Here is a 115,343-nt window from a genome sequence, read left to right on the forward strand (position 1 = left end):
GCCGCCCGCCGAGCTGAGCAAGGGCTACGCGAGCCAGCTCAAGAGCGGCGGGAACACCTTCGCGGACGGCCCGTACACCAGCACCCTGCGCGCGCCCCCACTTCTCACACGTCGTACGACGGTTCACACGGTCGTACGGCCCGTTTACTCCTGCTTCTTGCGCCGGGTCCCGAACACGATCTCGTCCCAGCTAGGGACCGCGGCCCGGCGGCCGGGGCGGACCCCGTCGGCCTCGGCCTGGCGGTCCGTGGAGCCGATGAGCCGGTCCCGGTGGCTGCCCACCGAGCGCGGCATGAGGACGTCCGCGTAGGCGGATCCGGCCGACGCGGCGGGCGCCGGGGGCTCCTCCTCGGCGACCTCCTCGGGCGGCTCCTCCGCCGAGATCTCCACCGGCCGTTCCGGGACCACCAGGTCGCCCCGGAAGCTCGGCACCGCCTCCAGCAGGCTGGTCAGCGAGTCGCGTTCGCCGGTGCTCTCCTCGGCGGGCTCGGACGCCTGCGCGGGCAGGCTCGGCCGGTCCCGGTCGAGCCGCTCCAGGGCGCGGTCCATGCCCCGGTCGCGCGGCAGCCGGGCGATGCGCGGGACGAACGGGAAGCTCGGCTCCGGCACGGCGAGGTCGTCGGACTCGCCGATCAGCGAGCGCGCCTCCTCGTCCACGGCCTGGACGAGCCGCCGGGGCGGGTCGTACGTCCAGCTCGCCGAGTGCGGTTCGCCCGCGACCCGGTAGACGAGCAGGACCTCCCAGGTGCCGTCGTCCCGGCGCCAGGAGTCCCACTGCACGGTGTCCTTGTCGGCGCCGCGCAGCAGCAGCCGCTCCTGGACGGCCTCGCCGAGCAGCGGACCGGAGTTCTCGCCGGGCCGGCGGACCGGGGTCTTGCGGGCGCGCTCGGCCATGAAGGCGCGCTCGGCCAGCACCGGTCCCTCGAAGCGCCGTACCCGGTCGACCGGGATGCCGGCGAGCTGGGCGACCTCTTCGGCGGTGGCGCCGGCTCGTATACGGGCCTGGATGTCACGCGGGCGGAGATGGCTCTCCACCTCGATCTCGATCTGGCCGAGACGGGGCCGGTCGCCGCGGACGGCGGCGCGCAGCCGCTCGTCGATCGGGAGTGTGTACTCCGTGGAGTCGGCAGCCTTGAGCACCAGCCGTGTGCCGTCATTGGAGACGGCCACGACACGCAGTTCGGGCATGGGGACCTCCCGGGTGGTGCCTGCCGACGTCACGTGCGTCGCTGCTTCCGCTAGTCGAGTGTGGCCTGCCCGGGTGCAGCCTGCCACAACCTTGCCGAGTTGCCCGGCGTGTCGGGCATGGGCCCTGGGTCGCCGTTATGGCACGGTTACCTATTCGCAACGCTAAGTGACAAACTCCGTCACCCTGTGCAACTGGCCCCCTCCCGGCGGTCCTGCGAGGTCGCGGACAGCCTGGTGGGGCACCGGACCCAGGGCTCGCAACAGTACTCCATTTGGACCATGTGCGTGGATGGGCGCGCCGCCCAACTTCTCGCAAGGGGTGCGACTTGGCCGCTCATTTCGGGGGTGCGGCGGTCTCGAAGGTGGCGAACTTCACGTAATCCCCGGAAACGGAACTAATCGCTACGCCCCCAGAATCCTCCGCAAGTAGTCGTTCTGGAACAGGCGTTCCGGGTCGAGCCGGTCGCGCAGTGCCGTGAACTCGGCGAAGCGCGGGTACACCCCGGAGAGGTACGCCGCGTCCCGCGTGTGCACCTTCCCCCAGTGCGGCCGGCCCTCGTGCGAGGTGAAGATGCGCTCGGCGGCGGTGAAGTAGGCCTGGTACGGCGTGCCCCGGAACATGTGCACGGCGATGTACGCGCTGTCCCGGCCGGAGGCGGTGGACAGGGTGATGTCGTCGGCCGGCGCGGTGCGCACCTCGACCGGGAAGCTGACGCGCAGTCCGGAGCGGTCGACCATGGACTTCAACTCGCGCAGGGTGTCCGCCAGGGCCGCGCGCGGGACGGCGTACTCCATCTCCACGAAGCGCACCCGGCGCGGCGAGGTGAAGACCTCGTAGGGGATGTCCGTGTACGTCCGCGCGGACAGCGCCCTGCTGGAGATCCGCGCGATCGCCGGGACGGTCGCCGGGGCCGCGCGCCCGACCCACTGGGCCACCTGGAAGACGCCGTTGGAGAGGAACTCGTCCTCGAACCAGCCGGCCAGCCGCCCGACCGGCTGCTCCGGGCCCGCGCTGCGGTTGTTGCGCTTGGTGTTGGTGTTGCCGGTGTGCGGGAACCAGTAGAACTCGAAGTGTTCGTTCTCCGCCCACAGTTGATCGAACTCGGCGATCACGCGGTCGAAGGGCATCGGTTCCTCGCGCGCGGTGAGCAGGAACAGCGGTTCCACCGCGAAGGTGATCGCCGTGACGACACCGAGTGCGCCGAGGCCTGTGCGGGCGGCCGCGAAGACCTCCGGGTTCTCCTTCTCGGAGCAGGTGAGCACCGAGCCGTCGGCCGTCACCAGTTCGAGGCCCTTGATCTGGGCCGCGATCGAGGCCGACTCGCGGCCGGTGCCGTGGGTGCCGGTGCTGGTGGCGCCGGAGACCGTCTGCTCCATGATGTCGCCCATGTTGGTGAGCGACAGCCCCTCGCGCGCCAGGGCCGCGTTGAGTCTCTTGAGGGGGGTGCCCGCCTCGACCGTGACGGTCATGGCCTCCCGGTCGATGCCGCGTATGCCGGTCAGCAGCTGAGGGCGGATCAGCACGCCGTCCGTGGCGGCTATGGACGTGAAGGAGTGCCCGGTGCCGACCGCCTTCACCTTCAGGCCGTCCTCGGCCGCCCGGCGCACCTCGGCGGCCAACTCCTCCACCGAGGCCGGCGCGACCTGGCGCGCGGGGCGGGCGGAGACGTTGCCGCCCCAGTTACGCCAGGTGCTGTTCCTCGCGCTCGACATGGTGCTCAACGACGCCTCCCCGACCCGCCGCCGGCCTGCGGAGCCGGCGGTACCCGAGGAAACCGACCGCGACCGCGACGGCCCCGGACACGGCCGGAACCCCGTACCCGGCGCGCGCCCCGGCTGCGTCGATCACCCAGCCGGCCACGGAGGAGCCGAGCGCGACTCCGACCGCGAGGCCGGTGCTCACCCAGGTCATGCCCTCGGTGAGCTGCGCGCGAGGTACGTGCTCTTCGATGAGGGACATCGTCGTGATCATCGTCGGCGCGATGGCCAGCCCCGCAACGAACAGCGCCACGGCCAGAAGCGGCAGGTTTCCGACCAGTAGGAGGGGGATCATACTCACGGCCATGGCCGACACGCCCGCGAGCCAGCGGCGCTCCGGTGCTCCGGCGAACCGCATCAGTCCGAAGACCGCCCCGGCCGCGCAGGATCCGGCGGCGTACAGCGCGAGGACCACGCTCGCGGCGGCCTTGTGGCCGCGTTCGTCGGCGAAGGCGACGGTGACCACGTCGACCGCCCCGAAGATCGTGCCGGTGGCCGCGAAGGTGGCCACCAGCACCTGGAGCCCGGGCGAGCGCAGAGCGCTGCCCCCGCCCTTGCGCTCACGCGGGTGCGGCCGGGGCTCGGTGGCGTGCTGGGAGGTCAGCCAGAAGACGCCGGCGGCCAGGAAGCACGCGGCCAGCAGGGGCCCCGCCTCCGGGAACCAGGCCGTGGAGAGGCCGATGGAGATGATCGGCCCGAAGATGAAGCAGACCTCGTCGACCACCGACTCGAACGAGTAGGCGGTGTGCAGCTTCGGCGTCCCCCGGTACAGGGCCGCCCAGCGGGACCGGATCATCGCGCCCAGGCTCGGCACCGAGCCGATCCCGGCCGCGCAGACGAACAGCGTCCAGTCCGGCCCCCCGAGGGACGCGGTGAGCAGCAGCCCGGCGGCCGCCGTGAGCGCGACCAGGGTCGCCGGGCGCAGCACCCGCCGCTGCCCGTGCCGGTCCACCAGCCGGGAGATCTGCGGCCCGATCGCGGCGGCGGACAGCGCGATGGTCGCGGACAGCGCGCCGGCCAGGCCGTAGCGGCCGGTGAGCTGCGAGACCATCGTGACCACGCCGATGCCCATCATCGACAGCGGCATGCGGCCGAGGAAGCCCGCGGCGGAGAAGGCCTTCGTGCCGGGCTCGGCGAACAGGGCGCGGTAGGGGCTGGACACGTGGACTCCGGGCGGCTCGTAAGGCGCGAATGTGATCGGTACAGCTTACGAGTTAGGTGGCCCTAAGTGCACCCCCGAAAACGGTCGGGCACGCCACCGCGGGAGCAGCCGGAAAATCACCACGAAACCACCCCGAACCCGACTCTTCACCCCGCTGTTCCCCCACGGTCGGTACCGGGTGGCAGGATCGGGTCATGCCTGACGTGCTCGATCCCAGCCCGTACGACGCCCTGCTCCTGCTCTCGTTCGGCGGCCCCGAAGGCCCCGACGACGTGGTCCCGTTCCTGGAGAACGTCACGCGCGGGCGTGGCATCCCCAGGGAACGCCTGAAGGAGGTCGGGCAGCACTACTTCCTGTTCGGCGGGGTCAGCCCCATCAACGACCAGAACCGGGCCCTGCTGAAGGCGCTGCGCGAGGACTTCGCCGAGCACGGCCTGAACCTGCCGGTCTACTGGGGCAACCGCAACTGGGCGCCGTACCTGACCGACACCCTGCGCGAGATGGCCGCCGACGGCCGCCGCCGGGTCCTGGTGCTCGCCACCAGTGCCTACGCCTCGTACTCGGGCTGCCGCCAGTACCGGGAGAACCTGGCCGACGCGCTGGCCACCCTCCAGGACGAGGGCGTGCGGCCTCCGGAGGTCGACAAGCTGCGGCACTACTTCAACCACCCCGGCTTCGTCGAGCCCATGATCGACGGTGTGCTGCGCTCCCTCGCCGAGCTCCCCGAGGACGTGCGCGACGGCGCCCACATCGCCTTCACCACCCACTCCATCCCCACCTCCGCCGCCGACACCTCCGGCCCGGCCGAGGCCCACGGGGAGGGCGGGGCCTACGTCGAGCAGCACCTGGACGTGGCCCAGCTGATCGCCGACGCCGTCCACGAGCGCACCGGTGTGGACCACCCCTGGCGGCTCGTCTACCAGTCCCGCTCCGGCGCCCCGCACATCCCCTGGCTGGAGCCGGACATCTGCGACCACCTCGAGGAGCGGCACGCCGCCGGCGTGCCGGCCGTGGTCATGGCGCCCATCGGCTTCGTCTCCGACCACATGGAGGTCCTCTACGACCTCGACACCGAGGCCACGGCCAAGGCAGGGGAGCTGGGCCTGCCGGTGCGCCGCTCGGCCACCGTGGGCGCCGACCCGCGGTTCGCGGCGGCCGTCCGAGACCTGGTCATGGAGCGGGCCGCGGCCGAGCGCGGGCAGGACGCCACGCGGTGCGCCCTGGGCGCGCTCGGCCCCAGCCACGACCTCTGCCCCGTCGGCTGCTGCCCGGCCCGCGCCCCCCGGCCGGCCGCGGCCGGCGCCGACAGCCCCTTCGCGCGAGGAGAACAGTGACCGACCCCCTCCACCGGGAACTGCTCGAGCTGGCCCAGGAGGCCGCCCGACGGGCCGGTGAGCTGCTGCGTGACGGACGGCCGGCCGACCTGGCGGTGGCCAGGACCAAGTCGAGCCCGATCGACGTCGTCACCGAGATGGACATCGCCGCCGAGAAGCTGATCACCGACCTGATCTCCGGGCGGCGGCCCGAGGACGGCTTCCTCGGCGAAGAGGGCGCCTCCGTCGAGGGAACCAGCGGCATCCGCTGGGTGATCGACCCGCTCGACGGCACGGTCAACTACCTCTACGGGCTGCCGACCTGGGCCGTGTCCGTCGCGGCCGAGCAGGACGGCGAGAGCGTCGTCGGCGTCGTCGCGGCGCCGATGCGCGGTGAGACGTACCACGCGGTGCGCGGCGGCGGGGCCTGGGCCACGGGCGCGTGGGAGGGCGAACGGGCGCTGTCCTGCCGTCCCGCGCCCCCGCTGGACCAGGCGCTCGTCTCCACCGGCTTCAACTACGTCGCCGAGGTCCGCACCCACCAGGCCGAGGTCGCCGCCCGGCTCATCCCGCTGCTGCGGGACATCCGGCGCGGCGGTTCGGCCGCGGTCGACCTGTGCGACCTGGCCTGCGGCCGGCTGGACGGCTACTACGAGCGCGGCCTGCACGCCTGGGACGTGGCGGCGGGGGACCTGATCGCCCGGGAGGCGGGCGCGCTGACCGGCGGACGCCCCGGAGAGCGCCCCACGGGCGATCTGACGGTCGCGGGCACCCCGGGCGTCTTCGAGCCCCTCCAGCGGCTGCTGGAGGACTTCGGCGCCTGGCACGACTAGTCCGCGTCCGGGCGGGCAGGCGTCGCACAGGGCGCTGGACGAACGGGACCCCCGGCGCTGGATTCGCCGGGGGTCCCGTTCCTGCCCTGCGGGCCTCAACAGACGCGCGACGCGCCGACCTCCACACCGTGCTCGGCGGCGAGGCGGCGCAGGTCGTCGAGCTCGGCCTGTTCCACCTCGACGAGGAAGTCGTCGCCTTCGTCACGAGCCCGCGTCAGGTCGGACTCGGTCGCCTTTATGCGCTGCAGAAGTCCTGCGGTGAATGCGTCCATGCTGCGCCCCCTCGTCCTGGGTCGTGGGTCGGGTGGCACGGGGGTGTGCCGTTGGGAGGGAAACGATCACGTCTGCCGCGGGTGCCCAGCGCAGCCCGGCCGGGCGGCGACGGTGCCGGACACCCACGCCCGCTCTGCGGATGCGGAGACGGATCGCGATGTACCGCATGGTGCTGCGGCACATGCAGAGCGTGATCGCGGGGTGTACATGCCGTCCTCCCCCCGCTCTCCCCGCGGGAAACCTCCACCGCCGGAGAAAATCTCGCGTCGCCCCTCCGCCACCCCTGTCCCTGCGGTCCGAGACCCCGTCTTACAGCCGACTTATGGCCGAAAAGGGCAGGATGGAGGTCACATCCCACGGACACCCCTGCCCGCGCGCGCCTCACCGCGCGCTACGCGGGTGGACACAGGAAGGACTAGCGACGTGCGCGTACTCGTCGTCGAGGACGAGCAACTGCTCGCCGATGCGGTGGCCACCGGACTGCGCCGGGAGGCCATGGCCGTCGACGTCGTGTACGACGGTGCGGCCGCCCTGGAGCGCATCGGCGTCAACGACTACGACGTGGTCGTCCTCGACCGTGACCTCCCGCTCGTGCACGGCGACGACGTCTGCCGCAAGATCGTGGAGCTGGGCATGCCCACGCGCGTGCTCATGCTCACCGCCTCCGGCGACGTCAGCGACCGCGTCGAGGGCCTGGAGATCGGCGCCGACGACTATCTCCCCAAGCCGTTCGCGTTCAGCGAGCTGATCGCGCGCGTGCGGGCCCTCGGGCGCCGTACCAGCGTCCCCCTGCCGCCGGTCCTGGAGCGGGCCGGCATCAAGCTGGACCCCAACCGTCGCGAGGTCTTCCGCGACGGCAAGGAGGTCCAGCTCGCGCCCAAGGAGTTCGCGGTCCTCGAGGTGCTGATGCGCAGCGAGGGCGCGGTGGTCTCGGCCGAGCAGTTGCTGGAGAAGGCGTGGGACGAGAACACCGACCCGTTCACCAACGTCGTGCGCGTGACCGTCATGACGCTGCGCCGCAAGCTCGGTGAGCCGCCGGTGATCGTCACCGTCCCCGGCTCCGGCTACCGGATCTGATCCGCCGTGGCCACGACACCCGCGCCGCCCCAGGCGCCCCCGAAGCCCACCTGGGACCCCCGGAGGCCGCAGCCCCCCTTCCCGTGGCTGCGCCCGACCATCCGGATACGCCTCACCCTGCTGTACGGCGGCATGTTCCTGATCGCCGGCATCCTGCTGCTGTCGATCATCTACCTGCTGGCCGCGCAGGCCATCACCAACGGCAACGCGCCGCTGTTCAAGATCGTCAGCTTCCAGGAGCTGAAGGTCTCCAGCGACAACTGCCCCGCGATCATCAACAAGGTCCCGCTCGCCGACTTCAACGACGCGATCAGCCGGTGCGCCGACCACCAGCGCCAGGCGGCCCTGGACAACCTGCTCAGCCGCTCGCTGCTGGCCCTGCTGGGCCTGGCCGTGATCGCCTTCGCGTTCGGCTACGCGATGGCGGGCCGGGTGCTGTCCCCGCTCGGCCGGATCACCCGCACCGCGCGCCAGGTGGCCGGCTCGGACCTGTCCCGGCGGATCGAGCTGGACGGGCCGGACGACGAGCTGAAGGAGCTGGCGGACACCTTCGACGAGATGCTGGAGCGCCTCGAGCGGGCCTTCACCGCCCAGCAGCGCTTCGTCGGCAACGCCTCCCACGAGCTGCGCACCCCGCTCGCGATCAACCGCACGCTCCTGGAGGTGCATCTGTCCGACCCGGGCGCGCCGGTGGAGCTGCAGCAGCTCGGCAGGACGCTGCTGGCCACCAACGAGCGCAGCGAGCAGCTCGTGGAGGGCCTGCTGCTGCTCGCCCGCAGCGACAACCAGATCATCGAGCGCAAACCGGTCGACCTGGCCGAGGTGGCCGGCCAGGCCATGGACCAGGTGCACGCCGAGGCCGAGGCCAAGGGCGTCGCCGTCCGGGGCGAGCGCAAGCCCGCGGTGGTGCAGGGCAACGGCGTGCTGCTGGAGCGGATCGCGCTGAACCTCGTCCAGAACGCGGTGCGCTACAACGTGTCCGAGGGCGGCTGGGTCGAGGTGACCACCGGGGTGGTGCACGGTCAGGCGGTGCTCACCGTCTCCAACACCGGTCCGGTGGTGCCGGCGTACGAGATCGACAACCTCTTCGAGCCGTTCAGGCGGCTGCGCACGGAGCGCACGGGCAGCGACAAGGGGGTGGGCCTCGGCCTGTCCATCGTCCGGTCCGTGGCCCGCGCGCACGGCGGCCACATCGTGGCGACGCCGCGCGAGGGCGGGGGTCTGGTGATGCGGGTCACGCTGCCGCTGTGACCGGGATCCGACACACGCGAGGGGTGTTCGCTTCGCGCGGAATTTTTGACCCCCCGTCGGCGGTTGATCCTGTGTGATCGATCACATGGACGGATTTCCGGCCATGTACTCCGCGTGATCATGACACGGGGCGGAAAGCCGGGAAAATCCCAGTTTTCAGGACTCTAGATCACGGGAAGTACACGGTGAGGCGCCTTTGAGGCGCGGCATTCGAACCGTGTACGGTCCACACCGCCATCCAAGCCGATCGCTCGCGAGCGGCCGGCTTGGGTGTCGATTGAGTAACAGACCTTGATGTGAGGCAAAATCTCCGCCTCAGGTCGGGCACAAGTCCGGCCTCTCACGCGTTACGTGCGCTGAAGAGACCACAGACACCCAGAGGGGGAGAGCGACATGGCAACCGATTACGACACTCCACGCAAGACCGACGACGACGTCGACTCGGACAGCCTTGAAGAGCTGAAGGCCCGCCGGAACGACAAGTCCACCTCCGCGGTGGACGTCGACGAGTTCGAGGCCGCAGAGGGCCTGGAACTGCCGGGCGCCGACCTCTCGAACGAGGAGCTGGCCGTCCGGGTGCTGCCCAAGCAGCAGGACGAGTTCACCTGCATGAGCTGCTTCCTGGTGCATCACCGCAGCCAGCTGGCCCGCGAGAAGAACGGCCAGCCGATCTGCCGCGACTGCGACTGAGGACGGGTCGGCCGTGACTGGCTCGACCCCTCCGCGGAAGCGCCGCTTCTCCTTGCGGGCGGCGGACAAGGGGCCGCACGGCGGCCCGCACGGTACGCGTGACGGCGAGCGGGGCTCATCATCATCTACGGGAGCCTCGCTCGAACCGGCGTCCGGCCGGGAGGACCACCCGACGGCGCCGGAGCCGCAGCCCCTCGCCAGGCGACGGGCCGCGGTGGTCCGTGAAAAGGCCAGGGGCCTGGCCCGGGAAGGGGCTCGCAGGGGCGGCAGCCGCGCCCGCGCGGGGCTGGCGTACATCGCTGACCGCATCCTCGAGATCGCCCCGCGGGTGCCCGTACGCGACCTCGCGACACTGCGCCGCCAGTTCCCCGGCCTCGGACCGGAGGAACTCGCCGACAAACTGGTGGCGGGCGCGGCGGCCGGCACCTCCACCGTCGGGGCCGGCATCGGGGCGGCGGCGATGCTGCCGGTGCCGCCGGCCATGCCGACCGAGCTGGCGACCGAGATCACCGGGGTCGCCGCGATCGAGCTGAAGCTCATCGCCGAACTGCACGAGGTCTACGGCGTACGGCCGCCCGGGAACCTCCGGGCCCGCAGCACCGCGTACCTGTCCTCCTGGACGGGGGAGCGCGGCATCAAGGTGACCCAGCCGGCCACCATCGACGCGGCCCTCGGCGGCCGGATGAAGCGCGAACTGCGCCAGCAGATCATGAAGCGGATGGTCCGGGACCTGCCGAACCTCATGCCGTTCATGGTGGGCGCCGCGGTCGGCGCCGTCATGAACCGCCGGGACACCAGAAGGCTCGCCGCACTGGTCCGCGCGGACCTGCGGAAGGTCCAGGTGCCGTGGGACGAGCTGCCCGAACTGCCGCCGCTGGACAGGCCCGAGCATCCGATCAGGCTGGACGAGCTGCCCGGGGAGCCGGAGGGCTGAGGTGCTACGCCGCCGTCCGCCGGGCCGCCTCGATCGCGGCCGCCAGTCGTTCCGGCTCCCGCGTCGACAGGTACAGGTACGGCGTCGGGTCCTGCGGGTCCGTGACCTCCACGCGCAGTGCCGTGGGGATGTAGGCGCGCAGCAGCAGGAAGGCGCGGGTGTCGGCCTTGTACGTGCGCCAGGCGCGGGCCTCCTCGGGGTCGAGGACCTCCGAGTCGCCGAGCGCCGACACCGGGACCCGGGCCTCGCCCGCGATCAGCGAGTCGCCCACCACCCGGATCCGCGGGGAGCCGTAGGCGCTGGCCACCACGGCCGCGGCGGCCGTACCGCCGACCAGGCCGCCGAGCAGCGGCAGGGTCCCGAACGGCAGCAGGATCAGGGCGAACGAGACGCCCACGAGGAAGCTGATCAGCCACCACGAACGAGGGGTGGTGAGGCGTTCTTCGTAGGGGGTGGCGGAGAGCTGCATGAGCCAAGCTTGGCACGGTGTCGGAACCATGCCGACGCGCGGGTAAGGTCTGCGCCTGTGAGTGGTAGTTCCCCGGCTCTTCAGCCCCCGGCCGACGCGGTGAAACCGGTACGGCATCCCGACGCCCCCGCGCCCGGCGAGCTTCTCGGCGCCCACTACGAACAGTGTTTCGGGTGTGGCGGTGGGCAACCGCACGGGCTGCACCTGGAGGCGCGCGCCGGTGAGGGTGTCTCGCTGACCGCCGAGTTCACCGTGCAGCCAGCCCATCAGGGTGCTCCGGGCCTCGCCCACGGCGGCCTGCTGGCCACCGCCCTCGACGAGACGCTCGGCTCGCTGAACTGGCTGCTGCGGACCATCGCGGTCACGGGCCGGCTGGAGACCGACTTCGCGCGGCCGGTTCCGGTGGGCACCACACTGCATCTCCAGGCCGAGGTCACCGCCGTCGCCGGGCGGAAGATCTACTCCACCGCCACCGGCCGCATCGGCGGCCCCGACGGACCCGTCGCGGTCCGCGCGGACGCGCTGTTCATCGAGGTCAAGGTGGACCACTTCATCGACCACGGCCGCACGGAGGAGATCCGGGCCGCCATGGACGACCCGGACCAGGTCCGGCGGGCCCGCGCCTTCGAGGTGAACCCGTGAGCCGCCCCCCGCTGGACGTGCGGCTGCGCCGCATCGACCCGGACGTACCGCTTCCCGCGTACGAGCACCCGGGCGACGCCGGGGCCGATCTGCGCACCACCGAGGCCCGCGAGCTGGCGCCCGGTGAGCGGGCGGTGCTGCCCACGGGTGTGTCGATCGCCCTCCCCGAGGGGTACGCGGCCTTCGTGCACCCACGATCCGGCCTGGCCGCCCGCTGCGGTGTCGCCCTCGTGAATGCCCCGGGGACGGTTGATGCCGGGTACCGTGGGGAGATCAAGGTGATCGTGGTGAATCTCGACCCGCGCGAGTCCGTGCGGTTCGAGCGCTTCGACCGGATTGCCCAACTGGTCGTCCAGCAGGTCGAGAGGGTCCGCTTCCAGGAGGTGGCGGAACTTCCCGGCTCGGCGCGGGCCGAGGGGGGCTTCGGGTCCACCGGTGGCCATGCCGCGGTGGGCGACGAGAGCGGCACAAGCGGTCAGGCCGCCGTGCGTGGCCTGACGGGTGGGAATCGATACGCTTCGGTCGTATCCGACCGGGAAGGACAGTGACGTGTTCGGACGTCGCAAGAAGAAGGGTGCCGCCGAGGACGCGGCCGGCGAGGCCGAGCAGGTCGTCGACAGCGTCGACACCGAGGCGGATGAGGAAGAGGCCGAGCGCGAGCGCGTCCGGCTGGAGCCGGAGCCCCGGCCCGACGGACCGTGGGACAGCAGCGAGGTGCGCGACCCGGGTGAGGGGCGCGTCGACCTCGGCGGTCTCTTCGTGCCGGGCGTCGACGGCATGGAGCTGCGGGTGGAGGTCGCGGGTGACGCGATCGTCGCGGCGACCGTGGTGCTGCGCGACAGCGCCGTCCAGCTCCAGGCCTTCGCCGCACCCAAGCGCGAGGGCATCTGGGGCGAGGTCCGCGAGGAGATCGCGGGCGGCATCACCCAGCAGGGCGGCATCGTCGACGAGGTCGAGGGTCCGCTGGGCTGGGAGCTGCGAGCCCAGGTACCGGTCCAGCTGCCGGACGGCACCGGCGGCTTCCAGGTCGTCCGGTTCATCGGCGTGGACGGCCCGCGCTGGTTCCTGCGCGGTGTGATCTCCGGACAGGGCGCCGTGCAGCCGCAGGCGGCTGGTCTGCTGGAGCAGATCTTCCGGGACACGGTCGTGATCCGCGGCGAGGGCCCGATGGCGCCCCGCGACCCGATCGTCCTGAAGCTGCCGAACGACGCCCAGATGGTTCCCGAGGGCGTCCAGCAGGAGGAGGGCTCGCGCTTCTCCGGCGGTATGGGCCAGCTCCAGCGCGGACCCGAGATCACCGAGGTCCGGTAGACAACAGGACGAAAGAGGGCCGTACCCCCCCGGGGGGTGCGGCCCTTTCGCATGCGTGACCCCTTGACGGGCCAATGGTCTGTACCTACGGTCTCCGAGCCCACGCCTGTTCATAAAGGCGCCCTGCGTTCACATACGAGAACGGAGTCACCGTGCGTCGTACCCCACTGCTCGCCGTCGTGGCCTCCCTGCTGACCGCTGTCCTCGCGGCACCCGCAGCGCACTCCGCCCCCGCCGCCTTCGCCCACCCCGGAGTCACCGTCTCCCGGAGCCAACTCGACTTCGCCCGCGCCCAGGTGCAGGCCGGCGCCCAGCCCTGGAAGGACGCCTTCGACCGGATGAAGGCGAGCAAGTACGCCGACCTGAACCGCACACCCAAGCCGCGCGCCACCGTCGAGTGCGGCTCCTACTCCAACCCCGACCACGGCTGCACCGACGAGCGAGAGGACGCGATCGCCGCCTACACCGACGCCCTCGCCTGGTACATCACCCGGGACACGCGCTACGCCCAGAAGGCCATCCAGATCATGGACGCCTGGTCGGCCACCATCACCAGCCACACCAACAGCAACGCGCCCCTGCAGACCGGCTGGGCGGGCTCGTCCTGGCCCAAGGCCGCCGAGATCATCAAGTACACGTACACCGGCGGCTGGGCCAACCAGAACCGCTTCTCCGCCATGCTCCGCGACGTGTACCTGCCCGTGGTGATCAAGGGCTCCAACTCCAACGGCAACTGGGAACTCTCGATGACGGAGGCCGCCGTCGGCATCTCCGTCTTCCTCGAGGACAAGGCGTCGTACGACACCGCGATGGCGAGGTTCCGCACCCGCGCGGCCGCCTACGTCTACCTCGCCTCCGACGGCGACCTGCCGAAGACCGTGCCCAGCCAGAACCTGAACACCCGCGACAAGATCGTCTCCTACTGGCAGGGCCAGTCCACCTTCGTCACCGGACTCACCCAGGAGACCTGCCGGGACCTCACCCACACCGGGTACGGCATCTCCGCGATCTCGCACATCGCCGAGACCAGCCGGATCCAGGGGCAGGACCTCTACGGCACCGACATCGGCGAGCGGCTGCGGCAGGCGCTCGGCTTCCAGTCCAAGTACCAGCTCGGCGCGACCATCCCCGGCTGGCTGTGCGGCGGCTCCCTCAAGCTCGGCCTCGGTCCCGTCACGGAGGTCGGCTACAACGCCCTGCACAACCGGCGCGGCATCGCCATGACCAACACCCGGAGCCTGACCCTGGCCAACCGCCCGGCCGGCAGCGACAACCTCTTCGTCGCCTGGGAGACCCTCACCCACGGCGACAACCCGAACTGAAACCGTTGAACGGCCGGGCGTCACGCGGAGATACTGGCGCCCGGCCCGCCTGGGCACGGGGGAGTGACGGGGAGGCCGCATGAGCCGGGTGATCACCGAGACCATGGTGCGCGTCGAGGACGTGCACAAGTCCTACGGGCGCGGGGCCGCCGCCGTGCAGGCCCTGCGCGGGGTCTCCCTGGAGGTCCCGCGCGGCGAACTCGTCGCCCTCAAGGGGCGCTCCGGCTCCGGGAAGACCACCCTGCTGAACATCGTCGGCGGACTCGACACCCCCGACCGGGGCCGGGCCGAGGTCGACGGGCAGGACCTGGCCGGGCTCGGCGAGAGCGGGCTGCTGGAGCTGAGGCGGGACCGGATCGGCTTCGTCTTCCAGTCCTTCGGGCTCATCCCGATCCTGACCGCCGCCGAGAACGTCGGCGTACCACTGCGGCTGCGCCGGGCCGAGCCGCGCGAGCGCGAGGAGCGCGTCGAGCTGCTGCTCTCCCTCGTCGGGCTCGCCGACCACGCGGCCCAGCGGCCCGGTGAGCTGTCCGGCGGCCAGCAGCAGCGGGTCGCCATCGCCCGTGCCCTCGCCAACCGCCCCGCCCTGCTGATCGCCGACGAGCCGACCGGCCAGCTCGACGCCGAGACCGGGCACGCCGTCATGGAGCTGCTGCGGGCCGTCGTCCGCAGCGAGCGGGCCACCGCCCTGGTCGCCACGCACGACGCGAACCTGCTGGACCTCGCCGACCGGGTGCTGGAACTGCGCGACGGGGAGATCACCGAGCACTGAGCCGCCCGCGCCGGGCCGTCAGGGTTGCGTCAAAGACCCCCCTCGACCGGCCCCTTGCCCGGTTCGTCCGCATCGCGGGACGTAGGGTCGACGCTGCGTAGGCGGCAGTCGGCGGAAGACAATGGGGCCATGGCACGCGGCAAGCTTCGGATCCATCTGGGCGCGGCACCGGGCGTGGGCAAGACCTACGCCATGCTGTCCGAGGCGCACCGCCGCGTCGAGCGCGGCACCGACTGCGTGGTGGCCTTCGTCGAGCACCACGACCGGCCGCGCACCGAGGTGATGCTGCACGGCCTGGAGCAGGTGCCGCGCATGCGGCTGGAGCACCGGGGCACGGCCTTCGAGGAGATGGACGTCGACGCGGTGCTGCGCCGCGCCCCCGCCGTCGCCCTCGTGGACGAACTCGCCCACACCAACGTCCCCGGCTCCCGCAACGCCAAGCGCTGGCAGGACGTCGAGGAACTGCTCGCCGCCGGCGTCGACGTCGTCACGACCGTCAACATCCAGCACCTGGAGTCCCTGGGCGACGTCGTCGAGTCGATCACGGGGGTGCGGCAGCGCGAGACGGTCCCGGACGAGATCGTGCGCCGGGCCGACCAGATCGAACTGGTCGACATGTCCCCGCAGGCCCTGCGCCGCCGCATGGCGCACGGCAACATCTACCAGCCGGACAAGGTCGACGCGGCCCTGTCCAACTACTTCCGGCCCGGCAACCTGACCGCCCTGCGTGAACTGGCCCTGCTGTGGGTGGCCGACCGGGTCGACGAGCACCTGAACGAGTACCGCAGCGAGCACCGCGTCTCCCGGATCTGGGGTTCCCGGGAGCGGATCGTGGTCGGGCTGACCGGCGGCCCCGAGGGGCGCACCCTCATCCGGCGGGCGGCACGGCTCGCCGAGAAGGGCGCCGGCGGCGAGGTGATGGCCGTCTACATCGCCCGCAGCGACGGCCTGACCGCCGCCTCCCCGAAGGAACTGGCCGTCCAGCGCACCCTGGTGGAGGATCTCGGCGGCACCTTCCACCACGTCGTCGGCGACGACATACCCGCGGCCCTGCTGGACTTCGCACGCGGTGTCAACGCCACCCAGATCGTGCTCGGCTCCTCCCGCCGCAAGGCCTGGCAGTACGTGTTCGGGCCCGGCGTCGGCGCCACCGTCGCCCGCGAGTCGGGCCCCGACCTCGACGTGCACATCGTCACCCACGAGGAGGTCGCCAAGGGCCGCGGACTGCCCGAGGCCCGGGGCGCCCGGCTCGGCCGGGCCCGGATCCTCTGGGGCTGGCTGGTGGGCCTCGGTGGCCCCGCCGCCCTCGCGGTACTGCTCAGCACCGTCGACCTCGGCCTCGCCAACGACATGCTGCTGTTCCTGGCCGTCACCGTCGCGGCGGCCCTGCTCGGCGGCCTGCTGCCCGCCCTCGCCTCGGCGGCCCTCGGCTCCCTGCTGCTGAACTACTTCTACACCCCGCCCCTGCACCGGCTGACCATCGCCGACCCCAAGAACATCGTCGCCATCGCGATCTTCTTCGGCGTCGGCATGTCGGTCGCCTCCGTGGTCGACCTCGCCGCCCGGCGCACCCACCAGGCCGCCCGGCTGCGCGCCGAGTCCGAGATCCTCTCCTTCCTCGCGGGCAACGTGCTGCGCGGCGAGACCGGTCTGGAGGAACTGCTCGAACGGGTCCGGGAGACCTTCGCGATGGAGTCGGCGGCCCTGCTGGAGCGGGCCGGCGACGTCGAGCCGTGGACCTGCGCGGGCCGCGCCGGACCCGGGCCGTACCTGGAGCGGCCCGAGGACGCCGACGTCGACGTGCCGGTCGGCGACCACATGGCCCTCGCGCTCACCGGCCGGGTGCTGCCCGCCGAGGACCGCCGGGTGCTGGCCGCCTTCGCCGCGCAGGCCGCCGTCGTGCTGGACCGCAGCCGGCTCCAGGAGGAGGCCGACCGGGCCCGGGCGCTCGCCGAGGGCAACCGCATCCGCACCGCCCTGCTCGCCGCCGTCAGCCACGACCTGCGCACCCCGCTGGCCGGGATCAAGGCCGCGGTCTCGTCCCTGCGCTCCGAGGACGTCGACTGGTCCGAGGAGGACCGGGCGGAACTGCTCCAGGGCATCGAGGAGGGCGCCGACCGGCTCGACCACCTCGTGGGCAACCTGCTCGACATGTCCCGGCTGCAGACCGGCACCGTGGCCCCGCTCATCCGCGAGATCGACGTGGACGAGGTGGTTCCGATGGCCCTGGGCGGCGTGCCCGAGGACAGCGTGGATCTGGACGTCCCCGAGACCCTGCCCATGGTCGCCGTCGACCCCGGGCTGCTGGAGCGCTCGGTGGCCAACCTGGTCGAGAACGCCGTCAAGTACAGCCCCTTCGGACGGCGCGTCCTGGTGTCCGCCAGCGCCATCGCGGACCGGGTCGAGGTGCGGGTGGTGGACCGCGGGCCCGGGGTGCCGGACGACGCGAAGGACCGCATATTCGAGCCCTTCCAGCGGTACGGGGACGCCCCGCGCGGCGCCGGGGTCGGCCTCGGCCTCGCGGTCGCCCGCGGCTTCGCCGAGGCGATGGGGGGCACCCTGAACGCCGAGGACACACCGGGCGGCGGGCTCACCATGGTGCTGAGCCTCCGCGCGGCCCCCGAGCCCCTCCGACCCCTCCACCCTCCGGAGGCCACCGCAGAACCCGAAAGGCAGGCCCTATGACGACCCGGGTGCTCGTGGTCGAGGACGAGCCGCAGATCGTGCGCGCTCTCGTGATCAACCTCAAGGCACGCCAGTACGAGGTCGACGCGGCCCCCGACGGCAGGACCGCCCTGGAGCTCGCCGCCTCCCGCCACCCCGACGTGGTCGTGCTGGACCTGGGCCTGCCCGACATGGACGGCGTCGAGGTGATCCGGGGGCTGCGCGGCTGGACCCGGGTGCCGATCCTGGTGCTGTCCGCCCGCCACTCCTCCGACGAGAAGGTCCAGGCGCTGGACGCGGGCGCCGACGACTACGTCACCAAGCCCTTCGGCATGGACGAACTGCTCGCCCGGCTGCGCGCCGCGGTGCGCCGGGCCGAGCCCGTCGGGCCCGGCGAGGACGACGTGACGACAGTGGAGACCGCGGGCTTCACCGTCGACCTGACCGCGAAGAAGGTCAACCGGTCCGGCAAGGACGTCCGGCTCACCCCGACCGAGTGGCACCTGCTGGAGGTCCTGGTCCGCAACACCGGCCGCCTGGTCAGCCAGAAACAGCTGCTCCAGGAGGTGTGGGGGCCGTCGTACGGCACCGAGTCCAACTACCTCCGGGTGTACATGGCGCAGCTCCGGCGCAAACTGGAGACGGACCCGTCGCACCCGGAGCACTTCATCACGGAGCCCGGAATGGGATACCGGTTCGAGAAGTGAGCTGGGCTACGGCGGTGTCGGCGCACCCCGGTACGCTTCCTGTATGAGTGCTGTTCCTCGTTCCCAGAAGCCGGCCGGCCGGTTCCGGCGCATGCTCGACCGGCTCTCCTCCTCGCAGGAGGACCTGGAGTCGGAGGAGCTGCGCGAGGACGCCGAGACGGCGGGCTGCACCCGGATCGGTGACTGCCGCGACCGGCAGATCGTCACGGTAACTGGTACCTTGCGCACGGTCACCCTGCGGCCACGCGCGGGAGTCCCGGCCCTGGAGGCCGAGCTGTTCGACGGCTCCGCCGCCCTGGACGTGGTGTGGCTCGGCAGGCGCTCCATCGTGGGGATAGAACCCGGACGCAAGCTGATCGCATCGGGCCGGATCTCCATGAGCCGGGGCCGCCGGGTGCTGTTCAATCCGAAGTACGAACTGCGACCCCTTGGACGGGAGTAGCCGGTGACGTCCCTCGACAAGCCGACCCAAGACACCGATCAGACTCGGCCCGACGAGGACCGCGACGCACGCGCGGTCACCGAGGCCGCCCTGTTCGAGGCGTTCGGCGGTGTCCGCGGCATGGTCGAGACGGTGCTGCCCGGTCTCCTCTTCGTCGCGATCTTCACGATCAACAAGAACCTGCACTTCGCCGCGATCGCCGCGCTGGCCCTGTCCCTGGTGCTGGTCGTGGTCCGGCTGGTCCGCAAGGACACCGTCAAGCACGCCTTCAGCGGCGTCTTCGGCGTGGCGTTCGGCGTGGTCTTCGCGATGTTCACGGGCAACGCCAAGGACTTCTACCTCCCCGGCATGCTCTACACGCTGGGCCTGGCGCTCGCCTACATCATCACGACCCTCGCCGGTGTGCCGCTGATCGGCCTCATCCTCGGCCCGGTCTTCAAGGAGAACCTCTCCTGGCGGACCCGCAACCCCGGCCGCAAGAAGGCCTACGCCAAGGCCAGTTGGGCCTGGGGGCTGATCCTGCTCGCCAAGTGCGCGATCCTCTTCCCGCTGTACTGGTGGGCCGACACCACCCAGCTCGGCTGGGTGCTGGTCACCCTGAAGATCCCGCCGTTCCTGCTGGCGGTCTACCTGACGTGGGTGTTCCTGGCGAAGGCGCCCGCGCCGATCGACGTGTTCGCGGAGATGGAGGCCGAGGAGCAGGCCGAGAAGGAGCGCCGGGCGGCCCTGGCCGAGGAGAACGGCGAGCCGGCCGGCGGACGGCACCGCCGGGAGGCGTAGCGAGCCGCCGTACGGCTTCGTACGAAGGGGAAGGGCGCCCTTGATGCCAAGGGCGCCCTTTCCTCTGCCTTTCGTGCGGTCAGTCCTCGCGCCGGACCGACAGCAGTTCCTCGAGCTGCTCCTCGCGGGCCTGCGCGGCCACGAAGAGGAGTTCGTCGCCCGGCTCCAGGGAGTCCTCCCGGGACGGGGTCAGCACCCGGGTGCCGCGGATGATCGTGACCAGGGAGGTGTCCTGCGGCCACTCCACGTCGCCGACCTGGGTGCCGGCCAGGGCCGACTCCTCGGGCAGGGTCAGCTCCACCAGGTTGGCGTCGCCGTGGCTGAAGCGGAGCAGCCGGACCAGGTCGCCGACGCTCACCGCCTCCTCGACCAGGGCGGACATCAGGCGCGGGGTGGAGACGGCCACGTCCACGCCCCAGGCCTCGTTGAACAGCCACTCGTTCTTCGGGTTGTTCACCCGGGCGACGACGCGCGGAACGCCGTACTCCGTCTTGGCGAGCAGCGAGACGACCAGGTTGACCTTGTCGTCACCGGTCGCGGCGATCACCACGTTGCAGCGCTGCAGCGCCGCCTCGTCCAGGGACGTGATCTCACAGGCGTCGGCCAGCAGCCACTCCGCCTGGGGCACCCGCTCCACCGAGATGGCGGTCGGGGCCTTGTCGATGAGCAGGACCTCGTGGCCGTTCTCGAGCAGCTCGCCCGCGATCGAGCGGCCGACGGCGCCGGCTCCGGCAATGGCGACCCTCATCAGTGACCGCTCTCCTCTTCCGGGCCCCCGGCGAACGCCGCCTCGACCTTCTCGACGTCGTCCGTCCGCATCATCACGTGCACCAGGTCGCCCTCCTGCAGCACCGTCTGCGACGTGGGCAGGATCGCCTCGCCCAGGCGGGTCAGGAACGCCACCCGGACGCCCGTCTCCTCCTGCAGCGTGCTGATCTTGTGGCCGACCCACTTGGCGGAGGCGTGCACCTCGGCGAGCTGGACACCGCCGGTGGGGTCGCGCCACAGCGGTTCGGCGCCCGAGGGCAGCAGCCGGCGCAGCATCTGGTCGGCGGTCCAGCGGACCGTGGCCACGGTGGGGATGCCCAGGCGCTGGTAGACCTCGGCACGGCGGGGGTCGTAGATACGGGCCGCCACGTTCTCCACACCGAACATCTCGCGGGCCACGCGCGCGGAGATGATGTTGGAGTTGTCACCGCTGGAGACCGCGGCGAACGCGCCGGCCTCCTCGATGCCCGCCTCGCGCAGGGTGTCCTGGTCGAAGCCGACGCCGGTGACGCGGCGGCCCCCGAAGCCCGGGCCCAGCCGACGGAAGGCGGTGGGGTCCTGGTCGATCACGGCGACCGTGTGCCCCTGTTGCTCCAGGGTCTGGGCAAGAGCGGAACCCACTCTTCCGCAGCCCATGATGACGATGTGCACGACCGTCCTTCCGGTGTCCAAAAGTTACTGCTCAGCATCAGGGTCTCAGACCGACGCCCAAAGCTACACACGGGCGGTTCGGGGTGGGCACCCCCGGTGCGGAGGTTTCCCGGACCGCCGCCGCCGTCACCGCCGGGGATCCACGGCGGCGCCCCTGCGGCGCGTGATGCTGCGCACGCTGCACAGGGTCAGGATTCCGAGGCCGACCAGGGCGACGATGGCCCCGATCAGCTCTGCGGTCGCGGGCATGGGACCTCCGAGGTGCGGTGACGACCGGGATCTGCCATCTAGGCACGCGGGGCGCACGGACCTCGGAATCCGCAGTTCGGAGCGCGTACGATTTCACTCATGAGGCAGAACCGGGATGCCGGGTGGGCGGGTGCCTGTTCGAAGCCCTACGATCCTCTGTCGTGTCCAAACTGACCGACGTGCCCAAACGGATCCTGATCGGGCGCGCACTGCGCAGTGACCGGCTGGGCGAAACGCTCCTGCCGAAGCGCATCGCCCTCCCCGTCTTCGCCTCCGACCCGCTGTCCTCCGTCGCCTACGCGCCGGGGGAGGTCCTGCTGGTCCTGTCCATCGCGGGCGTGTCGGCGTACCACTTCAGCCCCTGGATCGCCGTCGCGGTCGTCGTGCTGATGTTCACCGTGGTCGCCTCCTACCGGCAGAACGTCCACGCCTACCCGAGCGGCGGCGGCGACTACGAGGTCGCCACCACCAACCTGGGGCCCAAGGCCGGCCTCACCGTGGCCAGCGCCCTGCTCGTCGACTACGTGCTGACCGTGGCCGTCTCCATCGCCTCCGGCATCGAGAACCTCGGCTCCGCGGTCCCCTTCGTCGTGGAGCACAAGGTGTTCTGCGCGACCGCCGTCATCGTCCTGCTGACGCTGATGAACCTGCGCGGCGTGAAGGAGTCGGGCAAGCTCTTCGCGATCCCGACGTACGTGTTCGTCGGCGGCGTCTTCATCATGATCGCGTGGGGCGCCTTCCGCGGCCTGGTCCTCGACGACACCATGCGGGCCCCGACGGCCGACTACCACATCAAGGCCGAGCACCAGGGCCTCGCGGGCTTCGCCCTCGTCTTCCTTATGCTGCGCGCCTTCTCCTCCGGCTGTGCCGCGCTGACCGGTGTGGAGGCCATCTCCAACGGCGTCCCGGCCTTCCGCAAGCCGAAGTCGAAGAACGCGGCGACCACGCTGGCGATGATGGGCCTGCTGGCCGTCACCATGTTCTGCGGCATCATCGCCCTCGCCATGTCGACCAACGTCCGCATGGCCGAGCACCCGGCCACCGACCTGATCCACAACGGCACCCCGGTCGGCTCCGGTTACGTCCAGAACCCGGTGATCTCCCAGGTCGCCGAGGCGGTGTTCGGCAAGGGCAGCTTCCTGTTCGTCCTGCTGGCGGCCGCGACCGCGCTGGTGCTGTTCCTGGCGGCGAACACGGCGTACAACGGCTTCCCGCTGCTCGGCTCGATCCTCGCCCAGGACCGCTACCTGCCGCGCCAGCTGCACACCCGCGGCGACCGCCTCGCCTTCTCCAACGGCATCGTGCTGCTCGCGGGCGCCGCCGCGCTGCTCGTGATCATCTACGGCGCGGACTCCACCCGCCTCATCCAGCTCTACATCGTCGGCGTGTTCGTGTCCTTCACGCTCAGCCAGACCGGCATGGTCCGGCACTGGAACCGCCACCTGGCGGTCGAGAAGAACCCGGCGGCCCGCAGCCACATGATCCGCTCCCGCGCGATCAACGCCTTCGGCGCCTTCTTCACCGGCCTGGTGCTGGTCGTCGTCCTGGTCACCAAGTTCACGCACGGCGCCTGGGTCGCCCTGCTGGGCATGTGCATCTTCTACGCGACGATGACCGCGATCCGGAAACACTACGACCGCGTGGCCGACGAGATCGCCGCGCCCGAGGGCCCGAGCGACGACAGCGTCCGCCCCTCCCGGGTGCACTCGGTCGTCCTGATCTCCAAGATCCACCGTCCCACCCTGCGCGCCATGGCCTACGCCAAGCTGATGCGCTCGGACACCCTGGAGGCGCTCACCGTCAACGTCGACCCGGCGGAGACCAAGGCGCTGCGCGAGGAGTGGGAGCGGCGCGGGATCGACGTACCGCTGAAGGTCCTCGACTCGCCGTACCGCGAGATCACCCGGCCGATCATCGAGTACGTCAAGGGCCTGCGCAAGGAGTCCCCGCGCGACGCGGTCTCCGTGATCATCCCCGAGTACGTGGTCGGCCACTGGTACGAGCACCTGCTGCACAACCAGAGCGCCCTGCGCCTGAAGGGCCGCCTGCTCTTCACCGCCGGCGTGATGGTGACCTCCGTGCCCTACCAGCTGGCGTCCTCCGAGGCGGCCAAGCTGCGGGCCCGCAGGCGGCAGGACTGGAACGCGCCCGGCGCGGTCCGGCGTGGCCCGGCGGTCGAACGCCCGAAGGAGCCGGCCGTCAAGGACTGAGGCGTCGAGGCATCCAGGAGAGGCCGTAGACTGGTGGGCTGTTGTCAGGCCCACCGGCTGCGGCCTCTCCCCTTCCCGATCTGGAGTCACCCCACCATGCAGACAGAACCGACGAAGTCTCTGGTGGGCGAGGAGTACGAGGTCGAGATCGGCCCCGTCGCCCACGGTGGCCACTGCATCGCCCGTACCGCCGAGGGCCAGGTGCTGTTCGTCCGGCACGCGCTGCCGGGCGAGCGGGTGGTGGCCCGGGTGACCGAGGGCGAGGAGGGCGCCCGCTTCCTGCGCGCGGACGCCGTCGAGATCCTCGACGCGTCCAAGGACCGCATCGAGGCGCCCTGCCCCTACGCCGGCCCCGGCCGCTGCGGTGGCTGCGACTGGCAGCACGCCAAGCCGGGCGCCCAGCGACGCCTGAAGGGCGAGGTGATCGCCGAGCAGCTCCAGCGGCTCGCGGGCCTCACCCCCGAGGAGGCCGGCTGGGACGGCACGGTGCTGCCGGCCGAGGGCGACAAGCTGCCCGCGGGCCAGGTGCCGCAGTGGCGGACGCGGGTCCAGTACGCGGTGGACGCCGACGGCAACGCCGGACTGCGCCGCCACCGCTCCCACGAGGTCGAGCCGATCGACCACTGCATGATCGCCGCGCCCGGGGTCAGCGAGCTCGGTATCGAGGACCGGGACTGGGCGGGCATGGCCTCCGTCGAGGCGATCGCCGCGACCGGCTCCCAGGACCGCATGGTGATCCTGGAGCCGCGGCCCGGCGCCCGGCTGCCCCTGGTCGAGCTCGACCGGCCCGTCTCCGTGATGCGCGTGGACGAGAAGGACGGCGGCATCCACCGGGTCCACGGCCGCGCGTTCGTGCGCGAGCGCGCCGACGACCACACCTACCGAGTCGGCAGCGGCGGCTTCTGGCAGGTCCACCCGAAGGCCGCCGACACCCTCGTCAAGGCCGTCATGCAGGGCCTGCTGCCCCGCAAGGGCGAGATGGCCCTGGACCTCTACTGCGGCGTGGGCCTGTTCGCCGGCGCCCTGGCCGACCGCCTTGGCGAGAAGGGCGCGGTCCTCGGCATCGAGTCCGGCAAGCGGGCGGTGGAGGACGCGCGGCACAACCTGGCCGGCTTCCCGCGGGTCCGCGTCGAACAGGGCAAGGTCGAGTCGGTCCTCCCGCGCACCGGCATCACGGAGGTCGACCTCATCGTCCTCGACCCGCCCCGCGCCGGCGCCGGCCGCCGGACCGTCGACCACCTCACCTCCCTCGGCGCCCGCCGCATCGCCTATGTCGCCTGCGACCCGGCCGCCCTGGCCCGCGACCTGGGGTACTTCCGCGACGGGGGGTACCGGGTGCGGACGCTGCGGGCGTTCGACCTGTTCCCGATGACGTCGCACGTGGAGTGCGTGGCGATTCTGGAGCCGGTCGCGAAGGGGGCTTGACCTGGGGTTTTGTTGCTCTGATGGTTTGCTCGACCTGTTTCCCACCGTGCAGCGGTTCGAGTCGACGGATCGATCTTTGAGAGCTCTCTGACCTGCGAATTCGTGAGCGAGGCGCTTGCAACGGCGACGCCTTCAAGTGGCGCTTGCGGAAATTCTTGACGCTTGAATGACGCTCGCGTCTCTGCCGTGCCTCCGCGGTAGCGGCGCGAGTGGCCGTTTGGTTCCGCGCTCCGCGGAGCTGAGAGCCGGGGACCACCACACCCTTGATACCGGACTGGTATCATTGATGTATGGCGATGACACTCCGACTTCCCGACGACCTGGACGCGAAGCTCACCGAGCGTGCTCGCCGGGAGGGCCGCAGCAAGCAGGAACTTGCCATTGAGGCCATCCGTGAAGCCCAGAATCGGGCCGAGCTGAAGGTTGATGACGTCCTGGCCGAGCTCATGGACAGCGATGCGGAGATCCTGGACTACCTGAAGTGACCGAGGTGCGCCACATCCAGATCGACGAGATTCTGGCCATCGCCCGCACGGTCAACGGTACCGAGCACAGCGTGCGTGACATGGGACTTTTGGTGTCAGCTATCGAACGGCCCCGCACCAATGTATTCGGGGCCGAGCTGTATCCCACGCTGCACGAGAAGGCGGCGGCCCTGCTGCACTCCGTTGCCCGCAATCACGCGCTGATCGACGGCAACAAACGCACCGCCTGGCTTGCCATGCGCGTCTTCCTGCGGCTCAACGGCGTCAGCGCCAGTACCGTCCCGCCGCCCGTCTCCATTGCCGGCCCGTTCGTCGAGGAAGTCGCGCAGGACCACGTCGATCTACCGGTCATTGCAAAGCGCCTGTCGGTCTGGTTCCCAGTCTCCTGACGTTCGACGGGAGGTTCGCCATGCTCGCCGCGCTGGTAATCACGAGGCATGTGGTGAAGGAGACGGGGCTCGGCCAGCCGGTCGGCGACCTCCCGCGGGATACGGCCCTGCCCAGCGCAGAAACGCAGGAACTCGCAGACCGTGGTCAGATGCGCGTTCACCGTCTTCCCCGTAGGCAGTTGCTGACCGTGGCGGACCGGAGTCTGCTCAAGACGGAATTGTGCCGGGCCAGTTCCCCCAAGGACACGGCCCGCCAGTCGGTTCCCCTGCCGCTGCATCAGTTCAGATACTGGCCGGACCGTGGTAGGTGGTTCCGCTGGGTATGCGGGGAATCGCCCACGTCCTCGCAAGTGCATCGGAAAGCCGAGGGCTTCTGGTGGATCTTGCTTCGCCCCGTCCTCTATGGACAGGGCGAAGCGCGTCTATGCATATGAGGGTGTTCGGGTCAGGGACGACGGTCGGTTGGCTTGTCCTTCCTGGTCGGTGCGGAGGGTAGCCGGGCACTGGACGCCTGGTCAGAGGTGGTGGCCTGGTGGCCGTGCAGCCGATAGACCATTTCGTCCGGACAATGGTCCAGGCGAGCCTGGCGCCAGGCAGCGTCGTAGGACAGGGGCGTTGCGCTGCGTCGTTGAACGAGCAGAGCCCGGAGGCTGGTCAGGGGGGCCAGCAGCGCCCGCCACAGGACGAGCTTCATGGATGTGCCCTTCGAGGCGATCGGTCGGGCCCGGGCATATCCACTGACTCGATGCTGCTGGGCAGGCTGCCGCCGTTCAGTGCCTTGAGAGAGTCGGACAGCACGACCATGGCTTGCTGCCGCTTCTCGATGTTCGTGAACCCTTGGCCGACCTGCTCCCATTGCTGCAGGAGCGGGAACCACCACCGGTCGCAGGAGCAGATCAGGCGAGCGAGGCGCTGGAGTTCGGCAACGTGCTCGTCGCCCAGGGCACCAGGGGCGTGGTGTTCGAGTTGGTCCAGGACGACGAGGTCCGGGTGGTCGTAGAGGTTCTTCTTCAAGAAGCGCAGGCGGCGGACGCGTTGCTCGTCCGCTGCCCTCTGCGCCAGCAGCTCCTGTGCTGGGCTCGGCAGACCGAGGGTCGCCTTGACGCTCAGCAGGCAGTAGTTCGGGGTGTGGCGAGGCAGACAGCTGAGGGCGGCGTTGACGGCGTCCTGAGCGGCGGGCACGTCCGAGGCTCGCAGACACGCCGCTGTCTCGGTCGCTAGAGGAGTAGCAGGGCGCCGGGGTCGTGCAGGCCGAAGGCCGTGAGTTCGTCCAGGGCGCTTCGCAACAGGCGGACGGAGTGGTCCAGCTCGCCCGCCAGGTAGTGGGCGACGGCACGGCCACGCCGCGCCGCGGGAGTGGAGCGTCCGCCAGGGTCTGCTCGGCCGCTGCGAAGCGCAGGCGTGCCTCGGTGAGGTCACCGGCGTCCAACGCGCACTCGCCGAGGCCGACGGGCGCGGTGGCGTGTTCCGCTTCCAGTCCGTGCCGGGTCGCTTGGTCGCGCAACTCCCGGTGAGACGCCGGCGCCTGTCCCGCCCCCTCGGTGGCGAGGGCGCGCTGCGCGCCGGTGAGACGGGAACGCGGGCCGATGTGCGAAGCCGGCGGGGGGCCGGTCACCAGCCCCTCGTGTCAGGCCGAGACGGTAGGCGATGTACCGGAGGGTGGCTTCGGAGGGACGTGTCCTGCCGCCTCTACTGTCGACACGTAGGACGCGGTGTACTCGGGCACGGCCACCTGCCGCTGGACCTGACCGCGTTCGAGGTGGAGGCCGCGGACACGAGCCCCCAGGGCGGACGGGTCGAGACCGCCCGATCCGCAGCCCGAACCTCCCCCTTGTCGGTCCGTCACCGCATTCCCTTTCCCAACCGCCCTTGTCAGGACCGCCGTAGCTCCCTAACTTAAGCGACGACCTAAACAGACTTAAGTGTCTGTTTACATCGATCGAGCATTTCGGCTTCGTCGCCAGTGGGGGGCTCGTACCGTGCGCAGACGTCCGTCCCCGGGCACCGCCGTGCTCGCCCCGCTGCCGGTCCCGATCGCAGCCGCCCCGTACACCGCGCCGCAGCCTCAACCGAGCCTGGCCGCACGCTTTTTCGGACCACGTCACTCCAACCGATCAGGGAGAACTCCGTGCACATAGGCATACGCAGATCCGCGGTGGCGACCGCCCTCGCCTTCTCCGTCGCCCTGCTCGCGGCCGGTGCCGCCGGAGCCGGTGTACCGACGTCCGGCACCGGCTCGCACGTCGGCGTCGAGTACTTCCCCGATCCGGCCGGCGAGGGGGCCCGCACGAGCGTCCCCGCCGACAGCCCGCACACCCAGTCGGCAGCGGACGCCCGGCGGCGCACCGCCGCCCCCTCGGAGGACGGCGAGGTCGTCCCGCTCGCCGAGACCGGCCCGACCGCCGACCGTCTGGACGTCACGATCATCGGCGACGGCTACACCGCAGCCGAGCAGGACGACTTCATCGAGGACGCCCGCATCAAGTGGGACGAGGTCACGGACATCGACCCGTACAAGAGCTACGCGGGCCTCTTCAACGTCTGGGCCGTGAAGGCCGTCTCCCAGGACTCCGGTGTCACCGGTGACCCGAGCCGGGACGCCGTCAGGGACACCGCGCTCGGCTCGTACTTCTGGTGCGGCGACACGGAGCGCCTGATCTGCGTCGACCTCGGCAGGACGAAGACCTACGCGGACAAGGCCCCCGCGACCGACCTGGTGATCGTAATCTCCAACTCCACCAAGTACGGCGGCGCCGGCTACTCGGGTCTCGCGGCGGACTACGGCTACGACGGCGTTTCCACGCTCTCCTCCGACAACGACCGGTCGACCCTGATCGCCGCGCACGAGATGGCCCACTCCGTGGGACTCCTGGCCGACGAGTACCAGTACGCGGGCTACGGTGACTATCCCTACCCCGAGCCCGCCTACCCCAACGCCTCGACGCTGACGGTGAACGAGATGGCAGCGAAGCGCGCCAAGTGGGCGTCATGGCTCGGCGAGCCCGACCCCAGCGGCGGTGTCGTCGGCGCCTTCGAGGGCGCCGACTACTACGAGTACGGGGTCCACCGTCCCACCGAGAACTCCATCATGCGGGCCCTGAACACGGACCAGTTCAACCTGCCCGGCCGCGAGGCGATGATCGCCGGCTTCTACCGTTCCGCCAACGCCCTCACCCCGCTGGTCGACACCTCCGCCACGGCCTCCCGCTTCACCCGCCTCGCTGTCGGGCTCGCGGACCTTGGCCCGGGCCTTTCCCGCCCGCAACTGCGCTGGTATGTCGACGGTCGGGAGGCCAAGCAGGCCCGCGGCAAGACCTTGGTCCTCCCCGCCGTCCTCGGCGTGCCGGCCGACAAGCGCACCCACAAGGTGACCGCCACCGTGGTCGACGCCACCTCAGCCGTGCGCAGTTCCGCCGTACGTGACCTCACCTCCAACTTCGCCACGTGGACCGTCACGCGCTGACACGCACCCCTCGGCACCGCCCACGCCCGGTGGAGCACAACGGCGTCAGCCTCCAGGCGCGTCCGTCCATGCCGGCGGGTCGTGCGCCGCGCGCCGTGTAAGGGCCGGCGTGCCGCCATCGGCCCGAGAAGCGGCTCTCGCCGCACGCCGTCGCCGGGTGCTTTCGCCGTTTCACAGGAACTCCGGAGAACCATCCGGCCGTTCGCGCGTGTCCTCCCCTACGGTGCCATGAGTCGTCGGTGACAGGGGAGGAACCGTGGAGCAGCCGAGAACGGCGCTCGCCGAGCGCATCGCCGAGCGGAGACGGGCGGACGGCGACCCCCGGGCCCTCGTCGGTGAGATGCGCCGCTCCGTCCTTCTGGTGCCGGTGGCCGACGGCGGGTTGTGGTCGGTGCGTGCGGGCGGGGTGCGGTGGGTCTGCGGGTTCACCGACGAGACCGCGCTGGCCCGGTTCGCCCGTCACCACGCGCCCGGTGAGCAGCCGGTGGAGCACGCGGCTCTGCTCGGCGCGCGCATCGTCGACGAGATCGTGCCGGCCCTGGGCGAGCCAGCCGGCCTCGCCGTCGACATCGCCACCGAGGACGGGGCGATGTTCTTCCCGCCGGTCGCCGGCATCGTCCCGGACGCGGTCGCCGTCGACACCGGCCGCGCGGGGGAGGCGCGGTCATGAGCGACGACGGCAAGGACCTCCAGCTGGACAAGGAGTCCGTCGCCAAGTTCACGCAGGGCCTGGGGACGACCATCGACCAGCTCGGCGACCTCGGCGGCGCCACCGGTTCCGTCATGGGGAAGGGCTTCTCGGAGCTGGCGATGACGGGGATGGAGGCCGGACACCACGGCCTCTCGGCCGACTTCGAGGACTTCTGCGAATCCTGGGAGTGGGGCGTGCGCGCCCTGGTCCGGGACGCGAGCGAGATCGCGAACCGGCTCGGCCTGGCGGCCGGCACCCTCTGGGAGGAGGACCAGTATGTCGCGGGCTCGCTGAAGGTGGGCGCCAACTCCCTGTTCGGCGGCAACCCGCACGCCAGTGAGGAGGAGATCGCCAAGCAGGGCTGGGGCGCCATCTTCACCCCGGACTACCTGCACCCCGACTACAGCGCCGAGTCGTTCGACAAGGCCGGTGACGACATGGCGCAGACCTGGAAGGACACCGGCCGCACCGTGCTCACCGAGGGCCAGGGCGGCCGGCAGTCGGAACTGCTCAACAAGGCGTTCGGCATCTCCGACGACCGGTGGAACCAGGCGCTGGACGACACCTTCGGACCGTCGCCCGAAGAGCGCGCGCAGCAGCAACAGCAGGGTGAGTCCGGGGGGAACTGACGGTGGGTATCGGGGACTTCATCAGCGACATCACGCCCGACTCGGTCGAGGACAAGATCGAGCACGGCGTCGAGTGGGTCGGCGACCGGGTCGAGGACGCGGGCAACTGGACCGCCGACCGGTTGCAGGACGTCGGCTGGGAGTCCGGCGCCGACTGGGTACGCGAGCAGTCCCGTTCGGTCGCCAACCGGCTGGGCGCCGAGGTCGACGAGATGGACCTCGGGCAGACCGAGGACAAGACCAAGCTGATCTACGGCAGCCCCAGCAAGATCAACGCCGTGGCCGCGAAGCTCCGCGCCTTCGAGTCGTCCTTCAACGAGACCGGTGACGGCCTCCGGGGCCTCGACACCTCCCGGCTCAAGGGCGAGGCGGCCGACGCGCTGCGCACCGCCGTCGGCAAGCAGCCGCACCGCTGGTACACGGCGGGTGAGGCGTGCGTCAAGGCGATCAGCGCGCTGGAGTCGTTCGCCGACACGGTCACCTGGGCCCAGGGCCAGGCACAGACGGCGATCGACAAGTGGAAGGCGGGCGTCAAGGCGTCCGAGGACGCCGCCGACGCCCACCGCGCGAAGGTCGACGCCTACAACAAGGCCGTCGACCGCTACAACGCCCGGCCCGCCGACGAGCGGGACCCGTCCTCGCTCCCGCCGCGCCCCGCCGAGACGTTCGACGACCCCGGCAGGAAGCTGATGCAGGACGCCCAGGACATCCTGGCCGACGCCCGCACACAGCGGAACTCGGCCGCGGAGACCGCGCGCTCCGCGGTGCGGGCCGCCCGCGACATGGCCCCGAAGAAGCCGTCCTACGCCGAGCAGTTGCGCGACGGCTTCGGCGAACTGCAGATCATGCAGGACCACGTGGCCGGGGGCCTGATCAAGGGCACCGCCGGGATCGTGAACTTCGTCCGCAGCGTCGACCCCATGGACCCGTACAACCTCACGCACCCGGCCGAGTACGCCACGTCCCTCAACAGCCTGGCCGCCGGCCTCGTCGTGGCCGCCAACGACCCCGTCGGCACCGGCACCCAGATGGTCAAGGACTTCATGAAGGACCCGGCCGAGGGGTTCGGCCGGCTGATCCCCGACATCGTGCTGACCGTGGCCACCGACGGCGGCGGCGCCGCGGTGAAGGGCGTGCGCATCGCCGAGGACGCCTCCGAGGCCTCGAAGGTGCGCAGGCTCGTCGACGACGTCGAGGACGGGACCCACAGGCGCCCGGACGGGGAGCGCCTCACCGACGGCTCCGACCCGGTGGACCTCGCCACCGGCCGGATGTTCCTGCCCCAGACCGACGTGGAGATCCCCGGGATCCTGCCGCTGGTCTTCACCCGGCGCACCGAGTCCGGCCTGACCGCCGGCCGCTTCCTGGGACCGTCGTGGACGTCCACGGTGGACGAGCGGCTGGAGATCGACGCCGTCGGCGTCGTCCACGTCACCGCCGACGGCCTCCTGGTCACCTACCCGCACCCGGTCCCCGGCGACCCCACCCGACCGCAGCCCGGCGCGGCCGCGCGCGTGCTGCTCGCCCGGGACACCGACGGCGACTACACGCTGACCGACCCCGAATCGGGAGTGGTCCGCCACTTCACCGCCCCGGCAGGCGCCGAACCGGGAGGCGACGGCACCGCCTGGCTGTCCGGCATCGGCGACCGGAACGGTCACAGCGTCACCGTCGACCGGGCGGACGACGGACTGCCGCTCGCCCTCGTGCACTCCGCGGGCCACCGGGTACGGCTGACCACCGCCGCCGGGCGGGTGACCGCGCTCTCCCTCGCGGGCGCCGGAGCGGACGGCGCGGACCTGCCGCTGGTGAGCTACGACTACGGCGACGAGACCGGCGACCTCACCACCGTCACCCGCCCCTCCGGTGCGGCCACCGCCTTCCACTACGACGAACGCCACCGCGTCATCGCCTGGATCGACTCCAACGACCGCCGCTACGACTACGTCTACGACGACCGCGACCGGGTCGTCGCCGAGGGCGGCGAGGCCGGCCACGTCCAGATCACCCTGACGTACACCGAACCCGACCCCGGGACCGGCCACCGCACCACCACGCTCACCACCGTCGACGGCCGGGCCACCCGGCACCTGATCGGCCCGCACTGCCGGATCCTGGCCACCACGGACGCGCTCGGCCACACCACCCGCTTCCGCCACGACGCGAACGGCAACCCGCTGACGCGCACCGACCCGCTCGGCGCCACGCACTCCTTCACCTACGACGACGAGGGGCGGCTGGTCTCGGCCGTCCGCCCCGACGGCTCCGAACTGCGCCTCGTACGCGGGCCGTTCGGGCTGCCGGCGGAGGTCGTCGGGCCGGACGGCGCTCGTACCGCGTACACCTACGACGAGCGCGGCAACCGGACCTCGTACACCGACCCGGCCGGACGCACCACCCGCACCACCTACGACGAGGCGGGCCGCCCCACCTCGGTCACCGACGCCCTCGGCAACACGACCCTGGTCACGTGCGACGCGGCGGGGCGGACGGTGGCGGTGACCGACCCGTCCGGCGCCACCACCCGTACCGAGCGGGACGGGCTCGGCCGTCCGGTCCGGGTGACCGACCCGACGGGCGGCGTCACCCGCCTGGAGTGGAACGCGGACGGCCTGCTCGCCCGCCGCACCGGCCCGGACGGCGCGAGCGAGTCGTGGACCTACGACGGCGAGGGCAACCGCACGGCCCACACCGACGCCGCCGGAGCCGTCACGCGCCACGAGTACACCCACTTCGACCTCCCGCTCGCCACCACCCGCCCCGACGGCGCCCGATACGAGTTCGAGCACGACGCAGACCTGCGCCTCACCCGGGTCACCGGCCCGCACGGCCTGAGCTGGACGTACGAGTACGACGCGGTCGGCAACACCGTCTCCGAGACCGACTTCGACGGGCGCACCCTGACCTACCGCGTGGACGCCGCCGGCCGCCTCACCGCCCGGACCGACGCCCTCGGCGGCACCGTCTCCTTCGAGCGCGACGCACTCGGCCGGGTGCTCGCCAAGACCGTCGACGGCCGGGTGACGACGTACGCGTACGACCGGGCGGGCCGCCTCCTGGAGGCGGTCGGGCCGGACAGCGAACTGCGCTACCAGTACGACCGCCGCGGGCTGGTCAAGACGGAACTGGTGGACGGCCGCCCGATGCTCTACTCCTACGACGACCTGGGCCGGCGCGTCAGCCGGACCACCCCCACCGGCCACGTCACCACCTACGCCTACGACTCCGACGGGCTCCCCGCACGGCTGACCACCGGCGGCCGGCCCGTCGACTTCACCCACGACGCCGCCGGCCGCGAACTGGCCCGCGCCTTCGGTGACGCGCTGACCGTGACCTCGGCCTGGGACGAGGCCGGACGGCTCGCCGCGCAGCACATCACCGCCGGAGCCCGCGCCGTCAACAGCCGGGCCTACGCCTACCGCGCCGACGGGCACCTGCTGTCCGTCGCGGACGGGCTCTCCGGGACCCGCACGTTCGACCTGGACCCGCTGGGCCGCGTCACCGCCGTCCACGCCCCGGGCTGGACGGAGCGGTACGCGTACGACGACGCCGGCAACCAGACCTCGGCCTCCTGGCCGGACCGGCACCCGGGCGCCGAGGCCACCGGGCCGCGCACGTACAGCGGCACCGGCATCACCCGCGCCGGAGACGTCCGCTTCGAGCACGACGCCCTCGGCCGCGTCACCCTGCGCCGGAAGACCCGCCTGTCCCACAAGCCCGACACCTGGCGCTACGTGTGGGACACGGAGAACCGCCTCACCTCCGTCACCACCCCGGACGGGACCCGGTGGCGCTACCGCTACGACCCGCTGGGCCGCCGCACCGCGAAGCAGCGCCTCGCGGCCGACGGCGAGAGCGTGGCCGAGGAGGTCCGCTTCACCTGGGACGGACTCACCCTCTGCGAGCAGACCAGCCACCGCCCGGACCTCCCGCACACGGTCGCCCTGAGCTGGGACCATCGGGACGTCGTCCCCCTCGCCCAGACCGAGCGCATCCTGACGGCCGACAGCCGGCAGCAGGAGATCGACCGGCGGTTCTTCGCCATCGCCACCGACCTGATCGGCACCCCCACCGAACTCGTCGACGAGACGGGCGGCATCGCCTGGCGCAGTCGCAGCACCCTCTGGGGCACCACGGCCTGGGCCAGGGACAGCGGCGCCTACACCCCGCTGCGCTTCCCCGGCCAGTACTACGACCCCGAGACCGGCCTCCACTACAACCTCTTCCGCCACTACGACCCCGAGACCGGCCGCTACACCTCCCCGGACCCGCTGGGCCTCGCCCCCGCGCCCAACCCCCTCGGCTACGTGGACAACCCGTACACGGGGTGCGACCCGCTGGGGCTGATGCCCAAGTACACGAAGGAGGAGAAGGCCCAGCAGGCCAGGGAGAAGGCCGTCCAGACCGCGGACGAGGTCGTCGATAGAGCTCAGGGCAACCGGATGAGGAAGGCCGGCAACTACCACGCGGACTCCATGCACGGCTTCAGCGACGAACGGGTCCTGGACATCCTCAAGAGCCCGGACGCGGTGTACCACTCGACGGCGGGCAGTGGGAGGCTGATCTTCCGGCAGGGGGAGGACATCGTGGTGGCGGAAGGCGGCGGCGCCGGGGCAGGCAACGTCATCACGGCGTACGGCCCGTCCGGCATCAGGGGCGACTCCGGCGTGCGGGCGCTCGGCGGCCTGCCGACCGACCCCGGCGGCCCCATCACCCATGCGGACGTGGTGGAGGGCAGGATTCCGGCGAAGAACGGCTACATGGCACCCGCAGAGCAGATTCGATGAAACGGCTTCCCCACATGAGACTCACCCTTGACGGCGACTGGACTGCGACGGTGACGGACGCTCCGCTGCGCGCCACCCCGCGCTTCGACTTCCCGGGCCAATGTGTGCGCGTCGCGGAGTACGCCGACGTGGAGGGATGGCAGCGGTTCCTCGGGGAGACCTTCGGCAGCCAGGAGTGGCTGTGGGACGCCCCCGACGAACTCCGGTTCGACCAGGACGGCCGAGAGCTGGTCGGCGCCGCCTTCCGGCTGCCCTACGCATGCGCTGCTGCCGAGGACTCCGCCCGCGTTCCGGACACGCCCCCCGCCCGCCCGGGCGGCCTGCGCGCGGAGGAGGCCCGCGACTTCCGACTGGAGGTCGCCACGGAACTCTGCCGCGCCCCCGGCGACACCGTACTGACCTGCCTGCGCGACGTCGACGTCCTCGACGAGCCGCTGGAGGCCCGCATCGGCATCGCCCCGGACGTGGCGCTCCTCGCCCAGCACGGCACCGTCGTCGGCTGGAGCCTCACCGACCCCGTCCGGTACCTGACCACCGGATTCGCCGCTCCCGACCCCGCCCCGCCGTCCCCGGCCGTCCGGGCGCTGTTCACCGAGTGCCTGGACCTGGTCACCGAGCCGCTGCTCCACGAGGTGAAGGACCGGGACCCGGCCGCCCTGGCCCGCCTGCTGAAGGCGGACGAGGCCCTGCGCGCCCAGCGCGAGGACCGGCACCGCGCAGACGCCCTCCTCGCGCTCATCGGTAACCTGGTGGAGGACTACGGCAATCGGTGACACAAGGGTGACGGTGTCGTTCGACGGCGGCTGGCGCGCGACGGTCACGGACGATCCGTTGCGCCTCACCCCCCACTTCACGGGCGACTCCGTGGACGTCGTGCGGTACGCGGACGTGAAGGAGCGTGAGCGGTTCCTCGCCGACACCTTCGGCAGTCAGGACCACTTGTGGGACGCGCCTGACGTCCTGCGGTTCGACCCGGTCGGCCGGGAGCTGGTCGGGGCCGAGCTCCGGATCCCGTACGCCTCCGCGTCCGCCGAGACGCCCGTCAGTGCCCCGGCCCTGCCCCCGGTGCGCCCGGGCGGGCTCCGGGCGGACGAGGTCCGGGACTTCCGGCACGAGATGTGCTCGGTGCTGTGCCGCGCTCCCGGGGACACCGTGCTGACCTGCCTGCGCGACCTCGACGTCCTCGACCAGCCGGTAGAGGCCTGCATCGGCATCGCCCCCGACCTGGCGCTCCTGGTCCAGGACGGCACCGTCGCCGGCTGGCGCCTCACCGACCCCGCACGCTACCTGACCACCGCGTACGCCGACCCCGACCCCAGCCCTCCGGCGCCTGCGACCCGCCGGCTGCTGACCGAGTGCCTGGACCTGCTGACCGCGCCGCTGGTCGACGATTTGGTGGACGGCGAGCCAGCCGCCGTGGCCCGCCTGCGGGCCGCCGACGAGGCCCTGCGCGCCCGGCGCGAGGACCGGCGTCGCGCCGGCGCCCTCCTGGCGCTCGTCGGCACCATGGTGGAGGACTACGGGAAGCGGTGACCTGAGACCACGTGCGGGACTCGCTCGCTGCCGGCACCCTGGCCGGGTGCCGGCAGCGAGAGGTGGGGCGGGCGCGGCCCGTCCCGTCAGGTGCGGGTCCAGCGTTGGTTGCTGCCGTTCGAGCAGGAGTAGAGCTGGATCAGGGTGCCGTTGGCGGTGCCGCCCGAGACGGCGTCGAGGCAGAGGCCGGACTGGACGCCGACGATGGATCCGTCGGAGTTGAGGCGCCATTTCTGGTTGTCGCCGCCCCAGCAGCCGTAGATCTGGACTTTGGCGCCGTTGCCTGTGCCGGCGGCGTCAAGGCACTTGTCGCCGTAGACCTTGAGCTCGCCGGCGTCGGTGTACGTCCACTGCTGGTTGGTGCCGCTGTGGCAGTCCCAGAGCTGGAGCTGGGTGCCGTCGGTGGTGCTGGTGCCGGGCACGTCCAGGCACCGGCCCGAACCGACGCCCTTGATCTGGCCGCCGCCCGCAGGTGGCGTCGTGGAGTCGCCGCCGTTGAGTGCGTTGAGGACGGCGGTGTAGGCAGGCTTCTTGCTGCCGTCGCCGTTGAACAGCAGCGGCGTGTCCCCCGATCGCCAGGAGTCGGTGTCGCGCACGCCCCAGACGGTGATGCCGAGACAGCGCGAGACGGCCAGGCAGTCGTTCGTCACGCTTGCGTAGGTCGAGGCCGAGGCGCCCTGGATGTCGAGTTCGGTGATGGCCACGTCGACGCCGAGAGCGGCGAAACTCTGCAGGGTGGTACGGAAGTTGCTGTTGTAGGGGCTGCCGCTGTTGAAGTGCGACTGGAACCCGACGCAGTCGATCGGCACGCCGCGCTGCTTGAAGTCGCGGACCATGTTGTACACGCCCTGGGTCTTGGCCCAGGTCCAGTTCTCGATGTTGTAGTCGTTGTAGCAGAGCTTGGCCGCCGGGTCGGCGGTGCGCGCGGTGCGGAAGGCGACCTCGATCCAGTCGTTGCCCGTGCGTTGCAGGTTGGAGTCCCGCCGGCCGCCCGAACTGCCGTCGGCGAAGGCCTCGTTCACGACGTCCCACTGGGCGATCTTGCCCTTGTAGTGGCCCATCACGCCGTTGATGTGGTCGATCATCGCCTGGCGCAGCGTGCTGCCGCTGAGGCTCTGCATCCAGCCGGGCTGCTGGGAGTGCCAGGCCAGCGTGTGACCCCGCACCTGCTTGCCGTTCTGCACCGCCCAGTTGTGGACACGGTCGCCGGCTGTGAAGTTGAACTGACCCCGCTGCGGTTCGGTGGCGTCGATCTTCATCTCGTTCTCGGCCGTCACCATGTTGAACTCACGGCCCGCGATCGTCGTGTACGCCGAGTCGCCCAGCTTGCCCGAGGCGATGGCGGTGCCGAAGTAACGGCCTTTCTGTGCCGCAGCGGCGCCGAGCGTGTTCTCGGCGGCGTGTGCGGTCGGCGGCGCGACCAGTGCGGTGGCCGCACCGAGAACACCGACGACCAGCGCTAAGAGCAGGCCGCGGATATTCCTGCTGACAACGGATCTGGGAAGGGCGTACGAGCCCATGACGGTGCCTCCAAGGTAGAGATCACGGTTGGACGGAAGAATCGGCGGCGGTGCTCCACGTCTCGACACAGGCCAGGGCCGACTTCTCAGACAGGGATGATTGAGGTGGCGACTGCGGCTCGTCAATACATTCCGCAGAAGAAATTTCCGATTGCCTTTCGAAACTTTCGAATCAGGCTGATCGAGTGTCTGCACTGCCCGTACACCGCTTCATTCACGGGTCAAGTGGCTTACAAGCCAGTGATTTGACGGCAGGTCGTGCACGCTCCCGTCGTAAGTGGTTCGAAACTTTCGGTGTTGAAGGCGATACGTGCGAGAGGTATTGACGCCGTTCACCGGGTCCCTATCATCCGGGTTGCTCGATGTTTCGACCGTTGTTCGATATTCCGACCATCTACGTAAAGTTGAGGACGTATCGATGCGCAGACGAAGTTTCCGCCGCAGGCATCCGTCTGTGGTGTTCGCCGCCGTGGTCGCGGCCCTGGCCGCGTTGGCGGCGATGCTCGTCGCAGGCCCGGCCCAGGCGGCCTCCAGCGGCGCGCTGCGCGGTGTCGGTTCCGGCCGGTGTCTCGACGTGCCGGGCGCCGGCCGGACCGACGGCACGTATCTGCAGATCTACGACTGCTGGGGCGGGACCAACCAGCAGTGGACGTCGACGGACCGCAACCAGCTCACCGTGTACGGCGACAAGTGCCTGGACGTCCCGGGCCACGCCACCGCGGCCGGTACCCGGGTGCAGATCTGGACCTGTTCCGGCGGGGCGAACCAGCAGTGGCGGGTGAACTCCGACGGCACGGTCGTCGGCGTGGAGTCCGGGCTGTGCCTGGAGGTCGCGGGCTCCGGTACGGCCAACGGCACGGCGGTGCAGATCTGGACGTGCAACGGCGGCAGCAACCAGAAGTGGACCGGCCTGTCCAGAACCCCGACCCCGCCCGACGGCACGTGTTCTCTGCCGTCGACCTACCGGTGGACGTCGACCGGTGCGCTGGCGCAGCCGGCGAACGGGTGGGTCGCGCTGAAGGACTTCACCGACGTGACGTACAACGGCAAGCACCTGGTCTACGCGTCGAACGTGTCGGGGTCGTCGTACGGCTCGATGATGTTCCGGCCCTTCACGAACTGGTCGGACATGGCGTCGGCCGGCCAGACCGGGATGAGCCAGGCCGCGGTGGCGCCCACCCTGTTCTACTTCGCGCCCAAGAAGGTCTGGGTGCTGGCGTACCAGTGGGGTGCGTGGCCCTTCATCTACCGCACGTCGAGCGACCCCACCGACCCCGACGGCTGGTCCGCGCCGCAGCCCCTGTTCACCGGCGGCATCTCGGGCGCCGCTCCGATCGACCAGACCCTGATCGCCGATGACCAGAACATGTACCTGTTCTTCGCCGGTGACAACGGCAAGATCTACCGGGCGAGCATGCCCATCGGGAACTTCCCCGGCAACTTCGGCTCGTCGTACACGACGGTCTTGAGCGACACGGTGAAGAACCTGTTCGAGGCGCCGCAGGTCTACAAGGTCCAGGGCCAGAACCAGTACCTCATGATCGTCGAGGCGCGCGGTGCGAACGAGCAGCGGTACTTCCGCTCGTTCACGGCCTCCAGCCTGAACGGTTCGTGGACCCCGCAGGCCGCCACCGAGAGCAACCCCTTCGCCGGCAGGGCCAACAGCGGCGCCACCTGGACCGACGACATCAGCCACGGTGACCTGGTCCGCGACAACCCCGACCAGACCATGACCGTCGACCCCTGCAACCTGCGGCTCCTCTACCAGGGCAAGTCCCCCTCCGCGAGCGGCCCGTACGACCAACTGCCGTGGCGGCCGGGCGTCCTCACCCTGCAGCGCTGAACCGGCCCGCGTACTCCGCCGGCGGCCGGCCCCACCCTGATGGGGTCGGCCGCCGTCCTCCGTCATAGGCACCCGGCGTCACCTGGACGATGAGCGAACCGCGCGCCATGTGAGAGCCCCCGCTCACCGGGCGCTGAAGAGCACGTCCTCCCACGCGCCGCGACACGCCGTCGGCACGCCGGGGTGAGCCCCGCGGGGTCCGTGTCCCTCAACGACCGGCCCCCGGGGCTCACTCGCCCGCCTGCAGGCGGCGCAGGGCTTCCTCGGAGTCCCGGTCGTCGGGCAGATAGGCGAGGAAGTGGTGACCGGGCTCGTCCACGGCGGCCAGCTTCACGTACCGCAGGCGCAGTTCGCCCACGGCCGGATGCCGGAAGCGGCGGACCGAGGGCTGGAACCCGGCTGTCTCCCGGCGCTCGTACCAGCGGGCCGCGTCACCGTCCGACAGCAGTTCGCCGACGAGTTCGGCGAACCGCGGATCGTCCGGCCGGCGAGCGGCCCGTGACCGGAACTGGCCGAGCAGGGCGCGCGCCTCGTTCTCCACCCGACTACGAGACGTTCCAGGCCGACGAGGTCATGGGACTGCTGCGCGACGAGTTCCACGCGGGACCGCGCCGGGCCGTCGCCGGAGTGTCCACCGGCGGCTACGGCGCCCTGGCGCTCGCGGGCCGCCGGCCCGGCGCCTTCGCCGCCGCCGCGTCGTACAGCGGGATCCTCGACACGTCGGCCCCCGGCATGACCACGGTCGTCGACGCGATCGTCGCCCGCGAGGGACTGCTGCCGGTCACCTTGTGGGGCAGCCCCCTGCTCCGGCGGGCGGACTGGACGGCGCACAACCCGTACCGCCTCGCCGCGCGGCTCAAGGACACCCGGCTGTACGTCTCGCAGGGCAGCGGCGTCCCCAACGACGACTTCGGCAACCTCGACGGCGCTCTGCTGGAGGGCACGCTCTGGTGGCAGGCGCAGGGGTTCGTCCGGCACCTCACCGGCCTCGGCGTGCCCGTGCGGGCGCACCTGTACCGGGGCGGGACGCACGGATGGTCCGCGTGGCGGGGCGAGTTCGAGGCGTCCTGGCCGGTGCTGGCCGCCGGACTCGGACTCGGCACGGACCGGGCGGGGTGGGTCAGGTGAAGACAGGTGTGAGAATGGTGGAGGGTCGGGCGTGAATCGAGGAAGGTTCGAGGAATGCCCGCCGAAGGCCGGGGTATGCGCCTGCTTGCCGGGTGATGTGCCCGCGCAGGCAGGCATGAACGACAGGGAGGGGCGCAGGATGGTGACGACGGCCGTACGGACCGCTGGGCAGACGGTGGACGTTCCGGAGATCGCGGACCCTTCCAGGATCGCACCGAAGGACGCGCGTGAGTTGTCGAAGCAGTTCTTCGACCGGCTGACGGTGCTGGCGGAGGGTACGCCGGAGTACCAGTACGCGCGCAACACGCTGATAGAGATGAACATGTCCCTCGTCCGCTACGCGGCCGGCCGGTTCCGCAGCCGGGGCGCGGAGGAGATGGAGGACATCGTCCAGGTCGGCATGATCGGCCTGATCAAGGCGATCGACCGGTTCGAGCTGTCCCGCGAGGTCGAGTTCACCTCCTTCGCCGTCCCCTACATCGTGGGTGAGATCAAGCGGTTCTTCCGTGACACCTCCTGGGCCGTGCACGTCCCGCGCCGGCTCCAGGAGGCCCGTGTCCAGCTCGCCCGCGCCAACGAGGAACTGCGCAGCCGCCTGGGCCGGACGCCGACGACGAAGGAACTGTCCGAGCTGATGAGCCTGCCGGAGAGCGAGGTCGTCGAGGCCCAGCTCGCCTCCAACGGCTACACCTCGGCCTCCCTGGACGCGACGATCGGCGGCAGCGAGGACGGCGAGGCCGCGCTCGCGGACTTCATCGGCAGCGAGGACGCCGCCCTCGGCCTGATCGAGGACTTCCACTCCCTCGCCCCGCTCATCGCGGAGCTCGACGAGCGCGACCGCAAGATCATCCACTGGCGCTTCGTCGAGGAGCTCACCCAGGCCCAGATCGGCGAGCGCCTCGGCGTGTCCCAGATGCACGTCTCCCGGCTGATCTCCCGCCTCCTGGGCCGGCTGCGCGAAGGCATGCTCAGCACCGTCTGACCTCCGGGACCCGCCGGCCGGACGGCCGGCGGGTCCCGTCGTCGCGCTCCGCGCGTTCACTTCCCCCGCTCATGGACCGGGCGCCCTGGACTCCCCAACAGTTGTCGTTTGACAACTATGACCGTGAGGCAACAAAGTAACCCAGTCGTACCGCACGGGGAAGGATCCGCAATGTTCCGGTGGGCGGAGATCACTCCGTGTGCCGGCCGCCCGAGCCCCGTCATGCCGGAGCGATCGGTGGTCCGGCCCTGCGCTCAGGCCGTCCGGTCGCCGGCGCGCGGGGCGTCGTGGTGTATCTGCGACGCCGCCGTGTCGCAGAACGCCTCCAGGCCTTCGAGGAGGGCCGTGCGCTTGGCGGCGGGCATCCGCTCCAGCACCGCCTGCAACTCCTTCTCCCGGCGCGCGCGCAGATCGTCGAGGAAGGCGCGGCCGCGGTTGCTGAGATGCAGCCGTACCTCGCGCCGGTCGGCGGGGCTGATCGCGCGCTCGACGAAGCCGGCGGCCACCAGACGGTCGCAGAGCCGGCTGGTGGACGGGGGCGTGGAAGCGAGAGAATCGGCGAGTGTACGCAGATTGATCCCGTCCTGGTGCTCGAGCATCAGCAGCACACGCATCTGTGACGGGGAGGCCGGCGCGGTCGACGCCCGGCCCCACAGGACTTCCAGCAACTCCACGGCCGTCAAGGTCACGTGGGCGACCTCGACAGGCTCTGGGCGGGGGCGGAAGACAGTCACCGTCACACTCTCGCAGGCACCTGGGACGGTTGCCAGCGTACTAGGTGCCGGTATTGGCAAGAGATGGTTCGGACGGGCCGGCGCGGCTCGGCCCGGGCGGGATCCGTACATGTCCGCCGAAGGATGGGTGTATTCAAGATCGTGAACAGATTTGTGACCGCCGAGCGTGCTCTGCGCAGGGCGGCCCCGGACGAGTTGCTCGACGCCGTGCACCGGGTGCTGGCCGAGGAGTACGCGGCGCAGTCCGTCGAGCTGTTCCTGGCCGACTACGGTCTCACCGTCCTGCAGCCGGTGTCGGAGCTGCCGCACACCGCGGAGCCCGTGTCGCTGCACAGCAGCATCGTCGGCCGTGCCTTCGGCGCCCAGGAGCCGTTCGTGGAGAGCGCCAGGGGTGGTTCCGTGCGCGTCCATCTGCCGGTCACCGTGCGCGGGGACCGGCTGGGCGTGCTGTCGGTCGCCCTGCCGGACGGGGACGTCGCGCCCGGTCTGCTGGAGGAGCTGGCGGACATCGCCGAGGTGCTCGGGCACGAGGTGGTCGTGGCCGAACGCGACACGGACGTGTACCTGCAGGCGAGGCGGAAGGACCGGCTGACGCTGGCGGCCGAGATGCAGTGGCAGCTGCTGCCCGGCCGGTCCTGCGCCCGGCCCGAGTTCGAACTCGGTGCGCAGCTCGAGCCGGCCTACGCGATCTACGGCGACAACTTCGACTGGTCCGCCACGGCGGACCGCCTCATGCTCTACGTCACCAACGGCATGGGGGAGGGCATAGAGGCCTCCCTGCTGACGAACCTCGCCATCAACGCACTGCGCAACGCCCGGCGGGCCGGCCTCGCCCTGCCCGACCAGGCCTGCCTCGCCGACCAGGCGGTGTACGCCCACTACCGGGGGCGCTGCTATCTGTCGGTGCTGATGTTCGACTTCGAGCTCGCCACGGGCCGGGCGAAGGTGGTGGACGCCGGCTCGCCCCAACTGCTGCGGCTGCGCGACGGCGTGGTCGAGCGCGTCACCTTCGAGGCGCAGCTCCCGCTGGGCATGTTCGAGGAGACCGACTACGTGACCCAGGAGTTCCAGGTGGAGCCCGGCGACCGGCTGGTCTTCGTCAGCGACGGGGTCTACGCGGTCGCCTCCCCCCTGGGTGAGGCCTACGGGGACGCCGCGCTGGCCCGGGCGGTCATGTCCACCCGTCTGCTGCCGGCCGCCGAGGTGCCGCGTGCCATCCTGAGGGAGCTGACCGGCCATCGCGGACAGCCCGCCCCGGAGGACGACGCCCTGGTCGTCTGTCTGGACTGGCGCGGACGCTGAGCCCGCCGGCGCCCGCGCCCCGCCGGGGCGTGGGCGTGAATGTGTCGATGCTGTGTCGTTTCCGGGGCACGTGCGGCGTTAATGCTTGTCATGAGGCAATAATTGGCGGAGTGTGCCGGTCCTGGCGCGACGGTCGGTACCCGAGGGAGATGGCGCGAGTGTCGGAGCAGGCGGCGGCCGGGACGGTGGCGCGGGAGCTGGGAGCCTTCCTGGAGCGCCGTCGGGAGCAGATCGCCCAGCGCTGGGCGGACGCCCCGCTCTTCAGGACGGTCTTCACCGTCTCCCGCGACGAGGCCGTGGAGGCCTGCAAGGCCGTGGTGGACGCCCTCGCGGACGTGGCCTCGACCGGCAGGCTGGAGGACGTAGCGGCCCCCGGCTTCGACTCGGCGCGTGAGCAGCTCGGGCGCATGGCCGCCTCCCGGGCCCGCAGCGGATACAGCCCCGCCCAGATCGCGGACGAGGTCGCGGGCCTGCGGACGGTGACCGCCGAGCTGCTGCACGGCGAGGCGCGGGACCCGTCCGGCGACGAGGCGCGGGACGCCCTGCTGGCGCTCACCGTCCTGATGGGCACCCTGCGTCTGGTGATCATGGAGACGACGATCAGCGCGGGCGAGGAGCTGATCGCGCGGCAGCGGCAGCAACTGCTCGAAGTGGCCACCCCCGTGATCAGCCTGTGGGACGGCATCGTCGCGGTGCCCCTGATCGGCACACTGGACAGTGCCCGCAGCCAGGTGGTCATGGAGTCGCTGCTCCAGGCCATCGTGGAGCAGCGCGCCCGCTACGCGATCCTCGACATCACGGGCGTGCCCACGGTCGACTCGCTCGTCGCGCAGCACCTGATGAAGACGGTCGCCGCGGCCCGCCTCATGGGCGCCGAGTGCGTCGTCTCCGGCATCCGCCCGGCCATCGCGCAGACCATCGTGCACCTCGGCATCGACCTGGGCTCGGTCGTCACCCGCAGCTCGCTGGCCGACGCCCTGGCCTACGCCCTCTCCCGGCAGGGCATCGAGGTCTCCCGCCGTACGGCCGGTGTGACCCCGCGATGACCCTCCCCGCCTCCCTCCCGGGCAGCCTGGCCGGGGTGCCGGTCCTGACGCTGGGGGACACCCTGCTGGTCTCCCTCCAGGGGGAGCTGCACGACGGCGTGGCCGAGCAGCTCCAGCAGGACATCGCCCACCGCGTGGCCCACAGCGAGGCGGCCGGTGTGGTCATCGACGTCTCCGGTGTCGACATCGTCGACTCCTTCCTCGGCCGCGTCATCGCGGAGATCGCAGCCAACGCCCGTCTGCTGGCCGCCCGCACCGTCCTGTGCGGGATGGGGCCCGCCGTCGCGATCACCCTGGTCGAGCTGGGCCTGACCCTGCCCGGCGTGGTGACCGCCCTCGACGTCGACCGTGCCTTCGAGCTGCTCCGGCAGGACGCCTCCGCGGCCGGCCCGGGCGAAGCCGCGGAGCGCGCATGACGCCGGCTTCCGACCCCGTCACCGCGACGAGCCTGCCCATCGGCTCGGACGCGGACCTCGCATGGGTCCGGCACCAGGTGCGGCGGTTCGCGGCGGAACTCGGGTTCGGGCTCGTACAGCAGACCAAACTCGTCACCGCGGCCAGTGAACTGGCCCGGAACACCCTGATCCACGGCGGTGGCGGCGAGGCGCGGATCACCCCCGTGACCAACCCGCCGGCGCGCGGACTGCGACTGTCCTTCGTCGACTCCGGCCCCGGCATCCGCGACGTCGAACTGGCCACGACCGACGGCTACACCACCGGCGGCGGCCTCGGACTCGGCCTCAGCGGAGCCAGGCGGCTGGTGGACGAGTTCACCATCGACACCACGCCCGGCGAAGGCACCGTCGTCACCCTCGTCGCCTGGGTCACCGGCGTACCCGCCGCCCGGCCGGGGTCCGCCGGATGACACGCGTCTGGACCGTCCCGGTGCACGACTCCACCCGGGTGCGGGACGTCCGGGTGGCGACCGAGGAGGCGGGCTCCCACGCCCGCCTCGACGCCCACCGCACCGCGGTCGCGGCCCTGGTGGCCACCGAGCTGGCGACCAACCTGCTCAAGCACGCCGGCGGCGGCACCGTGCTGATCGGCCTCGTCGACCGCGCGACGGCCGGCGCCCGCGGTCCGGCGGTGCAGCTCGCCGCCCTGGACCACGGCCCCGGCATCCCCGACGTCGCCGCAGCCCTGCGGGACGGCCACACCACCAGCGAGGCGTCACTCGGCGCCGGCCTGGGCACCTGCCGGCGCATCGCCGACGTGTTCGACCTGTACAGCACCCGCCGGGGCACCGTCGCGGTGGCCCGCGTCCACCAGAACCCCGGGCCGCGGCCGACCCGCGACATCCGCGCGGCCGGCGGGATCAACATCCCGCTCGCCCGGGCCGAGCACTCCGGGGACGCCTGGAGCTGCGTCCGGTCGGACTCCCGCACGACCCTGATGCTCGCCGACGGCCTCGGCCACGGAGCCAGGGCCGCCCACGCCTCCGACGCGGCGGTCGACGCCCTGCACGGCGCCGGGCACCTGCCGCCCGACGAGATCCTGCGGCTCATGCACCCCGCCCTGCGGCCCACCCGCGGGGCGGCGGTCGCCGTGGCCCAACTGGACGAGGACCGGGGGGAACTGGCCTTCGCCGGGGTCGGCAACATCGGCGCCCGGCTGCACACCGACGGCTCGTGGGAGCACCTCGTCTCCCACCCCGGCATCGTCGGCGCGCAGTTCCCGGCGACCGTACCCGTGCACCGTCTGCCCTGGCGGCCGGGCAGCCTGCTCGTGCTGCACAGCGACGGACTGCCCAGCCGGTGGGTGCCGCCCGAGGACCCCGGCCTCCTCGGCCACGACCCGGCCGTGGTCGCGGCGACCGTCCTGCGGGACGCCAGCAGCGCCGCAAGCCCGGTACGCGACGACACCTGCGTGGCCGTCCTGGCCTGCGACCGCCCGGCCGGACGCCCGTGACCGCGCCGGACGCCCGCCCGGCGGGCCCCGACGACAGCACGCTCGCGGAAGCGGTCCTCGCGGCGGACGCCGGGACCGCGGCGATCCTGCGCCGGCTGGACGAGACGGAGCGGCAGCTCCGCCTGCACCGCGAGGAACTGCACCAGACCAACCAGGGCGTGCTGGCCCTGCACGCCGAACTCGACGCCGCCGCGCGCACCCAGCGGGCCCTGCTCGACGCCGAACGGGCCGCCCGCGGCGAGGCCGAGAAGGCACGGCGGCTGCTCACCTTCCTCGCCGACGCCAGCGCGGCCGTGACCGCGTCCCTCGATCAGGAGGACATCCTGCGCTGCCTCCCGGAGCTGCTCGTCCCCGAGTACGCGAGCGGGATCGACGTATGGCTCTTCGACGAACCGGCGAGACCGGACGACGCCCACTCCGCCGCGGCGGTCGCGGCCGCCCGCCACGACCGCCCCCAGCACGCCGGGCCACGCCCCGGCGCCCTCCCCGGCATCGACGACCTGCCGCCCTCCGCGCTGTCCCCGGACCGGCCGCTGCTGAGCATTCCTCTCACCGTGCGCCGCACCTCCGGCGTGCTCACCCTCACCGCGCCCGGTGACCGCTTCGACGCGGACACCAGCGTGATGCTGGTCGAACTGGCCCGCCGCACCGCCATCGCCCTGGACAACGCCCGCCGCTACGAGCAGCACCGGGACACCGCCGAAGTCCTGCAACGCGCCCAGCTCACCGAGCTGCCCTCCGCCGAGGGGCTGCGACTGGCGGCCCGCTACCTCCCCGCCACCCGGGGACTCAACATAGGCGGCGACTGGTACGACGCCTTCCCGCACCCCGACGGCAGCCTGCTGACCGTGGTCGGCGACGTCACCGGACACGGGCTGCGCGCCGCCGTCATCATGGGCCAACTGCGCACCGCCCTGCGGGCCTACGCACTCGAGGACGACAGCCCCGCCCGCATCCTCACCCGCCTGCACCGCATGCTGCGCCACCAGCAGCCGAACCTCTACGCGACCGCCGTGATCGCCCGCTTCCGGCCCGGCGATCCCCGTGTCGTGTGGGCCGCCGCCGGACACCCCCCGGCCCTGGTCCGCGCGCCCGGCGGGACCGTGCGCGTGCTGGACACCAGACCCGGCGTCATGCTGGGAGTGCCCATTCCGTTCGAGTACGCGGACCACACGGCGGAACTGCCGCCCGGCTCGACGCTCGTCCTGTACACCGACGGCCTGGTGGAGCGGCGGGCCCAGGGCATCGACCCGGGCATCGAACTGCTCGGCCGGACCCTGGCCGCACTGGACGAGTCCGTGCTGGACGACCTGGACGGGTGCGCCGAGTCGCTGCTCAAGCCCCTGGTGCACGACTGCGAACGCGACGACGACGTCTGCATCCTGCTGTGCCGCACCGCTCCGTCCTGACAGCGGGGGGCCGCTTCCCGCGCCGGGGCGATAGCGTGGAGGTCACAGGGGAAGAGGATGGAGACGCCGTGAATGCCGCCGAACCGGTCCCGTCCGCGGAAGCCCAGCTTCGCTCGGCACCGCCGCACGCCCTGGTGGCCACCGCCGGCCGGCTGCTGGCCGAGCGCTTCGGCGCCCGGGACGTGACGCTCCTGCTCGCCGACTACGGCCTGACGGTCCTGCAGCCCGTCACCCACCTGCCGCTGACGGACGAACCGGTCTCCGCCCAGGACGGCCCCGCCGGCACCGCCTTCACCACCCAGAACCCGGTGGTGGAGGTCACCGCCGACCCGGCCACGCAACTGGTCCACCTGCCCATCACCGTTCGCGGTGACCGCCTCGGTGTGCTCTCCGTCCGGGTCCCCGGCTCCGGCGCCGACCCGGGCACGGTGCTGCGGCTCGGTGACTTCGCCACCGGCCTCGGCCACGAGGTCGCCACGGCGGGCCGGGACACAGACCTGTACCTCCAGGCCCGCCGCACCCGCCGGCTCACCCTCGCCGCCGAGATGCAGTGGCAGCTCCTGCCGGGCCGCGGCTGCGCCCGCGAGGAGTACGTCATCGGGGCCCATCTGGAGCCGGCCTACGCCATCGGCGGCGACAACTTCGACTGGTCCACCAGCGCCGACCACCTCACGCTCACCGTCACCGACGGCATGGGCGAGGGCATAGAGGCCTCCCTGCTCACGAACCTCGCCGTGAGCGCGCTGCGCAACGCCCGCCGCGCCGGCATCGGCCTCGCCGACCAGGCCTGCCTCGCCGACCAGGCGCTCTTCTCCCAGTACGGAGGCAAGTCGTACGCCTCCACCCTGCTGCTCCGCTTCGACCTGGACACCGGCACGGTCCGCGCCGTGGACGCCGGGTCGCCCCAGCTCTACCGCCAGCGCGGGACGACCGTCGAACGCGTCGAGCTCGAGGCCCAGCTGCCGCTCGGGATGTTCGAGGAGACCCTCTACGAGGAGCAGACCTTCCACGTCGAGCCGGGCGACCGCCTGGTCGCCATCAGCAGCGGCGTGCACGGCACCCGGTCGGCGACCGGGGAGGTGTTCGGCGAGGGCGTGCTGCGCCAGGTCCTGGGCGCGACCCGGCAGACGCAGCCGCACGAGGCCGCACGGTCGGTCGTCGCCGGACTGATCGAGCACGTCGGTGACGAAGGCCTCCTCGCCGACGCCGCCGTCGTCTGCCTCGACTGGACGGGACGCGAGCCCGGCGAGGCGGGGTCCGGCCGCTGACGCTACGGCGTCTTCGGCGGCCGGGAGGGCCCCTCGCCCTTGGCGCCGAGGAAGGCCCGCATGCCGCGGACCAGCGCCGACCGCTCCGCGGGCGGCATGGCCGCCAGCACGCCGGCCAGGGCCTGGGTGCGCCGGCGGGCCACGTCGGCCAGCACCCGGCGCCCCTGGACGGTGAGCCGGAGCTGCACCTCGCGGCGCCGGTGCGGGTGCAGCTCGCGCTCCAGCAGACCGGCGGCCTCCAGCCGGTCGCAGAGCCGGCTGGCGGTGGGCAGCCCTATGTCGAGACTCTCCGCCAGGCCCGTGAGATTCGACTCCGGCGCCCTCTCCAGCGCCCGGAGTGCCCGCAGCTGATGGAGGGACAGCCGTACGGCCGCCTCCTGGGCGGCGACGGACCAGAGGTTCGCGAGACGCTCCACGGCATCGGTGATCGCCTGCGCGTCGGCGCTCGGATCGTCACCCGAGCCCCTGGCGCGGTCGCCGTCGCCGCCGGGAAGAGTCACGAACACATCACTTTCAGTGAGGACCGGGTGCTGTGGGGACAACCCATATTCCATCGCTGTACCCGGGGATCGGGTCCGCAACCGGTGTTCGCCGAGGGTTCCCGCGCCCGGGCCGGCGGCGCGGCGCGCCCACCGCGCCGCCGGCCCCGGTGACTACTTCAGGTACGGGCCGTCCGTGCCGATCTTCCCGGGCGCCGCGTTGGCGCCGCCGAGGTCGAGGACGTAGACCCGGAGGTTGCCCTTGCCGGAGGCGGGGACGGACAGGGTGCCGTCGCCGACGGTGACCGTCTTTCCGGTGACGGCCTCCTTGTAGGTGCCGTTGAGGACGCCGGTGAAGGTGGCGGCGTTGCCGACGGCGACCAGCGCGTAGCTGTCGACGCCGGTGGCGGTGTCGGTGTAGCGCCGCTTGAAGGCCAGGTCGCCGCTGACGCCCGCGGTGGAGTACTGGCCCATCTGGAGGGCGGGCACGGCCCGGCGGATCCGGTTGAGCCGCTGGAGGTGCTTGACCAGGGGCTGCTGGAGGGTGGTGGCCACGGCCCCGCTCGCGCTCGAGACCTCGGAGAAGCCGCCCGCAGTCACCTCGCCCGCCACCTTGTCGCCGTAGTAGGCGCGGCCGGTGCTCGCCAGCGGGCAGGTGGGGCCGCAGTCGATCTGCTTGCCGGCCTGGAACTCGGTCTCCGATCCGTAGTAGAGGGTGGGGATGCCGCGGAACGTCCACATCAGGGACATGTTCTCGGCCCAGGCGTCGGTTCCGCCGTTGTAGCGCGTGCTCGACTTGTTCGGGCCGTAGTCGTGGCTGTCGACGTAGACGACGTTGTAGGTGGCGTCGTTGGTCGAGTCGTCGGAGTCCTTGCCGTTGTTGAAGGCGTTGGACGCGTCGCCGAAGTTGTTGTGCATGCGCATGTCGATGATGTTCATGCCGCTGAACCGGCTGTGGTCAGGTGCGTGGTAGCTGTTGCCGTCGAGGAAGGCGTTGGCGGACGTCGGCTGTCCCGCCGGGCCCAGGTTCTCCTCGTAGTCGTACTGGTCGAGGGCCGCCCGGACGTCGTCGGAGGTGTACTCCTTGCGCTCCTTCCAGGTGAAGAACTGCGCGGAGTGGTTGACCGAGCCGTGGTTCCACTTGTCGTTGACGAAGGCGGCGACCTCGCCGAAGACGAAGAAGTCCCTGGCCTTGTCCGTGCCGAACCTGCGGGTGACCTCGTCGTATATCGCGGGCAGGAAGCGCCGGTTCCAGGTGACGCGCGGGACGTGGACGGCGGTGTCGACCCGGAAGCCGTCCACGCCCATGTCGATGTACTTGTCGTACGCGCCGATCAGGTACTGCTGGACGGCGGGGTTCTCGGTGTTGAAGTCGGCGAGGTCCTCGTGGATCCAGCAGGAACGGGAGTCCTCGCCCTCCCAGTTGCCGAGCCAGCACTGGTGGTAGAGCGCCGCGGGGAACAGCTTGTTGGTGGGGCTCGGCCACTGGCAGTTGTAGAGCGCGTATCCCTCGGCGCTCTTCTGGCCGGTGGGCTTGCCCCAGTTGAGGCAGGTGTTGCCGCTGGGCTCGGCCGTCGACCACAGGTCACCGTTGTAGTACGACTTGCCGGAGACGGGTTCGACGGTCAGGCCGTCGTACGCGAAGTCGCTGTTCGGCGCGTCGTAGTACCAGCTCCACTGCGCGTCGCGCACCCCGTACACGGTGGGCGTGAACAGCCCCTTGGCGCCCCAGCGGGAGGAGTGGTTGTAGACCACGTCCTGGTAGATCTTCATGCCCTTGGCGTGCGCCGCGTTGATCAGGTCCTGGTAGGAGGCGCCGGCCGACTCCAGCCGGGGGTCGACCTTGTAGAAGTCCCAGCCGTGGTAGCCGTGGTAGTCGTAGTCCGAGCGGTTGAGCACGACCGGGGTGATCCACACGGCGGAGAAGCCGAGGGCCTTGATGTAGTCGAGTTTCTGGACCAGGCCCTTGAAGTCGCCCCGGAACATGGGGTCGTCGTTCGCGGCGTTGCCGGACTTCACGTGCTGGCTGCCGCCGCGGTTGTTGGAGCTGTCGCCGTCGTAGAAGCGGGCGGTGAGCACGAAGTAGACCGGGTCCTTGCGCGGGTCGCCGCCGAGCGGGGTGCCCGCGGCGGCGGGCGGCGGGGTCTCGCCGGTGGTGGCGCACTTCTCGGTGCTCGCGGCGGAGAGGTTGCCGGCCGCGTCCAGGGCCCGCACGGTCCAGCAGTAGGCGGTCCGCGCCTCCAGCCCGCTCACGGAGAGCACGGTGGAGGTGGTGTCGCCCACCGCCGTGCCCCGGCTGCCGCCGGTGCGGGTCACCTGATAGGCGGTGACGCCGGTGTCGTCGGTGGCGGCGTTCCAGGTGAGCACGACGGAGGTGCCGGTGACGCTCGCGCTCACGCCCGTCGGCGCCGACGGCGCGGTGGTGTCGGGTCCGGTGGCCGCGCAGGGGTCGGTCGCGTTCGCCGTGACGGTGTGGTCCTTGACCCGTGAACCGTCCTTGGTGAGCGCGTAGTTCGCGCCGTTATTGTTGTCCCAGACGCCGTTGCCGTTGTTGAAGGTGGCCTGCCAGGTGGTGGCGGTGCCGAGGTCGACGGTCTTCTTCACCCATCCGGTGCAGGCGGGCTCCATGCCGGTGCCGGGGGCGGTGGTCCAGCTTCCGCCGGCGGGCGCCCAGTGCAGGTTGACGGTGGACCAGCCGACCGAGGCCGTCGAGTACCAGACGGTCGCCGCGTTGCCCTGCGGGGGTTCGGCCGAGTCGCAGGGGTCGCTGTGGGCGACCACGCCGTCCTTGACGGTGATGGTGCCGGTTCCGAGCTGGTGGTTGGCGCCGTTGTTGCTGTCCCAGACGCCGTTGCCGTTGTTGAAGGCGGCCTGCCAGGTGGTGGCGGTGCCGAGGTCGACGGTCAGTTTGACCCAGTCGGTGCAGGCGGCGGTCATGCGGGTGCCGGGGGCGGTGGTCCAGCTTCCGCCGGAGGGCGCCCAGTGGAGGTAGTACGACGGCCAGTTCTTCGTCGCGGTCCAGTAGTAGACCGTCGCCGAGGTGGGGGCGGCCGAGGCGCACGGGTCGGTGGTGGTCACCTGGCCGCCCGACACGGCGGAGACGCCGGTGCCGAGCCGGTAGTCGGCGCCGCCGTTGCTGTCCCAGACGCCGGCGCCGTTGTTGAAGGCCGCCGTCAGCCCGGACGCGCCGCCCAGGTCGACGGCTCTCTTGTACCAGCCCGAGCAGGCCGCCTCCATGGCCACTCCGGGGGCGGTGGTCCAGCTCCCGCCGGTGGGGGCGTAGTGGATGTCGACGGTGGACCAGCTCGCGGCCGGTTTGTAGTACACGGTCGCGGTGGTCGCCGCCCGGGCGGCGACGGCCGGCAGCAGCGCGGCCAGCAGGCCCGCCAGCGTCGCGAGGACCGCGGCGAGGGGGCGGCCGCGTCCGAGCGGATGTCTTCCGCGGGCACGGGTGGGGGCGGGTGAAGACACGGCGGCTCCTGACAGCAGAGGGGAGACCCCGGTGCCGGTCCCGGGCACCGGGGACTTGCAAGGAGTTGCTGAATCTTGCGGCAAAGTAGTGCAACGTTGGATCGCCGTAAAGGCCTGGCGCACGATCCGTCCGAGGGCGGGTGGGACCCGGGGCCCCGCCCGGGGTGGGAGGGCGTCGCGGCCGCGGGGCCGTGCGGGGAGTGGCGTGAATTCGACGGCCGACTTGTTTCCATGCGGTATAGGGGCGCGGCAGGCCATTGGTTAGATGGTCAAGGAACGGTTGACGGCCCAGAAGAGGCTGCTCTAAGCTCGAACTCAATTCGATCACGGTTCCGATCCTCTCCTGAGTGAATCGACCGTGATGGCAGGGGCAACGGGGGATTTCGTGGGCGCGAGAGCGACTTAGGGCGAGGCGCGTCATCGCGCCGTTCACTCATCATTCAACTTCTGACACCTGGCGTTGGTTGCCGGCCAGGAAGGTCATGTCGTCTGCTTTCATCTGCCCGTCCACCGAAAGCGGATGAATATTGAATTTCCCTTGCCCGTGTCACGCTTGAGCCGGTCCGCACGGTTACCTTGCCACGACGGAGGACGACGCATGCGCTCCCACATACTCGGCCGCATCGAACTCGACCAGGAGCGGCTGAGAAAGGACCTCGACTACCTCGCCGCGGTCCCCACTGTGGAGGAGGAGTACGACGAGTTCAGCAACGGGTTCTGGAAGAACATCCCGTTGTACAACGCCACCGGCGGCAGCGAGGACCGGCTCTACCGGGACCTGGAGGGCGCGCCCGCCCGGCCCACCCGGCACGCCGAGCACGTCCCCTACCTCGACGAGATCATCACCACGGTCTACGACCAGGACCGGCTCCAGATGGCGCGCACCCGCAACCTGAAGAACGCCATCGTGATCCCGCACCGCGACTTCGTCGAGCTCGACCGTGAGCTCGACCTGTACTTCCGCACCTTCATGGTCCTCGAGGACAGCCCGCTGGCCTTCCACTCGGACGACGACACCGTCATCCACATGCGGCCCGGTGAGATCTGGTTCCTGGACGCGGCGGCCGTCCACTCCGCCGTCAACTTCTCCGACATCAGCCGGCAGGCGCTCTGCGTCGACCTCGCCTTCAACGGCTCCTTCGACGAGAAGGAGGCGTTCGCCGACGCCTCCGTCTACGCCCCCGGCGAGACCCCCGAACTCCCGGACCGCAAGCCGTTCACCAGGGAACGCGCGGAACGGATCCGCTCGCTGGCCGATGTCATCGAGCGGGAGAATTTCCGGGACATTCTCTTCCTGCTCTCCAAAATTCACTTCACCTACGACGTGCACCCCAGCGAGACCTACGAATGGCTCATCGCCATCTCCAGGAAGGCCGGCGACGACAAGATGGTCGAGAAGGCCGAGCGGATCAGGGATTTCGCGATCGGCGCCCGGGATCTCGGAGAGCGCTTCTCGCTCACCGCCTGGTGACGCGAGGGCTCCGGAGTGGTGTGCAGGGGTGGTAAGAAATAACTGGGGGAGAAAGTGATCGAGGAGATACTTCCGCGGGCGGTGGCCTCCGCGGAAGCGTTCGAGGACGACCGGGGAAATCACCTCTTCAGCGAGGAGGAAGCGGCCGTCACGGGGGCCGTTCCCGCCCGGCGCCGGGAATTCACCACGGTGCGGCACTGCGCCCGTGCCGCGCTCGGTGACCTCGGAATCCCTCCTTTTCCCCTGCCCCCCGGAACACAGCGCGCACCACGCTGGCCGGCCGGAGTAGTGGGCAGCATGACGCACTGCGCCGGATATCGCGCCGCGGCCGTCGCGCGGACCAGTCGCGTGCACTCCGTGGGCATCGACGCCGAACGGGACGAGCCACTCCCGGAGGGCGTCCTGGAGATGATCGGGCTGCCCGAGGAGCGGGACATGGTCGGCCGGCTCGCCGCACGGCATGCGGCCCTCTCCTGGGACCGGCTGCTGTTCAGCTGCAAGGAGGCCGTGTACAAGGTCTTCTTTCCGCTCGCCCGGCGCATGCTCGGGTTCGACGCGGTCCGGGTGGACATCGCCGGCGGGGGCCGGTTCCGCGCACGCTTCCTGGTGCCCCCGCCGATGGCCGCCGGCCGGGCCGTCCCCCGGGTGACCGGGCGGTGGCTGCGCCGCGACGGGCTGCTCCTGACCGCCGTCGCCCTGTGCTGAGCGCACCGGCACGGATGCCGCGAGGGCGCCGGGAACCGCGTGTCCCGGACCGCCCCCGGCCGCGCCCAGGTCTGCCGGTGACGGCACTCGGACACCCCTGCTCGTGCAACTCCGGCTGCCTTCCGACGGCTGGGCCCCGCCGGGCCGCCCCGCCGGCCTGACGATCCTCCTGGACGGACACCGATGATCGAAACGACCACCTTCACCGAGACCTTCGCCGTCACCGCCGACAACCCGCTGCTGCACGGCCACGTCGTGTACGGCCGCAGCCTGCTGCCCGGCGTCGGCTACGTGGATCTGGTCCTGCAGGTCCTGGCCCGGCACGGACATCCCATGCCGGAGGTGGAGTTGCGCGATCTCGCCATTCTCGCCCCGCTGGTCGCCGGTCCCGGGGAGCGGGTGCTGACCACGGTCGAGGGGCGTCCCGCGGCGAACGGCGGCTGGCGGGTCGAGGTGCGCAGCCGCCGTCCCGAGGACACCGCCGAGGTCCTGCACGCCGTCGCGAACGTGCGCCGCCGGCCGCGCGTCACCTTCGGTGAGCGGCTGGCGCTGCCCGTCGAGGGCGCCACCAGGCGCACCACCCTCGACGAGATCTACACCTGGTGCCGTGAGTACGACCTGCACCACTCGGGACTGATGAAGCTCCGGGGCGTGGTCCACCACCGCACCGGCGACTGGGTCGCCGAACTCGAACTCGCCCCCGAGCACCAGGGATCCGCCGCCGGGTTCCTCTTCCATCCCGCGCTCTTCGAGGCCGGTCTGCTGGGCGGTGGCGTCGGCCTCGGCATGCTGCACGGCGACAACGACGGCCCCGGCCTGTACCTGCCGCTGATGTTCGAACAGTTCCGCGCCGCCGGATCGCTCGGCGGCCGCTGCTACGTCCGCGTCCCCGCCGACTCCGTACGCCGTGACGATGAACTGATCCGCCTGGTGGTGGAGTTCTACGACGCCGAGGGCGTGAAGGTGGCCGAGGTCGGCCGGTTCGTCGCCAAGCGGATCCGCGCCGCGGCCTCCCTGGACGTCCGCGGGGACGCCCCCGCACCGGCCGGACCGCTCCCTGCCGCACCGGCCGGCGCCGCGTCGCCGGGTGGTCTGGTGGATGTGGTGCGGGGGGCGGTGGCGGCTCGGTTGGGGGTGGCTTTCGACTCGGTCGATGTCGGTTCGGGTTATTACGAGTTGGGGCTGGCGTCGGCGGATCTGCTGTCGTTGGTGGCGGAGTTGGAGGAGCGGCTGTCGGTGGAGTTGTCGCCGACGGTGATGTTCGAGTACCGGACGATCGCCGAGCTGGCGGAGTGGCTGGGGACCCAGGTCCCGGCGGGTACAACGGCCGCGGCGACGGCGCCGGCGGTGCCCGGTCCGGCCACGAGCCCGGCACCCGTCGCCTCGTTGGGTGGTCTGGTGGATGTGGTGCGGGGTGCGGTGGCGGCTCGGTTGGGGGTGGCTGCCGACTCGGTCGATGTGGGCTCGGGTTATTACGAGTTGGGGTTGGCGTCGGCGGATCTGCTGTCGTTGGTGGCGGAGTTGGAGGAGCGGCTGTCGGTGGAGTTGTCGCCGACGGTGATGTTCGAGTACCGGACGATCGCCGAGCTGGCGGAGTGGCTGGGGACCCAGGTCCCGGCCGGTGCCCCGGCCACCGCGGCCGCGGTGGCGGTGCCCGCCCCGGCGGCACCCCGTACGGCTGAGCCCGTTTCGGCGAAACCCGTTCCTGCTGCCCCTGCCGCGTCGAGCTTCGCCGCGCCGGCCCCCGCCCCAGTGGAAGCCGTCGCGCCCGCCGTCCACGGGATGTCGTCCTCCCCGAGCACCACCGCGGTGCCGTCCGCCGCCGCGGATCACGACGCGCCGGGCGGCATCCGGGCCGCCCTCACGGACGAAGTCGCCGCCCTCCTCGGCGTCGACGCCACCGACGTGCACGCCGACGCCGAGCTGACGGAGTTCGGGCTGGACGTCACCGGACTCGCCCGCCTGGCCGACCGTGTCGGCGCGCGCCTGGGACTGACGCTCACCCCGGCGGCCCTCCGCGAGCACCGCACCCTGAACGCCCTCGCGGCTCACCTGACGTCCGGGCACCGCACCCCGGCGGCAGCGGCGACACCGGTGCCGCACGCGCTGCTCCGCGGGACGGCCCGTGCGGTCGACGGGGACGTGACGACGTACGAGACCCGCTTCACCGGCGGCGAACCGTTCCTGCGGGACCACCAGGTGCACGGCGACCGGATCCTGCCCGGTGTCGCCCACCTGGAGATGGCGCGCGTGGCGGTCGCCCGGGCGCTGGGGCAGGACGACGCGGCCACCGTCCGGCTGACCGACGTGGTGTGGCTGCGGCCCGCCGTCTGCGGCCCCGACGGGCTCACCCTGCGGGTCAGGGTGCGGAGTTCCGCGGCGGGCGGCTGCGCCTACGAGATCGAGAGCGTCGGCGACGACGGCGAGAGCACGCTCTGCGGCCAGGGCCGCGCGGCCGTCGGCCCGGACCGCACCGGCCGGGCGCCGCTCCTCGGCGAACTGCGCGCGGCCTGCGCGGGCGCCTTCCACCCGGCCGAGCGGCTGTACGGCCTGTTCGACCGCATGGGCATGGCCTACGGCCCCTCCCAGCGGTCCGTGACCGGACTGCGCACCGGCACCGACGCCGAGGGGCGCCCCCAGGTCCTGGCCGAACTGCGGCTGCCGGACGTGGCCGAACCGCTCGGCACCGGCGCGCTGATGCACCCGAGCATCCTCGACGGCGCCCTCCAGGCGACGATCGGCCTGTGGCTGGACCAGGCGGCCGACGGCCGGTCCGCCGGTCTCGCCCTGCCGTTCGCCCTGGACCGCGCCGAACCCGTCGCCGCCACCGCCGCCACGGCGTACGCCTGGATCCGCCACCGGCCCGGCCCGGACACCGGTGACGGCACGGCCCGCCTCGACATCACCGTCCTCGACGAGGACGGCCGGGTGTGCGTGGAGCTGACCGGCCTGTCGACCCGTCTCCTGCCGGAGACGGCGCCCCGGCCCGCGACCGCGGCCACGGTCGTGGCCGACCCGGAACCGGAGTCCGCGCGCGACGGCGACATCGCGGTCATCGGGGTCAGCGGCCGTTACCCGGAGGCCGCCGACCTGGACGAGTTCTGGCAGAACCTGCGCTCGGGCCGCGACTGCGTCCGCGAGATCCCGGCCGACCGCTGGAACCGCGACCGCTACGCCGCGGCCGGCGCCGGCTCCTGGGGCGGCTTCCTGGACGACATCGACCGGTTCGATCCGCTGTTCTTCCAGATATCGCTGCTGGAGGCGGACCACCTCGACCCGCAGGAGCGCCTGTTCCTGCAGTGCGCCCACCACACCCTGGAGGACGCCGGATACACCGCCGACCGGCTGTCCCGGGGCGGCCGGGTCGGCGTGTACGTCGGGGTGATGTACCAGGAGTACCAGCTCCTCGGCGCCCAGGCGCAGGAACGCGGAGCGCCCGACGCCCTGTGGGGCAGCGCCTCCACCGTCGCCAACCGGGTCTCGTACTTCTACGACTTCCACGGCCCGAGCCTGGCCGTGGACACCATGTGCTCGTCGTCCCTGACCTCGATCCACCTGGCTTGCGAGGCGATCCGCGGCGGCCAGTGCGACACCGCGCTCGCGGGCGGCGTCAACCTCACCCCGCACCCCAACAAGTACCTCGTCCTCGGCCGCCGCGACTTCCTCTCCAGCGACGGCCGGTGCCGCAGCTTCGGTGAGGGCGGCGACGGCTACGTGCCCGGCGAGGGCGTCGGCGCCGTCCTGCTCAAGCCGCTGGCGCGGGCCGTGGCCGACGGGGACCGGATCCACGGTGTCATCAAGGCCACCGCCGTCAACCACGGCGGCCGGACATCCGGGTACTCGGTGCCCACCCCGGTCGCCCAGGGCGAGGTGATCGCCGACGCGCTCACCGCCGCCGGCGTCGACCCGGGCGCCCTCGGCTACCTGGAGGCCCACGGCACCGGCACCTCCCTCGGCGACCCCATCGAGGTGGCCGGTCTGCAGCGGGCGTTCCGCCGCACCGGCGGCGCCCCCGAGCGCCTCGCCATCGGCTCCGTGAAGTCCAACATCGGGCACTGCGAGAGCGCCGCCGGAATCGCCGGAGTCACCAAGGTGCTGCTCCAGATGCGGCACGGCGAACTGGTGCCGAGCCTGCACTCCGCGACGCTCAACCCGCACATCGACTTCGACCGCACCCCGCTGCGCGTCCAGCGCGCCCTGGAGCCCTGGCACCGCCAGGTCCGGGACACCGACGGCGAGCGGCGCGCCCTGCCCCGGCTGGCCGGCGTCTCCAGCTTCGGCGGCGGCGGCTCCAACGCCCACGTCGTCATCGAGGAGTACCCGGCGCCGGTCCGCCCGGAGGCCACCGCGGACGGGCCGTTCCTGCTCGTGCTGTCCGCCAGGAGCGAGGCCCAGCTCGTCGAGCAGGCCCGCCGGTTGCACGCCCGGCTGGGCGAGTTGTCCGACGCCGACCTCCCGGCCGTCGCCTGGACCCTGCAGACCGGACGCATGGCCCTGGAGGAGCGCCTCGCCTTCGCCGCGACCTCCCTCGCCGAGGCCCGCGACCGACTCGCCGCCTTCGCCACCGCCCCCGCGGCGCCCGGTCCCTGGAACCGGGGGACCGCCCGCCCCGACCGCCCGGGGAACGGCGCCGCCGTCGGCGCCGCCGTGACCGCCTGGCGCGAACAGCGCAGGCACGACGCCCTGCTCGCATTCTGGGCCGACGGCGGCGAGGTGGACTGGGATCTCGTCGGTGCCACGGGCACCGGCCCGCGTCGCATCAGCCTGCCCGGCTACCCCTTCGCCCGCGAACGCTGCTGGTTCGACCTCGACACCGAGGGCGCGCCCCGGCGGGCCGCCGCCGGTGACGACGGCGACGTGGTCCTGCTGCGGCCCGGCTGGACCGAGCTGCCCGCCACCGGGACCGCGGCGCCGGGCGAGGCGTTCGCCGAGCGGCACCTCGTCGTCCTCGGCCGGATCGGCGCCGCGGACCGCGAGGCACTGAGCGCCGCGCTGCCCGCCGGCACGCACCGCACCGTCGTGGAACCGGCCGACGGCCCCCTGCACGAGCGGTACACCCAAGCGGCGCGCCAGGTGTTCACCCTGATCCGCGACCTGCTGCTGCGCGGTGTCCGCCGGCCCACCCTGTTCCAGGTCGCCGCCGTGGGCACCGCCGGGGACGGCACGGCCGCCTGCCTCGGCGGTCTGGCCGGGCTGCTGCGCACCGCCCACCTGGAGAACCCGCTGCTGCGCACCCAGTACGTGGAGTGCCTGGACGGCGCCGCCCCCGCCACCGTCGCCGCCCGTCTCGCCGCCGAGGCGGTCACCGGCCCGGAGCCGGAGGTGCGTCACCGCGACGGCCGCCGCATGGTGCGCCGCCCCACCGAGGTCCCGCCGCGGCCCGCGCCCACGCCCTGGCGGGAGGGCGGCGTCTACCTCGTCACCGGCGGAGCCGGCGGACTGGGCCTCATCGTGGCCCGGGACATCGCCGCCGCCGTAGGCACGGCCACCGTGGTGCTCACCGGACGCTCCCCGCTGACCGACGCCCAGCGGTCCGAGCTGGACGCCCTGCGCGCGGCCGGCCTGACCGTCGACCACCAGCGTGTCGACGTCACCGACCTCGACGCCCTGGCCCGTCTGCTGGCCCATGTCGCCGCCGAACACGGGCCGCTGACCGGTGTGCTGCACTCCGCCGGAGTCGTCCACGACAACTTCGTCGTCCGCAAGGGCGCCGAGGAACTGGAACGCGTCCTCGCCCCCAAGGTCGCCGGGCTGGTCCACCTCGACGAGCTGACCCGCGATCAGCCGCTGGAGCTGTTCGTCTGCTTCTCCTCGATCGCCGGCGCCTTCGGCAACCCCGGTCAGGCCGACTACGCCGCCGCCAACGCCTTCATGGACGCCTACGCCGCCCACCGCGACCGGCTCGTGAGGGCCGGGCTGCGCAACGGCCGTACCGTGTCCGTCGGCTGGCCGCTGTGGGACGAGGGCGGCATGGGGGCCGGGGACACGGTCCGGGAGCAACTGCGCGCCACGGGGCTCGTGCCGCTCGACACCCCGCGCGGACTCGCGGCACTGCGGTTCGCCCTGGCCGGCGACGACGTGACCGAGGACGGCGGGCTGCTGGTCGTCGCGGGTGACCGCACGACGCTGCTGGCCAGGCTGACACAGAGCGCCCAGAGCGCCCCGCCGGCCCCGGTGGCCGGCGCCCCCGCTCCGGCCCCCGTGACGACCGCCGCCCCGGACCCCGGCACCGGCACCGAAGCCGCCACCGCCGAACGGGCCGTCGAGGAGCGGGCCGTGGTCCACCTGCGGCGGGTGCTCGCGGCGGCGCTCAGACTCGGGCCCGAACGGCTGGATCCCGAAACGCCGTTGGAGCGGTACGGCATGGACTCCGTGCTCGCCGTGACCATGCTCCAGCCGCTGGAGGAGACCTTCGGCCCGCTGTCGCGGACACTGCTGTTCGAGGTGCGGACCGTGCGCGGCCTGGCTCGGTATCTCGCCGCCGACCATCCAGGAGCCCTGCGCACCCTGGTCGGCGAGCCCGCCCCCGCGGTCGCGCTCGCGGCGGCCCCGGCCGAGGCCGTCGCGCCCCGGCTGCCGCAGGCCCCGGCACCGGCCCGACGCGAGGGCGAGCAGGGTACGGACGCCGTCGCGATCATCGGTATCAGCGGCCGCTACCCGCACGCCGACGACCTGGAGCAGTTCTGGGCCGCGCTGCGCGAGGGCCGGGACTGCGTCACCGAGGTGCCGGCCGACCGCTGGGACAGCGGCGGCAAGGCGCAGTGGGGCGCGTTCCTCGACGGCATCGACCGCTTCGACCCGCTGCACTTCGGCATCGCGCCGAGCGAGGCCGCCGCCATGGACCCGCAGCAGCGGCTGTTCCTGGAGACCGTGTGGCACCTGCTGGAGCAGGGCGGCGTCACCCAGGAGGTCGTCGAGCGGCGTCACCGCCGGCGCGTCGGCGTCTACGTCGGCGCCGCCTACCAGATGTACCGGGCGGACGCGGCCGCCGACCCGGCCCTCGCGGCGCTCACCGCCTCCGCCTCCTACAACCTCATCGCCAACCGCGTCTCGCACTTCTTCGGCCTGGAGGGCCCGAGCCTGGCCGTGGACAGCATGTGCACGTCCTCCGCGATGGCCGTGCACCTCGCCTGCGCCGACCTGCTGCGCGGCGAGTGCGAGCTGGCCGTCGCCGGCGGCGTCAACCTGAACGTCCACCCCGACAAGTACCTGGCGCTCGGCGAGATGGGGCTGCTCGGCACGCACCCGGGCGCGCGCAGCTTCCGCGACGGCGACGGCTACCTGCCCGCAGAGGCGGTCGGCGCCGTCCTGCTCAAGCCGCTGGACGCGGCCCTGCGGGACGGCGACACCGTGCACGCCGTCATCCGGAGCACCGCCTCACTGCACGGCGGCCGCGCCAACGGCTTCATGACCCCCAGCCACCGCACCCAGGTCGCCACCATGCGACGGGCCCTGGAGCGGGCCGGCACCGCACCGGCCGACATCGGCTGCGTCGAGGCCGCCGCCAACGGCACCGCCTTCTCCGACGAAGTCGAAGTGCGCGCGCTGCGCGAGGTGTTCGCCGGCGTCACCGAACCCGTGCCGGTGGGCACCGTGAAGTCCAACCTCGGCCACCCCGAGGCGGCCTCCGGCATCGCCCAGCTCACCAAGGTCGTACTGCAGCTCCGGCACGGCCAGGTCGCCCCGCTCGTCGCCACCGGGAACGCCAACCCCCGGCTGGACCTGGAGGGTTCGGCCCTCCGCCTCGCCGACGAACCGGCCGGCTGGGAGCCGCGCGGCGGCGTGCCCCGCCGCGCCCTCATCAACTCCGTGGCGGCCGGCGGCAGTCACGTCAGCATCGTCGTCGAGGCGCCACCCGCTCCCGTCCGCAACGTCCCGGCGGACCCGGCACCGCAGGTCGTGCTCGTCTCCGCCCGCACCCCCGAGCTGCTGCGCACGGCCGTGAGCCGCCTGCACGACTTCCTCGACGGCGACGGCGACGGCGGAGCAACGGTGAGCCTCGCCGACCTCGCCTACACCTCCCAGCTCGGCCGGGAACCCCAGGCGGAGCGGCTCGCCGTGGTCGCCGCCGGCCGCGGGCAGCTCCGCGACGCCCTCGCCGCCGAGCTCGCCGACGGCCCCGCCACGGCGGCCGTCGGAGCGAGCGTGCACCGCGGCAACGCCGAGGAGGACGCCGGTCCGCTCGCCGCGGTCCTGACCGGCGCCCGCGGCGAGGCGTTCCTCGCCGGACTGGTCCAGGACCGGGCCCTGGAGCAGCTCGCCGAACTCTGGGCGCGCGGCGTCCGGGTGCCGTGGGCCGGCCTGCACGACGGGCCCCGCCCCATGGCACCGCTGCCGCCGACGGCCTTCGAGACGGGCCGCTACTGGGTCGGCGGCACCCCGGAGGCGCCCGCCGCCACCCGGCGGCCGGCGGCCGAACCGCCCGCGCCGGACACGCCGGCCGGGATCGGCGCGCCCTCCGACTCCCTGCGCACGATGACGCTCGCCTGGGCCGACGTCCTGGGCGTCACGGCGGAACGGCTGGACGGCCGCAGCGACTTCTTCGCCCTCGGCGGCAACTCGCTGCTCGCCACCCGCCTCATCAACCGGCTGACCGAACGGGCCGGCGTGGAGCTGCCGGTGGAGGCGGTCTTCAGCGCGCCCCGGCTCGCCGACATGGCCCTGGAGCTCGGCCGTCGCGCCGCCGGCACGACGGACGCGGGCACGCTCGACGTGGACCTGATCCTCGAAAGCATCGCCCTCGTCGAGCACATGAGCGACGAGGAGCTGGACGCCCTGGACATCGAGAGCTGAGGCAGACGTTGACGATGGACATCACCAGTCAGGACACCGGACTGGACCTCGTCCGGAGGATCCGCTCCCTGCCCGCGAAGCGGCAGCGCGCCGTGATCGCGCTGCTGCGCAAGCAGGGCGTCGACCTGTCCGCGCTGCGCGCCGTGCCGCGCCTGCCGCGTGACACCGGCGAGCCGCTGCCGCTGTCGTTCACCCAGCAACGCCTGTGGTTCCTGGAGAAACTGGGCGGCACGGGCGCCGCCTACAACATCCCGGTGGCGATGCGGCTCAGCGGCCGCCTCGACCGGGCCGCGCTGCTGCGGGCCCTGGCGGAGGTCGTCCAGCGGCACGAGGTGCTGCGCACCCGGTTCGCCGAACACGAGGGCGTACCGGGGCAGATCGTCGGTGACGGCGCCGACTTCACCGTCACCCAGGAGGAACTCACCGACCCGGCGCGGCTGCCCGCGATCTGCCGGGAGGAGGCCGCCGCCCCGTTCGACCTGGAGCGCGGGCCGCTCATCAGGGCCCGTCTGCTGCGGCGGTCCGAACAGGAGCACCACCTCCTCGTCACGACCCACCACAGCGTCTGCGACGGCTGGTCGGTCGGGGTGTTCTTCCGCGACCTGGTCGCCTGCTACGAGGCGTTCTGCGCCGGACGGCCGGCGCCGCTCGAACCCCTGCCCGTCCAGTACGCCGACTGGGCCCACTGGCAGCGGCAGTGGCTCGCCGACGAGGTGCAGGAACGCCAGGTCGGTTACTGGAAAGGCCAGTTGGCGGGCGTCGATCCCCGGCTCACCCTGCCCACCGACCGGGAACGCCCCCGCGTGAAGACGTACGCGGGCGCCGCCGAGACCTTCCGCTGCCCCGCCGCACTGCTCGACGCGCTGCGCGAGGTGGCCAAGACCCACGACGCCACCCTCTACATGACCCTGCTGGCGGCCTACGACGTCGTCCTGCACCGCTACACGCACCAGAGCGACATCGCCGTCGGCACCGTGGTCGCCGGCCGCAACCGGCGCGAGGCGGAGGACCTGGTCGGCTTCTTCGCCAACACCCTGGTGATGCGCACCGACCTGTCCGGCGACCCCGCCTTCCCCGAACTCCTCGCACGCGTGCGGAAGACCGCGCTGGAGGCATACGACCACCAGGACGTGCCGTTCGAGGCCGTGGTGGACGCGCTCGACACCGAGCGCGGCCTCGCCCACGCGCCGGTCTTCCAGACCCTGTTCGTCCTCCAGGAGGCGCAGACCGGGCGCTCGGCGTCCCTCGGCGACCTCGACGTCACCCCGGTCGACGTCGAGCTGAGCTTCACCAAGTTCGACCTCACCGTCGACCTGCGGGAGACCCCGGACGGGCTGGCCGGCACGGTCGAGTACAACACCGACCTGTACGACCGGGAGACCGTCCGCCGCTTCATCGGCCACTACACGCGGCTGCTGGAGGCCGTCGCGGCCGACCCGTCCCGGCCCCTGTCCGCGCTGAGCATGGTCGACGCCGCGGAGCGCCGCCAGGTGGTCGAGGTGTGGAACGACACCGAGCGGCCGTACTCCGCCGACCGCTGCCTGCACGAGCTGTTCGAGGAGGCGGTGGGCCGCCACCCGGAACGCGTCGCGCTCGTCGACGCCGACCGCTCCTGGACCTACGGCGAACTCAACGCCTGGGCCAACCGCGTCGCCCACGGTCTGCGCGGGCACGGCGTCGGACCGGACACCCTCGTCGGCCTGCACGCGCACCGCTCCGCCGAGATGATCGCCGGCATCCTGGGCACCCTGAAGGCCGGCGGCGCCTACCTGCCCGTCGAGCCCACCCACCCCGCTGCCCGGCGCGCCGCCCTCGTCGAGTCCACCGGTGTCCAGGTGGTCCTCACCCAGCCGGACCTGGACACCGAGCCCCTGCTCGGCGCCGCCCACCTGCTCGGCCTGCACCGCGACGGCACCCTGCGCGACCGCGCCGGACAGGACGTCACCGGCGGCCGTGAGGACGACCTGCCCGCCGGTGAACTCGGCATGACCAGCGAGCACCTGGCGTACGTCATCCACACCTCCGGCTCCACCGGCCGCCCCAAGGGCGTCATGATCGAGCACCGGGCGGCGGTCAACCGCATCGAGTGGATGCAGAACGAGTACCGCCTCGGCGCCGACGACGTCGTCCTGCAGAAGACCCCCTACAGCTTCGACGTGTCCGTGTGGGAGTTCTTCTGGCCCCTGCTCTCCGGCGCCCGGCTCGCCGTCGCCGAGCCCGGCGGCCACCGCGACCCCGCCTACCTGGTCTCCGCCGTCCGCCGGTTCGGCGTGACCACCCTGCACTTCGTGCCCTCCATGCTGCGCACGATCGTCGAGGAGCCGGGCTGGAGCGAGTGCGCCACCGTCCGCCAGGTCTTCTGCAGCGGCGAGGCCCTGCCCCCGGACCTGTGCGCCCGCCACCACGAGCGCCACCCGGCACCCCTGCACAACCTCTACGGCCCCACCGAGGCCGCCGTCGACGTCAGCCACTGGACCTGCCCCGCCGGCCCCGCCCCGCGCAGGGTGCCCATCGGCCGGCCCATCCAGAACATCCGGCTGTACGTCCTGAACGAGGCCCGCGAGCCCCAGGGCATCGGCTGCGCCGGCGAGCTGTACATCGCCGGCGCCGGCCTCGCCCGCGGCTACCTCCACCAGCCCGAGCTGACCCGCGAACGGTTCGTGCCCGACCCGTTCGGCGCGCCCGGATCGCGCATGTACCGCACCGGCGACCTGGCACGGTGGCTGCCCGACGGCACCCTGGAGTTCCTCGGCCGCGCCGACGGCCAGGTCAAACTGCGCGGCTTCCGCATCGAGCCGGGCGAGATCGAGCACCGCCTCGCCGCGCACCCGGCCGTGCGGGCCTGCGCCGTCCTCGTCCGCGAGGACCAGCCGGGCAGCCCCCGCATCGTCGCGTACACCGTCCTGGACCCCGGCCACCCGGGCGACGACCACCGTGCCGAGCTGACCCGGCACCTGGCGGCCACCCTGCCCGACTACATGGTGCCCAGCGCCTTCGTCCTCCTGGACGCCCTGCCCGTCACGGCCCACGGCAAGCTCGACCGGGCGGCCCTGCCCGCCCCCGGCACCGACGCCTTCGCCCGGCGCGCCTACGTCGCCCCCGCCACCCGCACCGAACGGCTGCTGGCCCAGGTATGGGCCGAACTGACCGGCTTCGACGCCGGACGGATCAGCGCCGACGACAACTTCTTCGCCCTCGGCGGCCACTCCCTGATGATCACCGTGCTGGTGGCGCGGCTCAAGGAGCACGGCCTGAACGCGGCCGTGGGGGACGTGTTCGCCGAGCCCGGACTCGCGGCCCTCGCCGCCCGGATCGACGACACCCCCGCGGCGGACGAGTACAGCGCCCCGCCCAACCTGATCCCGGACGGCTGCACCCGGCTCACCCCGGAACTGCTGCCCCTGATCGACCTCACCCAGGACCAGCTCGACACGATCACCGCGGCCGTGCCCGGCGGCGCGCCCAACGTGCGGGACGTCTACCCGCTGCTGTCGACGCAGGAGGGCATCCTCTTCCACCACCTGATGGACCCGGACCACGACCCCTACCTCGTCTCCACCCTCTACGCGGCCGACGACGAAGCGGCGTGCGCCCGGTTCACCGCCGCCCTCCAGGCGGTCGTCGACCGCCACGACGTCATGCGCACCGCCGTCCTCACCACCGGACTTCCCGAACCCGTGCAGGTCGTGCACCGCACCGCCCGGCTGCCGCTGCGCCGCGTCCGCCTCGAACCCGGCGGGGACGCCGAGCGGCAGGCCCGCGCCCTGCTGGACGGCCCCGAACGGATGAGCCTCGACAGCGCGCCGCTGCTGCGGCTGACGGTCGCCGAGGACCCGGACTCCGAACGCCGCTACCTCCTGCTGACCGCCCACCACCTCATCGAGGACGCCACCTCGCTGCGGCTCACCCTCGGGGAGCTGGCCCTGCACATGACCGGCCGCGCCGACCTGCTGCCGCCCCCGCCGCCGTACCGCGACTTCGTCGCCCACACCCTGGGCCGGCAGGCCGGCGACGAGGCGGAGGAGTACTTCCGTGCCGCCCTCGGCGACGTCACCGAGCCGACGTTCCCGTTCGGCCTGGCCGACGTGCACGGCGACGCCCGCCGGGTCACGCGACTGCGCCGCACCCTGCCCGCGGAACTCACCGGCGAACTGCGCGCCCGGGCCAGGCGGCTGCGGCTCAGCCCCGCCTGCCTGTTCCACGCGGCCTGGGCACGGGTCGTCGCCGCGTGCAGCAACCGCGACGACGTCGTCTTCGGCTCGGTGATGTCCGGACGGCTCCAGGGCGTGCCCGGCGTGGAGCGGATGCTCGGCAACTTCATCAACACCCTCCCGCTGCGGGTCCGGCTGGCCGGCCGCAGCGTCCGCGAGCTGATCGACGACGTCGACCTCGCGCTGCGCGGCCTGGTCGCCCGCGAGCACACCCCGCTGGGCCTGGCCCAGCGGTGCAGCGGCATGGACGGCGACGCCCCGCTGTTCAGCGCCGTCGCCAACTTCCGCCACTTCGAACCCGGGCACGACGAGGCCGGGGCCCCGCGCATCGACGACGCCGGAGTGCGGTTCGTCGCCGCCGCCGACGGCATCAACTACCCGGTGTCGGTGTCCGTCGACGACTTCGGCAGCGAACTCTCCCTCGACCTCCAGGTCGACGAGTCGCTGTCCGCCGACGCCGTCGCCGGCTACCTCCTCACCGCGCTCACCGCCCTCACCGAGGCCCTCGCCGCCGACGACGGCACCGGCACCCGCGCCCTGGACCTCGACGTGCTGCCCGGCGCCGAACGCCGGCTGCTGCTGACCGAGTGGAACGACACCGGCACCCCGATGCCGGCGCCCACCCTCACCGCCGCCTTCGCCGCCCAGGCCGCCCGCACGCCCCACGCGACGGCGCTGGTGCACGAGGATGAGGCCCTGACCTACGCGGAGTTCGACGCCCGCGCCAACCGGCTCGCGCACTGGCTGACCGAGCGGGGCGCCGGCCCCGAGCGGATCGTCGGCGTCAGCATGGCCCGCTCCTTCGACCTGCTCGTCGCGATCTACGGCATCCTCAAGTCCGGCGCCGCCTACCTGCCGCTCGACCCCGACCTGCCCGAAGAGCGCCGCGAGACGATGGTCGCCGACGCCCGCCCGCTGCTCGTCCTCGACGAACTGCCCGACACCACCGGCACGGCGGACACCGACCCCGGCGTCGAGATCCGTCCGGACCACCCCGCCTACGTGCTGTACACCTCCGGCACCACCGGCCGGCCCAAGGGCGTCGTCGTCACCCACCGCGCCGGCATGAACTGGCTCGCCTGGGACCAGGGCGTCTACCGGGGCGGCGAGGGCGACCGGATCCTGTTCAAGACCTCCATCGGCTTCGACGTCTCCGTCAAGGAGCTGTTCTGGCCGCTGCAGGTCGGCGCGACGATCGTCATCGCCCGCCCCGGCGGCCAGAAGGACCCCGAGTACCTGGCCCGGGCCGTCCGCGAACACGGCATCACCGACATCGACTTCGTGCCCTCCATGCTCGCCGAGTTCCTCTCCGAGCCGGCCGCCGCCGAGTGCACCGGCCTGGTCCGGCTCGAGGCCACCGGTGAACCGCTGTCCGTGGAGCTGGCCGAGCGGGTGGCGCGCGCCCTGCCCGGCACCCTGCTGTTCAACCTGTGCGGCCCCACCGAGGTGGGCGGCGCCCTCGGCCTGTACGGCCCGTACACCCCCGAGCCCGGCGCCACCCGCGTGCCCATCGGCGCGCCCGTCTACAACACGCAGGCGTACGTCCTCGACAACGCGCTGCGGCCGCTGCCCGCCGGTGTCCCCGGCGAGCTGTACATCGCCGGCGACCAGCTCGCCCGCGGCTTCCTCGGCCGGCCGGGGCTGACCGCCGAGCGGTTCGTGGCCAACCCGTTCACCCCGGGCACCCGCATGTACCGCACCGGCGACCTGGTGCGCTGGCGTTCCGACGGGCTCATCGAGCACCTCGGCCGGGTCGACGACCAGGTCAAGATCCGCGGCTTCCGGGTCGAGCCCGGCGAGATCGAGAACGCCCTGCACGGGCACCCCGACGTGCACCGGGCCGTCGTCCTGCCGCGCGGCACCGGCGCCGCCCGTTCCCTCGCCGCCTACGTCAGCCCGGTGCGGGGCCCGCGCGAGGAGGCCGGACCGGACGTGCCGCTCGCCCGGCGGCTCAAGGACCACCTGGCCGCGCGGCTGCCCGACTACATGGTGCCCACCGCCTTCGTCGTCCTCGACGGACTGCCCGTCAACCGCAACGGCAAGGTCGACCGCGGCGCCCTGCCCGAGCCGACCGAGGCCGACCTGGCCCGAGAGGAGTACGTCGCCCCGCACACGCCCACCCAGCGCGAGCTGTGCCGCATCGTGTCGGAGGTCCTGGGCGTCGCCCGCGTCGGCCTCGACGACACCTTCTTCGACCTCGGCGGGCACTCCCTGCTGGCCACCCGGCTCTCGCTGCGGGTGAAGAAGGAGATGGGCGCGGACCTCCCGCTCCAGGCAGTCTTCACCGCCTCCGGCATGGCCGAGATGGCCGCCGTGATCGACGGGCTGCTCGGCGGCGGGCAGCCGGGCACGGCGCGAACCGGCTCGACCGCGGAGCCCGCCGGAGGCACCGCCCCGGCGCCGGAGGGCCCGGCCGCGGCCGTGGACGACGCGCCCGGTGGACAGGAGGGCCCGGAACCCGCCGGCGCGCCCCTCGTACCGGGTGACGGCACCGCCCCGGTCGCGCGGGAGGGCGCGGCGCAGGCCGGCGTGCCCGTCGAGGACACCGCGCCCCTGTCCCTGCAGCAGCGGGACCTGTGGTTCCGCGACCGGCCCGGGCATCTGGCCGCCGCGCACGACAACGTGCAGCTCGCCTTCCGGCTCGACGGGCCGCTCGACCGCGACGCCTTCGTCCGCAGTGTGCGTGCCCTCGTGGAGCGGCACGCCGTGCTGCGCACCGGCTACCACCGCGACCCCGGTGGCGACCTCACCCAGCGCGTGCACGACGCGGCCGGCTTCGCGGTGACCGTCGCGCCCGCCCCGGGCGACGAGGCGGGCCTCGCCGCCTGGCTGCGCGCCGAACGGGCCCGGCCCTTCGACCCGCAGGGGCCGTACGCGCTGCGCTCCCACCTGCTCACGCTCGCGGACGACCGGCACATCGCCGTACTGACCCGCCCGTGGGGCGTGTTCGACGGCTGGTCGGTGAACATCGTCCTGACCGAACAGCAGGCCCTGTACCGGGCGTTCGCGCGGGGCGAGGAGCCGGAGCTCACTCCGCTGCCGACGACGTACGCCGACTTCGCCCGCCGGCAGGCCACGGCCGTCACCGCCGAGGAGCTCGACCGCCAGCGCGACCACTGGCGGCGACGGCTCGACGGAGCGCCCGGGCGCCTGTCGCTGCGCACCGACTACGAGCGGTGCCCGGTGAAGACGTACCAGGGCGCCCAGGCCGAACTGAGCGTCCCCGGCGACGTGGCCGCCGGGCTGAGGCGGCTCGGCCAGGAGCACGGCGCCACCCTCTACATGACCCTGCTGTCGGCGTTCGCCGCCCTGCTCGGCGGCGAGAGCGACGACCCCGACCTGGTCATCGGCACCCCGGTCGCCAACCGGCCCGACGCCGAACTGGAGGGCACGGTCGGCTACTTCGTGAACATGCTGCCGATGCGCCTCGACGCGGACCCGCGGCGCGCCTTCACCGAGTTGCTGGCCCAGGCGAAGGACGCCACCGGCGAGGCCCACGCCCACAAGGACGTGCCCTGCGCGGACCTCGTCGGCGCCCTGGTGTCGCGCCGCGACCCGGCCCGGTCCCCGCTGTTCCAGGCCACGTTCAACCTGCTGCCCACCTGGGACGTGCCGCCGGCGGACGACGCCGGGGACCTGGCCGTGACCCAGCTCCGCACCGACGCCGGCACGTCCCGGTACGACCTGAGCCTGGTGGTGCAGGAGACCGGCGCGGGACTGGCCGGCTACCTGGAGTACAGCACCGACCTGTTCACCCCGGCGACGGCCGACCGCCTGGCCCGTGCCTACGAACACCTCCTCGCCCGGATCGCCCAGGACCCCGGCGGCTCGCTCGCCGAACTGCGCGCCCCGGCACCGGCCCCCGGCGGGAGCCGGCCGCCCGCCCCGCCCACCGGAGCCGCCCGGACCCAGTCCAAGGGCGGCCGGCGCCCCGCCCGGCGCCGGAGCGGACGGTGAACCGCGCCCGCCGGCCGCGGCCGCCGCGGCGCCCGGCCCCGGCACCTCCGACAGGCACCCGCCCCCACCCCGGCACCACCGGCAACCGGCCGTCCGCACCCGGACAGCCCCACGCGAAGGAAGAGTTGGCCCAGTGAGCAGCCCCGAGGTCCAGGCGGCCGAGACGGATGTGGCGATCATCGGCATGGCCGGGCGTTTCCCCGGCGCCGACGACCTGGACTCCTTCTGGCACCTCCTGCGCGAGGGCCGCGAGGGCATCACCCGGTTCAGCCCCGAGGAACTGGCTGCGGCGGGCGTGCCCTCCCGGCTGCTGACGGACCCCGCCTACGTCCCGGCACACGGCGTCATCCCCGACGTCGACCTCTTCGACACCGGGTACTTCGAGTTCACCCCGGCCGAGGCCGCCATGACCGACCCGCAGCACCGCATCATGCTGCAGACCGGGCACGCGGCCCTCGAACACGCCGGCTACGACCCGGCCCGTTTCGACGGGCTGATCAGCGTCTACGCCGGCGCCGCCATCAACACCTACCTCCAGCAGCACGTGCTGCCGCACGTCGACCAGACCACCACCTCCAGCCACTTCGCGGTGATGGTCGGCAACGACAAGGACTACCTGGCCACCCGGCTGTCGTACAAGCTCGACCTCAAGGGCCCGAGCTACACCGTGCAGACCGCCTGCTCCACCTCGCTGGTCGCCCTGCACCTGGCCTGCCAGGGCCTGATCAACGGCGAGTGCGACATGGCCCTGGCCGGCGGTGTCACCGTCAAACTGCCGCAGGTCAAGGGCTACCTGTACGAGGAAGGCGCCATCCTGTCCCCGGACGGGCACGTGCGCGCCTTCGACGCGGACGCCGGCGGCACCGTCCTCGGCAACGGCGTGGGGGTCGTCGTCCTGAAGCCGCTGCGGGACGCCCTCGCCGACCGGGACACCATCCACGCCGTCATCAAGGGCACGGCCACCAACAACGACGGCAGCGGCAAGGTCAGTTTCGCCGCCCCCGGCGCCGCCGGGCAGAGTGCCGTCATCCGCGAGGCGCACACCGTCTCCGGCGTCGACCCGCGCTCCATCGGCTACGTCGAGGCCCACGGCACCGCGACCCGGCTCGGCGACCCCGTCGAGGTCTCCGCCCTCACCAAGGCCTTCCGCGAGGCCACCGCCGACACCGGCTTCTGCGCGATCGGGTCGGTGAAGTCCAACGTCGGCCACCTCGACGCCGCCGCCGGTGTCGCCGGCGTCATCAAGACGGCGCTGATGATGAAGCACCGCACCCTGGTGCCGACGGTCAACCACAACACGCCCAACCCGGCCGTCGACTTCGCCGCGAGCCCCTTCGAGGTCAGCACCGCCACCACCCCCTGGACCGGGGACGGGCCGCTGCGCGCGGGCGTCAGCTCGTTCGGCATCGGCGGCACCAACGCGCACGCCGTACTCCAGGAGGCGCCGCCCGCGCCCGCCGCCGGCGACTCCCGCCGGCGGCAGGTCCTGGTGGTCTCCGCCCGTACCCCGAGCGCGCTGCGCACCGCGGCCGGCGACCTCGCCGACCACCTCGAGAGCGACGACCGTGCCGCGCTCGCCGACGTCGCCTACACCCTGGCGGTCGGGCGCCGCGCCCACGAGTACCGGCTCGCCGTCACCGGCGACGACCGCGCCGCCCTCGCCGCCGCGCTGCGCGCCGCCGAGGAGCCCGAACGGCCCGCCACGGGCGAGGTGTCCTTCGTCTTCGCCGAGGAGGTGCCCGACGCGGCCGGGCCGGCCGAGCGGTGGTGCGCCGAGGAACCCGCCTTCGCCGGGCACCACGCGGCGGCCGTGGCCGCCGGCGCGCTCGGCCACGGCGCACGCGGCGCGGCCTTCGCCGTGCAGTACGCGCTCGGCAGGCTGTGGCTGGACCTCGGTCTGCGGCCGGTCGCCGTCCACGGCGACGGACTCGCCGCCCATGCCGCCGCGTGCGTCACCGGTGCGCTGACCCTCGCCGAGGCCGTGGCCGCTCTCGGCCGCCCCGGCGCCGAGGCGCCCCGTACCGCCCCGGGCCGCGGCCGGATCGCGCTGCGCGGCGCGGCGGACGAGGTACGCGGGGCCGCCCTCGGCGTCGCCGACGGACCGTGGGGCGGGGTGGCCCGCGCCTGGCAGGCCGGGGCCGACGTCGACTGGGCCGCCTGGTTCGCGGGCGAGGAGCGCGGCCGGGTGCCGCTGCCCACCTACCCGTTCGAGGGCCGCCGCTGCTGGCTGACCGGACCGCACGAGGCCACCGCGCCGCGGCTCGCCGCACCGGGCCCGCACCCCCTGCTCGACGAGAACGTCTCCACCCTCGACACCCTCGCCTACCGCACCACCCGGACCGGCGAGGAGTTCTACCTCGCCGACCACCGGGTCCACGGCGAACCCGTCATGCCCGCCGCCGCGCAGCTGGAACTCGCGCGCGCGGCGGCCGAGTTGTCCCTCGGCACGGCCGTCTCCCTGCGCGACGTCTCCTTCGAGCGCCTGCTGAGCCACGCCACCGGGCCGCGCACCTCGCTGATCTCGCTCTGGCGCGAGGACGACGGCGCCGGATTCGAGATCACCGGTGACGGCGACGACACCGGGTACGCGGCCGGCGGCATCGAGCCGGGCCCGGCCGAACCGCCCGCCCCGGCCGACCTCGCGGCGGCGGCCGCCCGCTGCACCGAGACGCTCCGGCACTCCGAGTGCTACGACACGCTGCGCCGCCTCGGCCTCGACTACGGGCCCCGGATGCGAGCCCTCACCGAGGTCCGGCTGGGCGAGGGGGAGGCGCTGGCCACCCTCGAACTGCCCGACGGCGCCGCGCTCGACGGCGCGGTCCTCAACCCCGCGCTCCTCGACGGCGCCCTGCACGCCCTGGTGCTGCTCCTCACCCGCTCCTACGGCGACACCGCCGAGGGGTTCCTGCCGCTGGCCCTCGCCGGACTCACCGTGCACGCCCCGGTCGCCGGGGCCTGCCGGGCGCTGGTCACCACCCGCCGGCTGGGCGAGCGCTCGGCCCGGGCCGACCTCACCCTGACCGACGACCACGGCACCGTCCTCGCCCGGCTGACCGACCTGGCCGTACGGGTGCTCGGCGGAACGGGCGAAGCGGCCGCGGGCGGACCCGGCGAACCGGGCGAGTCCGCCCTGCTGGTGCGCCGCTGGACCGACGCGCCCGCCGAGCCCGCCGGCACCCCGGCCGGCGCCACCGGCGTCGTCCTCGCCGCGACCGCCGCCCGCCGCGACCGGCTCACCGCCGCCCTGACCGGCTGCGGCGTCGGCGAGGTGACCGCACCGGAGACCGGAACCGGACCGGCCGCCGCGACGGGTACGGCGGATGGGTCCGTACCGGACGTGCTGCTGGTGGACGAGCCCACGGCCGAGGAGACGCTGGGGCTGGTCCAGCGGCTGCTGCGGGCCCGGCCCACCACACCCGTGCGCGTCCTGCTGCTGCACCGTCACGAGGCCGGCGGCGCACGGCCCGAGCGTGCGGCGCTGGGCGCCTTCGCCCGGACCGTACGGGCCGAGAACCCGCTGCTCGCCGTCCAGGCCGTCGGACTCGCCGAGGGCGTGGACGAGGCGGCGGCGCTCGCCGCCGAACTGGCCGGCGACGGCCGCGACCCCGAGGCCGTCCACACCACGGGCGGCCGCCAGGTGCCCCGGCCCGCGCCCGCACCGGCCGCCGGGCCCGTCGCCGTCCGCGACGGCGGCGTGTACGTCGTCTCCGGCGGCACGGGCGGACTCGGCCGTGCCGTCGCGGACTGGATCCTCGGCCGCGCCGACGCCCGCGTGGTGCTGCTCGGCCGCGGCGAGCAGCCGCCCGCCGCACTCGCCGAACGCCTGTCCTACCGCACCGCGGACGTCTCGGACCCGGCGGCGGTGGCACGCCAACTGGACGCGATACGCGCCGAGATGGGCCCCATCAACGGTGTCGTCCACGCCGCCGGCGTGCTGCGCGACGGCTTCGCCCTGACCAAGTCCGCCGACGACTTCGCCGCCGTACTCGCACCCAAGGTCGACGGAGTGCGCGCGCTCGACACCGCCACCGCCGACGACCCGCTGGACTTCTTCGTCGCCTTCTCCTCGATCGCCGCCCACATCGGCAGCGCCGGCCAGACCGACTACGCGTACGCCAACGCCTACCTGGACGCCTACGCCGAGCGCCACCCGCGGATCACCTCGGTCGCCTGGCCCATGTGGGCCGACGGCGGCATGCGGCAGACCGCCGAGGCCGCCGCGGACATCGCCGCCCGTACCGGCTTCGGCGTCCTGCCCACCGGCACGGGCCTCGCCCTGTTCGAGCGGGTCCTCGGCGTGCCCGGCGCGTTCGTCGCGGCCCACGGCGACCTGGTGAAGATCGACGGCACGCTGTCGGGACGCGCCCCCGTCGGCCGCGCCCCGGCCGCCGCCGAAGCGCCCGGCGCGCCGGGCGGCGAGGAGCCGCACGCCCTCGCCGTGACACTGCTGCGGACCCTGATCGCCGCCGAGACGGGCCTGGACCCGGCCGAACTGGGCGAGGACGACCCGTTCGAGCGCCACGGCATCGACTCACTGACGATCACCAAGCTCAACCGCGAACTGGGCAAGCGGTTCGACCGGCTGTCCAAGACCCTCTTCTTCGAGTACGCCACCCTCGGCGAACTCGCCGGCTACTTCGCCGAGCACCACGCCGCCGAACTGCGCGGCACCGCCGCGGCCGAGGAGACCGGCGGCACCGCCGCCGCGCCGTCGCCGGCCGCCTCCCCGGTCACCGCGACGCCGCGCCCCTCCCGGACGGCCCGTACGGCCCGTACGGGACGTACGGCGCGTACGGCCCGCATCGCACCCGGCGACCGGTCCGCCACGCCGTCGCCGGCCGACGAGGACGACGCCATCGCGGTCATCGGCATCGCCGGCCGCTACCCCATGGCGGACGACGTCGAGGAGTTCTGGACCAACCTGACAAAGGCCCGCGACTGTGTGACGGAGATCCCCGCCGACCGCTGGGACCACACCCGCTGGTACGACCCGGACCCGGCCGCGCCCGGCCGTGCCCACACCCGCTGGGGCGGGTTCCTGCGCGACGTCGACCGCTTCGACCCGCTGTTCTTCGGCATCTCCCCGCGCCAGGCGGAGCTGATGGACCCCCAGGAGCGACTGTTCCTGCAGAACGCCTGGCATGTCATGGAGGACGCCGGTTACCGCCGTGCCGACCTCGCGGGCCGCCCGGTCGGTGTGTACGTCGGCGTGATGTACGGCGAGTACCAGTTCCACGGCGCCCTCGACGCGCTGCGCGGCGGCCGCCCGCTGACCGGTTCGTCGTTCGCGACCATCGCCAACCGGGTCAGCCACGCCCTGAACCTCTCCGGCCCGAGCATGGCGCTGGACACCATGTGCTCCTCGTCGCTGACCGCGATCCACCTGGCCTGCGAGAGCCTGCGCCGGGGCGAGAGCGAACTGGCCCTGGCCGGTGGCGTCAACGTCTCCGTCCACCCCTACAAGTACGCCTTCCTCAGCCAGGGCCGCTTCCTGTCCTCCGACGGCCGCTGCCGCGCCTTCGGCGCCGGCGGCGACGGCTACGTGCCCGGCGAGGGTGTCGGCGCCGTCCTGCTCAAGCCGTACCGGCGCGCCCTGGCGGACGGCGACCGCGTCCACGGCCTGATCCTCGGCAGCGCCGTCAACCACGGCGCCAGGACCAACGGCTACACCGTGCCCAACCCGCACGCCCAGCAGCGCGCCGTCACCGCGGCCATGGCGCGGGCCGGCGTCTCCCCGGACGGCATCGGCTACGTCGAGGCCCACGGCACCGGCACCGCGCTCGGCGACCCGATCGAACTGACCGGACTCGGCCGGGCGTACCGCACCGCCGAGGCCGGGCCCGGCACCTGGCCGATCGGTTCGGTCAAGTCCAACGTGGGACACCTGGAGTCCGCCGCCGGCATGGCCGGACTCACCAAGGTGCTGCTCCAGTTCGCCCACCGCACGCTGGTGCCGTCGCTGCACGCCGAGGAGCTGAACCCGAACATCGACTTCGACCGCTCCCCGTTCCGCGTCCAGCGCGACCTGGCCGACTGGCCCGCCGGGGACACCCCGCGCCGCGCCGGACTCAGCTCCTTCGGCGCCGGCGGGTCCAACGCCCACCTGGTCCTGGAGGAGTCGCCGCGCCCCGAGCCGGAGACCGACGTCCCCGCCGCGCGGCAGCACACCGGCGAGCCGGTGGCTTTCGTCCTGTCCGCCAGGGACGGGGAGCGGCTGCGCGCCCACGCCGAACGCGCCGCCCGCTTCCTGGAGACCGAGCGGGTGCCGCTCGCCGACCTGTGCTTCACCAGCCAGACGGGCCGCGAGGCCATGGACGCCCGCTTCGCCGTCGTCGCCACCGACGGCGCCGCCGTCGCCGCCGCGCTGCGCCGCTGCGCCGCTGGAGAGCCCCAGCCAGGGATCACCGACGACGGCCCGCTCGGTGAGCTGACCCGCCGCTGGCTGACCGGCGCCGACGTGGACTGGCGGGCCTGGCACGCCGGCCGGCCGGGCCCCGCACCGCGCCGGACCCGCGCACCGCTCTACCCGTTCGCCCCCGAGCGCTACTGGATCCCGCTCGACCCGGACCTCGGCACGTCCGCGCCGCACCCGCTGGTCGACGCCAACGAGTCGACCGTCGACGAGGTCCGCTTCGCCAAGACGTGGCGCTCCGGCGACCCGCTGCTGCGCGACCACGTCATCGAGGGCCGGCGCCTGCTCGCCGGCGCCGCGACGCTGGAGTTCGTCCGCGTCGCCGCCCACCTCGCCCGGCCCGGCGTCCGGCACGCGCTGCGCGAGGTGGTCTGGGGCCGCGCGGTGGAGGTCGCCGACGGCGAGCGGACCGTGTACGTCTCCTTCCGTCCCGACGGCGACGCCCTGCTCTTCGAGGTGTACGGCGAGACCGGCGGCGAACGCACCACCCACGCCCGGGGCCGCGCCGTCCCGGCTCCGGTCGCGACCGCCGCACCGGAGGACCTCGGCGCGCTGCGCGCCCGGCTCCCCGTCCTGCGCGACCGGGCCGGCGCCTACGCCGACTACACGGCCGCCGGGTTCGGCTACGGCCCCTCGTTCCAGGTCATCGACGAGATCCGCGCCGGGTCCGGCGAGGCCCTGGTCCGCCTCGACGCCGGCGACGGCGGACCGGTCACCGAGGTGCCCCCCGCGCTGCTCGACGGAGCGCTGCGGGCCTGCCACTGGGCCGGCCGCACCACCGCGCCCGGCGCGGGCGAACTCGCGGTGCCCTTCAGCCTCGGCGCGCTCGACGTGCACGCCCCGCTGCCGCCCGTCTGCCTCGCCCACGCCCGGCGGACGGGGGAGACGGCCGGCGTGCGCCGCTTCGACCTGACCGTCTACGACGAGCAGGGCCATGTCCTCGCCGAACTCCGTGACTTCGCGGGCCGCGCCCCCGCGCCCGCCACCGCGGCCGGGACCACGGCGCCCGAGACGCCGGACGCCGTGCCCGCCCCGGGTGCCACCGCCCCCGCGAGCGGTGAGGCGCGCCTCTACGAGCCCTGCTGGCAGGCCGCCGGCGAACCCGCGCAGGGGAACGCGGCCGACACCCTCGCCGTCCTCGGCCGTCACCCCGAACTGGAGGCGGCCCTCGCCGCGACCGGAGTGTGGCGCCGCGTGGTGAACGTGCCCGAGGACCCCGGCGCCCTCGCCGACGCCCTCGCCGGGCTCGCGCACCCCGACGGCCTCGACCTCGCCGTCGTGGGAGGCCTGACCGCCCCCGCCCCGGCGGCGGACGCGGGAGACCCCGCCGGCCTGCTCGACCGGGTCTGCGGGACGGCGCTCCAGGTGCTCGGAGCCGCCCGGTCCGACGCCCTGCCCGGCCGGGTGCGCCTGCTCGTCCTCCACCCCCGGGAGGGCGGCCACGACCGGCCGGAGTGGGCCGCCCTGGCCGGGTTCGCCCGGTCCACGGCCCCCACCGCGCCCCGCCTGGAACTGCTCACCCTGGGCGTCGACCCGGCCCTCGCCGCCGACGCGGCCGCCGAGGCCGTGGCCGCCGAACTGCGCGCCGTGCCCCGCGCGGCCGGGCTGGAGGCGCGCCGCACGGCGAACGGCGGCAGGGAGATCCGCGCCCTGCGGCCGGTGCGGCCGTCCGGTGCCACCGCGTCACCCCTGCGACACGGCGGCGTCCACGTCGTCACCGGCGGCGGCGGAGCCATCGGCCGTGTCCTCGCCGAGCACCTGGCCCGCACCCGCGCGGCCAAGCTGGTGCTGATCGGCCGCTCCGAACCGGACGCCACCGCACGCGAGTGGCACCGCACGCTCACCGGGCTCGGCGCCGAGGTGCTCGCCCTGCGCGCCGACGTGGCCCGCGCCGACGAACTGGCCGCCGCCCTGGCGACCGCCCGCGACCGCTTCGGGGCCCTGCACGGTGTGTTCCACCTGGCCGGCGTCGCCGACGAGGGCCGCGCCGACCCCGGCGACCGGGAGCGGTTCACCCGGGTGCTCGCGGCCAAGACCCACGGCCTGGTCCACCTCGACCGGCTCACCCGCGACGACGACCTCGACTGCTTCGTGGTGTTCTCCTCCGTCTCCTCCGTCATCGGTGACTTCGGCGCGGCCAGCTACGCCACGGCCAACCGGTTCGCCGACCTCTACACGGCCCGGCGCGACGACTGGACGCGGCAGGGCCTGCGGCACGGCCGCGGCCTGTCCCTGGCCTGGCCGCTGTGGGCCGTCGGCGGGGTCGACGGGCTGGTCCGGGAAGAGGAACTGGCCGCCTACACCCGCCGCACCGGGATGCGGCCGCTGGACGCCGCCCAGGGCGTCGCCCTGCTCGACAGCGCGCTCGGCGCCGGCACCGCGTGGCTGGTCCCCGCCTGGGGCGAGGCGGCCGCCGTCGACGCGGCCCTCACCGGCACCAGCACGGCGCCTCCGGCCGGCACCACCCCTGCCGTGACCGCCGCGAACCCGCCCGCCGCACCCGCGGCCGGCACGCCGGTCACGCCCGGCCGACCCGCGGCGGACGACCGTGTACGGGGCCGGCTCGTGGAGCATCTGCGCACCGCCCTGGCCGGAGTGCTGAAGCTGCCCGTGGGGCGGCTCGACAGCCGGATCCCGCTCGACGACTACGGGCTGGACTCGGTGCTGGTCATGGAGTCCAACTCCCTGCTCGCCAAGGACTTCCCCGGTCTGCGCGGCACCGTGTTCTTCGAGTGCCGCACCGTCGACGAGCTTGCCGACCACGTCCTCGCCGAACACGCCGACGCCGTGACCCGCCTCTTCCCGGCCGACAGCCCTGGCACCCCCGGCACCGCGGGCACCACGACCGCGCCGCCCGTCGCCGCGCCCGCCCCGGCACCGGCGGCCCGGCCGGAGCCGTCCCGTCCGGCACCGGCCGACGACGACCCGATCGCCGTCATCGGCATCAGCGGCCGTTACCCCAAGGCCCGTGACCTGGACGAGTTCTGGCGCAACCTCGCCGAGGGACGGGACTGCGTCACCGAGGTGCCGGCCGACCGCTGGGACGCCGACGCCCTGTTCGACCCGGACCCCGCCGCACCCGGCCGCAGCTACGGCCGCTGGGGCGGCTTCCTGGACGACGTGGACAGCTTCGACTCGCTGTTCTTCAAGATCTCGCCCAAGCAGGCCCGCACCATGGACCCGCAGGAACGGCTCTTCCTGGAGACGGCCTGGTCCGCGCTGGAGAACGCCGGCTACCCGCCCGCCCGCATCCCCGCGCCCCGCTTCGGCGGCCAAGGACACGACGTCGGCGTGTTCGTCGGCGTGATGTGGGACGACTACGCGGTCCTCGCCGCCACCGAGTCGGCGCGCGGCAACCACCAGGTGGTCCTCGCCAACCGCGCCTCCGTCGCCAACCAGGTCTCCTACTTCGGCGACTTCCGCGGCCCCAGCGTGGTCGTGGACACCGCCTGCTCGGCGTCCCTGGTCGCCGTCCACCAGGCCTGCGAGAGCATCCGCCGCGGCGAGTGCTCGTACGCCCTCGCGGGCGGGGTGAACGTCTCCGCGCACCCCGACAAGTACGTCCACCTCAGCCACCGGACGATGCTGTCCATCGACGGCCGGTGCCGTGCCTTCGGGGCCGGCGGCAGCGGCTACGTGCCCGGCGAGGGAGTCGGCGCGGTGCTGCTCAAGCGGCTGTCGGACGCCGTGCGGGACGGCGACACGGTGCACGCCGTGATCCGCGCCACCGCCGTCAACCACGGCGGCCGCACCAGCGGCTTCACCGTGCCCAACCCGCAGGCCCAGCAGGCCCTGGTCGAACAGGCCCTGGCCGCCGCCGGCGTCGACGCGCGGACCATCGGCTGCGTCGAGGCCCACGGCACCGGCACCGCCCTCGGCGACCCGATCGAGCACACCGCGCTCGCCCGGGCCTTCGCCCGGGACACCGGCGACACCGGCTTCTGCGCGCTCGGCTCGGTGAAGTCCGCCATCGGCCACCTGGAGGGGGCCGCGGGCATCGCCGGGCTCACCAAGGCCGTCCTCCAGCTCCGCAACGGCACCCTGCTGCCCACACTGCACGCCGATGAGCCCAACCCCGTCATCGACTTCACCCGCTCGCCGTTCACCGTGCAGCGCGAGACACGGCCCTGGCCCCGGCCGCACGCCGCCGACGGCCGCCCGCTGCCGCGCCGCGCGGCCGTCAGCTCCTTCGGCGCCGGCGGCACCAACGCCCACGTGGTCGTCGAGGAGTACCTCGCCCCCGAGCCCGCCGACGCCGGGCCCGAGACGCCCCAGCTGATCGTGCTCTCCGCCCGCGACGAGACCCGGCTGCGCGCCTACGCGGCCGGGATGGGCCGCGCCCTCGGCGCCGCCGCGCGGGCCGGGTCGGCCGGGCCGCGGCTCGCCGACGTCTCGCACACCCTGCGCACCGGCCGTGAACCCCTGCCCGAGCGGCTGGCGTTCGTCGCCGACGACCTCGCCGACGCGGCGGCCGCGCTCACCGCCTTCGGGCGCGGCGAGGACGACCAGCGGCTGCACCGCGGCCGGGTCGAGCAGCATCCGGCGCTGGCCGGCCTGCTGACCGAGGCCGTCGGCGGCGGCGACTTCCTCGCCGCCCAGATCAGCGCCGGGGGAGACGACCTGCTCGCCCGGCTGTGGGTGTCGGGCGTCACCGTCGACTGGGACCTCGTCGACCGGATGCGCCCCGGCACCCCCCGCCGGGTACCGCTGCCGACCTACCCGTTCGAGCGCGTACGGCACTGGCTGGACACCGGCCCCGCGGCACCGGCCGCGGCGCCCCGGCCCGGTCCGGCGGCCCCCCTCCGGGTCCGGGTGCCCGCCCAGCGCGTCCCCGACCGGGCATCCGCGCCCGCCGCGTCCCGTGAGTGGCGGCGCCGGCTCGCCGAGGACGAGCCCGTGCTGCGCGACCACGCCGTCGGCGGCCGGCCCATCCTGCCGGGCACCGGCCACCTCGACCTCGTCGCCGAGGCGCACGGCGCCCTGACCGGGCGGGCCCTGACCGACGTGCGCTGGGTGGCCCCGCTGGCGCTGTCCGGTCCCGCCGACGACGTGTCCGTGGCCCTGGACGCCGACGGCTACGAGGTGCGCGGCCCCGACGGCACCCTCCGGTCCCGCGGCCGGGTCGGCGACGCCCAGGAAGCCCCGGCCGCGCTCGACGTGGCGGAACTGCGCGCCCGCCTCGACGCGGGCCCGGACGGGGACGCCTTCTACCGTCTGCTGGCGGACCAGGGCCTGCCGTACGGCCCGTTCTTCCGTCGGGTACGCGAGGTGTGGACCGGCGACGAGGAGGTGCTGGGCCGGATCGGCGCCGTGGACGGCGACGCGGACCACGCCCTGCACCCGGGCGTCCTGGACGCCGCCCTGCACACCGTCGCCGCCCTGATGGCACGTCACAACCCCGGTCGGAGCACGCCGATGCTGCCCTTCGCGGCCGACCGCGTCGACGTACTCGGCCGAGTCCCGGCCACCGGCTGGTCGTACGTCCGCCGGACCGGCACCGACCGCTACGACGTCCTGCTCTGCGACGACGCCGGCGCCGCCCGCGTCCGGTTCACCGGCCTCACCTACCGGCAGGCCAAGGACCCGGCGGTGGTCGTCCACCGGCCCGTGTGGACCGCCCGGCCCGCCGACGGGCGGGCCGAACCCGCCCGGACCGTGCTGCTGGTCGCCGAGCGGCCGGACACCGGCCTCGCCGCGAACCTCGCCGCCGCCCACACCGGGGCGGACGTACGGCGGCTGCGGATCGGCGCCGACGGCCTGACCGACGCCGACTTGGACCGCGCCCTGACCGAGGCCGCGCCGGACCTGGTGTACTTCCTCGGCACGGGCACGGGCACGGGCATGGGCACCGGTCCCGACGCCGGCGCCGGTGCCGAAACGGCTGCCGGCACCGGCCGCGAGCCCGCCGGCCGGAGCGGACTGCGGGCCCTGACGGACCGTTCGGTCCTCGCACTGCACCGCCTGGTGCGGGCGCTGGACCGGCACGGCGTCCTCGACCGGGCGCTGCGGCTGAAGGTGGTCACCACCGACCTGCACCCGCTGGAGGCGGGGGACGCCTCCGCCCCGTGGGCCGCCGGTCTCGCGGGCCTGGCGTCCGTGGCGGCCAAGGAGTACCCGAACCTGCGGGCCGCGCTGGTCGACGTGCGCTCCGCGGAGGCCGCGGAGACCGCGCGGGCGATCGTGGCCGAGCCGTTCCCGGCCCGTCCGGCCCCGGTGTCGATCCGGGCCGGTGTGCGCCGGGTCCGCACCCTGGAGCGCATCGAACTGCCAGGCGCCGCACCCCCGTTCCGGCAGGGCGGCGTCTACCTCGTCGTCGGCGGTCTCGGTGCCGTCGGCCGGGACACCTGCCGGCACCTCGCCCGCGCCTACGGCGCGAAGCTGGTCGTGGTCGGCCGTTCCCCGCTGGACGAGGCACGCCGGCGCGTGATCGCCGGGCTGGAGAAGGACGGGGCCGAGGTGCGCCACCTCGCCCTGGACGCCGGTGACCCGGCGGCGCTCGCCGACGCCGTCCGGCTGGCCCGGCAGGAGTTCGGCGCCCTGCACGGCGTGTTCAACGCGGCGATGACGCTGGTCAACCGGGAGCTGCGCGAGCTTTCCGAAGCGGAGCTGCGCCGCGCCGTGGAGTCCAAGACGGACACCGCCTTCGCGGTGCTGGACGCGGTGCGCGAGGAGCCGCTGGACTTCGTGCTCTTCTACTCCTCCGGGGTGGCCTTCGAGGGCAACCACGGCCAGGCCGGCTACGCGGCCGGCTGCACCTTCGCCGACGCCTACGCCGCGCACGCCGGGCGGACGCTGACCTTCCCGGTGCGGGTGCTGAACCTCGGCTACTGGCACGCGGGCGGTGACGCCGAACGCGAGCGCGTGCTGCGCCGGTTCGAGGCCGCCGGTATCCGGCCGCTGACCGCCGAGCGCGGTATGACCGTGGTGGAGCGCGCCCTGACGGCGGGCCTGCCGCAGGTGTTCGCGCTGGACGCCGACCGGCACATCCTCGACAACCTGGGCATCGACCCGGACCGCACCCTGACCGTGCTGCCCGGCCCGCCCGGCGGCACCCCCGGCCCGCTGCCCGAGATCCGCTTCACCGGCCGGACCGGCACCGACGACGGTGAACTGGCCGGGCACCAGCGCGCGGTCGACCTGCTCGAGGATCTCGCGCACCGGCTGCTGGCCCCGGCACTGCGCCGGGCCGGCCTGTTCGAGCAGCTCACGCCCGGCGCCCACGGGCCCGGCCACGAGGAACTCGCCGCCCGGCTGGGTGTCGTGCCGGAACACCTGGCGCTGTTCGAGGCCCAGCTCGCCATCCTGGTGACCGCCGGCGTGCTGCGCGCCGACGACGACGGCGGTCTGCGTCCGACGGATCGCGCCGTGGAGGACGAGGCCGCCCTGGTGGCCGCTCTCGACGAGCTGACGGACCGGCACCCGGCCCTCGCCCCCATCGGCACGCTGCTGCGGGACTGCCTGGCGGCCCTGCCCGACGTGCTCACCGGCCGCCGTTCCGCGATGGACGTCCTCTTCCCCGACGGCTCCGCCGAGCGCGTGGCCGCCGTGTACCGGGGCGACCCGGTCACCGACCGCTGCAACGCCGAGGTGGCGCGGCTGGTCACCGAGCGGGTACGGGCCCGCCTGGCCGCCGAGCCCGGCCGCACGGTACGGATCCTGGAGGTCGGCGCGGGCACGGGCGGGACCACCGCGACGGTGCTGGCCGCGCTGGCGCCGTACGCGGACTCCGTCGAGTACGTCTTCACCGACGTCTCCCCGGCCTTCGTCCGCAAGGCCCGGACCCGGTTCGGCGCCGGCCATGCCTTCGCCCGCTTCGAAGTGCTCGACATCGAGGCGGACGCGGCGGACCAGGGCGTCGAGCCCGGCGCGTACGACGTGGTGCTCGGCACCAACGTCTTCCACGCCACGCGGAGCCTGACCGGCACGCTGCCGCGGGCCAAGGCGCTGCTGCGGCGGGGCGGGGCCCTGCTGCTGGTCGAGGGCACCCGGCCCCGGGACCAGCTCGCGCTCGTCTTCGGACTCACCCCCGGCTGGTGGCTGTTCGCCGACCCCGAGCAGCGGCTGCCCCGCTCCCCGCTGGCGAGCGAACGCCAGTGGCGGGACGCGCTCGCCGTCTGCGGGTTCACCCACATCGGCGCGGCGGCACCGGCCACGGAGGCGGGCCCGGCCTTCCAGAGCGTCATCGCCGCCGTCAGCGACGGCCTGGTTCCCGCGTCCCGGCCGCCGGCCGTCCAGGACGCGTCCCGGGCCGCCGGCACCGATGTCCCGGCCGCTTCCGTCGCCGGCGGGGCCCCGGCCGCTCCCGCCGGCGACCGCACGGCCGTCGACGACGAACTCCGCAAGGTGACCGAGGTGTTCGCCCGGGTGCTGGAGCTCGCCCCGGAGCAGCTCGACCCGGACCTCACCTTCGAGAACTACGGGGTGGACTCGCTGGTGGTGCTGGAACTGACCCGGGCCCTGGAGGGCGTGTACGGTCCCCAGCCGGCGACGCTGCTCTTCGAGCGCATCACCGTCCGGCGCCTGGCCGAGCACTTCCACGCCCTGGCGACGACTACCGCGGGACCGGCCCCGGAGCGGGCCGGTGGACCGGCCCCGGACAGCAACGGTGGACCGGCCCCGGAGCGGGCCGCCGAACCGGCCGCCGAGGGCGCGGTCCGGCCCGGGGAGCCGGCCGCCCCCGAGCCCCGGCCGGTCCCGGCACCCGCCGGGCCCGCCACCACAACCGGTCCCGTCACGGCCCCCGGTCCCGCCACCGCCCCGGCGGGTTCCGGCCCGGTCGCCGACCCGGCCACCGACGCCGGGCGTCTGGTCGAGGACCTGTCCGACGCGGCCGTGGACGAGCTGCTGGCCGTACTGCTCGCGGAGCGCGGGAAGTTCGAAGGAGACGGACGATGACTGCCGAGCCGTTCGCTTGCGTCGTGATCGGCGAGGAGACCCTCCTCGTCGAGTGCACGAGACTGCTCCTGGCCCGCGGGCACACGGTGGCCGCCGTGGTGTCCCCCTCGCCCGGGCTGCTCGCCTGGGCCGAGGGCGAGGGCCTGCCCGCCGTGCGGTTCGGCCCGGACCTCGCCGAGCGGCTGGCACCGCTGCGCTTCGACCACCTGTTCAGCATCGCCAACCTGCGGATGCTGCCCGAGGAGGTGCTGGCGCTGCCGGCCGGGCTGCCGGTGAACTTCCACGACGGCCCGCTGCCCCGGCACGCCGGTCTGTTCGCCACGAGCTGGGCGATCCTGGAGGGCGACAAGCAGCACGGCGTGACCTGGCACGTGATGGACCGCGAGGCGGACACCGGCGACGTGCTCAAGCGGCGCGCGCTGCCCGTCGACCAGGACGCCACCGCGCACGACCTGGACGTCGCCTGCTTCGAGGCGGGCATCGAGTCCTTCGCCGAACTGGTCGACGAACTCGCCGCCGGCACGGTCACCCGCACCCCGCAGGACCTCGCCCTGCGGACCTACCACGGCCGCTACGACGGACTGCCCCGCGCCGGTGTCTTCGACTGGCACCAGCCCGCCGCCGAACTGGACGCGCTGGTACGGGCCACCTCGTTCGGGCGCCGCCGCAACGACTTCGGCACCGCGCTGCTCGCCCTCGACGGCGACCTGGTCGCCGTACGCGGCGTGGAGGTCACCGGCCGGGCCTCCACCGCCGCGCCCGGCACGGTCGTCGGCTCCGGTCCCGACGCGCTCACCGTGGCCACCGGCGACCGGGACGTGCGCCTCACCGATCTCGCCGGCCTGTCCGGCGAACGGCTCGACCCCGTCGTGCTCGCCGTGACCCTGGCCGACGGCCACGACGGCCGCTTCCCGCACCTCGGCGACGCCGAGGCCGCCGAGCTGGCCGAGGCCGCCCGCGCCGCGCACCGGCAGGAGCGGCACTGGCTGCGGCAGCTCCGGTCGCTGGAGCCCATGCTGCCGCCCCGGTTCGGCGGCCTGGCCGACCGGGCCCGCCCGGCCGGTCCGGTCGCGCTGCCCGAGGCCCTCACCCGCGACGGCGCCGCGCCCGAGCGGGTCGCGTTCGCCGCCGTCCTGGCCTTCCTCGCCCGGCTCTCCCGCGGCGGCGAACAGGACGTCGCCGTGTCCGTCCCGCCCGCCGGTGGCGCGGCGGCCGGGCTGCTGGCCGGCGAGGTGCCGTTGCGCGCCCCGCACGGCCTGCTGGAGGACACCCTCGACGCCCTCACCGGCCGGGCCGGCGCCGAACTGGACCGAATCAGGGCCCGCGCGCCGTACCGCCGCGACGTGGCGCTGCGCCACCCCGAGCTGGCCGGTGCCGCCCGCGCCGGGCTGCCCGTCGCCGTGATCCTGCCCGACGGGCCGGCCGGTCCCGTCCGCCGCCCGCTGACCGTCCGGATCGACGCCGACGGCTCGGCGCGCTTCGGCGGCGCGGAGGTGACGAAGCGTCAGGAGAATTGGCTGGCGGAGCACTTCGCGCTGTTCCTCGACGGTGCCGCGACGTCCCCCGGGGCCCCGCTGGGCTCCGTCGACCTGCTCGGCCCCGAGGAGCGGGAGCTGGTGCTGCGGCGGTGGAACGACACCACCGCCGACTACCCGCGCGAGCGCACCGTGAGCCGGCTCATCGGCGACCTCGCCTGCGCCGCCCCGGACGTCACCGCCGTACGCTTCGAGGACCGCGAGCTGACCTACGCCGAACTGGACGCGTCGGCCGACCGGCTGGCCCGGCACCTGGCCGGGCTGGGCGCCGGACCCGGCACCGTGGTCGGCGTCCTCCTGGAGCGCTCGGCGGAGCTGCTGATCGGCCTCCTCGCGGTGATGCGCAGCGGCGCCGCCTACGTGCCGATCGACCCCATCTACCCGGCCGCCCGCATCGGCCACATGCTGACCGACTCCGGGGCCGGCCTCGTCCTCACCGACGAGGCCCTGCGCGGTACCCTCGCCGGCTTCCCGGCCACCCCCGTCGTGGTGCCGGAGGTCCTGGCCGGCACCGACCCCGTGGCGGACGGCAGCGGGCCGTTCGACCGGTCCGAGCCGGGCGCGCCCGCCTACGTCATCTACACCTCCGGTTCCACCGGGACACCCAAGGGAGTCCAGGTCGGGCACCGGGCGCTGGTCAACTTCCTGTGGACCATGGCCCGCACCCCCGGCTTCCGTGCCACGGACTCGCTGCTCGCCCTCACCACCGTCTGCTTCGACATCGCCGGTCTGGAGCTGTACCTGCCGCTGGTGCGCGGCGGCACCGTGGAGGTGCTGTCCGCCGCCGTCGCCGCCGACGGCTTCGCCCTGCGCGAGCGCGTCGAGCGGTCGGCGCCCACCGTCCTGCAGGCCACCCCGACCACCTGGCAGATGCTGCTGACCGCCGGCTGGGCGGGCGACCCGGCGCTGCGCGCCCTGTGCGGCGGCGAGCCGCTGCCCGGCGAACTCGCCGGCCGGCTCGCCCCGCTCGTGGGCGCCCTGTACAACATGTACGGGCCGACCGAGACGACCATCTGGTCCACCGTCGACCGGGTGCGTCCCGGTGAGCCCGTCACCATCGGCCGCCCCGTCGGCAACACCCGCTGCCATGTCCTCGACGAGCGGGGCGTCCCCGTCCCGCCCGGTGTCCCCGGCGAGCTGTACCTGTCCGGCGACGGCGTCGCCGACGGCTACCTCGGCCGCCCGGAGCTGACCGCCGAACGCTTCGTGACCGCGCCCCGGGGCGGCACCGGCCGGGCCTACCGCACCGGCGACATGGTGCGGCACCTGCCCGACGGCCGCCTGGAGTACCTGGAGCGCATCGACGGCCAGGTCAAGCTCAACGGCTACCGCGTCGAACTCGGCGAGGTGGAGTCCGCGCTGCGGCGCGCCGAGGGCGTCACCGCCGCCGTCGCCGTCGTACGAGAGGACCGGCCGGGCGAGCGCCGCCTGGTCGCCTACGTCACCGGGCCCGCCGCCCCGGCCCCGGACGCGCTGCGCGCCGGCCTGCGCGAGGTCCTGCCCGCCTACATGGTCCCGGCCGCCGTCGTCGCCCTGCCGGAGCTGCCCCTCACCCCGAACGGCAAGGTGGACCGGGGCGCGCTGCCCCGGCCGGGCGGCACCCGGGTCGCCGGCGGCGGGGCAGCCGCCCGCACGGACCTGGAGCGCCGCATCGCCGCCGTCTGGTGCGAGGTGCTGGGTCTGGAGGAGGTCGGCGTGGAGGACAACTTCTTCGACGCCGGCGGTGACTCACTGCGTCTGACCTCCGTGGTCGCCGCCCTGCAGGAGCGGCTCGGCCTGCGGGTCACCCGCCTCGACATGTTCGGCCACCCGACCGTACGGGCCATGGCCGCGCACGCCGGCGACGACACCGGGCCCGCCGCGCGCCGGCCCCGGCGCTCCCGCGACGCCGGCGCGCTGGCCCGGCGCCGCGGCCGGAGGCAGCGCCCGTGACGGCCCGCCACCGCACCGCACCGACCACACACACCGCACAGCCGTATCCGACGGGTTCCACAGGGGGTTCCGTGTCCAGTTGCACCGTCTGCTCGCTCAAGGCCGACCACCCGGGGGTGGTGCTCGACGACCAGGGGGTGTGCAACCTGTGCAACCTGGACTTCGCCTCCGACCTCCTCGTCAACTACCGCTACACCAGTGAGGTGTTCACCGAGTTCCAGCAGGCGAAGGCCGGACCGGGCGAGTACGACTGCCTGTTCATGTACAGCGGCGGCAAGGACAGCACGTACATGCTGGACAAGTTCGCCAACGAGTACGGCAAGCGGGTGCTGGCCTTCACCTTCGACGTGCCCTTCGAGAGCGTGCACGCCGCGCAGAACATCGCGCTCGCCCGGGAGAAGATCCCGGCGACGTTCGTCCTCGACGCCGACGACGACAACATCAAGCTGATGATGCGCGAGGTGTTCAACCGCCCCGCGCCCAAGAAGCCGGGCAACTACCTCGACGAGAAGCTGCCCTGCGTCTCCTGCCGCACCTTCTTCGTGCTCCGCGCCATCCTCATGGCCTACCGGCAGAAGATCCCCTACATCGCGCTGTGCGCCGACCCGCAGCAGATCCTCACCATGGAGTCCAACGTCCGCGAGATCGTCCGCGGTTTCTACAAGACGTTCGGCGAGCGGCTCACCGACACCCTCTTCGGCGGACAGCTCGAGGAACTGCTCTTCGACGACGACGAGAACCTGCCGAAGATCGTCTTCCCGTTCATCGCGATGCGCCACGACTACGACCCCGACCGCATCGTCGAGGAACTGCGCGCCAAGGGCCTGTACGAGTCCTCGCCGATGGAGACGCACTGCACGCTCTTCCCGCTGCTGAACTACTACTCGTTCAAGAACTTCGACTGCATGTTCTACAAGCTCAACGCGGCCAGCCACGTACGGTCCGTCAAGCGCAACGCCTCCTACGACCGGAACACGTTCAGCATCAAGTTCCCCCGCTCGCTCGACCTCGCGGACGTCGAGGAGCGGCTCGGCACGGTGGTCCGGGAGATCGCCGCCGGCGAGGGCGACCGCGACGAGCACGAACGCGCCCTGATCGACCTGTTCCAGCGCATGGACGCCGGCGAGGACGCCGCCCGCTTCGTCGCCCGGAGCTTCCTCGACATGCGGTCCGTCGCCGCGGACCTCGGCATACGGCTCGGCTGAGAAGCCGGCAGCAACAGGAGACAACCACCATGACCCCTTCCGACTCCGACGTCGCCATCGTCGGCATGGCCTGCCGGTTCCCGGGCGCGGACTCCGTCGAGCGGTTCTGGGACGTGCTCAGCGAGGGCCGCGAGACCCTGACCCGCTACACCGACGAGGAACTGCTCGCCGCCGGCGTCCCCGCCGAACGGCTGGCCGACCCCCGCTACGTCCGGGCCGCCCAGACCATCGACGGCACGGACCTGTTCGACTCCGAGCTGTTCCAGTTCACCCACGACGAGGCCGAGATCCTCGACCCGCAGCACCGCGTCTTCCTGGAGTGCGCCCTGGAGGCCCTCCAGCGGGCCGGCTACGACCCGGGGCGCACCGACGGGCACATCGGCGTCTACGCGGGCGCCGGCCTCAACACCTACCTGCTGCACAACCTCGGCGAGCGCTACCGGGCCGCGTCCACCGTCGACCACTACCGGCTCATGCTCGCCAACGACAAGGACTTCCTGGCCACCCGGGTGTCCTACAAGCTCGACCTGCGCGGACCCAGCATGAGCGTCAACACCGCCTGCTCCACCTCCCTGGTGGCCGTGCACACCGCGTGCCTCGCCCTGCTCGGCGGCGAGTGCGACATGGCCCTCGTCGGCGCCGTGCACCTCGCCCCGCCGAACCAGGGCTACCAGTACCAGGACGGCATGATCTTCTCCCCCGACGGCCACTGCCGCGCCTTCGACGCCGAGGCCCGGGGCACCGTCATCGGCAGCGGCGCGGGCGTCGTCGTCCTCAAGCGGCTCTCCGAGGCGCTCGCCGACGGCGACTGGATCCACGCCGTCGTGAAGGGCTCCGCCGTCAACAACGACGGTTCCGCCAAGACCGGTTACACGGCGCCCAGCATCGCCGGGCAGGCCGAGGTCATCGCCGACGCCCAGGACGTCGCCGACGTCGACCCCGGAAGCATCGGCTACGTCGAGGCGCACGGCACCGGTACCCCGCTCGGCGACCCGATCGAGGTCGCCGCGCTCACCGAGGCGTTCCGGGAGGGCGGCGCGGAGGGCACCGGGACTTGCGCGCTCGGCTCGGTGAAGACCAACATCGGGCACCTCGACACCGCGGCCGGGATGGCGGGCCTGATCAAGGCCGCGCTGATGCTGGAACACCGCACGCTGGTGCCGAGCCTGCACTACACCCGGCCCAACCCCGAGATCGACTTCGCCACGAGCCCCTTCTACGTCAACACCGGCACCACCGACTGGAAGGCCGAGGGCGAGCACCCGCTGCGGGCGGGCGTCAGCTCCTTCGGCATCGGCGGCACCAACGCCCACGTCGTCCTCGAGGAGCCGCCGGCGCGTACCGAGGCGGACCCGGGCCGCGCCCCGGAGTTGCTGGTGCTCTCCGCCCGCTCCGAGAACTCCCTGAAGCAGTCCGCCGGAGCGCTCGCCCGCCACCTCAGGGCCCGGCCCGGCCTCGACCTCACCGCCGTCGCCCAGACCCTCGGGCTCGGCCGCCGCGCCCACCCGCACCGGCTCGCCGTGGTCGCCCGCGGCACCCGTGAGGCCGCCATGGCCCTCGCCCTCGGCGACGAGGCACGCACCCGGCAGGGCGTCGCCGGACCCGACGGGACCGGCGCCGTGCTGGTCCTCACCGGAACCGGCGCCGACGCGGCGGACACCGCCGAGCTGTACGGCGCGGTGCCCGCCTACCGGGATGCCGCCGACGCCTGCGCCGCCGCCCTCGGACGGGCGGGCCGCACCGGGGAGCTGCTCGCCGGCGACGACCCGCACGCGGCCTTCGCCCACGAGTACGCCCTCGCCACCGCCCTCACCGCCTGGGGCCTCACCCCGGCCGGCCTCGCCGCGGCCGGCACCGGAACGGCCGTCGCCGCGGCCCTGTCCGGGGCGCTCCCGCTCGCCACCGCCCTCGCCCTCGCCGCCGGCATCGCGCCGGAGCGCGCCGGGGTGCCCCGGCTGCCCGTGCTCAGCCCGCGCACCGGCCGCTGGGCGACCGAGGACGAGGCCCGCGACCCGGCGATCTGGACCGGCCGGGCCTCCCTCGACGCACTGGACGCGCTGCTCGCGGACACCGGCGACTTCGCGCTCCCGCTCACCCCGCGGGACGGCGCCCCGGCCGGGCACGCCCACCTGCTCACCCTCGCCGCCCAGGCGTGGACGCGGGGCGCCGCCCTCGATCCCGCGGCCGTCCACGGCGACCGGGACGTCCACCGCGTGCCGCTGCCCACCCAGCCCTTCGAACGCCGCCGCCACTGGGTGGACCCCGGCAGCCACGGCCCCGCCGCACCGGCCGGCCGGGACGACGACCGGCTGCTGCACCGGTTCGACCCGGCCGACCCCGAGCACAACGTGCGCCTCGTCACCGACTACCTCACCGGGGAGGTCGGCAAGGTGCTCGGCGGCCGTGACCGCGCCGCCCTCGACACCAACCTCTTCGACCTGGGCCTCGACTCGCTGGTCCTGATCGAGGTCGTCGCCAAGCTCGGCGAGCAGCTCGACTTCGAGGTCCCGGCCACGGCCTTCGTCGAGTTCCCCACCATCCGCTCCTTCGTCGGCAACCTCGCCGAGCTGATGGGCCTGGCCCCGGCCCCCGGCGGCGCGCCGGCCGAACCGGCCCGCGTCTCCCGGCGCGCCCAGCGGGCCGCGGCGCGCGCCGCGGACCCGGCCTGACCCCCGGCGGCCCCGGACGTCCCGCACCGGCCGCCACCTCAACCGGCCGGGGCCGGCCACGGCCCCGGCCGGCCCGCCTCCCGGCGGCGAACTCCCGGCCCGCGGCGGCCGATCGAAGACCTGAGAGAGAGCAACTGTGGACGACAAGCGCAAGCTGCTGCTGAGCCTGCTGGCCGCCCGCGACCCGGGCCAGACCCCGGCGGCCGGCGACGGCGTGGCGATCGTCGGCGTCTCCGGCCGCTACCCGCTGGCCGGCACCACCGGCGAGCTGTGGGAGAACCTGCGGACGGGCCGGCACTGCATCCGGGAGGTGCCCGCCGACCGCTGGGACGCCGACGCGCACCACGACCCCGCCGGGACCCACGGCAGCTACAGCAAGTGGGCCGGGTTCATCGACGACGTCGACAAGTTCGACCCGCTCTTCTTCCAGATCTCGCCCGCCGACGCCGAGGCCATGGACCCGCAGGAACGCCTCTTCCTGCAGACCGCCGCCGCCGTCCTGGACGACGCCGGCCACCCGGCCGCCCGGCTCGCCGCACGCGGACCGGTCGGCGTCTTCGTCGGCGTCATGAACAACAACTACGAATGGATGGGCGGCGAGGCGAACGCGCGCGGCGTGCGCACCGACGCCCACTCCAACCACTGGTCGATCGCCAACCGGGTGTCCTACACCTTCGACTTCACCGGCCCCAGCCTCGCCGTCGACACCGCCTGCTCCGCCTCGCTCACCGCCGTCCACCTGGCCTGCGAGAGCATCCGGGCGGGGGAGTGCCGGGCCGCCGTCGCGGGCGGGGTCAACCTGATCCTGCACCCCATGCACCTGCGCATGCTGGCCGACCGCGGGATGATCTCCCGCGACGACCGGCTGAAGAGCTTCGGCGCCGGCGCCGACGGCTTCGTGGACGGCGAGGGCGTGGGCGCCGTGCTGCTGCGGCCCCTCGCCGACGCCGTCGCCGACGGCGACCGCGTGCTCGGTGTCATCCGCGGCTCCGCCATCAACGCGGGCGGCAAGACCGGCGGTTACACCGTGCCCAGCGCCGCCGCGCAGGCCGAGGTGATCCGCGGCGCGCTGCGGCGCGCCCGGGTGGAGCCGGCCGGAGTCGGCTACGTGGAGGCCCACGGCACCGGCACCCCGCTCGGCGACCCCATCGAGATCGCCGGCCTCGCCGAGGCGTTCGGCGGCCGGTCCGGCGCCGAGCGGCCGGCCGTCGCCGTCGGCTCCGTGAAGTCCAACATCGGCCACCTGGAGTCCGCGGCCGGCATCGCCGGACTGACCAAGGTGCTGCTCCAGCTGCGCCACCGCGCGCTGGCCCCGTCGCTGAACTCCGCCCGCCGCAACCCCGACATCGACTTCTCCGGCACCCCCTTCGAGATCCAGCAGGCCCTCGCCCCCTGGACACCCGTGGAGCCGGGCACCCCGCTGCGCGCGCTGGTCAGTTCCTTCGGCGGAGGCGGCGCCAACGCCTGCGTCCTGGTGGAGGAGTACCTGCCGGACACCGCCGAACAGGGGCCCGCCGCCCCGGACGGCGAGCAGCTGCTGGTGCTCTCCGCGAAGAGCGAGGACCGGCTGCGCGCCTGCGCCGCCGACCTGGCCGCCCACCTGCGCCGGGCCGGTGAACCGGCCCCGGACGCGGACCCCGGCCAGGCGCTCGCCGAGGCGCAGCGCCTGTGCCTGGACCTCGCCGCGCGCATCATCGGCGTACCCGCCGAACACCTCGATCTGGGCACCGACCTGGCCGAGTGCGGGTTCTCCGTCACCGAACGCGCCCGCTACCACGAACTGCTCGCCGCCGAACTGGACGGCGAACCGCCCGCCGCCCTCGGCACGGCGGCCACCATCGGCGCCGTCGCCGGCGCGGTGGCGGCCGTACGGCGACCGGCGCCCGCCACCGCGCCCCCACCCGGCGAGCCGCGGCTCGCCGACGTCGCCCACACCCTCCAGTCGGGCCGCACCGCCCACGAGTTCCGCCTCGCCCTGTCCGCCCGCCGGTTCTCCGAGGCCGCCGCCGCGCTGGAGACGTACGCCGCCGGGGGCACCGACGCCCGGATCACCACCGCCCGCGCCACCCGCGCCCGGGTCGTCCTCACCGGCGCCGAGGCAGAGGCGCTGCAAGAGGCCCTGCGGGTACGGGACTTGACGGCGGTCGCCGAGCGGTGGGTCGCCGGCGCCGACGTCGACTGGTCCCGCGTCACCCCCGCGGCGGCCAGACGGACCGAGCTGCCCTCCTACCCGTTCGAACGCAAGCGGTACTGGATACCCCAGCCGCCCGCCACCCCCGCCACCCCCGCCACCCCCGCGACGCCCGCCGCCGAACCCGCCGTGGAGCTACCGGACTTCTACCGCCCGGTGTGGGTGCGCGAGGCCGCCCCCGCCGATCCCGCCGCCCCGCGTGCCCGCCGGACCGTGGTCCTGGTGACCGCCGCCTCACGGCGGCTCGGCGAGGCGATCGCGGCCCGCGACCCGCTCGCCCGCGTCGACCTCGTCGCGCTCGACGAACAGCCCCTGGAGGCCTGGCTGAAGGCCACCGAGGGCGCCGACCTGGTGATCCACCTCGGCGGTGCGGGCGCCGCCGTCACCGACGCCGTCGGTCTCGGCCAGGCCCGCGAGCACCTGCGGCACGGCCCGCTGTCCCTGTTCCACCTGGCGCGCGCCCTCGCCCCCACCCGCCTCGTCGTGGTCACGAGTGACGTGCACGCGGTCGCGGGCGGCACCGCCGCCAACCCGTTCGCCGCCGGGCTGCACGGACTGCTCCAGGTCGTCGCCAAGGAGCGGCCCGACCTGAGCGTCGGCGCCCTGGACTACGCCGGCGCCGACCTCGACGGCGACCGGGCCACCGAAGCCCTCGTGGACGCCGTGCTGGCCGTCCCCGCCGACCCCGCGGGACGCACCGTCGCCCTGCGCGGCGGGGTCCGCTACGTCCGCCGCCTCGGCCGGGTCACCCTGCCCGAACCCGGCCCCGTCTTCCGGGACCGCGGCGTCTACCTGCTCGTCGGCGGCACCGGGGGCATAGCCCAGGAACTCAGCCGCCACCTCGCCCGGCACCACCGGGCCCGCCTGGTCTGGTTCAGCCGCAACGAGCCCGGCCCGGCACAGCGCGCCGTCGCCGAGGAGATCCGCGGCCTCGGCGGCGACGTCACCCACGTACCCGGCGACGCCTGCTCGGTCGCCGACCTGACCGCCGCCGTCGAAGAAGCACAGCGCCGGTACGGTGCCCTGCACGGCGTCGTGCACGCCGCCATGGCCTTCGACAACCACCCGCTGGCCGAACTGGACGAGGCCGCCTTCACCGCCGCCATCCAGGTCAAGACCGTCGGCGCCGCCGCGCTCGCCGCCGCCGTGGCGGGCCGGCCGCTGGACTTCCTGGCCTACTTCTCCTCGGCCGGCTCCTTCGGCAGCTTCGCCGGCAACGGCGCCTACATCTGCGCCTCAGCCACCGAGGACGCCTACGCCCTGTTCCTGCGCGACCGGCTGCCCCACCCCGTCACCGTCGTCAACCAGGGGTACTGGGGCCAGGTCGGCTCCGGTGCGCGACCGGGCCTCGCCGAGATCTTCGCCGGACTCGGCATCCGCGACTTCGGCCCCGCCGAGGGCATCGCCGCCGTACGCAGGGTCCTCGGCAGCGGACTGCCCCAGGCGATGCCGATCCGCGCCGGACGGCGCGCCCTGGAGGCCATGGGCCACGACCCGGCCCTGGACGGCGAACTCGCGGCCGGCGGCCACCCCGCCACCCTCGCCGGGGCCGCCGCGGGCCTGGCGGCCGGACCGGGCCCGGACCCCGCCGCCCGCCGCGTCCTCACCGGATACGAGGAACTGGAGGCGGTCTCCGCGCCCATGCTGCTCGGCGTCTACCAGCGCATGGGCGTCCTGCGGCGCTCCGGCGAGCGGCACGGCGCCGGGGAACTGCGCACCCGCCTCGGCATCCTCGACCGGTTCGCCCGCCTGCACGAGGCACTGCTCAACATCCTCACGGACGCCGGCTACCTCACCCGCGACGGCGACCGGATCACCACCACCGCGGCGGTCGACACCGTGGACCAGGCCGAGGCCGCCGGACGCTGGGAGGCGGAGTTCGACCGGATCGCCGCCGCGCACCCCGACATCGAGCCCACCGTCACCCTCAACCGGCTCTTCCTCGACGCCTACCCGCGCATCCTGCGCGGCGAGGTGGGCGCCACCGAGATCATGTTCCCCGGCTCCTCGATGAAGCTGGTGCAGAACTTCTACAAGGGCAACCCGCTCACCGACTCCTTCAACGTCCTCGTCCGCGACACCGTCCGGCACTTCCTCGACGCCCGGCTGCCACAGCTTCCGGCCGGCCGCGGCGTCGAGGTGGTCGAGCTGGGCGCCGGCACCGGCGCCACCAGCGAACGCGTCCTGCCCGCCCTGGCACGGCACGAAGGCCGCGTCGGCTACACCTTCACCGACATCTCCCCCCGCTTCCTGGAACACGGCCGCGAACGCTTCGCCGAGCGGTACCCCTTCGCCCGCTTCCAGGTGCTCAACCTCGAACGCGGCCTGACCGAACAGGGCTTCACCCCGGCCACCGCCGACCTGGTGCTCGCCACCAACGTCGTGCACGCCACCAGCGACCTGCGGGCCACCCTGCGCAAGGCCAAGGCCCTGCTGCGCCCCGGCGGCTGGCTGGTGCTCAACGAACTGACCTCCGTACGGCCCCTGCTCACCATCGGCGGCGGCGTCCTGGAGGGCTGGTGGGCGTTCGGGGACGGCGAACTGCGGCTGCCGGACTCGCCGCTGGCCTCCCCCGAGGGCTGGACGCGGCTGCTGCACGAGGAGGGCTACGCCCCCGTCACCGCCCTCGGCGCCGACGACCCGGCGCTGGGACAGACCGTGCTGGTCGCCGAGAGCGACGGCATCGTGCTCACCCCGGACCCGGCCGCCCGTACCGCCCCGGCCCCGTCCCGTCCCGCCGAGCCGCGGGCCGCCCGGGCCCCGGCCGAGCCGGCCGGCCCGGCCTCCGGCACGGACGGTGGCGACGGTGGCGATGGTGGCGTGGGCGAGCGGCTGCGCGAACTCGTCGAGGGCGTACTGAAGCTGGACGAGCGGATCGACGCCGACCGGCCGCTCGCCGACTACGGCTTCGACTCGCTCAGCGGCATGAAGATCGTCGCCGCCGTGGACGAGACGTTCGGCGTCGCCGTGCCGCTCGGCGACTTCTTCGAACGCCCCACCCTGCGCGAACTGACCGCCCACCTCACCGCCGGCCGGCTGGCCGACGCGGCCGCCCCGCGGCCCGACCGGGCCGACGCCGCACCGGCCCCGGCCGAAGAACGGCGCGAGGACCCCGGTCCGGGCGCCGCCGCGGCCGCCGAACTCGTCCTGCGCCCCAGGACCGACGCGGAGAGTTGCGTCCACCCGCTGAGCGAGGGCCAGCGCGCGCTGTGGGTGATCGAGCAGATCGCCCCCGGCACCTACGCGTACAACCTGCCCCTCGCCCTCTGGCTCGACCGGGACCTCGACGTCCTCGCGCTGCGCACCGTCCTCCAGGACCTCGTCGACCGGCACGACGCACTGCGCGCCACCGTACGCACCGGCGACGACGGCACGCCGTACGTCCGGGTCGCGGCCGAGCCCGAACTGCCCTTCCAGCAGGTCTTCCTGACCTCCGTCACCGAAGACGACCTGCGCGGGCGGATGCGCGCCGACCTGCGCCGCCCCTTCGAACTGTCCACCGGACCACTGGTACGGGCCACGCTCTACACCCTCGGAGACGGCCGCAACGCCCTGCTGCTCACCTTCCACCACGCGGTCTTCGACGGCGTCTCCATCGCCCTGCTGCTGCGCGAACTGGAGCGCGGCTACCGCGCGGTCCGCGCCGGGCTGGCACCGGACCCGCGGCGCCCCGCCCGCGGCTACGCCGACTTCGCCGCCTGGCAGCGAGACCTGCTCGCCGGCGACGAGGGCGCACGGCTGCGCGCCTACTGGACCGAACGGCTGGGCGGCCGCCGCACCGCCGTGCCGCTGCCGCTGGACCGGCCCCGCCCCGCCGTCCCCGGCCACCGCGGGGCGAGCCTTGACGGGCACATCCCGGCGGACGTCACGGACCGGGCCCGCGCGCTCGCGTCGGCGGAGCAGACCTCGCTGTTCGGCGTGGTCCTCGCGGCCTGGTTCGCGCTGCTGCACCGCTACGCCGACCAGGACGACATCGCCGTGGGCACCCCCACCGCGGGCCGGCCGCCGAGCGGCTACGACGACGTGCTCGGCTACTTCATGAACATGGTGGTGCTGGCCGAACGCGTCGACGGCGGCGAGGAGTTCCGCCGGCTCCTCGGCCGGGTCCACCGGACGGTACTGGACGCCCTGGAGCACAGCGCCTACCCGCTGATCACCCTCGCCGAGGACCTGCGCCGGGCCGACCCCGAGACCGGCACCCCGTTCAACGTCGCCTTCTACTTCCAGAACTGGACGCGCGCCGCCCGGACCGGCGACGGCGCGGACGCCGTCGTCCTCGGCCCGGTCGAAGGCGTCCACCAGGAAGGCGAGTTCGACCTCACCCTGGAGGTGGTCGAGCAGGCCGAGGGCTGCCGCTACACCCTGAAGTACGACCCCGGCCTGTTCGACGAGGCCACCGTGGCCCGGCTCGGCGAGCACTTCGCCACCCTGCTGGCCGCGGCCGTGGACCGGCCCGCCACCGCCGTCGGTGAACTGGACCTGCTCACCGCCGCCGAACGGGCCCTGCTCACCGCGCCCGCGCCCGCCGACTACCCCGAGGACACCCTCGTCTGGCAGCTCGTGAAGCGCCAGGCCGAGGCACGTCCCGACGCCACCGCCGTCCGCCACCGCGGCACCGCGCTGACCTACCGCGAACTCACCGCACGCGTCGACGCGCTCGCCGCCCGGCTCACCGCGGCCGGCGTCGGCCGCGGCCGCACCGTGGGCGTCCTGCTGCCGCGCGACGCGGACCTTCCCGTCGCGCTGCTCGCCGTCCAGGCCGCCGGCGGCACCTACGTGCCGCTGGACCCCGCCTACCCGCGCGACCGGCTCGCCTACATGGCCGAGGACGCCAAGCTGCACCTGATGCTCACCCACTCGTCCGTGACGGGTGACCCGGGCGGTGTGCCACGGCTCGTCACCGACACCGCCGAACAGCCGCCCGCCCTGCCCTCACCGGGCCCGGCCGGCCCGTCCGACACCGCCTACGTCATCTACACCTCCGGCTCCACCGGCCGCCCCAAGGGCGTGTGCGTCCCGCACCGCGCCCTGACCAACTTCCTGTGGTCGATGGCCCGCGAACCCGGCTGCGGGCCGGGCGACACCCTGCTGGCCCTGACCACCGTCTGCTTCGACATCTCCGGTCTCGAGCTGTACCTGCCGCTGATCACCGGCGCGACGGTCGAGATCCTCCCGGCCGAGGACGCCCGGGACGGCCTGCGGCTGCGCGAGGCGCTGGAGGCGAGCGCGGCCACCGTCGTCCAGGCCACCCCGGCCACCTGGAACATGCTCCTCGCGGCCGGCTGGCGGGGCGACGCCCGGCTGAAGGTGCTGTGCGGCGGCGAGGCGCTGCCCGCCGAGACCGCCGAGGCCCTGCTCGCCGGGAACCAGGAGGTGTGGAACCTCTACGGGCCCACCGAGACCACCATCTGGTCCGCGGCCCGCCGCCTCGCTCCCGGCGAGCGCGTCACCATCGGCACGCCCATCGCCAACACCGTCCTGCACGTCCTGGACGGCGCCCGCAGGCCCGTCCCCACCGGAGTGGCCGGTGAGCTGTACATCGGCGGCCACGGCGTCGCCGACGGCTACCTCGGACGGCCCGAACTGACCGCCGAGCGCTTCCTGCCCGACCCGTCCGGCGCCGGACCCGACGCCCGGGTGTACCGCACGGGCGACCTGGTGCGCCGCCTCGCGGACGGCCGGATCGAGTACCTCGGCCGGATCGACTCCCAGGTCAAGGTGCGCGGCTTCCGGGTGGAGCTGGAGGAGATCGAGGCGACCCTGCGCCGCGTCGACGGCGTCCGCGAGGCGGTCGTCGTGGCCCGGGGCGCCGCCGCGGGCTCGCACACCCTGCTCGCCTGCTACGTCCTCGACGACGGCGCGGCCGAACCCACCCGTGACCGGCTCGGCGCCTGGCTGCCCGAGCACATGGTCCCGGAGACCCTGCTGCGCGTCACCGGGTTCCCGCGCACCCTCAACGAGAAGGTGGACCGGGGCACCCTCGCCGCCCTGCCGCTCCCCGAACTGCGCGCCCGCTTCGGCGCCGGGCCCGCGCGCCGGGAACCGGCGCCCGCCGCGCCGCCCGCCCCCGAAGGCGGCCGGGCGGCGCTCGAGGCCGACCTGGCCCGCATGGTCGCCGGCCTGACCGGCCTGCGCCCCGAGGACATCGGCACACACACCCCGCTCGGCGAGACGGGCATGAACTCGGTGAGCTTCACCGCCCTCAGCGCCGAACTGCGCAAGGCCTACGGCATCACCGTCTACCCGACCCTCTTCTACCGCCGGGGCACCCTGCACGCCCTCGCCGAGCACCTGTGGCAGGAGCACTCCCACGAGCTGCCCGCCCGCTTCGCCACGGCGGGCACGGACAGCGGGACGCCTGGCCCGGACGACGCCGGCGCGCGCGAGACGGCCGTGACCCCGGACCCGAGCGCGTCCCGCACCGGGGCGCCGGGCACCTCCGGCGACGCGCGGCACAACCCGGCCGGCGCCGACGTCGCCGTCATCGGGATGGCGGGCCGGCTGCCCGGCTCCGCCGACCTGGAGGAGTTCTGGGCGCATCTGGCCGCCGGGGACGACCTGGTCGGCGAGATCCCCGCCGACCGCTGGGACTGGCGCGACCACCCGCGCTCCCGTTCCCGCTGGGGCGGCTTCGCGCCCGGCGTCGACCGGTTCGACGCCGCGTTCTTCGGCATCTCGCCCCGCGAGGCCGAACTCATGGACCCGCAGCAGCGGTTGATGCTGGAGACGGTGTGGTCGGCCGTCGAGGACGCCGGGTACCGGCCGTCCGAGCTGGCCGGGAAGCGCGTCGGCGTGTTCGTCGCCGTCACCAACTCCGACTACCTGGAGGTGCAGCGGGCCGCGGGACGCGGCACCGAGGGCCACACCCTCACCGGCGCCGCCCTCTCCGTCATCCCCAACCGGGTGTCGTACCTGCTGGACCTGCGCGGCCCCAGCATCGCCGTCGACACCGCCTGCTCCGGCTCGCTCACGGCCGTCCACCAGGCCTGCGCCGCCCTGCGCGACGGCACCTGCGACCTGGCCATCGCGGGCGGTGTCAGCCTCATCCTGGCCCCCGGTGTGTACGAGGCGCTGAGCCAGGGCGAGATGCTCAGCCCCGACGGCCGCTGCAAGGCGTTCGACAGCCGCGCCGACGGCTATGTGCGCGGCGAGGGCGCGGGCGTGGTCCTGCTCAAGCCGCACGAACGGGCCCGCCGGGACGGCGACGCCGTGCACGCCGTGATCAAGGCCGCCGCCGTCAACCACGGCGGCCGGACCACCTCGCTCACCGCCCCCAACCCCGACGCCCAGGCCGACCTGCTCGTCGACGCCTACCGGGGCGCCGGGGTGCCGCTGGACACCGTCGGCTACATCGAGGCGCACGGCACCGGCACCGCGCTCGGCGACCCGATCGAGACCACCGGCCTGAGCACCGCGTTCCGGCGGATCCGGGCCGAACAGGGGCTCGCTGAGACCGCGCGGCCCTGCGCCATCGGCTCGGTGAAGACCAACATCGGCCACCTGGAGGCCGCCGCCGGCATCGCGGGGCTGTTCAAGGTGGTCCTCGCGCTGCGGCACGGCACGATCCCGGCCAGCCTGCACTTCCGCGAGCGGAACCCCTATCTGGAGCTCGACGGCGGCCCGTTCGAGGTCGCCGCCACCGCCCGGCCCTGGCCGCGTCCGCGGGACGCCGCCGGAGCGGAGCAGCCGCGCCGCGGCGGCGTCAGCTCCTTCGGCTTCGGCGGGGCCAACGCGCACATCGTCCTGGAGGAACCACCCATGCCGGATGCCCGCGACGACAGCCCGGCCGAGCAGCTCTTCGTGCTGTCCGCCCGCGACGGCGAGGCTCTGCGCCGCTCCGCCCAGCGGCTCGCCGACCACCTCGGGCGGCACGACGTCCCGGCCGCCGACCTCGCCCACACCCTGCAGACGGGCCGCGAGCCCATGGCGCACCGGCTCGCCGTCGTCGCGGACAGCGCCGCCGGGCTGCGTGCCGAACTGCTGGCGCACCTGGCCGGGCGGCCCTCGGCGGTGCGCACCGGCCGGGCGGCGGACGGCCGCCCGGGCACCCCGGCCGCCGGCCCCGGCGACCCGCGGGGCCTCGCCGCCGACTGGCTGCGCGGCGCCGACGTCGACTGGTCCGCCCTGCACCGGGGCGCCCGCCGCCGGGTCCACCTGCCGGCCTACCCCTTCGCCGGGCCCCGCCACTGGGCGGCATCCGGCACCGCCGCGCCGGCCGTCTCCACCGCCCCGGCCGTCTCCACCGCTCCGGAAGCCGCCGCCGGTCCGGGCGCACCCGCCCGTCTGCACCCCACCCTCCTGGACACCGACGTCTCCATCCCCGGTGAGCACGTGTACGCCAAGACGCTGACCGGGGACGAGTTCTTCCTGCGCGATCACGTCGTCGGCGGCGAGCGCGTCCTGCCCGGCGTGGCCTACCTGGAGATGGGCCGCCTGGCCGGCGAACTCGCCGCCGCCGGCACCCCCGTACGCGCGGTGGACGACCTGGTGTGGGCCGCGCCGGTGCGGCTCCCGGCGGGCCGGGCCGAGCACCGGCTGACCGTCCGGGTCACCGGTGACGGCGCGCACCACTCCTTCGAGGTGTGCGGCGACGGCGAGGGCGCACCGGTGCACGCCGCCGGCACCCTCCGCCTCGACGCACCGGCCCACCGCCCCGCCCAGGCCGACCCGGCCGGCATCCGCGCCCGCTGCCCCCGCGTCACCACGGGGGCGGACTGCTACGCGGGCTTCACCCGGCTCGGCTTCGCCTACGGCCCCGCCTTCCAGGTGATCGAGGAGATCGCCGAGGGCACGGACGAGGTGCTGGCCACCCTGGTGCTGCCCGAGGCGCTGCACGCCGACGCCGGCGCGTACGCCTTCCACCCGGCGCTGCTCGACGCCGCCCTGCAGACGGCCGGCCGTCTGGTACCGGGCGCCGGCGACCCCGCGGGCCCGGCGCCGTACCTGCCGTTCTCGCTCGGCGCGGCCCGGCTCCACACCCCGCTGCCCAGGCGGGTGTTCGCGCACGCCACACCGGCCGCGCGCCCGGCCCCCGAGGGATCGCTCGCCTTCGACGTGGCCCTGCTCGACGAGCACGGCACGGCCGTCGTCACCCTGGAGTCCTTCACCCTGCGGGCCCTGCCCACGACCGGCGCCGTGGCCGCCTTCGAACCAGGGTGGCAGCCCGCGCCCCGGCGCCGGCCGGGCCCGGCCGGCACGGTCCTGCTGCTGGCCCCCGCCGACGGCACCGCGGCCACGCCCGACGCGGCCGCCCTCGCCGCCGCGCTGCGCACGGCCGGTGCCGAGGTGCGCCGCCTCACGCCGGGCCCGGGCTTCGACGCCGCGGCGGCCGTTCGTGCCGCGGGGACCGGCCCGGTCCGCGTCCTGCACCTGTCCGCGGGCGAACCGGACTGCGGGGCGGCGGTGGAGTCCGGCTTCCACACCGCGCTGGCCTTCCTGAGGGCCTGGCAGCCCGACCGGCACGACGCGCTGACCTACCTCCACGTCCACCAGGAGCCGGCCGCGTCGCCCGCCGACCCGGCCCTGGCCGCCTTCGCGCGCTCGGTCCGCCTGGAGCACCCGGCCATCGCCTTCGGCGTCCTCGCGGTCGCGGCCGGCACCCCGGCCCGGGACGTCGTCGCCGAACTCCTCGCCGAGGGCGGCCCGGAGACCGAGGCACGGCTCACGCCGGACGGCCCCGAGCGCCGTTCCTGGCACCGGACCGCGCTGCCGGCCGTCTCCGGCTCGGCGTTCACCGGCGCGGGCGCGCACATCGTCACCGGCGGCACCGGCGCGCTCGGCCTGCTCGCCGCCGAGCACATCGCCGCCGCCCGCCGCGCGGCCGGGGTGACCGGCGGCGGCATCGTCCTCGCCGCCCGCACCGCCCCCGACGCCGCGACGCGGGCCCGCGTCGACGCCCTCGGCGCCCGCGTCGTGCTCGCCGACGTCGCCGACCCGCGGGACGTGCGCGCGCTGATCGACGCGGCGCGCGGCGCGTACGGTCACGTCAGCGGTGTCCTGCACGCCGCCGGTGTGCTGCGCGACGGGCTGCTTCGCGGCAAGGAACGCGCCGACGCGGACGCCGTGCTGGCGGCCAAGGTGCGCGGCACCACCCTGCTGGACGAGGCCACCGCCGGCGAGCCACTGGACTACTTCGTCGTCTACTCCTCCGCCGCGGCCGCGTTCGGCAACGCCGGCCAGACCGACTACGCCTTCGCCGGCGGCTTCCTCGACCGCTTCGCCGAGCAGCGGGAGGAGCGGCGCCGGGCGGGCACCCGCCGGGGCCGCACCCTCTCCGCCGCCTGGCCGGTGTGGTCCGAGGGCGGTATGCGCATCGACGCCAAGGCCGAGGAGTACATGGACCGCGCGCTCGGCATGCGCCCGCTGGCCACCCGTCCCGCCCTGGACGCGCTGGAGCGGGCCCTCGCCGGCACCGCGCCGGCCCTGCTGCTCGCCCCCGGCGACCCGGCCCGCGTCCTCACCGCCCTCTCCGGCCCCACGGCCGCGCCGCCCGCAGCACCCCGGCCCGGTGCCGACGCCGCGTCAGGCTCCGCCGCCGGATCGCGAGACGAGGCCGAGCGGCTGGTCCTGCGGCTGCTGGCACAGGAGCTGAAGACGCCGGAGGCGGACATCACGGTCACCGAGCCCTTCGACCGGTACGGAGTGGACTCCCTGATCACGATGAGCCTCATCCGCGGCCTGGAACAGCACGTCGGACCGCTGTCGAAGACCCTGCTCTTCGAGCACGTGACCGTCCGAGACCTGGCCGCCCACCTCGCCGCCGCCCATCCCGCCGCCTTCGCCGCGGCCGCACCGGCGATCACGGGGAACGCACCCGCGGCCCCCGGCACCGAGCCGCCGGCCGCCGGTACCGGGCGGCCCGCCCCGGCTGCGCAGACGGTCCGCGCCGCCCCCACCGGCGGCGCGGACGACATCGCCGTCATCGGCGTCGCCGGGCGCTACCCCCAGGCCGGCGACGTCACCGAGTTCTGGCGCAACCTGCGCGCCGGCCGCGACAGCGTCGAGGACATCCCGGGCGACCGCTGGGACCACGGGGTCTTCTACGACCCGGACAAGTCGGCCACCGGCAGGACGTACGGCAAGTGGGGCGGCTTCGTGCCCGGCGCCGACCGCTTCGACCCGCTGTTCTTCCGGATGTCGCAGATCGAGGCCGAGCACACCGACCCGCAGGAGAGGGTGTTCCTGGAGACGGTCTGGCACCTGCTGGAGGACGCCGGCTGCACCCGCGAGCGACTGCGCGGGGCGCGCACCGGCGTGTTCGTCGGCATGATGTACGGCCACTACCAGCTCTACGGCGTGCGGGACGCGCTGCGTGGCGAGGGCTTCGCGACCTCCTCGTCGTACGCCTCCGTCGCGAACCGGGTGTCGTACTTCTTCGACTTCACCGGCCCCAGCGTCGCCCTGGACACCATGTGCTCCTCGTCGCTGGTCACCATCCACCAGGCCTGCCTGGCCATCCGCAACGGCGATTGCGACGTCGCGGTGGCGGGCGGGGTCAACATCTCCAGCCACCCGGTGAAGTTCCTCCAGCTCGCCCAGCGCGGCTTCCTCGCGGAGGACGGCCGCTGCCGCAGCTTCGGCGAGGGCGGCACCGGCTACGTCCCGGCCGAGGGCTCCGGCGCCGTGCTGCTCAAGCGCCTCGACGCGGCCGTCGCCGACGGCGACCGCGTACTCGCCGTGGTCAAGGCGTCCGCCGTCAACCACGGTGGCGCGGGCGCCGGTTACAGCGTCCCCAACCCCCGGGCACAGGGCGACCTGGTGCGGGCCGCGCTGGACCGCGCCGGACTGCGCCCCGCCGACCTCGACTACCTGGAGGCGCACGGCACCGGGACCGCGCTCGGTGACCCGGTCGAGGTCAACGGCATGCTGCGGGCCTTCGAGGGCGACCTGCCCGAGCGGCTGCCCATCGGCTCGGTCAAGTCCAACATCGGGCACGCCGAGTCGGCCGCCGGCATCGCCGCGATCACCAAGGTGCTGCTGCAGATGCGGCACGGCGAGCTGGTCCCGTCCCTGCACGCCGCCCGCCTCAACCCGAACATCGACTTCACGTCGACCCCGTTCGAGGTCCAGCGCGAGCGGGCGCCCTGGCCCCGCCGGGTGACGGCGGACGGCGCCGACCGGCCGCGGACCGCGGGCGTCAGCTCCTTCGGCGCGGGCGGCACCAACGCCCACATCATCCTTCAGGAGTACCTCGGCCCCGACGCGCCCGTCCCCACGGCCCCGGCCGGTCCCCAGCTGGCGGTCCTCTCCGCCCGGGACGCCGGCCGGCTGCTCGCGCAGGCCCGGCGCCTGGCCGCCCACCTGCGCGCGGAGACCGGCTCGGCGACGGCCCAGCAGGTCGCCTGGACCCTGCAGACCGGGCGCGAGGCCATGGCGCACCGGCTCGCCGTCCTCTTCGGGGAACTGCCCGAACTCATAGCCCGTCTTGAGGAGTTCGCGGCCGGCGGCAGTCCCGCCGGAAGCTGGACCGGCGTGGCAGACCCGCGCCGGCCCGCCCCCGGCACACCGCAGGCCGCCGACCCCGCCGCCCTGGCCGACGCCTGGACCCGGGGCCAGACCGTCGACTGGACGGTCCTGCACCGCGGCGGCCATCCGGGCCGGGTGGCCCTGCCCGGCTACCCCTTCGACGGGGACCGGGTCTGGCTGGCCGCGGCCGACGCCGAACTGGCCGCCCTCACCGGCGCGCCGGCGGACGGGGGCCTGCTCCTCACCCGGCGGTGGACGCCCGCCCCGCCCGTCGCCCGCACGGCGCGGCCCGGCCTGACCGCCGTCCTGGCCGCACCCGGCACCGAGGCACTGGCCGCCCGGCTCGCCGCCCTCCTGCCCGCCGCCGAGGTGCTCACCACCGACCGGCTGGACGCTGAACTCGGCGCCGACGGCACCCGCTGGGACCGCTTCGACGCCGTCGTCGACCTGGCGGGCTGCGCCGGCACCGGTCCGGCCCCCGACCACACCACGCTGCCCACCTGGCTGCGCTGGCTCCAGCACCTCGTCGACCGCGGCCGCCGTGACCTGCGCGCGCTGCTGGTCACCCGCGTCACCCCCGAGGGCGCGCCCGGCCTCGGCGGCGCGGCCCGCATCGGCCTGTACCGGATGCTGCAGAGCGAGTACCGCCATGTCCGCTCCCGCCACCTGGAGATCGACGGCACGGCCGGCGACGACCGGCTCTGCCGCTGGGTGGCCGACGAACTGTGCCACGACGACGAGCCCGCCGAGGTCGCCTACCGCGACGGCGTCCGGCACCTGGCCCGGCTCGCGGAGGAGCCCGGCGGGGCGGGCGCCGCGGCCCGCTTCCCGGCCGGCCACGTGCTCTGGGTCACCGGCGGTACGCGCGGCATCGGACTGCTGACCGCGCGTCACTTCGTCGCCGAGCACGGCGTGCGCAAGCTGGTCCTGACCGGACGCGAGGAACTGCCGCCGCGTGCCGAGTGGGCCACGCACATCGCCCAGGACGGCCCGCTGGGCCGCAAGCTGCGTCCGCTGGCCGAACTGGCGGACCGGGGCGTGGAACTGGAGGTCCTCGCGGTGCCGCTGGAGGAGCGCGAGGCGCTCGCCAAGGCCCTCGCCGACGTCCGCGGGCGGCTCGGCCCGGTCGGCGGCGTGGTGCACAGCGCGGGCGTCACCGACTTCGAGAACCCGGCGTTCGTGCGCAAGCCGCACTCCGGCGTCGCCCGTGTCCTCGGCCCGAAGGTGTTCGGCCTCGACGCCCTGCTGGAGGTGTTCCGGGACGAGCCGCTGGGCCTGTTCGTCGTGTACTCCTCCATCGCCGCGGCCGTGCCGGCCCTCGCGGTCGGCCAGAGCGACTACGCCATGGCCAACGCCTACCTGGACGCGGTCGCCCTGCACCGCCCCTACGGGCTGCCGCTGGTCAGCGTGCAGTGGCCGAGCTGGAAGGACACCGGCATGGGCGAGGCCCGCAGCGCCGCCTACCAGGCCTCCGGGCTGGCGGCGCTCTCCGACGAACAGGGACTCGCCCTGCTGGAGCGGGCCCTGGGCAGCGGCGCCAGGGTGGTCATGCCCGTCGTGCCGCGCCCGGACGCCGACTTCGACCCGGGACGCCTGACCGCCCGCCGCCTGGACCCGGCACCGGCCGCCTCCACGGCCCTCGATGCGCCCGCGCCCACGGCGCCCACGGCGCCCACGGCGCCCGCCGTGCCCGCCGTGCCCGCCGTGCCCGCCGAAGGAGCGGACGGGGACGCCCAGGTGCGTGCGGCGGTCGGCGCGGCCGCCTCCTGGCTGCTCGACCGGCTCGCCGAGGAGCTGCGCTTCGACCGCGCCCGGCTCTCCGGTGACGTGCCGGTCCAGGACTACGGCATGGACTCGATCATGGTGTCCCAGCTCGTCCAGTCCGTCGCCAAGCGCCTGGACGTCTCCGTCGACCCGTCGGCCCTGCTCGAACACCCGACCGTCGACGCCTTCGCGGGGCACCTGGCCGAGGCGCACCGCACCGAACTCCTCGCCGTCTTCGGCACTCCGGCGCCGGAGACCACGCCCGCGACCGCACCGGCATCCGTCCCCGCACCGGGCCCCGCCCCGGCCGGGCTCCCGGCAGGCGCCCCCGCGGCCGGCGCCCCGCGCGGCCGGGACACCGCCCCGGCACCCACCCAGGCACCCACCCAGGCGCCCGCCCCGGCGTCCGCCGCGCCGAACGCGCCCACCGCGCCGACCGCGCCGGCGGACATCGCGGTCGTGGGCCTGTCCTGCCGCTTCCCCGACGCCGGTTCCGCCGACGCCTACTGGGAGTTGCTGCGTGAGGGCCGTTCGGCGCTGCGGCCGGTCCCCGAGGAGCGCTTCGGCCGCCCGCTCGGCCACCACGCCGGTCTGCTGCCGGACGTCCTGCGGTTCGACCCGGAGGCGTTCCTGCTGTCCGAGGCGGACGTGGCGGCCATGGACCCGCAGGCGCTGCTGCTGCTCGAAGAGGTCAACAGCGCCGTGCACCACGCCGGTTACCGGCCCGCCGACCTCAAGGGCCGCAGGATCGGCGTGTACGTCGGCGGCCGCGCCACCCACACCCCGGACCCGGCCGCGCTGGAGCGGTCCAGGAACCCGGTCGTGGTGACCGGGCAGAACTACCTGGCGGCGAACGTCTCGCAGTTCTTCGACTTCCAGGGCCCGAGCCTGGTCGTGGACACCGCCTGCTCCTCCGCGCTGGTCGCGATGGACACCGCCGTCCAGGCGCTGCGGTCCGGCTCGGTGGAGGCCGCGGTCGTCGCCGGGGTGAGCCTGCTCGCCGACGACCGGGCGCACCAGGTCTTCGGCCGGCGCGGACTGCTCAACCCAGGCCCGGAGTTCCACGTCTTCGACCGCAGGGCCGCCGGACTCGTCCTCGGCGAGGGCGTCGGCGTCGTGGTGCTCAAGCCGCTCGCGGCCGCCCGCGCCGCCGGCGACCGGGTGCTCGCGGTGCTGCGCGGCATCGCCGTCAACAACGACGGCCGTACGGCGGGACCCGCCACTCCCAACCTCCAGGCGCAGAAGGCCGTGATGACCGAGGCCCTCGCCCGCAGCGGCCACGCCCCGGGGGACATCGGCTGGGTGGAGACCAACGCCACCGGGGCCGCCGTCACCGACCTGCTCGAACTGAAGGCGATCGACGGCGTCTACGGCACCACCGCGCCCCGCTCGGCCCCGGTCGCCCTCGGCTCCGTCAAGCCGAACATCGGGCATCCGCTGGCCGCCGAGGGCATCGCCGCGTTCATCAAGGTGGTGCTGATGCTCCACCACCGCACCCAGGTGCCGTTCCGCTCCGGACAGGAGCCGCTGCCGCACTTCGACCTGGACGCCTCCGCGCTGTACTTCCCGCGCGCGGCGGCCCCCTGGCCGGCCACCGCCGAAGCCGCCGCGCTCAACTGCTTCGCGGACGGCGGCACCAACGCGCACCTGCTGCTCGCGCCCGCCCCGGCGGACCACCGCGCCACCCGCGCCCCGCTGCCCGGGCCGGCGCTCGACCGCACGGTCGTCGTACGGGGCGCCGGTGGCCGCTCCGGGGCCCCCGCCGGTCCCGCGGCACCCGCGGGGCCCGCACCGGCGGCCGAGCCCGCGACGGCGGGCCTGTTCTGGGACACGTACCGGTGAGCGGCACCGCCCCGGAAGCGCTGCCCGTGGTCTTCATGTTCTCCGGGCAGGGCTCGCAGTACTACGGGATGGGCCGGGAACTCTTCGCCGAGAACGAGGTGTTCCGCACCGCCCTGCGCCGCCACGACGCCGTCGTGGCCGAGGAGCTGGGCGAGTCCGTGCTCGCCCGGCTGTTCGACCCGGACCGGCGCCGCAACGACCCCTTCACCGACACCCGGCTCACCCACCCGGCGATCGTCATGATCGAGCTCGCCCTCGCCGAGACCCTGCGCTCGGCCGGGGTGGAGCCCGACCACCTGCTGGGCTCCAGCCTGGGCGAGTACGCCGCGGCCGCCGTGTCCGGCAGCATCGCGCCCGACACCTGCCTGCGGCTGCTGGTCCGCCAGGCAGAGGGGCTCGGGGCCGGTCCGCGCGGCGGCATGCTCGCCGTGCTCGCGGGGCCCGGGGTGCTGGACCGGGTGCCCGCGCTGCGGGCCTGCGAGGTCGCCGCCCGCAACTACCCGGGCCACTTCGTGGTCGCCGGCGCGGACGACGACCTCGACCGGGCCGAGGCCGCACTGCGCCGAGCCGACGTGCTGCACCAGCGCGTCCCCGTCGAGTACGCCTACCACTCCCGCCTGATGGACGAGGTGCTCGACGCGTGCCGGCCCTCGCTGGACGAGGTCGAGTTCGCCCCGCCGGCCCTGCCCTGGGTGTCCTGCGTGGACGGGGAGCCGGTCGAGCGGCCGAGCGCCGGGCACTTCTGGCAGGTGGCCCGCCGGCCCATCGAGTTCCAGCGGACCATGGACCGGATGCGCGCCCGCGGCGACTTCCTCTACCTGGACCTCGGCCCCTCGGGCACCCTGCACAACTTCGTCCGAGGCAACCTCCCGGCGGCCACGCGATCGAAGTCGCTCGCCCTTCTCAGCCCGTTCGGCCACGACCCGGGCCTGCTGGACAAGGCCCGCGAACTGGCCGCCCCGGCGACACGGAACCGACCGAAGACACCAAGGAAGGCACATCGCATGAAGGTCTACGGTTTCCCCGGCCAGGGGTCCCAGGCGCGGGGCATGGGCCGGCACCTGTTCGAGAAGTACCCCGAGCACACCGCGACCGCCGACCGGGTGCTCGGCTACTCCCTCGCCGAGCTCTGCCTGGACGACCCCGGACGGCGCCTGGGGCAGACGCAGTTCACGCAGCCCGCGCTCTACGCCGTCAGCGCCCTTGGCCACCTGGAGCGGCAGGCCGAGGACCCCGCGCCGGCCGACTACCTGATCGGCCACAGCCTCGGCGAGTACGTGGCCCTGTTCGCCGCCGGTGTCTTCGACTTCGAGACCGGGCTGCGCCTGGTGCAGCGGC

General features: G+C 73.7%; 59 protein-coding genes (1 of these 59 running past the window's edge). 45 read left to right on the forward strand and 14 right to left on the reverse strand.

The genetic code is table 11. The annotated features are described in order from the left end of the window. Positions 1 to 144: 144 nt before the first annotated feature. The 3 genes from sepH to ABZ478_RS25605 form a co-directional block, all read right to left on the reverse strand. Complete coding sequence (gene sepH, locus ABZ478_RS25595; protein WP_359552992.1) at positions 145 to 1,188, reverse strand: septation protein SepH; 1,044 nt, start codon at positions 1,186 to 1,188, stop codon at positions 145 to 147. Positions 1,189 to 1,590: 402 nt separating this feature from the next. After that, the gene (locus tag ABZ478_RS25600) at positions 1,591 to 2,910 is read right to left on the reverse strand and encodes a D-arabinono-1,4-lactone oxidase (RefSeq protein WP_359552993.1); all 1,320 of its coding nucleotides are present in this window, start codon (positions 2,908 to 2,910) and stop codon (positions 1,591 to 1,593) included. After that, a complete protein-coding gene (locus tag ABZ478_RS25605; RefSeq protein ID WP_359552994.1) occupies positions 2,870 to 4,108 on the reverse strand; it encodes an MFS transporter in 1,239 nt (412 codons plus the stop codon). Before ABZ478_RS25605 ends, ABZ478_RS25600 begins: the two co-directional genes overlap by 41 nt. 194 nt (positions 4,109 to 4,302) lie before the next feature. On the opposite strand from ABZ478_RS25605, the gene ABZ478_RS25610 reads away from it, so the two are divergent. After that, on the forward strand, positions 4,303 to 5,442 hold the full coding sequence (locus ABZ478_RS25610; protein ID WP_359552995.1) for a ferrochelatase: 1,140 nt from the start codon (positions 4,303 to 4,305) through the stop codon (positions 5,440 to 5,442). Further along, on the forward strand, positions 5,439 to 6,254 hold the full coding sequence (locus ABZ478_RS25615; protein ID WP_359552996.1) for an inositol monophosphatase family protein: 816 nt from the start codon (positions 5,439 to 5,441) through the stop codon (positions 6,252 to 6,254). Before ABZ478_RS25610 ends, ABZ478_RS25615 begins: the two co-directional genes overlap by 4 nt. A gap of 95 nt (positions 6,255 to 6,349) precedes the next feature. Here ABZ478_RS25615 and ABZ478_RS25620 read toward each other — a convergent pair whose 3' ends face one another. Beyond that, complete coding sequence (locus ABZ478_RS25620; RefSeq protein WP_358934668.1) at positions 6,350 to 6,526, reverse strand: hypothetical protein; 177 nt, start codon at positions 6,524 to 6,526, stop codon at positions 6,350 to 6,352. 424 nt (positions 6,527 to 6,950) lie between these two features. Here ABZ478_RS25620 and ABZ478_RS25625 point away from each other — a divergent pair, with 424 nt between their 5' ends. From ABZ478_RS25625 to ABZ478_RS25640, 4 genes are all read left to right on the forward strand, one after another. Continuing rightward, entirely contained in the window at positions 6,951 to 7,604 is a 654-nt protein-coding gene (locus ABZ478_RS25625; RefSeq protein ID WP_003993508.1) for a response regulator transcription factor, read from the forward strand. Between the two features lie 6 nt (positions 7,605 to 7,610). Beyond that, complete coding sequence (locus ABZ478_RS25630) at positions 7,611 to 8,855, forward strand: HAMP domain-containing sensor histidine kinase (protein WP_359552997.1); 1,245 nt, start codon at positions 7,611 to 7,613, stop codon at positions 8,853 to 8,855. Between the two features lie 393 nt (positions 8,856 to 9,248). After that, positions 9,249 to 9,545 (forward strand): DUF4193 domain-containing protein, encoded by a 297-nt coding sequence (locus ABZ478_RS25635; protein WP_005481602.1) that lies wholly within the window; start codon positions 9,249 to 9,251, stop codon positions 9,543 to 9,545. A 13-nt stretch (positions 9,546 to 9,558) separates the two neighbouring features. After that, positions 9,559 to 10,479 (forward strand): hypothetical protein, encoded by a 921-nt coding sequence (locus tag ABZ478_RS25640; RefSeq protein ID WP_359552998.1) that lies wholly within the window; start codon positions 9,559 to 9,561, stop codon positions 10,477 to 10,479. A 4-nt stretch (positions 10,480 to 10,483) separates the two neighbouring features. Here ABZ478_RS25640 and ABZ478_RS25645 read toward each other — a convergent pair whose 3' ends face one another. Next, the gene (locus tag ABZ478_RS25645; protein ID WP_359552999.1) at positions 10,484 to 10,948 is read right to left on the reverse strand and encodes a DUF3093 domain-containing protein; all 465 of its coding nucleotides are present in this window, start codon (positions 10,946 to 10,948) and stop codon (positions 10,484 to 10,486) included. Positions 10,949 to 11,005: 57 nt separating this feature from the next. Here ABZ478_RS25645 and ABZ478_RS25650 point away from each other — a divergent pair, with 57 nt between their 5' ends. The 9 genes from ABZ478_RS25650 to ABZ478_RS25690 all read left to right on the forward strand — a co-directional run bounded on the left by ABZ478_RS25650 (position 11,006) and on the right by ABZ478_RS25690 (position 19,588). Further along, entirely contained in the window at positions 11,006 to 11,590 is a 585-nt protein-coding gene (locus ABZ478_RS25650; RefSeq protein ID WP_359553000.1) for a hotdog fold domain-containing protein, read from the forward strand. Further along, complete coding sequence (gene dut / locus ABZ478_RS25655; protein WP_359553001.1) at positions 11,587 to 12,138, forward strand: dUTP diphosphatase; 552 nt, start codon at positions 11,587 to 11,589, stop codon at positions 12,136 to 12,138. Before ABZ478_RS25650 ends, dut begins: the two co-directional genes overlap by 4 nt. A 1-nt stretch (position 12,139) precedes the next feature. Continuing rightward, a complete protein-coding gene (locus ABZ478_RS25660; protein ID WP_359553002.1) occupies positions 12,140 to 12,901 on the forward strand; it encodes a DUF3710 domain-containing protein in 762 nt (253 codons plus the stop codon). 152 nt (positions 12,902 to 13,053) lie between these two features. Next, positions 13,054 to 14,223, forward strand: coding sequence for an alginate lyase family protein (locus ABZ478_RS25665; RefSeq protein ID WP_359553003.1), 1,170 nt, complete (start codon positions 13,054 to 13,056; stop codon positions 14,221 to 14,223). Between the two features lie 79 nt (positions 14,224 to 14,302). Beyond that, a complete protein-coding gene (locus ABZ478_RS25670; protein ID WP_359553004.1) occupies positions 14,303 to 14,995 on the forward strand; it encodes an ABC transporter ATP-binding protein in 693 nt (230 codons plus the stop codon). 129 nt (positions 14,996 to 15,124) lie between these two features. Further along, on the forward strand, positions 15,125 to 17,680 hold the full coding sequence (locus ABZ478_RS25675; protein WP_359553005.1) for a sensor histidine kinase KdpD: 2,556 nt from the start codon (positions 15,125 to 15,127) through the stop codon (positions 17,678 to 17,680). Further along, the gene (locus tag ABZ478_RS25680; RefSeq protein WP_359553006.1) at positions 17,677 to 18,366 is read left to right on the forward strand and encodes a response regulator; all 690 of its coding nucleotides are present in this window, start codon (positions 17,677 to 17,679) and stop codon (positions 18,364 to 18,366) included. Before ABZ478_RS25675 ends, ABZ478_RS25680 begins: the two co-directional genes overlap by 4 nt. 43 nt (positions 18,367 to 18,409) lie before the next feature. Beyond that, positions 18,410 to 18,808, forward strand: coding sequence for an OB-fold nucleic acid binding domain-containing protein (locus tag ABZ478_RS25685; protein WP_358934691.1), 399 nt, complete (start codon positions 18,410 to 18,412; stop codon positions 18,806 to 18,808). Positions 18,809 to 18,811: 3 nt separating this feature from the next. Continuing rightward, positions 18,812 to 19,588 (forward strand): DUF3159 domain-containing protein, encoded by a 777-nt coding sequence (locus tag ABZ478_RS25690; RefSeq protein WP_359553007.1) that lies wholly within the window; start codon positions 18,812 to 18,814, stop codon positions 19,586 to 19,588. 79 nt (positions 19,589 to 19,667) lie between these two features. Here the strand turns inward: ABZ478_RS25690 and ABZ478_RS25695 are convergent, their stop codons facing one another. The 3 genes from ABZ478_RS25695 to ABZ478_RS25705 form a co-directional block, all read right to left on the reverse strand. Further along, a complete protein-coding gene (locus tag ABZ478_RS25695) occupies positions 19,668 to 20,336 on the reverse strand; it encodes an NAD-binding protein (RefSeq protein WP_199212330.1) in 669 nt (222 codons plus the stop codon). Next, complete coding sequence (locus ABZ478_RS25700) at positions 20,336 to 21,007, reverse strand: TrkA family potassium uptake protein (RefSeq protein WP_359553008.1); 672 nt, start codon at positions 21,005 to 21,007, stop codon at positions 20,336 to 20,338. Before ABZ478_RS25700 ends, ABZ478_RS25695 begins: the two co-directional genes overlap by 1 nt. Positions 21,008 to 21,133: 126 nt before the next feature. Beyond that, entirely contained in the window at positions 21,134 to 21,256 is a 123-nt protein-coding gene (locus ABZ478_RS25705) for a hypothetical protein (RefSeq protein WP_359553009.1), read from the reverse strand. 161 nt (positions 21,257 to 21,417) lie between these two features. Between ABZ478_RS25705 and ABZ478_RS25710 the strand changes: the two genes are divergently transcribed. The 4 genes from ABZ478_RS25710 (at position 21,418) to ABZ478_RS25725 (ending at position 25,765) form a co-directional block, all read left to right on the forward strand. Beyond that, entirely contained in the window at positions 21,418 to 23,466 is a 2,049-nt protein-coding gene (locus ABZ478_RS25710; RefSeq protein WP_359553010.1) for an APC family permease, read from the forward strand. 96 nt (positions 23,467 to 23,562) lie between these two features. Beyond that, the gene (locus tag ABZ478_RS25715) at positions 23,563 to 24,891 is read left to right on the forward strand and encodes a TRAM domain-containing protein (RefSeq protein ID WP_359553011.1); all 1,329 of its coding nucleotides are present in this window, start codon (positions 23,563 to 23,565) and stop codon (positions 24,889 to 24,891) included. Between the two features lie 290 nt (positions 24,892 to 25,181). After that, positions 25,182 to 25,376, forward strand: a complete 195-nt coding sequence (locus ABZ478_RS25720; RefSeq protein WP_359553012.1) for a ribbon-helix-helix protein, CopG family — start codon at positions 25,182 to 25,184, stop codon at positions 25,374 to 25,376. Next, on the forward strand, positions 25,373 to 25,765 hold the full coding sequence (locus tag ABZ478_RS25725) for a type II toxin-antitoxin system death-on-curing family toxin (protein WP_359553013.1): 393 nt from the start codon (positions 25,373 to 25,375) through the stop codon (positions 25,763 to 25,765). Before ABZ478_RS25720 ends, ABZ478_RS25725 begins: the two co-directional genes overlap by 4 nt. Positions 25,766 to 26,455: 690 nt before the next feature. Here the strand turns inward: ABZ478_RS25725 and ABZ478_RS25730 are convergent. Beyond that, the gene (locus ABZ478_RS25730; RefSeq protein ID WP_359553014.1) at positions 26,456 to 26,947 is read right to left on the reverse strand and encodes a hypothetical protein; all 492 of its coding nucleotides are present in this window, start codon (positions 26,945 to 26,947) and stop codon (positions 26,456 to 26,458) included. A 946-nt stretch (positions 26,948 to 27,893) separates the two neighbouring features. On the opposite strand from ABZ478_RS25730, the gene ABZ478_RS25735 reads away from it, so the two are divergent. The 6 genes from ABZ478_RS25735 to ABZ478_RS25760 all read left to right on the forward strand — a co-directional run bounded on the left by ABZ478_RS25735 (position 27,894) and on the right by ABZ478_RS25760 (position 36,868). Then, on the forward strand, positions 27,894 to 29,228 hold the full coding sequence (locus tag ABZ478_RS25735; RefSeq protein ID WP_359553015.1) for a M64 family metallopeptidase: 1,335 nt from the start codon (positions 27,894 to 27,896) through the stop codon (positions 29,226 to 29,228). A gap of 256 nt (positions 29,229 to 29,484) precedes the next feature. Further along, a complete protein-coding gene (locus tag ABZ478_RS25740; protein WP_359553016.1) occupies positions 29,485 to 29,898 on the forward strand; it encodes a hypothetical protein in 414 nt (137 codons plus the stop codon). Further along, the gene (locus ABZ478_RS25745) at positions 29,895 to 30,548 is read left to right on the forward strand and encodes a hypothetical protein (RefSeq protein ID WP_359553017.1); all 654 of its coding nucleotides are present in this window, start codon (positions 29,895 to 29,897) and stop codon (positions 30,546 to 30,548) included. The genes ABZ478_RS25740 and ABZ478_RS25745 overlap by 4 nt, the downstream gene beginning before the upstream one ends. 2 nt (positions 30,549 to 30,550) lie before the next feature. Further along, entirely contained in the window at positions 30,551 to 35,335 is a 4,785-nt protein-coding gene (locus ABZ478_RS25750) for a putative T7SS-secreted protein (protein WP_359553018.1), read from the forward strand. A 14-nt stretch (positions 35,336 to 35,349) separates the two neighbouring features. Beyond that, entirely contained in the window at positions 35,350 to 36,108 is a 759-nt protein-coding gene (locus tag ABZ478_RS25755) for a hypothetical protein (RefSeq protein ID WP_359553019.1), read from the forward strand. A 7-nt stretch (positions 36,109 to 36,115) separates the two neighbouring features. Continuing rightward, a complete protein-coding gene (locus ABZ478_RS25760; protein ID WP_359553020.1) occupies positions 36,116 to 36,868 on the forward strand; it encodes a hypothetical protein in 753 nt (250 codons plus the stop codon). An 86-nt stretch (positions 36,869 to 36,954) separates the two neighbouring features. On the opposite strand, the gene ABZ478_RS25765 is transcribed toward ABZ478_RS25760, so the two are convergent. After that, positions 36,955 to 38,388: an endo-1,4-beta-xylanase gene (locus ABZ478_RS25765; protein ID WP_359553021.1), complete on the reverse strand. Its 1,434-nt coding sequence runs from the start codon at positions 38,386 to 38,388 to the stop codon at positions 36,955 to 36,957. Positions 38,389 to 38,806: 418 nt separating this feature from the next. Between ABZ478_RS25765 and ABZ478_RS25770 the strand changes: the two genes are divergently transcribed. Next, positions 38,807 to 40,231 carry a non-reducing end alpha-L-arabinofuranosidase family hydrolase gene (locus ABZ478_RS25770; RefSeq protein ID WP_359553022.1) on the forward strand — a complete coding sequence of 475 codons (1,425 nt, stop codon included), beginning with the start codon at positions 38,807 to 38,809 and terminating at the stop codon, positions 40,229 to 40,231. A gap of 229 nt (positions 40,232 to 40,460) precedes the next feature. On the opposite strand, the gene ABZ478_RS25775 is transcribed toward ABZ478_RS25770, so the two are convergent. Further along, a complete protein-coding gene (locus ABZ478_RS25775) occupies positions 40,461 to 40,772 on the reverse strand; it encodes a hypothetical protein (protein ID WP_359553023.1) in 312 nt (103 codons plus the stop codon). A 32-nt stretch (positions 40,773 to 40,804) separates the two neighbouring features. On the opposite strand from ABZ478_RS25775, the gene ABZ478_RS25780 reads away from it, so the two are divergent. Then, a complete protein-coding gene (locus ABZ478_RS25780) occupies positions 40,805 to 41,359 on the forward strand; it encodes an alpha/beta hydrolase-fold protein (RefSeq protein WP_359553024.1) in 555 nt (184 codons plus the stop codon). Positions 41,360 to 41,498: 139 nt separating this feature from the next. Continuing rightward, positions 41,499 to 42,341 carry an RNA polymerase sigma factor SigF gene (locus ABZ478_RS25785; protein ID WP_359553025.1) on the forward strand — a complete coding sequence of 281 codons (843 nt, stop codon included), beginning with the start codon at positions 41,499 to 41,501 and terminating at the stop codon, positions 42,339 to 42,341. A 254-nt stretch (positions 42,342 to 42,595) separates the two neighbouring features. Here the strand turns inward: ABZ478_RS25785 and ABZ478_RS25790 are convergent, their stop codons facing one another. Then, a complete protein-coding gene (locus tag ABZ478_RS25790) occupies positions 42,596 to 43,030 on the reverse strand; it encodes a MarR family transcriptional regulator (RefSeq protein ID WP_358934722.1) in 435 nt (144 codons plus the stop codon). Between the two features lie 186 nt (positions 43,031 to 43,216). Between ABZ478_RS25790 and ABZ478_RS25795 the strand changes: the two genes are divergently transcribed. The 7 genes from ABZ478_RS25795 (at position 43,217) to ABZ478_RS25825 (ending at position 50,008) form a co-directional block, all read left to right on the forward strand. Next, entirely contained in the window at positions 43,217 to 44,377 is a 1,161-nt protein-coding gene (locus ABZ478_RS25795; protein WP_359553026.1) for a PP2C family protein-serine/threonine phosphatase, read from the forward strand. A 149-nt stretch (positions 44,378 to 44,526) separates the two neighbouring features. Beyond that, a complete protein-coding gene (locus ABZ478_RS25800; RefSeq protein WP_359553027.1) occupies positions 44,527 to 45,423 on the forward strand; it encodes an STAS domain-containing protein in 897 nt (298 codons plus the stop codon). Next, positions 45,420 to 45,839, forward strand: a complete 420-nt coding sequence (locus ABZ478_RS25805; protein ID WP_359553028.1) for an STAS domain-containing protein — start codon at positions 45,420 to 45,422, stop codon at positions 45,837 to 45,839. Before ABZ478_RS25800 ends, ABZ478_RS25805 begins: the two co-directional genes overlap by 4 nt. Then, positions 45,836 to 46,288 carry an ATP-binding protein gene (locus tag ABZ478_RS25810; protein WP_359553029.1) on the forward strand — a complete coding sequence of 151 codons (453 nt, stop codon included), beginning with the start codon at positions 45,836 to 45,838 and terminating at the stop codon, positions 46,286 to 46,288. The genes ABZ478_RS25805 and ABZ478_RS25810 overlap by 4 nt, the downstream gene beginning before the upstream one ends. After that, on the forward strand, positions 46,285 to 47,331 hold the full coding sequence (locus tag ABZ478_RS25815) for a SpoIIE family protein phosphatase (RefSeq protein WP_359553030.1): 1,047 nt from the start codon (positions 46,285 to 46,287) through the stop codon (positions 47,329 to 47,331). Before ABZ478_RS25810 ends, ABZ478_RS25815 begins: the two co-directional genes overlap by 4 nt. Next, on the forward strand, positions 47,328 to 48,740 hold the full coding sequence (locus ABZ478_RS25820; RefSeq protein ID WP_359553031.1) for a GAF domain-containing SpoIIE family protein phosphatase: 1,413 nt from the start codon (positions 47,328 to 47,330) through the stop codon (positions 48,738 to 48,740). The genes ABZ478_RS25815 and ABZ478_RS25820 overlap by 4 nt, the downstream gene beginning before the upstream one ends. 68 nt (positions 48,741 to 48,808) lie before the next feature. Continuing rightward, on the forward strand, positions 48,809 to 50,008 hold the full coding sequence (locus ABZ478_RS25825; protein ID WP_359553032.1) for a PP2C family protein-serine/threonine phosphatase: 1,200 nt from the start codon (positions 48,809 to 48,811) through the stop codon (positions 50,006 to 50,008). Between the two features lie 2 nt (positions 50,009 to 50,010). On the opposite strand, the gene ABZ478_RS25830 is transcribed toward ABZ478_RS25825, so the two are convergent. Beyond that, entirely contained in the window at positions 50,011 to 50,514 is a 504-nt protein-coding gene (locus ABZ478_RS25830; protein WP_359553033.1) for a MarR family winged helix-turn-helix transcriptional regulator, read from the reverse strand. Between the two features lie 147 nt (positions 50,515 to 50,661). Next, positions 50,662 to 53,958, reverse strand: a complete 3,297-nt coding sequence (locus ABZ478_RS25835) for a carbohydrate binding domain-containing protein (RefSeq protein WP_359553034.1) — start codon at positions 53,956 to 53,958, stop codon at positions 50,662 to 50,664. A 598-nt stretch (positions 53,959 to 54,556) separates the two neighbouring features. Here ABZ478_RS25835 and ABZ478_RS25840 point away from each other — a divergent pair. From ABZ478_RS25840 to fabD, 10 genes are all read left to right on the forward strand, one after another. After that, entirely contained in the window at positions 54,557 to 55,429 is an 873-nt protein-coding gene (locus tag ABZ478_RS25840; protein WP_359553035.1) for an aspartyl/asparaginyl beta-hydroxylase domain-containing protein, read from the forward strand. Between the two features lie 81 nt (positions 55,430 to 55,510). Beyond that, the gene (locus tag ABZ478_RS25845; RefSeq protein ID WP_359553036.1) at positions 55,511 to 56,134 is read left to right on the forward strand and encodes a 4'-phosphopantetheinyl transferase superfamily protein; all 624 of its coding nucleotides are present in this window, start codon (positions 55,511 to 55,513) and stop codon (positions 56,132 to 56,134) included. A 183-nt stretch (positions 56,135 to 56,317) separates the two neighbouring features. Beyond that, entirely contained in the window at positions 56,318 to 64,927 is an 8,610-nt protein-coding gene (locus ABZ478_RS25850; RefSeq protein ID WP_359553037.1) for an SDR family NAD(P)-dependent oxidoreductase, read from the forward strand. Between the two features lie 14 nt (positions 64,928 to 64,941). Next, positions 64,942 to 73,095, forward strand: a complete 8,154-nt coding sequence (locus ABZ478_RS25855) for an amino acid adenylation domain-containing protein (RefSeq protein ID WP_359553038.1) — start codon at positions 64,942 to 64,944, stop codon at positions 73,093 to 73,095. Between the two features lie 133 nt (positions 73,096 to 73,228). Beyond that, positions 73,229 to 88,402, forward strand: coding sequence for an SDR family NAD(P)-dependent oxidoreductase (locus tag ABZ478_RS25860; protein ID WP_359553039.1), 15,174 nt, complete (start codon positions 73,229 to 73,231; stop codon positions 88,400 to 88,402). Then, positions 88,399 to 91,869, forward strand: a complete 3,471-nt coding sequence (locus ABZ478_RS25865; RefSeq protein ID WP_359553040.1) for an amino acid adenylation domain-containing protein — start codon at positions 88,399 to 88,401, stop codon at positions 91,867 to 91,869. The genes ABZ478_RS25860 and ABZ478_RS25865 overlap by 4 nt, the downstream gene beginning before the upstream one ends. Before the next feature lie 71 nt (positions 91,870 to 91,940). After that, the gene (locus ABZ478_RS25870) at positions 91,941 to 93,074 is read left to right on the forward strand and encodes an OzmP (protein WP_359553041.1); all 1,134 of its coding nucleotides are present in this window, start codon (positions 91,941 to 91,943) and stop codon (positions 93,072 to 93,074) included. Positions 93,075 to 93,103: 29 nt separating this feature from the next. After that, positions 93,104 to 95,743, forward strand: coding sequence for a beta-ketoacyl synthase N-terminal-like domain-containing protein (locus tag ABZ478_RS25875; RefSeq protein WP_359553042.1), 2,640 nt, complete (start codon positions 93,104 to 93,106; stop codon positions 95,741 to 95,743). Positions 95,744 to 95,879: 136 nt separating this feature from the next. Then, a complete protein-coding gene (locus ABZ478_RS25880) occupies positions 95,880 to 114,005 on the forward strand; it encodes an amino acid adenylation domain-containing protein (RefSeq protein ID WP_359553043.1) in 18,126 nt (6,041 codons plus the stop codon). After that, a protein-coding gene (gene fabD, locus ABZ478_RS25885; RefSeq protein ID WP_359553044.1) for an ACP S-malonyltransferase crosses the window boundary here: on the forward strand, positions 114,002 to 115,343 show its 5' end (the start). Its footprint extends 1,895 nt past the window's final position; only the first 1,342 of its 3,237 coding nucleotides appear in the window; it begins with the start codon at positions 114,002 to 114,004; its stop codon lies off the right edge, out of view. The genes ABZ478_RS25880 and fabD overlap by 4 nt, the downstream gene beginning before the upstream one ends.

The organism is Streptomyces sp. NPDC005706 (assembly GCF_040631045.1).
Taxonomy (GTDB): domain Bacteria; phylum Actinomycetota; class Actinomycetes; order Streptomycetales; family Streptomycetaceae; genus Streptomyces.

What these genes read in the sequence shown, in the direction of transcription:
- ABZ478_RS25865 (WP_359553040.1), top strand. Translation starts at nt 88,399, where the DNA reads ATGACTGCCGAGCCGTTCGCTTGCGTCGTGATCGGCGAGGAGACCCTC.
- ABZ478_RS25850 (WP_359553037.1), top strand. Translation starts at nt 56,318, where the DNA reads ATGATCGAAACGACCACCTTCACCGAGACCTTCGCCGTCACCGCCGAC.
- ABZ478_RS25855 (WP_359553038.1), top strand. Translation starts at nt 64,942, where the DNA reads ATGGACATCACCAGTCAGGACACCGGACTGGACCTCGTCCGGAGGATC.
- ABZ478_RS25715 (WP_359553011.1), top strand. Translation starts at nt 23,563, where the DNA reads ATGCAGACAGAACCGACGAAGTCTCTGGTGGGCGAGGAGTACGAGGTC.
- ABZ478_RS25785 (WP_359553025.1), top strand. Translation starts at nt 41,499, where the DNA reads ATGGTGACGACGGCCGTACGGACCGCTGGGCAGACGGTGGACGTTCCG.
- ABZ478_RS25815 (WP_359553030.1), top strand. Translation starts at nt 46,285, where the DNA reads ATGACACGCGTCTGGACCGTCCCGGTGCACGACTCCACCCGGGTGCGG.
- ABZ478_RS25675 (WP_359553005.1), top strand. Translation starts at nt 15,125, where the DNA reads ATGGCACGCGGCAAGCTTCGGATCCATCTGGGCGCGGCACCGGGCGTG.
- ABZ478_RS25685 (WP_358934691.1), top strand. Translation starts at nt 18,410, where the DNA reads ATGAGTGCTGTTCCTCGTTCCCAGAAGCCGGCCGGCCGGTTCCGGCGC.
- ABZ478_RS25610 (WP_359552995.1), top strand. Translation starts at nt 4,303, where the DNA reads ATGCCTGACGTGCTCGATCCCAGCCCGTACGACGCCCTGCTCCTGCTC.
- sepH (WP_359552992.1), bottom strand. Translation starts at nt 1,188, where the DNA reads ATGCCCGAACTGCGTGTCGTGGCCGTCTCCAATGACGGCACACGGCTG.
- ABZ478_RS25840 (WP_359553035.1), top strand. Translation starts at nt 54,557, where the DNA reads ATGCGCTCCCACATACTCGGCCGCATCGAACTCGACCAGGAGCGGCTG.
- ABZ478_RS25875 (WP_359553042.1), top strand. Translation starts at nt 93,104, where the DNA reads ATGACCCCTTCCGACTCCGACGTCGCCATCGTCGGCATGGCCTGCCGG.
- ABZ478_RS25645 (WP_359552999.1), bottom strand. Translation starts at nt 10,948, where the DNA reads ATGCAGCTCTCCGCCACCCCCTACGAAGAACGCCTCACCACCCCTCGT.
- ABZ478_RS25780 (WP_359553024.1), top strand. Translation starts at nt 40,805, where the DNA reads ATGGGACTGCTGCGCGACGAGTTCCACGCGGGACCGCGCCGGGCCGTC.
- ABZ478_RS25800 (WP_359553027.1), top strand. Translation starts at nt 44,527, where the DNA reads ATGGCGCGAGTGTCGGAGCAGGCGGCGGCCGGGACGGTGGCGCGGGAG.
- ABZ478_RS25770 (WP_359553022.1), top strand. Translation starts at nt 38,807, where the DNA reads ATGCGCAGACGAAGTTTCCGCCGCAGGCATCCGTCTGTGGTGTTCGCC.
- ABZ478_RS25705 (WP_359553009.1), bottom strand. Translation starts at nt 21,256, where the DNA reads ATGCCCGCGACCGCAGAGCTGATCGGGGCCATCGTCGCCCTGGTCGGC.
- ABZ478_RS25805 (WP_359553028.1), top strand. Translation starts at nt 45,420, where the DNA reads ATGACCCTCCCCGCCTCCCTCCCGGGCAGCCTGGCCGGGGTGCCGGTC.
- ABZ478_RS25620 (WP_358934668.1), bottom strand. Translation starts at nt 6,526, where the DNA reads ATGGACGCATTCACCGCAGGACTTCTGCAGCGCATAAAGGCGACCGAG.
- ABZ478_RS25765 (WP_359553021.1), bottom strand. Translation starts at nt 38,388, where the DNA reads ATGGGCTCGTACGCCCTTCCCAGATCCGTTGTCAGCAGGAATATCCGC.
- ABZ478_RS25670 (WP_359553004.1), top strand. Translation starts at nt 14,303, where the DNA reads ATGAGCCGGGTGATCACCGAGACCATGGTGCGCGTCGAGGACGTGCAC.
- ABZ478_RS25755 (WP_359553019.1), top strand. Translation starts at nt 35,350, where the DNA reads ATGAGACTCACCCTTGACGGCGACTGGACTGCGACGGTGACGGACGCT.
- ABZ478_RS25720 (WP_359553012.1), top strand. Translation starts at nt 25,182, where the DNA reads ATGGCGATGACACTCCGACTTCCCGACGACCTGGACGCGAAGCTCACC.
- ABZ478_RS25680 (WP_359553006.1), top strand. Translation starts at nt 17,677, where the DNA reads ATGACGACCCGGGTGCTCGTGGTCGAGGACGAGCCGCAGATCGTGCGC.
- ABZ478_RS25695 (WP_199212330.1), bottom strand. Translation starts at nt 20,336, where the DNA reads ATGAGGGTCGCCATTGCCGGAGCCGGCGCCGTCGGCCGCTCGATCGCG.
- ABZ478_RS25635 (WP_005481602.1), top strand. Translation starts at nt 9,249, where the DNA reads ATGGCAACCGATTACGACACTCCACGCAAGACCGACGACGACGTCGAC.
- ABZ478_RS25810 (WP_359553029.1), top strand. Translation starts at nt 45,836, where the DNA reads ATGACGCCGGCTTCCGACCCCGTCACCGCGACGAGCCTGCCCATCGGC.
- ABZ478_RS25745 (WP_359553017.1), top strand. Translation starts at nt 29,895, where the DNA reads ATGAGCGACGACGGCAAGGACCTCCAGCTGGACAAGGAGTCCGTCGCC.